Source organism: Novipirellula aureliae (genome assembly GCF_007860185.1).
In the GTDB taxonomy this organism is placed as follows: Bacteria; Planctomycetota; Planctomycetia; order Pirellulales; family Pirellulaceae; genus Novipirellula_A; species Novipirellula_A aureliae.
The window spans coordinates 1,400,924-1,516,266 of sequence record NZ_SJPY01000001.1; the positions used below are offsets into that span (position 1 = coordinate 1,400,924).

General features: G+C 53.2%; 96 protein-coding genes and 1 tRNA gene (2 of these 97 running past the window's edge). 32 read left to right on the plus strand and 65 right to left on the minus strand.

Annotated features, from left to right (window positions below; all coding sequences use genetic code 11):
• The 12 genes from Q31b_RS05345 to Q31b_RS05400 all read right to left on the minus strand — a co-directional run.
• A protein-coding gene (locus Q31b_RS05345) for a flagellar hook-length control protein FliK (RefSeq protein WP_146598551.1) crosses the window boundary here: on the minus strand, window positions 1-504 show its 5' end (the start). 1,110 nt of this gene lie to the left of the window's left edge; the window shows 504 of its 1,614 coding nt (coding positions 1-504); its start codon is at window positions 502-504; the stop codon falls past the left edge of the window.
• A 42-nt stretch (window positions 505-546) separates the two neighbouring features.
• On the minus strand, window positions 547-1,203 hold the full coding sequence (locus Q31b_RS05350; RefSeq protein WP_146598552.1) for a hypothetical protein: 657 nt from the start codon (window positions 1,201-1,203) through the stop codon (window positions 547-549).
• Between the two features lie 5 nt (window positions 1,204-1,208).
• The gene (gene fliJ, locus Q31b_RS05355) at window positions 1,209-1,676 is read right to left on the minus strand and encodes a flagellar export protein FliJ (protein WP_146598553.1); all 468 of its coding nucleotides are present in this window, start codon (window positions 1,674-1,676) and stop codon (window positions 1,209-1,211) included.
• A gap of 31 nt (window positions 1,677-1,707) precedes the next feature.
• Window positions 1,708-3,075 (minus strand): FliI/YscN family ATPase, encoded by a 1,368-nt coding sequence (locus tag Q31b_RS05360; RefSeq protein ID WP_146598784.1) that lies wholly within the window; start codon window positions 3,073-3,075, stop codon window positions 1,708-1,710.
• 41 nt (window positions 3,076-3,116) lie between these two features.
• Window positions 3,117-3,803, minus strand: coding sequence for a FliH/SctL family protein (locus Q31b_RS05365; protein ID WP_146598554.1), 687 nt, complete (start codon window positions 3,801-3,803; stop codon window positions 3,117-3,119).
• A gap of 105 nt (window positions 3,804-3,908) precedes the next feature.
• A complete protein-coding gene (locus Q31b_RS05370; protein WP_146598555.1) occupies window positions 3,909-5,090 on the minus strand; it encodes a FliG C-terminal domain-containing protein in 1,182 nt (393 codons plus the stop codon).
• Between the two features lie 171 nt (window positions 5,091-5,261).
• Window positions 5,262-6,911, minus strand: coding sequence for a beta-cystathionase (locus Q31b_RS05375; RefSeq protein ID WP_146598556.1), 1,650 nt, complete (start codon window positions 6,909-6,911; stop codon window positions 5,262-5,264).
• A gap of 63 nt (window positions 6,912-6,974) precedes the next feature.
• Window positions 6,975-7,298, minus strand: a complete 324-nt coding sequence (gene fliE / locus Q31b_RS05380; protein WP_146598557.1) for a flagellar hook-basal body complex protein FliE — start codon at window positions 7,296-7,298, stop codon at window positions 6,975-6,977.
• An 86-nt stretch (window positions 7,299-7,384) separates the two neighbouring features.
• A complete protein-coding gene (gene flgC / locus Q31b_RS05385; protein WP_146598558.1) occupies window positions 7,385-7,804 on the minus strand; it encodes a flagellar basal body rod protein FlgC in 420 nt (139 codons plus the stop codon).
• Window positions 7,805-7,809: 5 nt separating this feature from the next.
• Complete coding sequence (locus Q31b_RS05390; RefSeq protein WP_146598559.1) at window positions 7,810-8,214, minus strand: flagellar basal body rod protein FlgB; 405 nt, start codon at window positions 8,212-8,214, stop codon at window positions 7,810-7,812.
• 2 nt (window positions 8,215-8,216) lie between these two features.
• Window positions 8,217-8,642, minus strand: a complete 426-nt coding sequence (locus Q31b_RS05395; protein WP_231617316.1) for an ATPase — start codon at window positions 8,640-8,642, stop codon at window positions 8,217-8,219.
• Between the two features lie 263 nt (window positions 8,643-8,905).
• A tRNA-Pro gene (locus Q31b_RS05400) sits at window positions 8,906-8,980 on the minus strand.
• 258 nt (window positions 8,981-9,238) lie between these two features.
• Between Q31b_RS05400 and Q31b_RS05405 the strand changes: the two genes are divergently transcribed.
• Entirely contained in the window at window positions 9,239-10,624 is a 1,386-nt protein-coding gene (locus Q31b_RS05405; protein WP_146598561.1) for a peptidylprolyl isomerase, read from the plus strand.
• A 63-nt stretch (window positions 10,625-10,687) separates the two neighbouring features.
• Here the strand turns inward: Q31b_RS05405 and Q31b_RS05410 are convergent, their stop codons facing one another.
• The 24 genes from Q31b_RS05410 to rpsJ form a co-directional block, all read right to left on the minus strand.
• Complete coding sequence (locus Q31b_RS05410; protein ID WP_146598562.1) at window positions 10,688-12,982, minus strand: GMC family oxidoreductase N-terminal domain-containing protein; 2,295 nt, start codon at window positions 12,980-12,982, stop codon at window positions 10,688-10,690.
• A gap of 217 nt (window positions 12,983-13,199) precedes the next feature.
• Window positions 13,200-15,491 (minus strand): bifunctional 23S rRNA (guanine(2069)-N(7))-methyltransferase RlmK/23S rRNA (guanine(2445)-N(2))-methyltransferase RlmL, encoded by a 2,292-nt coding sequence (gene rlmKL, locus Q31b_RS05415; protein ID WP_146598563.1) that lies wholly within the window; start codon window positions 15,489-15,491, stop codon window positions 13,200-13,202.
• A 187-nt stretch (window positions 15,492-15,678) separates the two neighbouring features.
• Window positions 15,679-16,260 carry an adenylate kinase gene (locus Q31b_RS05420; protein WP_146598564.1) on the minus strand — a complete coding sequence of 194 codons (582 nt, stop codon included), beginning with the start codon at window positions 16,258-16,260 and terminating at the stop codon, window positions 15,679-15,681.
• A gap of 51 nt (window positions 16,261-16,311) precedes the next feature.
• Complete coding sequence (gene secY, locus Q31b_RS05425; RefSeq protein WP_146598565.1) at window positions 16,312-17,712, minus strand: preprotein translocase subunit SecY; 1,401 nt, start codon at window positions 17,710-17,712, stop codon at window positions 16,312-16,314.
• Window positions 17,713-18,210: 498 nt separating this feature from the next.
• On the minus strand, window positions 18,211-18,708 hold the full coding sequence (rplO, locus tag Q31b_RS05430) for a 50S ribosomal protein L15 (protein ID WP_146598566.1): 498 nt from the start codon (window positions 18,706-18,708) through the stop codon (window positions 18,211-18,213).
• 117 nt (window positions 18,709-18,825) lie between these two features.
• Window positions 18,826-19,359 (minus strand): 30S ribosomal protein S5, encoded by a 534-nt coding sequence (gene rpsE / locus Q31b_RS05435; protein ID WP_146598567.1) that lies wholly within the window; start codon window positions 19,357-19,359, stop codon window positions 18,826-18,828.
• Window positions 19,360-19,427: 68 nt separating this feature from the next.
• Window positions 19,428-19,796 carry a 50S ribosomal protein L18 gene (gene rplR / locus Q31b_RS05440; RefSeq protein WP_146598568.1) on the minus strand — a complete coding sequence of 123 codons (369 nt, stop codon included), beginning with the start codon at window positions 19,794-19,796 and terminating at the stop codon, window positions 19,428-19,430.
• Window positions 19,797-19,811: 15 nt separating this feature from the next.
• On the minus strand, window positions 19,812-20,357 hold the full coding sequence (gene rplF / locus Q31b_RS05445; protein ID WP_146598569.1) for a 50S ribosomal protein L6: 546 nt from the start codon (window positions 20,355-20,357) through the stop codon (window positions 19,812-19,814).
• 57 nt (window positions 20,358-20,414) lie between these two features.
• On the minus strand, window positions 20,415-20,813 hold the full coding sequence (gene rpsH, locus Q31b_RS05450) for a 30S ribosomal protein S8 (protein ID WP_146598570.1): 399 nt from the start codon (window positions 20,811-20,813) through the stop codon (window positions 20,415-20,417).
• Window positions 20,814-20,841: 28 nt separating this feature from the next.
• Window positions 20,842-21,027, minus strand: coding sequence for a type Z 30S ribosomal protein S14 (locus tag Q31b_RS05455; RefSeq protein WP_146598571.1), 186 nt, complete (start codon window positions 21,025-21,027; stop codon window positions 20,842-20,844).
• Window positions 21,028-21,139: 112 nt separating this feature from the next.
• Window positions 21,140-21,715, minus strand: a complete 576-nt coding sequence (gene rplE / locus Q31b_RS05460; protein ID WP_146598572.1) for a 50S ribosomal protein L5 — start codon at window positions 21,713-21,715, stop codon at window positions 21,140-21,142.
• A gap of 263 nt (window positions 21,716-21,978) precedes the next feature.
• A complete protein-coding gene (rplX, locus tag Q31b_RS05465; protein WP_146598573.1) occupies window positions 21,979-22,326 on the minus strand; it encodes a 50S ribosomal protein L24 in 348 nt (115 codons plus the stop codon).
• A 93-nt stretch (window positions 22,327-22,419) separates the two neighbouring features.
• Entirely contained in the window at window positions 22,420-22,788 is a 369-nt protein-coding gene (gene rplN / locus Q31b_RS05470) for a 50S ribosomal protein L14 (RefSeq protein WP_146598574.1), read from the minus strand.
• Between the two features lie 337 nt (window positions 22,789-23,125).
• Window positions 23,126-23,464, minus strand: coding sequence for a 30S ribosomal protein S17 (gene rpsQ / locus Q31b_RS05475; RefSeq protein ID WP_146598575.1), 339 nt, complete (start codon window positions 23,462-23,464; stop codon window positions 23,126-23,128).
• A 42-nt stretch (window positions 23,465-23,506) separates the two neighbouring features.
• Window positions 23,507-23,707 carry a 50S ribosomal protein L29 gene (rpmC, locus tag Q31b_RS05480; RefSeq protein WP_146598576.1) on the minus strand — a complete coding sequence of 67 codons (201 nt, stop codon included), beginning with the start codon at window positions 23,705-23,707 and terminating at the stop codon, window positions 23,507-23,509.
• Window positions 23,708-23,846: 139 nt separating this feature from the next.
• Entirely contained in the window at window positions 23,847-24,269 is a 423-nt protein-coding gene (gene rplP, locus Q31b_RS05485) for a 50S ribosomal protein L16 (protein ID WP_146598577.1), read from the minus strand.
• Window positions 24,208-24,918 (minus strand): 30S ribosomal protein S3, encoded by a 711-nt coding sequence (gene rpsC / locus Q31b_RS05490; protein ID WP_146598578.1) that lies wholly within the window; start codon window positions 24,916-24,918, stop codon window positions 24,208-24,210. The genes rplP and rpsC overlap by 62 nt, the downstream gene beginning before the upstream one ends.
• A 150-nt stretch (window positions 24,919-25,068) precedes the next feature.
• A complete protein-coding gene (rplV, locus tag Q31b_RS05495) occupies window positions 25,069-25,428 on the minus strand; it encodes a 50S ribosomal protein L22 (protein ID WP_146598579.1) in 360 nt (119 codons plus the stop codon).
• A gap of 151 nt (window positions 25,429-25,579) precedes the next feature.
• Complete coding sequence (gene rpsS / locus Q31b_RS05500; RefSeq protein WP_146598580.1) at window positions 25,580-25,852, minus strand: 30S ribosomal protein S19; 273 nt, start codon at window positions 25,850-25,852, stop codon at window positions 25,580-25,582.
• A 34-nt stretch (window positions 25,853-25,886) separates the two neighbouring features.
• Window positions 25,887-26,747, minus strand: a complete 861-nt coding sequence (gene rplB, locus Q31b_RS05505) for a 50S ribosomal protein L2 (protein ID WP_146598581.1) — start codon at window positions 26,745-26,747, stop codon at window positions 25,887-25,889.
• Between the two features lie 66 nt (window positions 26,748-26,813).
• Complete coding sequence (rplW, locus tag Q31b_RS05510) at window positions 26,814-27,137, minus strand: 50S ribosomal protein L23 (protein WP_146598582.1); 324 nt, start codon at window positions 27,135-27,137, stop codon at window positions 26,814-26,816.
• A gap of 35 nt (window positions 27,138-27,172) precedes the next feature.
• The gene (gene rplD / locus Q31b_RS05515) at window positions 27,173-27,823 is read right to left on the minus strand and encodes a 50S ribosomal protein L4 (RefSeq protein ID WP_146598583.1); all 651 of its coding nucleotides are present in this window, start codon (window positions 27,821-27,823) and stop codon (window positions 27,173-27,175) included.
• Window positions 27,824-27,828: 5 nt separating this feature from the next.
• The gene (gene rplC / locus Q31b_RS05520) at window positions 27,829-28,482 is read right to left on the minus strand and encodes a 50S ribosomal protein L3 (protein WP_231617346.1); all 654 of its coding nucleotides are present in this window, start codon (window positions 28,480-28,482) and stop codon (window positions 27,829-27,831) included.
• Between the two features lie 318 nt (window positions 28,483-28,800).
• Window positions 28,801-29,127: a 30S ribosomal protein S10 gene (gene rpsJ, locus Q31b_RS05525; protein ID WP_146598585.1), complete on the minus strand. Its 327-nt coding sequence runs from the start codon at window positions 29,125-29,127 to the stop codon at window positions 28,801-28,803.
• A 247-nt stretch (window positions 29,128-29,374) separates the two neighbouring features.
• Between rpsJ and Q31b_RS05530 the strand changes: the two genes are divergently transcribed.
• The 12 genes from Q31b_RS05530 to Q31b_RS05585 all read left to right on the plus strand — a co-directional run bounded on the left by Q31b_RS05530 (window position 29,375) and on the right by Q31b_RS05585 (window position 42,504).
• Window positions 29,375-29,803, plus strand: a complete 429-nt coding sequence (locus tag Q31b_RS05530; protein ID WP_146598586.1) for a DUF2752 domain-containing protein — start codon at window positions 29,375-29,377, stop codon at window positions 29,801-29,803.
• Between the two features lie 169 nt (window positions 29,804-29,972).
• On the plus strand, window positions 29,973-30,722 hold the full coding sequence (locus Q31b_RS05535; protein WP_146598587.1) for a hypothetical protein: 750 nt from the start codon (window positions 29,973-29,975) through the stop codon (window positions 30,720-30,722).
• A 157-nt stretch (window positions 30,723-30,879) separates the two neighbouring features.
• Window positions 30,880-32,394, plus strand: a complete 1,515-nt coding sequence (locus tag Q31b_RS05540; RefSeq protein WP_146598588.1) for a hypothetical protein — start codon at window positions 30,880-30,882, stop codon at window positions 32,392-32,394.
• Between the two features lie 81 nt (window positions 32,395-32,475).
• Window positions 32,476-32,955, plus strand: a complete 480-nt coding sequence (locus Q31b_RS05545; protein ID WP_146598785.1) for a glycine cleavage system protein H — start codon at window positions 32,476-32,478, stop codon at window positions 32,953-32,955.
• Window positions 32,949-34,073 (plus strand): GTP-binding protein, encoded by a 1,125-nt coding sequence (locus Q31b_RS05550; protein WP_197170958.1) that lies wholly within the window; start codon window positions 32,949-32,951, stop codon window positions 34,071-34,073. Before Q31b_RS05545 ends, Q31b_RS05550 begins: the two co-directional genes overlap by 7 nt.
• Complete coding sequence (locus Q31b_RS05555) at window positions 34,070-34,447, plus strand: hypothetical protein (RefSeq protein ID WP_197170960.1); 378 nt, start codon at window positions 34,070-34,072, stop codon at window positions 34,445-34,447. The genes Q31b_RS05550 and Q31b_RS05555 overlap by 4 nt, the downstream gene beginning before the upstream one ends.
• Window positions 34,444-35,256 (plus strand): ferredoxin family protein, encoded by an 813-nt coding sequence (locus Q31b_RS05560; protein WP_197170962.1) that lies wholly within the window; start codon window positions 34,444-34,446, stop codon window positions 35,254-35,256. Before Q31b_RS05555 ends, Q31b_RS05560 begins: the two co-directional genes overlap by 4 nt.
• Window positions 35,257-35,309: 53 nt before the next feature.
• Window positions 35,310-36,506 (plus strand): radical SAM protein, encoded by a 1,197-nt coding sequence (locus Q31b_RS05565; RefSeq protein WP_146598589.1) that lies wholly within the window; start codon window positions 35,310-35,312, stop codon window positions 36,504-36,506.
• A 179-nt stretch (window positions 36,507-36,685) separates the two neighbouring features.
• Entirely contained in the window at window positions 36,686-38,434 is a 1,749-nt protein-coding gene (locus tag Q31b_RS05570; RefSeq protein WP_146598590.1) for a polyprenyl synthetase family protein, read from the plus strand.
• Window positions 38,427-39,287, plus strand: coding sequence for a prenyltransferase/squalene oxidase repeat-containing protein (locus Q31b_RS05575; protein WP_197170964.1), 861 nt, complete (start codon window positions 38,427-38,429; stop codon window positions 39,285-39,287). The genes Q31b_RS05570 and Q31b_RS05575 overlap by 8 nt, the downstream gene beginning before the upstream one ends.
• Window positions 39,284-41,362, plus strand: coding sequence for a prenyltransferase/squalene oxidase repeat-containing protein (locus Q31b_RS05580; RefSeq protein WP_197170966.1), 2,079 nt, complete (start codon window positions 39,284-39,286; stop codon window positions 41,360-41,362). Before Q31b_RS05575 ends, Q31b_RS05580 begins: the two co-directional genes overlap by 4 nt.
• Complete coding sequence (locus tag Q31b_RS05585) at window positions 41,359-42,504, plus strand: cysteine desulfurase family protein (RefSeq protein ID WP_146598593.1); 1,146 nt, start codon at window positions 41,359-41,361, stop codon at window positions 42,502-42,504. Before Q31b_RS05580 ends, Q31b_RS05585 begins: the two co-directional genes overlap by 4 nt.
• Window positions 42,505-42,512: 8 nt before the next feature.
• Here the strand turns inward: Q31b_RS05585 and Q31b_RS05590 are convergent, their stop codons facing one another.
• Both Q31b_RS05590 and recA read right to left on the minus strand, forming a co-directional pair.
• Complete coding sequence (locus tag Q31b_RS05590) at window positions 42,513-42,764, minus strand: hypothetical protein (protein WP_146598594.1); 252 nt, start codon at window positions 42,762-42,764, stop codon at window positions 42,513-42,515.
• A gap of 714 nt (window positions 42,765-43,478) precedes the next feature.
• Window positions 43,479-44,603 (minus strand): recombinase RecA, encoded by a 1,125-nt coding sequence (recA, locus tag Q31b_RS05595; protein WP_146598595.1) that lies wholly within the window; start codon window positions 44,601-44,603, stop codon window positions 43,479-43,481.
• A gap of 608 nt (window positions 44,604-45,211) precedes the next feature.
• On the opposite strand from recA, the gene Q31b_RS05600 reads away from it, so the two are divergent.
• Both Q31b_RS05600 and mutS read left to right on the plus strand, forming a co-directional pair.
• Window positions 45,212-47,548, plus strand: a complete 2,337-nt coding sequence (locus tag Q31b_RS05600) for a TolC family protein (protein ID WP_146598596.1) — start codon at window positions 45,212-45,214, stop codon at window positions 47,546-47,548.
• A gap of 225 nt (window positions 47,549-47,773) precedes the next feature.
• The gene (gene mutS / locus Q31b_RS05605; protein ID WP_146598597.1) at window positions 47,774-50,407 is read left to right on the plus strand and encodes a DNA mismatch repair protein MutS; all 2,634 of its coding nucleotides are present in this window, start codon (window positions 47,774-47,776) and stop codon (window positions 50,405-50,407) included.
• Window positions 50,408-50,438: 31 nt separating this feature from the next.
• Here the strand turns inward: mutS and Q31b_RS05610 are convergent, their stop codons facing one another.
• The gene (locus Q31b_RS05610) at window positions 50,439-51,284 is read right to left on the minus strand and encodes an SHOCT domain-containing protein (RefSeq protein WP_231617317.1); all 846 of its coding nucleotides are present in this window, start codon (window positions 51,282-51,284) and stop codon (window positions 50,439-50,441) included.
• A gap of 533 nt (window positions 51,285-51,817) precedes the next feature.
• Here Q31b_RS05610 and Q31b_RS05615 point away from each other — a divergent pair.
• The gene (locus Q31b_RS05615) at window positions 51,818-53,341 is read left to right on the plus strand and encodes an FMN-binding glutamate synthase family protein (protein ID WP_146598598.1); all 1,524 of its coding nucleotides are present in this window, start codon (window positions 51,818-51,820) and stop codon (window positions 53,339-53,341) included.
• A 152-nt stretch (window positions 53,342-53,493) separates the two neighbouring features.
• Here Q31b_RS05615 and Q31b_RS05620 read toward each other — a convergent pair whose 3' ends face one another.
• Window positions 53,494-54,549: a ThiF family adenylyltransferase gene (locus Q31b_RS05620; protein ID WP_146598599.1), complete on the minus strand. Its 1,056-nt coding sequence runs from the start codon at window positions 54,547-54,549 to the stop codon at window positions 53,494-53,496.
• Between the two features lie 554 nt (window positions 54,550-55,103).
• Here Q31b_RS05620 and epmA point away from each other — a divergent pair.
• Together epmA and Q31b_RS05630 are read left to right on the plus strand one after the other, a co-directional pair.
• On the plus strand, window positions 55,104-56,084 hold the full coding sequence (gene epmA / locus Q31b_RS05625) for an EF-P lysine aminoacylase EpmA (RefSeq protein WP_146598600.1): 981 nt from the start codon (window positions 55,104-55,106) through the stop codon (window positions 56,082-56,084).
• A 127-nt stretch (window positions 56,085-56,211) separates the two neighbouring features.
• On the plus strand, window positions 56,212-56,691 hold the full coding sequence (locus Q31b_RS05630) for a hemerythrin domain-containing protein (protein ID WP_146598601.1): 480 nt from the start codon (window positions 56,212-56,214) through the stop codon (window positions 56,689-56,691).
• Here the strand turns inward: Q31b_RS05630 and Q31b_RS05635 are convergent.
• The gene (locus Q31b_RS05635) at window positions 56,647-57,294 is read right to left on the minus strand and encodes a hypothetical protein (RefSeq protein ID WP_146598602.1); all 648 of its coding nucleotides are present in this window, start codon (window positions 57,292-57,294) and stop codon (window positions 56,647-56,649) included. The genes Q31b_RS05630 and Q31b_RS05635 overlap by 45 nt on opposite strands.
• Window positions 57,295-57,394: 100 nt before the next feature.
• Here Q31b_RS05635 and Q31b_RS05640 point away from each other — a divergent pair, with 100 nt between their 5' ends.
• From Q31b_RS05640 to Q31b_RS05660, 3 genes are all read left to right on the plus strand, one after another.
• Window positions 57,395-58,126, plus strand: coding sequence for a two-component system sensor histidine kinase NtrB (locus tag Q31b_RS05640; RefSeq protein ID WP_146598603.1), 732 nt, complete (start codon window positions 57,395-57,397; stop codon window positions 58,124-58,126).
• Window positions 58,127-58,292: 166 nt separating this feature from the next.
• Window positions 58,293-62,000 (plus strand): secretin N-terminal domain-containing protein, encoded by a 3,708-nt coding sequence (locus Q31b_RS27930; RefSeq protein WP_197170969.1) that lies wholly within the window; start codon window positions 58,293-58,295, stop codon window positions 61,998-62,000.
• Entirely contained in the window at window positions 62,000-63,049 is a 1,050-nt protein-coding gene (locus tag Q31b_RS05660; RefSeq protein ID WP_146598604.1) for a hypothetical protein, read from the plus strand. Before Q31b_RS27930 ends, Q31b_RS05660 begins: the two co-directional genes overlap by 1 nt.
• Here the strand turns inward: Q31b_RS05660 and Q31b_RS05665 are convergent.
• From Q31b_RS05665 to ppdK, 12 genes are all read right to left on the minus strand, one after another.
• Window positions 63,029-63,667, minus strand: a complete 639-nt coding sequence (locus Q31b_RS05665; RefSeq protein ID WP_146598605.1) for a hypothetical protein — start codon at window positions 63,665-63,667, stop codon at window positions 63,029-63,031. The two genes, Q31b_RS05660 and Q31b_RS05665, sit on opposite strands and share 21 nt — an antisense overlap.
• A gap of 421 nt (window positions 63,668-64,088) precedes the next feature.
• The gene (locus tag Q31b_RS05670; protein ID WP_146598606.1) at window positions 64,089-65,069 is read right to left on the minus strand and encodes a hypothetical protein; all 981 of its coding nucleotides are present in this window, start codon (window positions 65,067-65,069) and stop codon (window positions 64,089-64,091) included.
• Entirely contained in the window at window positions 65,066-66,724 is a 1,659-nt protein-coding gene (locus Q31b_RS05675; RefSeq protein ID WP_146598607.1) for a hypothetical protein, read from the minus strand. The genes Q31b_RS05670 and Q31b_RS05675 overlap by 4 nt, the downstream gene beginning before the upstream one ends.
• A 7-nt stretch (window positions 66,725-66,731) precedes the next feature.
• Complete coding sequence (locus tag Q31b_RS05680; protein ID WP_146598608.1) at window positions 66,732-68,387, minus strand: hypothetical protein; 1,656 nt, start codon at window positions 68,385-68,387, stop codon at window positions 66,732-66,734.
• Window positions 68,384-69,367 (minus strand): prepilin-type N-terminal cleavage/methylation domain-containing protein, encoded by a 984-nt coding sequence (locus tag Q31b_RS05685; RefSeq protein ID WP_146598609.1) that lies wholly within the window; start codon window positions 69,365-69,367, stop codon window positions 68,384-68,386. The genes Q31b_RS05680 and Q31b_RS05685 overlap by 4 nt, the downstream gene beginning before the upstream one ends.
• Window positions 69,364-69,867 carry a type IV pilus modification PilV family protein gene (locus Q31b_RS05690; protein WP_146598610.1) on the minus strand — a complete coding sequence of 168 codons (504 nt, stop codon included), beginning with the start codon at window positions 69,865-69,867 and terminating at the stop codon, window positions 69,364-69,366. The genes Q31b_RS05685 and Q31b_RS05690 overlap by 4 nt, the downstream gene beginning before the upstream one ends.
• On the minus strand, window positions 69,864-70,640 hold the full coding sequence (locus tag Q31b_RS05695; protein ID WP_146598611.1) for a hypothetical protein: 777 nt from the start codon (window positions 70,638-70,640) through the stop codon (window positions 69,864-69,866). Before Q31b_RS05695 ends, Q31b_RS05690 begins: the two co-directional genes overlap by 4 nt.
• Before the next feature lie 21 nt (window positions 70,641-70,661).
• Complete coding sequence (gene gspG, locus Q31b_RS05700) at window positions 70,662-71,165, minus strand: type II secretion system major pseudopilin GspG (RefSeq protein WP_146598612.1); 504 nt, start codon at window positions 71,163-71,165, stop codon at window positions 70,662-70,664.
• Window positions 71,166-71,286: 121 nt separating this feature from the next.
• Window positions 71,287-72,507 (minus strand): type II secretion system F family protein, encoded by a 1,221-nt coding sequence (locus tag Q31b_RS05705; RefSeq protein ID WP_146598613.1) that lies wholly within the window; start codon window positions 72,505-72,507, stop codon window positions 71,287-71,289.
• 2 nt (window positions 72,508-72,509) lie between these two features.
• Window positions 72,510-74,210, minus strand: coding sequence for a GspE/PulE family protein (locus tag Q31b_RS05710; protein ID WP_146598614.1), 1,701 nt, complete (start codon window positions 74,208-74,210; stop codon window positions 72,510-72,512).
• Window positions 74,211-74,456: 246 nt separating this feature from the next.
• Window positions 74,457-82,127, minus strand: coding sequence for a secretin N-terminal domain-containing protein (locus Q31b_RS05715; RefSeq protein ID WP_146598615.1), 7,671 nt, complete (start codon window positions 82,125-82,127; stop codon window positions 74,457-74,459).
• A 252-nt stretch (window positions 82,128-82,379) separates the two neighbouring features.
• Complete coding sequence (gene ppdK / locus Q31b_RS05720) at window positions 82,380-85,046, minus strand: pyruvate, phosphate dikinase (RefSeq protein ID WP_146598616.1); 2,667 nt, start codon at window positions 85,044-85,046, stop codon at window positions 82,380-82,382.
• 432 nt (window positions 85,047-85,478) lie between these two features.
• On the opposite strand from ppdK, the gene Q31b_RS05725 reads away from it, so the two are divergent.
• The 4 genes from Q31b_RS05725 to Q31b_RS05740 all read left to right on the plus strand — a co-directional run bounded on the left by Q31b_RS05725 (window position 85,479) and on the right by Q31b_RS05740 (window position 90,314).
• Window positions 85,479-87,761 (plus strand): NfeD family protein, encoded by a 2,283-nt coding sequence (locus Q31b_RS05725; protein WP_146598617.1) that lies wholly within the window; start codon window positions 85,479-85,481, stop codon window positions 87,759-87,761.
• Entirely contained in the window at window positions 87,761-88,351 is a 591-nt protein-coding gene (locus tag Q31b_RS05730; protein WP_146598618.1) for an NfeD family protein, read from the plus strand. The genes Q31b_RS05725 and Q31b_RS05730 overlap by 1 nt, the downstream gene beginning before the upstream one ends.
• A gap of 281 nt (window positions 88,352-88,632) precedes the next feature.
• Window positions 88,633-89,655, plus strand: a complete 1,023-nt coding sequence (gene floA, locus Q31b_RS05735) for a flotillin-like protein FloA (RefSeq protein WP_261343839.1) — start codon at window positions 88,633-88,635, stop codon at window positions 89,653-89,655.
• Window positions 89,656-89,771: 116 nt separating this feature from the next.
• Window positions 89,772-90,314, plus strand: a complete 543-nt coding sequence (locus Q31b_RS05740) for a hypothetical protein (RefSeq protein WP_146598620.1) — start codon at window positions 89,772-89,774, stop codon at window positions 90,312-90,314.
• Between the two features lie 9 nt (window positions 90,315-90,323).
• Here Q31b_RS05740 and Q31b_RS27935 read toward each other — a convergent pair whose 3' ends face one another.
• From Q31b_RS27935 to Q31b_RS05790, 11 genes are all read right to left on the minus strand, one after another.
• On the minus strand, window positions 90,324-90,491 hold the full coding sequence (locus Q31b_RS27935; RefSeq protein ID WP_197171019.1) for a hypothetical protein: 168 nt from the start codon (window positions 90,489-90,491) through the stop codon (window positions 90,324-90,326).
• A 132-nt stretch (window positions 90,492-90,623) separates the two neighbouring features.
• Window positions 90,624-91,820 carry a DUF1559 domain-containing protein gene (locus Q31b_RS05745; RefSeq protein WP_146598621.1) on the minus strand — a complete coding sequence of 399 codons (1,197 nt, stop codon included), beginning with the start codon at window positions 91,818-91,820 and terminating at the stop codon, window positions 90,624-90,626.
• 794 nt (window positions 91,821-92,614) lie between these two features.
• Window positions 92,615-92,797 carry a hypothetical protein gene (locus tag Q31b_RS05750; RefSeq protein ID WP_146598622.1) on the minus strand — a complete coding sequence of 61 codons (183 nt, stop codon included), beginning with the start codon at window positions 92,795-92,797 and terminating at the stop codon, window positions 92,615-92,617.
• 90 nt (window positions 92,798-92,887) lie between these two features.
• On the minus strand, window positions 92,888-94,063 hold the full coding sequence (locus tag Q31b_RS05755; protein WP_146598623.1) for a DUF1559 domain-containing protein: 1,176 nt from the start codon (window positions 94,061-94,063) through the stop codon (window positions 92,888-92,890).
• 390 nt (window positions 94,064-94,453) lie between these two features.
• Window positions 94,454-97,618 carry an efflux RND transporter permease subunit gene (locus Q31b_RS05760; RefSeq protein WP_146598624.1) on the minus strand — a complete coding sequence of 1,055 codons (3,165 nt, stop codon included), beginning with the start codon at window positions 97,616-97,618 and terminating at the stop codon, window positions 94,454-94,456.
• Window positions 97,615-98,985: an efflux RND transporter periplasmic adaptor subunit gene (locus tag Q31b_RS05765; protein ID WP_146598790.1), complete on the minus strand. Its 1,371-nt coding sequence runs from the start codon at window positions 98,983-98,985 to the stop codon at window positions 97,615-97,617. Before Q31b_RS05765 ends, Q31b_RS05760 begins: the two co-directional genes overlap by 4 nt.
• Window positions 98,986-99,401: 416 nt before the next feature.
• Window positions 99,402-100,859, minus strand: a complete 1,458-nt coding sequence (locus Q31b_RS05770; RefSeq protein WP_146598625.1) for a sigma-54-dependent transcriptional regulator — start codon at window positions 100,857-100,859, stop codon at window positions 99,402-99,404.
• A gap of 63 nt (window positions 100,860-100,922) precedes the next feature.
• Window positions 100,923-101,303: a response regulator gene (locus Q31b_RS05775; protein ID WP_146598626.1), complete on the minus strand. Its 381-nt coding sequence runs from the start codon at window positions 101,301-101,303 to the stop codon at window positions 100,923-100,925.
• 97 nt (window positions 101,304-101,400) lie between these two features.
• A complete protein-coding gene (locus Q31b_RS05780) occupies window positions 101,401-102,912 on the minus strand; it encodes a PAS domain S-box protein (protein WP_197170971.1) in 1,512 nt (503 codons plus the stop codon).
• 169 nt (window positions 102,913-103,081) lie between these two features.
• Complete coding sequence (locus Q31b_RS05785) at window positions 103,082-105,952, minus strand: vWA domain-containing protein (RefSeq protein WP_146598628.1); 2,871 nt, start codon at window positions 105,950-105,952, stop codon at window positions 103,082-103,084.
• Entirely contained in the window at window positions 105,949-106,503 is a 555-nt protein-coding gene (locus Q31b_RS05790; protein WP_146598791.1) for an RNA polymerase sigma factor, read from the minus strand. The genes Q31b_RS05785 and Q31b_RS05790 overlap by 4 nt, the downstream gene beginning before the upstream one ends.
• Window positions 106,504-106,795: 292 nt before the next feature.
• Here Q31b_RS05790 and Q31b_RS05795 point away from each other — a divergent pair, with 292 nt between their 5' ends.
• From Q31b_RS05795 to Q31b_RS05825, 7 genes are all read left to right on the plus strand, one after another.
• Entirely contained in the window at window positions 106,796-107,548 is a 753-nt protein-coding gene (locus Q31b_RS05795; protein WP_146598629.1) for a PspA/IM30 family protein, read from the plus strand.
• Window positions 107,549-107,818: 270 nt separating this feature from the next.
• Entirely contained in the window at window positions 107,819-109,660 is a 1,842-nt protein-coding gene (locus Q31b_RS05800; RefSeq protein WP_146598630.1) for an ATP-binding protein, read from the plus strand.
• A 279-nt stretch (window positions 109,661-109,939) separates the two neighbouring features.
• Window positions 109,940-110,239 (plus strand): hypothetical protein, encoded by a 300-nt coding sequence (locus Q31b_RS05805; RefSeq protein WP_146598631.1) that lies wholly within the window; start codon window positions 109,940-109,942, stop codon window positions 110,237-110,239.
• Window positions 110,240-110,330: 91 nt separating this feature from the next.
• Window positions 110,331-112,094 carry a phosphate ABC transporter substrate-binding/OmpA family protein gene (locus Q31b_RS05810; RefSeq protein WP_146598632.1) on the plus strand — a complete coding sequence of 588 codons (1,764 nt, stop codon included), beginning with the start codon at window positions 110,331-110,333 and terminating at the stop codon, window positions 112,092-112,094.
• 332 nt (window positions 112,095-112,426) lie between these two features.
• A complete protein-coding gene (locus tag Q31b_RS05815) occupies window positions 112,427-113,458 on the plus strand; it encodes an ABC transporter permease (RefSeq protein ID WP_146598633.1) in 1,032 nt (343 codons plus the stop codon).
• On the plus strand, window positions 113,455-114,366 hold the full coding sequence (locus Q31b_RS05820; RefSeq protein ID WP_197170973.1) for an ABC transporter ATP-binding protein: 912 nt from the start codon (window positions 113,455-113,457) through the stop codon (window positions 114,364-114,366). Before Q31b_RS05815 ends, Q31b_RS05820 begins: the two co-directional genes overlap by 4 nt.
• A 15-nt stretch (window positions 114,367-114,381) precedes the next feature.
• Window positions 114,382-115,242 carry a hypothetical protein gene (locus Q31b_RS05825; protein WP_146598634.1) on the plus strand — a complete coding sequence of 287 codons (861 nt, stop codon included), beginning with the start codon at window positions 114,382-114,384 and terminating at the stop codon, window positions 115,240-115,242.
• A 52-nt stretch (window positions 115,243-115,294) separates the two neighbouring features.
• Here the strand turns inward: Q31b_RS05825 and Q31b_RS05830 are convergent, their stop codons facing one another.
• Window positions 115,295-115,343 carry the 3' end of a carboxypeptidase-like regulatory domain-containing protein gene (locus Q31b_RS05830; RefSeq protein WP_146598635.1) on the minus strand. Its footprint extends 1,643 nt past the window's final position, so only the last 49 of its 1,692 coding nucleotides appear in the window; its start codon lies beyond the right edge, outside the window; its stop codon occupies window positions 115,295-115,297.

Below are 115,343 nucleotides of genomic sequence, written 5' to 3' on the forward strand. Positions count from 1 at the left end.
TTCGACGGTGCTGTTGCCGATGTTGGAGTCCACCGGAGCCTTTGCTTGTGGATCGAGCTGCTGTTTACCACGGTTTGTCAAATCCGGTTCGGAACGAATCGTTTCCTGATTGCTCGATTCCACCGTTTGCTCTTCGCGGGACCGTTTGGCCAACGGCTCTTCCACAGCTACGTTGTCGGACGAAACCAGCACGGGCGTTGGCTCGGACGAGTTCCCTGGTTCGGACTCGGCGGCAGGTGCTTCGTCTTGTTTTTCGCTTGACTCGGTCGCCGGATTGGAGGCATCGTCGTTGAGGTCTGCAAACGATTTGCCATCCTCATTCGATGTGGGTGATGGAGCCAAAGCGGTCGCCCCCATTTGAGAAAACAGATCGGCGAACGCGTCCATGATGCTGAGCGAGGAACCACCCGCAGCCAAGTTGAATTGGTTGGTTGAGACACCACGCTCTGCTGCAATGGTCGCAGAATGGTTTCTCGAGAAAGAACTGGTTTGGATATCGCCCATTTTCACACGGCCCCCCCGAGCCTGTAAAACTGCTACTCAAACTTAGATATCGCCAGCCGCTTGCTTAATGAGTGCAGTGGTTGGATAACCTTCGCCGATGCGACGTAGGATTTCGGCTAATTTCTCTGCTTCGTCTGGTGCAGCAAACTCCGCCAGTATATCTTTTCGTTTATCGATTGGCATAGCTTGAATGATATTAACGACCTCATCAATTCTTTCATCGTCATAAATTCTCAAAAGTTGGTCTTTGGCTTGCGCCGCATCGAGAGATTGCAGGGTTCTTTGCACTTCTTGGATTCCTTTGTCGCGAGCCCCCTCTTCCATTTTTTTTAATTTTTCTTTGAATGCTTCCCGTCGCTCGTCAAAAAACTCTCGCTGATCTCGCAATTCGGCCGACATTCGACTCAAGTCATCGCGGTATTCGTTTTGGCTTCGCAGTCGCATGTCCATCTCCAAGCTCTCCATTTTGCGTGCCTGCAGAATCTCTTCAAAGTTGGGCTGTTCGCGATCTTCGCCCTGTTTCAAAATTTGCTGCAAGCGGTTGCCCGAGATATCGATTCCATTCATTAGTCCAATGATTTGAGCCATGGTGTCACCGTTGGCCGTTCCACGTGTCAAAACATATCCCAATAGGATGAGTTGAAACAAAACGGTAGCAACACAGAAAGCGACAAAGGCCGTTAGCAGTTTATTGAGCATATTTATCAATCTCGGTTCTTCGCATGAGTACGACGCGAGATGGCACCGCGACGGTTACTCATTTCATCGAGTTCCATTTGTTCTTGTCGATCCATTTCGTTTCGATAGCGATCCGAATCGATCTCCATCATCCGTTCAAATTTCTTGACTTCCGTCTCAGCTTGGCGAAGACGCACTTGTCGACGGTCGAGTTCGTCGGCCAGCTTTCCCAACGTCTCTCGAAGACCTTGAATATCGGCCTGCAACTGCAAGTCATAACGTCCTTTGGCTAGCAAACGATCGACGGAAATATCGCCGACGCGAGTCGTTTGCTCTTCAACCGATAGCATGCGTCGTTCTTCCTCGATCGTTTCGATCTGGCTTTGAACTTTTGCGATCGCCGCATTCGCTTCGCCCACCATGCCCCCGGCCTCATCGCGTTCACGGCGGCGAAGGTTCAAGATCGACAGAAATCTAAATTGGAAGTTTTTCATTGGTCATTGGTCATTGGTCATTGGTCATTGGTCATTGGTTCAACGTCGTAGCTGCGTCTCTCCGTGACGCGGCATTCGTGTCTCGGAGAGACACGGCTACTTTTTCCAAGCCTTCCAGAGCCGCTAAGGTTTGCTCCATTGGGGCGATTTCTTCAGCCCCCTGAGAGAGGAACAACTTCATCGGATCACGCATCGCAATGGCTGCGTCGACAACCGGGTCGCTACCGCCGCGGTAGGCTCCGATTGAAATCAAATCGGCGTTCTTCTTGTAAACACTCAAATGACCTCTGGCGGTCGACGCCGCTTTCAGTGTCGCAGGGCTTACCAAATGCGGTTGCAACCGACTTAGACTCTGCAAAACATCGATCGGTGGCCATTGTGCTTGGGCTGCCAAGTCGCGGCTAAGGACAATGTGACCGTCGAGTAGACCACGCAGGGTATCGGCAATCGGTTCGTTATTATCGTCACCTTCTACCAACACGGTATAAAAAGCCGTGATCGCCCCCTTTTCGGTCCTTCCCGCTCTTTCCACCACCTGTGGCAGCAGGTTGAACACGCTTGGCGGATAGCCACGCGTCGTCGGTGGCTCGCCAGCTGCCAAGCCAAGTTCCCGTTGCGCCATTGCCAATCGTGTCACCGAGTCAACCAGCAATAGAACGTTTTTCCCTTCATCCCGAAACGATTCAGCAATCGCTGTTGCCGTCCAAGTCGCGGCAATTCGTTGGGCCGCCGGTCGGTCGCTCGTCGCGACGACGACCACACTGCGGCGCAATCCCGCTTCGCCCAAACTACGTTGGATAAATTCTTGAACCTCGCGTCCCCGCTCGCCAACCATGCAAATCACGATCCGATCTGCACTCGATCCCCGCGCCAGCATACCCAGCAGCGTGCTTTTCCCCACGCCTGAACCAGCAAAAATCCCCAAACGTTGGCCATTGCCGCATGTCAACATCGAGTCGATGGCACGAACCCCCGTTTGCAACGGTGTATCGATCGGTGGGCGGTCGAGTGACTCAGGAGCTGCTCTTTGTGGATCAACGGGTGTCAGATCATCGGGCAATGGCATCCCATCAATCGGTCGACCAAATGCATCGATGACTCGACCACAAAGAGAAGGCCCGCTACGTAGACTCATGCCGCGGCTGACCAATCGAACACGATCACCGGCTGAGATCGCTGACATCGTTTCCATCGGTGCCAAAATCGGTCGGTTTCCATCAAAGCCGATCACTTTTGCCAAGCGACGATCCGCTGTGTCAGGATTGATTTCGCAAATCGACCCGATCGGTGCCGTCATCCCTTCAATCTCAATCGCTTCGCCACGTACGGCAGCGATACGACCAAAAATCTTGAAGCCGACCGATTCGCGAATCATCTTCGCAGTCGGTTCAGGCATCATGATTTTTGGCGGGTGACTTGTGTAACAAAATGGAGTAGCACTCACGACAACAGCTCCCGCAATTGATCGAGTTGATCCTCAAGTCCCGCACGAATCTCGCCTCCGGGTTGGCGGACAACGACCGAATCGATCGCAACCGATTCATCGGGTTCAACCATCGTTTGCTCGGGTAAATCGGGCGAGGCGAGTAAATCATCAAACGCTTGGCCTAAGTTGGCCAGCGTCTCAGGATGGACCGCCAACGTCAGTCGAGTGGCCGAGCGAGTGCTACGGACAGCCTCATCAGCCCAAGAAAGCAGGATCCCAGCATCTTTCCCCAACTTGCCCTTGATTACCTTCTCCGAAGCGCTAATAGCGATCGCCGAGAGCGAGTCACGGTACTCTTGCATCCATCGATCGTAGGTTTCGTGCAATTGCTTGACCGCCTCGTGAATCGTCGCCAAGGATTGACTGGCCAACATTTCGGCTTCCTGCTTGACTCGCTGGTCCGAATCACGAGCCGCTTTTTCGAGTCCCTCCGCATACCCTTTTTCGTGAGCCTGCTTGCGGATCAACTCTGCCTCCTTGCGTGCTTCGTCAAACCGATTTTGGATTTCCGCTTTGCATTGCTCTATTCGGATTCGACCTTGGTCAGCAAAGTCATCGAGATTAAAACCGGCCAAACCGCTCACTTTTCGGGAGGCTTCGGAAGGATCGATTGGTCGGTCGGACTTCAGTACGGTTGCCATTGGCTATCTTAATGGGATTCTCGGAAAGTTCTTGGTGGCCCAGACTTCTAGCCTGGGAGTTTTGCGATTCCCAGGCTGGGAGCCTAGGCTACTTTTTTCAAAACACTACGCTGCCATCTTGGTGGTTTCGCGGTTTTTATGCAGAGCATGGACGACGGCCGCTTTTGCCGCATCAATTTCGTGCAGTTGGATCGATGTTAGTGAATTCATTTGCGAACGCACCTGTTTCGCTTGGTTGCGAGGCAGAAACTTCATCGCTGCATCACAGACCGACTTCGGCAACCCACAGAGCGCCAGTAGTGCTTGATTGGTATCAACCAGCCCCAATCCCAAACACAGCTCTCTCGCCGAAAGCTTGGTCAAGTATTGATGGGTCGCGTCGGTAGAGTCCAATACCGACGGTGTTGTTCGAACCGAAGTCTTCGCAGCATGGACTTTCGGTTTTGGGTCAACCGATGTCCCTGGGGCAACCCGTAGCGAGTGGATTTCGGTGTGCCTCTTGGAATCGTCCACGTCAGAATGGTCCACCGACTCGCTCACAATTATGGGCAGTCGATTGACGGGTTGCGATGGTTTTTGCGACTCGGGTTGCTCTTTGGGCATTGCAGCCAAAATTGCGTTTAAGGCCCGCTGCCCTGAGGACCGTTTCTGCTGCTGCATCATCTGCTCGACTCGTGTCTTTAGATGCATCGCCAACTCTTCGACCGCCTCTTCGGGGACCTCTCCCAAGCGACCAATCCGTCCGAGAGCATCGCTTTGGATGGCTGCGTCGAGACGCGGAATGATACGAGCGGCTTGAGCAGGTGAGATCGATGCGAGAACCAATGCTGCGGCTTGAGGATGCTCTTCCGACAACAACTTGACTAACAAATCATCTTCTGCGTCGCCAAGGAAAGCGAGCGGTGAGTTGGCCACCGAATCGGAATTGTTTGAACTTGCGGTCGTCGACGGAGAGGATCGCTTGACCACGTGACTTTGCTGTGCCGATGCCGAGGCATTGCTGAACGAAACCTCGTCGATCGGATTCGCTTCGAAGGAGGACGATGCAGGATGTTCGACCATACCCTTAAACGAGGCCAAAGCACGCTGGCGTTCAAGCGGATCGACGTCCGACAACGTTGTCATCGCACGGCGAAGGAGTTTCTTGGTTTCAGCATCGATACTGCCAATCAAGTTAGCTGAGACGGATGGCGGTAAACTGCTCAGCACAATCGCAACACGTCGAAGATTGGCTTCCCGGTCGGCGGTTGCACTGTGACTTGCTGTGGGTGGTTGAGCGACATTCATAGCAGCAGCAAATTCCAAAACAGATATTTGTGTGGAAGGGATGCCTTCTATGTAAACGATAGACGTGAAAAAAAGAAAGAGCAGTCGCGGCGACTCTCCGAGACGGCGAGATAGTGGGTGCAAATCCAATCGGGTTTGGGAGACAATTCGCGTCTCGCAAAGACGCGGCTACTAGGCCGCATCAGCGACCCAGCTGCGAATAACGTTGGCAGCGACCTCGGGATTGTCTTCTACAATCTTGATCAATTCGTCTTTCAAACTGCCCCCTGTTATCTCCATCGTTTCCGTCTTCTCCGATTCCGGAACCCTATCCACAGGAGGTGACGGAAGTTCCAAACCAAAGCCTTCGTTGAATTCGCTCGGAACACTGTCTCCACCACTCTTGATCGCGGATCGAGCAACGAGAAGAGCAATCAGAGCCAAAAAGATCAACGCCATCGTTTGCCAATTTTGGGCCAACCACGTTAGCGCCAACTTGGCGGTCTCGGGTTCAGACACGTCGGCCAACGGTAGTGCGGGGTAATCCCAAACCTCCACAAGCTCAATCTTGCTCTCCCCCGCATTGACTTCCGGCAATAGAGGGATGACGGCCCGTTCGATTTTCGATTTCACTTCCTGTCGCATCTTTTCTAGATCCGCCGTTCGCATCGCAGGCACATCTGAAATATCCTTATCAGGATTGTCGCGGAGCCAGGCCTGGGGCCAGACATCGCTGTAATAGCTCTCTGGTAACCCAATCGAGGCACGCACTCGCTCGGTTCGCAGCGACGCGATACGAGAATTTTCGTATTGTTGGCCCGCCACCCCAACACTTTCTCGCTCATCCTCTTTCACTCGCGATGTTTGAACGGTTTGCGATGGATCATCGATACTAGCGGATCGGTTCCCTACTCCGTTCGGGGACGCACCGGGGACGCCTTGGTTCATGGGGCGTGAGCTCTGCTCTTCAACCTTTTTCGATTTATCCTGCAGAGTCGTTCGCTCACTGTCATACTTCAACACCGTCTTTTCTACATCCATCGTCGGATCGATCTCGGCATAAACCGATACGCTGAGGCCGGTTCCATAACCGATCAAGTGCTTACGGATTTTCTGTTCGTAAAACGCTTCCTCTTCCCGCCGCTTGGCCGCCAATGGGTCCGCGTCCTCGTTAAACAACGTCGAACCGTCGGAATTGGTGTCAATCACGGCGATATCATCATTACTCATCCCCGCATAAGAAGCTCGAATGAGATCCTTGATCTGCTCGATCCGTTGCTTCGATAGTGGCTGGGTTCCTTCGGGGGTGACCATCACACTAGCGGATTGTGGGCGTGCTCGGTTGAGACCAAACCGTTCCGCACGATCATACTCGACACTAGCGAATTTAATGTCGGGGAAGCGACTCAAATGGCCGCCAAGATCTTGCTCTTTGGCGTGCATCTCACGAGCAAGCCGCTGTTCACTCGATTCGAAAGGACTGGCGCTGTTGATCGCCGTTTGGGTGTTGGTGCGCAGCGAAAGCGGTAAAGATGCCGATTCTTCGATCGCCGCCAAATAGTCCGATCGCGATGCCTTTGGAATCCGGATACGGCGTCCTTCACGTTCCCAATCGTTCAAACCCGCATGGCTGAAGGCCAATTCGACCGCATCGATTTCGTTTTCACCAAGCACCCGTCCACCGAATAAAACCTCGTGACTGACCGAACCGTTACCGCGAACCAAGAAGCCAAGTCCGATCGCTATCGCCGCCACCAACATGATCGTAATGACCCGCGATTGCATCGGCATCGCTTTAAGCGTTTCGCGAATTTGTTCGGTTGTTTGATTAACGAAGTTCATCGATGAATCGTGAGTTGGTGTAAGGGTCGCTCAGCTCTCTGAACGGAGCGATATTGTTGCAATTTAGATTTGTATTTGTTGTACTTCTCGGTAGGCTTCAAGTAGCTTGTTGCGGACCTGCAACAACATACGAAACGCCAAATCGGCTTTCTGGACCGATGTCAGCACTTCGGCTTCATTCACATCGCCGCCCGTTAACAACGAATGAACCATCGAGTCGGCATTGGTTTGCATCGTGTTCACGTTCTTGACCTGATCCCCCATCAACTTGGCGAACGACCCCGCGTCGGAACTGAGAGCCGAAGCTCCGCCAGGTTTGATTGGCTGACCGTGAAGAAACGGATTGACGGGGCGCTGCGGCGGTTGGAAGGAAGGAATCGGTTTCATGAATCAAAGCGTCTTTTGTCCGAAAAGGATGCTAGCCGTCAAAAAAAGGGCCTCCATAAAAGGGTCAGCCTCCTTTTCAGATGGTTTTATGCCAAAATGGACAGGGTTTCTCTCCCTAAATTCTTGCTGATCTCCATCACTCCGACGTTCGCCTCGTACGCGCGAGTCGTTTCGAGTGCATCCACCATCTCCGTTGTCAAATCGATATTGGGGTATGCCACATAGCCTTTCCATTTCCCTTCTTCGATCGCCAGCGGATGGTTGGGTTGATAGCGGTAGAGTGGTTCCGAGTCATCGACCTTTATCTCGGACACCTTCACCCCCGAGGCTCCTGTTGTCGACAACGAATCATCGGTCTGAAAAACCACTTGCCGAGCTCGATAGGCACTAGGGTTTCCATCCTCGTCGGTCAGTGATGAGATGTTCGCGATATTGCCACTGATTGCGTTGAGGCGGGTTCGCTGTGCCACGAGAGCGGAGGTGCTGATGTCGAGAGAACTTAACATGTTTCTTATGCCCTTTCGGTGATTGCTGCGCGAAGCAAAGCAAATTGGCTTCGCATCGTCGTTATCGCTAAACTGTGCAGATGTTGGTTCTTTGAGATATTCATAATTTGGTTTTCCATCGAAACATCGTTCCCGTCATGGAACACCACCTGCTCGGTCGCCGCTCGTGGTCCCGCAAACAAATCGTCTCGAGTGACTGGCCCCACTCGGCCAGCTGCATTCGCGACTTTCGAATTGTGTACCGATTCGGCGAGCGCGTTTTGGAACTCATCAACATCCAAGTCTCGCGACCGATAACCAGGCGTATCCATATTCGCCAAATTGCCAGCGAGCAATTCGTGTCTTTTTTGTGCAAACGAGAGCGATTGTTCGAGAGCCGGAATCGTGCTCGATTGAAAGATGCCTAACATGTTTATGCCGCCATTCGTGATGCGCCTGCTTGAGGACGAAACGCGACCGTTGCGGCAACGCCTCCTTGAGGACAATTCTGCCAACGCACTTTCGCACCAAGGGCCGCCGCCGCGAACGGAATCGTTGTATGACGTTCCTCGAGCGCAGGGCCTGAATCAGCAATCTCCAATTCGACGCCGGTTGCCGAATCGACCGCCGTTATCATCAACTCTCCCCCCTTGCTCCCCATGTGCTCAATCGCTTGGCCAACCATGTTGCGAACCAGATCCGCGATTTTCTCGCCATCGCCGGGAACCGGCAGTTCGGGTTCAACGTCCACCTCAACGCAAATCGGTGACGAATGTTGGGTTAACAAGGCACACGACACCGTTTCTACAAGAATGGCTAAAGATTGACATGCTTTTGGGTCGATCCAATGATGTGACACGATAGGCTCCCGCGATCATCTTGTTTGCAGAGAAAAATTCAAACGCTGCTCCGCTGATAGCGAATAGAGAAGTCTCAACGCAATACGAGTTTGCCGCACCCTTGCAGGACGCAGCCCCCCCCCTTAAGGACGCTCCAGCATCCACCATTGGTTTCGAACCATTTCGTGCTGTTTTTTGCGTCAGCCCCGCGGTACAAACCATCCATTCGGACAAAAACGAAAAAACCCTGTGTTTTACTAGTAAAACACAGGGTTTTCGTTGATCGGGGCGACATGATTCGAACATGCGACCTCCTGGTCCCAAACCAGGCGCTCTAGCCAGGCTGAGCTACGCCCCGTTGGTGAGCATTTTTAATGCCCTCCATCCTCTTTGTCCGCACAGATTAACGGACGAATCGATTTTGCGAAAGGTTCACTTCGCATCCAAAAATGATATTTTTTCAAGATCTTTGGTTTTTCTGCCCGGTTTCTCCAACAGAACCGTAAAACGGTGGCGAACCGTGATACCGTTTCTCTTGTATGATCTTCATATCGTCTGGTCAAAGCCTTTTCCAGACTAATTTTTTTCCGCTTGTTCCTAATTGTTTGGTTTTTTAATGAATCGTCGGCTCTTTATTTGGTCCACCGTTTTTCCCCTGTTGTGTTCGGGGGCCCTCGGACTCTTTGACTCCCATTCGGCGGTTGCGATGCCGCAAGTGACCGAACAGCCACTAAAGATCGTCTCGCCAGCTGAGAACGAACAGCCACTAAAGATCGTTTCGCCAGCTGAGAACGATCCGAGTGATAACGCTGAACAGGACGATGATTTGCAAGGCGGGGATCTGGAGCAACCGATTGAGATCGAATCGCCGGCGATAGAGGAATCCGGGCAACCCGCTGCCCCCGCCATTTCTTCCGTTCCCACGACCGAAGAAGGCAAGGCGGCGAAGGCCGCTTTTGAAAATGCCGAAGTTCGACTTCGCAGTTCCGTGCTGAAGATGCGTGAAATTCATATTCGCTATATGAATGGAGAAGATCGAACACCGCAAGCTCTCGAGCAGTATCGGCAGGAAAGAATCAATGCTCGCCAATTGATGGAAGAGGTTTTTGAAGCGGCCTACAACCTGCTATTTTATGTCCCCGATTCAGATGCCGCCCAGTTCGTTTTGACAATGGTTCAACATGAGTACGATAAAACAAATTACTCCGAACGGACCATGCGTGCCGGTTCCTTGCTTCTTGACCTGAACTTCAATCAGGCGTTCTTGTTCCAAGCCGTTGCACGGTCATCGGTTTGTTGTGGCGACTTTGAGATAGCCAGAAAAATCTATGAGTACATGAACCCTGAAGCATTGGAGGATCTAGACAAACGCTTTCTCTATCAAATGGACATTCTTGAGAGTCAATGGAAAGAGGAACTCGAGCAACGCAAAATCGATGAACAAAGCGAACTGCCCCGCGTGCATATCAAAACAACCAAGGGTGACATCGTTGTCGAGTTGTTCCTGAATGAAGCGCCCTCGGCGGTCGCCAACTTCATCAAGTTGGTTGAAGAAGGCTATTACGACGGATTGGATTTCCATCAGGTACTGGACGATTTATTGGCGCTAACGGGTGACGAAACCGGTCAAGGTTCGGGCAACACGGGGCAATTCTTGGTCGACGAACACACTCGTGAAAACGCTCGCAATGCGTTCCGTGGATCGTTAGCGATGGCAAAAATGCCTATGGGGGATGGTGAGTTTGTTGAAAACAGTGCAAGTAGTCAATTTGCGATCTTCTTTACTCCCTTGCCTTTCGTGAGCGAAAATCAAACGGTCTTCGGCCGAGTGATTGAGGGAATGGATTTGCTTACAGAAATTCGCCGGGTCGATCCTTCGAAGGAGAAAAAGAAAGGCGAAATCATTATGCCACCCGACCGAATCATTGAAACAGAAGTCATCCGCAAACCTGATTCGATGCCTGAGCCCGTTTATGTTGAGACGGATAACGGAAAGTACTAAGGCGACCATCGCTGGAAAATATCATCAAACGACAAGGCAACGGCTCACGCCCCCCCGGATCGGCTAGGGCCGACACTCCAACATTCGTCTCGCCGCCAAGGTTGCCAATGCCTTGAGCGTCAACTGAGGGTTGATTTCACAGCCAGCAGGAAAGATCGATGAATCGGCGACCGTTAGATTGCTAATCAACTCACCACCATCCGTCTTCATCCGAAACGTTTCAGGATCGACGACATCGCCGAGCGAGGCACCGCCCTGTGGGTGTGTCGTTAACAAGTTGACAAACGCTGGACCACGGCGACGTATTTGAGCGAGTGCCCATTCGAAGTCGTCCATCGTTCGAATACAAGCTGGCCGGCCAAAACGCATTAAAATTGCTTTGGTCGGCAAATGCAAGGTAACCCCATCGTCCGGCTTGGCCGCCGCAAAATAGATCCTTGCGATCCGCCGCATGCCACGAAGCAGCATTTCGAATTCTTCACAATCAAATTCCAAATGAAAGTCGCCACAGCAATCCACATAGTTGGTTGGGCGAACCTTGGTTGGAACCACAATCCCCGACATCGACAAGTGGTTGAACTTTCGCATCACATTTGCGAACTCCGAAAACCATCCAGTCAACGCCAAGGCGACCGTCCCAGGAAAATGGAACCAATTCTCGAGCGCTGGCTCCTCCACCATTTTGCCATTCTCCATAATATTCCGGCGGTCCACCAAAAAGCACTGGGTCACTCCTGGCTCAGGTCGCTCGCTGTTTGATGGCCAAATCGGCTTGTCAAACATTGCATACATCGCCGTGCCGATATTCGCCGTCAAACGTTTCCCGAGGTGTTGATTGGAGAGTCCAACACGAGAAAGACTATGGCTTAGCAAGCGATTCGTTTCCCCGATCCCCGCTGCCACGACGAACTGATCCGCTTGGATTGTCGAATGCGTCGAGCAACCCGATTCTTCTTTCCGGCAAACCTCGACGCCAGCGACTTGAAGCGATCCCGCTTCGTCTCGAGTGATTTGCAAACGCCTGGCTTCGGTTCGGTAGGAAACATCAGCCGGCAGCGGTGCATTCATCGCGGCGGTCAAAAAGCTGTTGCTCTGGCCCGGTTGGTAGGGATGAATACCACCAATATGGTCACCGAAACTGTCGACCGAATTATCACTACCACAACCCGAGCATTCTCGCCGCATCGCGACGGGCAATGGTTGAACATGTTCGCCAAGAGCGTGGCAGCCTTCAGCGAATCGCATGCTGCGGTCGCTAATTTGCGATTCGGTGACCTCCGTGTTGACGCCAAGTTCGCAGCAAATCAGTTGCATCAACCCCGAAAACTCGGCATAAGAAACGCCGCTCGGTTGACGCTGATTCCATGATTGGTAGACCGACTCTAAGATCGGCAGGTGAATGGCATTGTTGACATACGGTCCGCCACCAAAAACCCTCGCTTGACAAACGTTGACCGTTTGCTTGGGAGGAATTTTCTTTCGCAGGGCTGGAATAGCGAGTTGAAGTTTCGAGCGAACCTTTCCAAGCCCGCCTGCAATTTGGCCAGCTCCGTCCTTGTAGAGTCGATACAAAACTTGATCGCTGCGGGGTGGTGAAAGACAAGTGGATCCGTCGGGCTGAGGCAGTTTTTGAATCAAACCATCGGGGCTGATGAAATCTCCAACATCAACAATCAGGACACGAAGCCCTGCGCGGGTAGCCCTCTCCGCTACCGTCGCTCCTCCGGCTCCGCTGCCAATAATACAGACATCGTAGTGATTCGATAGATCCGCCAACGGTGGCGCGGGCACCGAGACAAGCGAGGTGGAGGATTCGCATTGTTTCGACCATCCGCCACCAATCCATTCTCGAGCTGGCGTACGAGAATGGATGACCAATCGCCCGAGCATCGTGATACCGCTTATCGCAGTGTGTAGCAAATGATCTTCACACCACTCGATCCTCGGCAACGATCCACTTTGGCAATGCGTTTCACCTTGGTTGAGGACTTCACGAAGCCGACGGTGCGAAAGCTTGTGCAGTTGGTGTCCGGTGTGCTTGATACTGTAGACGTTTAGCCATAACAATGCGACGTTGATGCCTTGCTGCAACCTCTTGGGAAGATGATCAGCATAGATCAGGACCTCACGAGCAACCGTGCAGGCGTCGTCGCCTTGATGGCCGCACCACAATGAATCGATTTGCGCCGAGATGATCGCAACGAGTGTGGGGAAACGTTTGGTACGAACCTTTCCTAATGGGTCTTCCGCGATCTGTGTTTCAGACGCCCCGAGCCCGAAAGGCAAAAGTCCAGCAGCGGTGGCAGTCTTGAAGAAATCACGACGCGAAAAAGTTTCGAGTCCAGAGAAGTCCAGCATCCTTGCTCTATCCCGGGTTAAGGTGGCCTAGGCTTCTAGCCTGGGTATTCAAGTATTCCCAAGCTGGAAGCCTAGGCTACGTTTTCTGTGCGCAGCCGCCAAATCAGCGCTCCATCTCTATCGGCATCCTCCTGGTTTCCCGAAAATGAAAGCGTTGGTTTTTGAGCTTTGCAACCATTATCGCGGCGTCCGGTAACGAATGTAACGATTAGAGGGACTATCGGACGATCCTCCAACAGCGGTGGATGCGTCGGTTGCGAAAATCCTCTGGCACGGTTTGGCTCGAAATCTCATGGACCTGAGCAACGGGTAACACTTGAGGATCAAACTTGAATTGACGGAAATTGGTTGAGAAATAGATGACGCCTCCCTTTCGCACGAGTGGCAAAAGATCAAGCAACAGCAAGATCGCATCCTTTTGAACATCCCAATCGTTTTCGGTCCGTTTGCTGTTGGAAAATGTTGGCGGGTCAAAGACAACCAAATCATACTTTTCACCCGCTGGATGCTCACGGACAAACGTTTGAGCATCTTCCGAAACGTAGCGGTGCTCGTTACCAGAGAAACCGTTTAGCCGCATGTTCTGCCAGGCCCAATCAAGATAGTTCTTCGACAGATCCACACTGAGGGTTGTCTTTGCTCCACCAGCAGCGGCATATACCGAAAAGGCACCGGTGTAGGCAAACAGATTTAAAAAGTGTTTGCCCTCGGCTGCCTCGCGAACCATTTGACGAGTTGTCCGGTGATCCAAGAAGAGCCCGGTATCGACATAGTCCGACAAGTTAACGAGGAACTTTAAACCGCCTTCGCTGACTTCGATTAGCTCGTTGGTTTGATCGACTTTCTGATGCTGTGTTTTGCCACGTTGTCGACCTCGCCGTTTGAAATAGATGTTTTGCTTGGCAACGTCGAGAGTCTTACCAGCGGTCTCGGCCATCAGATCAAGCCAATTGGCATGTTCCGCAGGAGTGCGATCATGCGGTCGGTCGTATTCGGTGATATGTAGATTGTCTTCGTAGCGGTCCACCACCAAAGGAATCTCAGGAATGTCACGCTCGTATAGTCGAAAACAGGTAATTCCACGCCGCGTCGGCCAGCGTCGCAAGTGCTTGGCTCGCTTTTGTAAGCGGCGAGCAAACAAATCGGCTTGCTCGAGTCCCTTGTCCGATAGATGTCCAAAAGCAGGAATCCCCGATGCATGAACATACGGCTTCGCTTCCGTCTTTGCTGAGCGTGTCTCGGGCTCGGCCTCCCTCGATGCTTCGTTCAGAATCTCGGCTTCTACAACAGGCTCACTGCTAACAGGCTCACTGCTAACAGGCCCGTTAATAACCGGCTTAGGACCATGGAATTGATAGTAGGTACACTCGATACGTCCGTTGTACAACTTTCGTCGTCGGTCTGCCGAGCGACCGACGACTCGCTCGAAGTGTGGATAGGCCGTCAGGATGAAATGGGACCAAGTCGGCAACTTCCTCAGCACGTCGGGCATCGAGGCATAGACCGCGTCAAGTTCACGCTGCTCATGAACGTTTTCGCTGCCGATGCGAAGCCCATACGGCGGATTGGTGATCACACATCCAAATCGACGTTTGCTGGTCACTTCACTCATGGGCTGAGCATGAAAGTGAATATCGTTGGCGACGTCTGCTCGCTCTGCATTTTCGCGTGCGCTACGCAAAACCCGGTCGTCAATATCCGAGCCGATGATTCGTTCTTCGAGCGGCGGCAAGATCGCAGCTTCGGCCTTCGCACGCGTGTCTTGCCATAGCTCTGCTGAGAATTGTGGCCACGCCTGGCAAGAAAACTCGCGTCGAAGCCCAGGAGCAATATTGCGTGCTATCCGAGCGGCCTCGATCGGAATCGTACCACTACCACAAAACGGATCGATCATCGGTTTGCCCGCTTTGTAGTAGCTAAGCATGACCAATGCGGACGCCAACGTCTCTTTCAGGGGCGCTTGGGAGACGTGTGTCCGATAACCTCGGCGGTGCAAACTGCGCCCCGTCGTGTCGATCGTCAACGTCGCAGTGTCCTTCAAAATTGCCACATCGACTTTGAATTCGCAGCCCGTTTCCGGCAATTCCTGGCATTGATGGTCTCGCTTGAGTGCATCAACGATCGCCCGTTTCACCGTCCGTTGGCACGCCGGGACACTCGTCAGTGTCGACTTGACCGACCGGCCGGTCACGGGGAAAGCCGAATCGGCTGGAATGATTTTTGCCCACTCAATACTGCGAGTGGTTTCAAACAATGCATCAAAATCGGCGGCAGGAAAATCGGCAACACGAATCAAGATTCGGTCCGCGCATCGCAGCCATAAATTGGCTCGACAAATCGTTTCGAGCGAACCGGCAAAATGAACTCGCCCAGGTTCGCCGATTTTCGCTTCGATATCGAGTGCTTGTAGTTCGCGGCGAACAATCGCCTCGAGTCCGAATGCGCAAGCGGCAATCAAATCGTAGGAATCGCGATTGTTAGACGCAGCGTTTGGGGTCGAATCAGCCAACGGGACTCACAAAGAATACAATAGAAAACGGCAAAAGGTATTTAACCTAGATTACCATTGCCCGCCGAAATGGGATAGCAGAGAAACAGGCCAGAAGAGTGCTTTCAACTTGGCCAATCCAATGGTTCGGGTTCCTGTATTTTGACAATCAATCGCTGGTTCTGACCCAAACGAATAACGCAGCGAGTCACCTGGGTCTATCCCCACTGTGTCCGAGAACGCAGGCTTTGACCCGCTCAAAGACGATGTCAGCAGAGGCGGTTGCATCGATCGTTTTGACTATCCCCTTTTCTCCGTAGTACGCTAGCAGCGGAACGGTAACGGTAGAATAGATCTGCAGACGCGTGCTAATGGCAGAGAGATTGTCGTCGAGGCGATGTTCGACCTTTGCTCGATCGAGCAAACGAGAGACTAGCTCGTCACGATCCACTTCAAGATTGATGACCAGATCAATTTGACTATTCTGCGATGCTAGAATTTCATCGAACATCTCGGCTTGCCGCAGTGTTCTGGGGAAACCGTCAAACAAGCATGACTTGTTGTAATCGATCTCCGCCAAACGCGCGGTAACGATTTCCATGATCAATTCATCAGGAGCGAATCCGCCATCGTCGATGTACCCAGCGATCCGTCTACCAAGATCGCTGTGGCGGTCAACACTACGAAGCATGTCGCCCGTCGACAAATGAGCGGCATGAAGCAATTTTGCTAACCGCTTGCACTGCGTCCCTTTGCCCGCACCAGGCGGTCCGATGAATACGATTCGCATCCGGCAAGCGTCCTTTGCGAAAATAGGTGCGAAACAATCGGAAAGGACGAACTAGACAACGGGAGTCGTTCCGCCGCCTGCACCTTCCAAGAGTCCGCGATAGTTACGCATCACCAAGTGGGCGTCGATCTTTTGCACCAGGTCAAAGGCAACACTGACAGCAATAAGAAGCCCCGTGCCTCCGTAAAAACCGGCGATCGAATAAGGTACGCCGAGCGAACCGTAAACAATCGTTGGCACGATGGCGACGATTGACAAGAACGCTGCACCGACATACGTAATCCGAACCATTACCTTTTCCAGATAGTCGGTCGTTCGCTTTCCAGGTCGATAACCGGGAATAAACGTCCCACTGTCTCGCAGGTTGTCCGACATCTCTTTCGGATTGAACGTGATGGCGGTCCAGAAGAAACAGAAGAAGAAGATCAAAGCGACATACAAAAGGTTAAAGATGTAAGACGTCTGATCGCTCAACGTTAAACTCGACAAGTTCATAAAGTTGAACAAACCGCTGCCGCTCTCAAAACTCGAGGCTAAAAAGCCAAACATAACGCCGGGGATCATCAACAAACTGCTGGCAAAAATAATCGGCATGACGCCCGCCTGATTGATTCGTAGCGGCAAGTATTGTCGAGTTCCACCGTAGACCCGGCGACCACGCGTGAACTTAGCCGATTGCGTCGGGATTTTCCGCTGCCCCAGCGTGATAAACACAACCCCGAACACCACACCAACAAACAACAGCACAAGCAAAATCAGCGTTTCAATGCCAACCTGGCCCCTACTAAGCCCAGTCAGCTCCGTCTTCATGTTACGGATCAATTCGTACAAAGCTTTTGGCATCTGAGCCAAGATGCCTGCCATGATCAACAAGCTAATCCCGTTACCAATTCCGTACTCATCGATTTGCTCACCAAGCCACATCAAGAAGACCGTACCGCAAGTCATGACCAACACGGCGACGATTTGCCAACCGAAAAATAGTCCGGTCGCATCCGAGTTAAGGAAGTTGGGGTTGATGTTTCCGTAGCCGGTATTGCCACCCGACATCAACATGAACTTTAGATACATATAACTTTGCACGACACAAATCAAAACCGTTAAATAACGAGTGTATTCATTCAGTTTTTTGCGGCCTGCTTCGCCTTCCTTCTTCAATTCCTCAAGCGGCTTGTAAACGCTACCAAGCAATTGAAAAATAATCGATGCCGAGATATAAGGCATGATACCGAGTCCAAAGATGGTTGCTTGCCGCAAATCGCTCGCTGCAAACACACTCACCTTCTCGAAGAAATCCGCAGCTCCACCACCAACCGCTTCACCCATGTTGGTTGCAATCATCGGCAGTGGAATGTGGAATCCAATCCGATACACTGCCAACAAGCCAATGGTCAGCAAAACCTTCTTACGAAGCTCGGGAATCGAAAAAATGATTCGCAATTTCTCAAACATACGTCAAAATTATCTCGTGCTTAACTGTGCGATTGATGCCGGAAATGCCACAACAAACCGGTTCCCCAAGAGCGGAGTTTACCGTTTCGGTGGGTTTTGAGCGATAGGAATGTCGTCAATTCGCGGAGGGGTTTTCAATTTATTTTGCATTTAAAACAAAAAAGGGTGGATGTTGCCATCCACCCTGTGGTTTGTTGGAGTCTAGCCTTCAGCCGATTTAACGTAGCACTAGGTTTTTTAGCCTAGGCCTCTACGGCTACCCGGCTAGAAACGTAGGCTACGAATCGGGTGTGAGTAACTCCCAGGCTAGAAGCCTAGGCTACGAATTTGGTGTGTCTGACTCCCAGGCTAGAAGCCTAGGCTACGATCGGGTGTGTCTGATTCCCCCAGGCTAGAAGCCTAGGCTACGAATCGGGTGTGTCTGATTCCCCAGGCTAGAAGCCTAGGCTACGAACTTGTGTGACTGACTCCCAGGCTAGAAGCCTAGGCTACGGTTCACTATGCCTTGGCCGTCTTCAGCTTCGCAACTCGCTCGGCTGGCGTTTGCTTTGGTGCGAGCTTGTTAACCGTTCCACCAGCCGCAGTGATTTTCTGTTCAGCCGATTTACTGAAACGATGCGCTGAAACGGTTAGCTTCTTCGTCAATTCGCCGTCTCCGAGAATCTTGACCTCATCGAAGTTGCCCTTGGCCAAATCTTTTTCAGCAAGCAGTTCCAATGTGATTTCCGAACCGTCTTCGAACGTCTCGTTCAATTTGCCGACATTGACGGCAAACACATCCACCGACCATTTGTTGTTAAAACCACGCTTCGGGACACGGCGAAACATTGGCATCGCCCCACCTTGGAAGTTTGGTTTTCGGCTATAGCCGCTACGACTTTTGTGACCCTTGTGCCCACGACCCGATGTCTTACCGGTACCGCTACCGACACCACGGCCGATTCGTTTACGTTTGCGGTGCTTGGTTATCCCGCGATGGATGTCGTTAAGGTTCATGACAAAACCTGGATCAATTACGTTTGAGTTGTTTATTGTTTGTGTGTTGGATCATCAATCGGATCCACTACGTTTTTGGAGGGGATCTTGAACAAGATCCGCTACGCCTTCTTGAAACTACTTAGCCGTGGTCAGTTCTTCGACTTCTAAACCACGCAAAGCCGCGACTTGCTCGCGAGTACGTAGTTTTGACAATGCGTCGATCGTCGCCTTCACCAAAGTAACGGGATTATTGGTCCCGTAGGACTTGGTCAAAATATCGTGAACGCCACACGCTTCGCAAACGGCGCGAACGGCTTGACCAGCAATAATACCAGTACCGGCACCAGCGGGAATGAGCAAAACCTTGGCAGCACCAAAATGTCCCCAAACTTGATGGGGCAGCGTTCCTTCAACAAGTGGCACGTCGATCATCGAACGACTGGCTTGCTTCTGCGCTTTCTGAACACTTGGTGGGACTTCATTTGCTTTGCCGTAGCCCCAGCCAACCTTTCCATTGCCGTCGCCGACAACCACCATCGCTGCGAAACTAAACCGACGACCGCCCTTGACGACTGCGGCACAGCGTTTGATCTTGACGACGCGATCGAGCAAATCACCGAGCGAATTTTCTTCGCCCTTGTTTCGCTTGTTTCGTTGTGCGTTACTAATGATTCTGTCCTCGAATGAAAATGTTGTCTTCTCTGTTTCTCTTTGAGAGCAATCGCAGCTGCGAATGCCTACAATTCTAACCCAGCTTCGCGAGCGGCTTCGGCGAACGCTCTCACACGACCATGATAGCGATTATGACCTCGGTCAAGTTTGACCATCTTGATCCCAGCTGTCGTGGCACGCTCGGCAATAATCGCACCAAGCTTCGCCGCAGCATCACGGTTGCCACCATATCCAATCTCGTCGCGAACCCCCTTGTCTCGAGTGCTGGCACTCACCAGCGTCCGACCGGTTTGGTCATCCACCACTTGGCAAGCGAAGTGCTTGAGCGAACGATGCACGCATAAGCGCGGACGCTCCGAAGTGCCACGCAATTTATTGCGTACATGGTTGCGACGCCGAATGCGTTTGACTTGCAGCTTTTTGTTCTTATCCATCTTTTTATTATTCGCTTACTTCGTTGCCGACTTACCAGGCTTGATCTTGACTTGTTCACCCACATACCGAACGCCTTTGCCCTTGTAAGGCTCTGGCTTCCGCAATGCACGAATCTCGGCTGCAAATTGACCGACGGCTTGCTTGTCACAACCCTGAATCACCACGTGGGTTTGATCAGGACAGGTGACATTCAAATCAGCCGGGATCTTACGATGCAGTTCGTTAGCGTAACCAACACGTAGTTGCAACGTATCACCACTGATCGCCGCTAAATAACCAACGCCGACGACTTCCAGCTTCTTCTCGTATCCCGCCGTGACTCCCTCAATCATATTCTTCACGATCGAACGGGTAAGCCCGTGCAATTCGCGAGAAGTACGATCCTCACCGCTCCGGCTTACGATCACTTCCGACCCGTCTTCGCTCAAGGCAACCGAGATCTCGGGGCGATGTTCGAAACTTAGCTTCCCTTTAGGGCCTTCGACTTCGATCTTACAATCGCTCAGCGATACTTTCGCACCGCTTACGATAGCGACCGGCTTTTTTCCAATACGACTCATGACTTATCTTCGTTATTGCTTGCAGCAGACAGGTTAATTTTCACTCTGAATTTTCGACTACGAAACTTCGCAAAGCACTTCGCCGCCGACATTATCGCGACGAGCTTCACGATCGCTAATCACGCCATGGCTGCTGCTGATAATACTAATCCCCAGCCCGCCGAGCACCGGACGCAATTCATTGCTACGCGTATACAATCGACGACCTGGCTTACTAATCCGCTTGATCGTTTGGATCACGCGCTCGCCATTGGGGCCGTACTTCAATTCCAAACGAAGTGTTGCCGAAGGGTTTTCCTGGTCGACTTCTTTCCAGTCCCAAATAAAACCTTCTCGCTTGAGCACATCGGCCACGCCACGCTTCACCCGACTGCTTGGAATATCCACATAGGGTTTTTCCACACGAACCGCATTACGGATCCGAGTCAGCATGTCGGCAATTGGGTCAGTCATCATAGTTTGTGTTCTCCCCTTTCGGGCTCAATTACCAACTTGCCTTGCGAACGCCGGGGATCAACCCAATGTTCGCGTTTTCGCGAAAACAAATTCGGCACAGGCCAAATTTACGATAGACGCTGCGTGGTCTTCCACAGAACTTGCAGCGATTCTCTCGCCGAGTGCTAAACTTAGGCTTGCGTTCGGCCTTCGCGATCTTTGATTTACTTGCCACGGTCGATTGTTCCGTCGGTTTAATTCTGAGTTGCTTCGGGTTTCTTGCTTTGGCTAATACAACCAAAACGTTTCTATTTACTTACTAATCCGGGTTGTCACCGGAACTGCTGTTAAGCAGCGTCTTCTTTCTTTGGAATCTGCTTAAACGGCATTCCAAACATTTCCAACAAATCGCGAGCCTCGTCATTCGTCCGAGCCGAAGTCACGATCGTAATGTTCATGCCTTGCGGACGAGTGAACTTGTCGGGATTCAATTCTGGGAAAACCAACTGCTCGTTCAAGCCCAGCGTATAGTTTCCATTGCCATCGAACGCGTTGCGATTGATCCCACGAAAGTCACGGACGCGTGGCAAAACAATCGAAACCAGCCGATCCAAAAACTCATACATCCGCTGACGTCGCATCGTCACCATGCAACCAATCGGCATCCCTTCGCGAAGCCTAAAACCCGCGATCGATTTACGAGCAACCGTGATAACAGGCTTTTGGCCAGTAATCTGGGTCATCGCATCAACCGCCAAGTCAAGAATCTTCTTGTCGCCTGTCGCTGCCCCAACACCCATGTTCACCGTGATCTTCTCGATCCGTGGAACCTGGTGAGGATTCGCGTAGCTATGCTTTTCAACCAACGCCTGGCGTATGGTCTCATCATAGCGAGTTTGCATTCGTGTTTTTGAATCAGCCATTTTGGCTCAACTACATCTAAAAGTTTGGACTGTCAAATATGGCGTCTCGGAGAGACGCCGCTACTAAATCGTTATCTCTTTGGCGTCTCGGAGAGACGCCGCTACTAAATTCTTGTCTCTTTGGCGTCTCGGTGAGACACCGCTACTAAATTCTTATCTCTTTGACGTCTCGGAGAGACGCCGCTACTAAATTCTTGTCTCTTTGGCGTCTCGGAGAGACGCCGCTACTGGCTTTTGCGTCCCGGAGAGACGCCAAAACGAAATCATTTTACTGCGTGACGACTACGTGCCGGTGCGATCTTGTCAAGAGTTGTGCCTGACTTTTTCGCAAATCGTTCTTTACTTCCATCTTTCAAAAACCGTACACCAATACGCGTCGGCTTTCCGGTCGTGGGATCGACAAGCATTACGTTGCTGGCGGAGATCGGCATCTCCTTGTTCAACCGACCACCCTGTGGATTCTTTTGACTCTTGCGAACATGCTTCCAAACACGCCCGGCACCTTCGACGACCACCTTATTGTTCTTGCGGTCCACCTTCAAGATCTTGCCTTTATGGCCGATATCGGCTCCGGCAATCACTTGGACTTCATCATCGATTCGGAATTTCATGGTCGTCTATGCTTGTGTTCTAAATGTCTTGCTTAATCTGTCAGATCTTTTCTTGGTCTTGCGTAAACGCCTCAGCCTTAACGCTTTGAAAAATCAAACAACCTCGTTCGCCAAACTAACGATCTTCATAAAGTTACGATCGCGAAGCTCTCGAGCAACCGCACCAAAAATCCGCGTTCCCCGAGGAGTCTTGTCTTTGTCAATCAGCACAACCGCATTGGAATCAAACCGAATGTAACTACCGTCAGGACGTCGTGTCGGAGTCTTCGTACGAACGATAACCGCCCGCACAATCGACTTCTTCTTGACTTCACTACCAGGAATCACACTTTTCACACTGCACACGATCACGTCACCAACACTGGCGAACCGTCGACGCGATCCGCCGAGTACCTTGATGCACATGACTTGACGAGCACCGGTGTTGTCGGCAACCTCGAGTCGGGATTCTTGTTGGATCATGATTTACGTGGCCGCTGATGGCCAATGGTTAAAAGTTGAATTTGCTTTGTCGCGGATCTTGTCAAAGACCCCATTTCGTCGCGGATCTCGTCAAAGATCCCATCTCGTAATGGATCTTGTCAAAGACCCCATCTCGTAGTGGATCTTGTTAAAGATCCCATTCCGTAGTGGATCTTGTCAAAGATCCCATCTCGTAGTGGATCTCGTCAAAGATCCCATTCCGTAGTGGATCTTGTCAAAGATCCCATCTCGTAGTGGATCTTGTTAAAGATCCCATTCCGTAGTGGATCTCATCAAAGATCCCATCTCGTAGTGGATCTTGTCAAAGATCCATCCACTATGCTTGTTCAGTTTCGCCAGCGTGTGCTGCTTCAAGTGCTTCAGCTTCCGCAGCATCTTTCCGGGCCGCACGCAGAGCGGCAACATCGACCTCGGTACTCTTGACGAGCACTCGAACTAAACGCCAACGCTTAAGCTTGCTAACCGGTGGCGACTCAATCAATTCAACGCGGTCGCCCACGCCCGACTCATTGTTTTCGTCGTGCATGTGACAAACCGTACTACGTTTCACATACTTCTTATACTTCGGATGCTTAACGACACGATTGATTTCGACGCGACGAGTCTTGCTCATCTTGTCGCTAGTGACGACACCGGTTACGACACGCTTTGGCATAATTCTTTGGGCCCGCTCTAATGACGGGAAAAATGGGTATTACTAAGTAGTCGCAGGAACACGCTCGGTTTGGATCGTTTTGATCCGAGCAATCATGCGGCGATTTTTTCTAATCTCACTTGGCGTATTGAGCCGTTCGGACTGCGATTGAAAACGAAGTCGAAACAGGGTTTCGCCCGCTTCGTTCAATGTCGCTTGCAGTTGTTCATCGCTCATTTCGCGAAGTTCTGTGATCTTTGTCATGTTATTCGCTTCGAAATTCACTTCAGTTTTGGTGACATGTTATAGCCAATCTTAGGCGAGACGTAACTCGCTTAACCTTGACTTGCCGATTGATTTTGCTTTCTTTGGCCGGTTATAACACCAACGCTCGAAACCATCATTACGACATACTACTACGTCGCTCGACAAACCGAACCTTGACCGGCAATTTGCTCGCCAAACGGGCGAAACAAACCTTGGCCTGCTGTTCAGTTACACCACCAAGCTCGTATAAAACCGTTCCCGGCTTTACGACCGCGGCCCAGAAGTCTGGCTCACCCTTTCCCTTACCCATTCGAGTTTCCAACGGCGTGCTGGTAACTGACTTGTCAGGGAAAATCCGGATGTAAAGCTTTCCTTCACCGCGGACGTATTGCTGAGCAGCGATACGACCGGCTTCAATCGTCGTGGCTTTGATCCAACCCGCATCAAGCGATTGGATACCATAGTCACCGAAGACGACAGTGTTGCCGCGCGTCGCGCTACCTTTTATGCGACCTCTTTGGCTTTTTCGATGCTTGACCCGCTTGGGCATCAGCGCCATCGGATTCGTCTCCGTAAGTACCTTGATTTATCCAAACCTGAATCCCGATGTGCCCCTGTGGCGTCACCGCTTCAGTTGTTCCGTAATCGATCTTTGCTTGCAGGGTGCTCAACGGAATTGAACCCGCAATCTGTTTCTCTCGGCGAGCCATTTCAGCTCCACCTAAACGACCGGCCAATTGGATCTTGATGCCTTTAGCACCCGCATCCATTGTCTGTTCAAGCGATCGTTTCATCGTACGACGAAAACTCGACCGCTTAGCCAATTGTTGTGCGATATCTTCGGCGACCAACTGAGCCATTAGCTCAGGCCGTCCGACCTCTTCAACCTTCAAATTAATTCGTCGTCCGATCAAGTTCTGAAGCTCTGCTTGCAAGATCTCAATCTCTTGACCCTTTTTGCCGATGATCAAACCAGGCCGAGCGACAAACATCATCACGCGAACTTCGTCGCGAGTCCGCTCGATCTCAATGCGGTCGATCCCCGCGTTCTTGTACTGTGTCTTTTTCGGATGATTCTGGATAAAGTTTCGCAACTTGCGATCCTCCAGCAACAGATCCGCAAAGTCCTGCTTCGAAGCATACCACCGACTGGTCCAGCCGCGAGTAACGCCAGTTCGAAACGCAATCGGGTTTACTTTTTGACCCATAATTTAGGACTCGTTCTCTTCGTTTCTTTTGGGAATTTCATGTAGTGGAACTCGCTAAGAGTTCCGAATGACGGCCGAAAGTCCTAATGACCTCCGCTACGGTGCCTCGGTTTCTAGACGAAAGCCTTGACGACCTCCGCCACAATCTACCTACACTTCATCAATGGGTGTCAACCCAACGTGAATGTGACTACTACGCTTCTTAATCATGAATGCGGTACCGCGAGCACGGGGCCGAATTCGCTTCAACATAGGCCCGCCATCAATCCGAACGTCAGTCAAAACCAACTCTTCAACTCGGTGACTGCGACCATCGTTCTGGTCAGGATCCTGAGCATTTCCGATCGCACTCTTGATTACCTTCTCAAGCATCCGAGCACCACGCTGTGGCTGGAACTTCAGGGTATCAAGAGCCTCGTCGGCATACATGCCTCGAACCAAATTTGCCAACAACCGCACCTTTTGGGCGCTGATGCGAGCGTTTCGATAATGTGCGGTAAAATTGGACATAATTATTCTCGTGTTCGTTTACGCTTTCGTGGGATAGGCGTCTAACCCGTCTCGTGGGATAGGCTTTCGGCCTGTCGCTCCCAGATCATCACCTCAATCGCATTCCCTTCAATCACATCACCCAACAGGCTGGAAGCCTGTTCCACGGCAACTACTTCTTGCCGCCCTTGCCGCCGTGACCGCGAAAGGTCCGCGTCGGTGCAAACTCACCGAGCTTGTGACCGACCATATCTTCCGACACCAACACCTTCACGTGCTTGCGACCATCATGAACCATAAAGGTCATGTTCACAAATTCCGGAACGATCGTGCACGATCGCGCCCATGTCTTGATCGGTTCCTTGCGCCCACCCTCAAGTTGCTTCTGTACTTTGAAGTAAACTTTTGGATCGACAAACGGGCCTTTTTTACTACTGCGGCTCATAAATCAAACAATTCGGTTGGGGTGATTCGGTGTCTTACTTGTGCAATTTCAACTGACCATAACGACGACTCTTACGACGACGCACGATCGAACTATTACTTGGCTTACGCTTCTGGCGAGTTGCTCCGCCCTTGGCACTCTTGCCTTGCGGACTCACAGGGTGACGACCACCCTTGGTACGACCTTCACCACCACCGTGTGGGTGATCGATGGGGTTCATCGCAGTACCGCGAACATGAGGCCGACGACCAAGCCATCGCGAGCGGCCCGCTTTTCCTAGCCTTACCTTCATATGATCGCTATTGCCGACCTGGCCAATCGTCGCTCTGCAAACGCTTGGAATACGGCGAATTTCGCCACTCGGAAGCGAAATCTGGGCCCAATCCGCTTCACGTGCCATTAAAGTCGCCTGCGTCCCAGCCGAACGACAAAGCGTCGCACCACGACCCGCCCGCAACTCAATACAACAAACGCTGGTTCCAAGCGGAATATTCTTCAGTGGCAAACAGTTACCCAAAACAGGTGCTGCATCTGGTCCATTCTGAACCTTATCCCCCGCCTTCAACCCCGAAGGAGCGATCACATAAACCTTTTCGCCATCACTGTACTTCAACAACGCGATGCGAGCTGATCGATTCGGATCGTACTGAACCGAATCCACAATCGCATCGACACCATCTTTGGCTCGACGAAAATCAACCACGCGATACATCTGCTTATGCCCACCGCCTCGGTGGCGCGCGGTAATCTTGCCCTGGTTATTGCGACCACCCGTCTTTCGGTTCTTACGCAACAACCCCTTCTCTGGCTTGTAGCCAGGAGTCAGTTCGGCAAAGTCACTAACCGACGCATTACGCCGTCCAGCACTTGTCGGCTTGTAGACTCGGATTCCCATGATTCAGTTTTCGGTTAACAGTAACAGTTTTCAGTTTCAATACGACGACTCAACAACAAGCCAGCCCTAGAAGAAATCAATACGATGATCTTCACCCAGCTTGACAATCGCCTTCTTCCAATCGTTGGTCCGCCCACTACGATACCGGTACCGACGAATCTTACCCTTGCGGGTTTGCGTGCGAACCTTCTCAACTTTCACGTTGAACAATTCTTCAACCGCTGCCTTCACATCGGTCTTGGTCGCTTCACGATGAATCTCAAAAGCATACTGATTATTCCGAGACGCTCGATGAACACCCTTCTCGGTGACAAGCGGACGCAGAATTATCTGATGCGGCTCAAGCTTGATCGCATTCTCTGGCGGAGCAGGTGGTTGTATTCGGGCCATGTCTTCTATCGTTTCTTTAAAAAACCTTGCGTGACTTAAGCATCCGCGGTAAGCGGACCAGCAAAAGTGCCGTCTTTAATCTTGTCCAATGCCGCCTTCGTGACCAGCATATGCTTAGGCTGCAACACTTCCAGCGCGTTCAAATCTCGCACCGGGTGCACACTAACACCCTCAATATTGCGACCACTCTTGTACACGACAACGTCCCGATCGGCCGTTGCCACAAGCGTCGTCTTACCATCAAGCCCAAGCGCCTTGAGCACCGACACCATTCTATTCGTCTTTGGCTCATCAAAACCGAGCGATTCAATCACAACCACCTGGCCGTCATCAATCTTCGAGCGAATTGCCATCCGAGTGGCCAAACGAATCGCCTTTTTCGGCAACCGATAGCTGTAATCACGCGGCTTGACCGTGCGAGCAACACCACCACCACGACGAACGTTCGTCCGTTTGCTACCAGCACGTGCGTTACCAGTACCCTTCTGCCGATACATCTTCTTCGTCGTACCGGATACCTGGCCACGTGTCCGCGTGTTATGCGAACCCTGACGCCTGTTCGCCTGGTACATCACGACAACATCGTGCAGCAGCTGCTTACTAACGCGGTCAGCGATTTGCTCGGTATCAATGTCGTACGTACCGACCTCGCTACCCGACTCATTGTAAATTGTTAGCGTTGCCATTCGTCTCAACCAACCTTATTTGTTTCTTGAACCGAAACGAACCCACCGTTCGGCCCGGGCACTGCCCCACGAACGAGCAGCAAATTATTCTCGGCGTCCACTCGCACGACTTCCAAATTCCGGACAGTCGTTTTCGCATTTCCATATTGGCCAGCCATCTTCGTTCCTTTGAACACACGGCTTGGCGAAGCACTGCACCCAGTACCCCCTGCATAACGGTGACACTTTTTAACACCGTGCGTCGCACGTTGGCCTGCAAAGTTATGACGCTTCATAACACCCGAGAAACCGCGACCCTTGCTCGTCCCAGTGACATCAACCTTCTTGACCTCACTGAACTGATCCACCGTCACTGTCGTGCCGACTTCAACATCAGCCCCACTCCGGAACTCGCGAATAAATCGCTGCGGCTCACAACCCGCTTTAGCAACTAGCTCAACGCCTGCGGCGGAGCGTTCTTTCGATCGCTTACTCTCAAGCTTCGCGACATGACCTCGCTCACTGCGATCAGCGAGCCGGCGCGGCTTATCCTCGAATCCCAACTGCACGGCACGGTAGCCATCACGGACTTCACTACGAACTTGCAAAACATGACACGGGCCTGCCTGGATAACAGTAACCGGCACGGACGTGCCGTCTTCCAAGTAAATTTGTGTCATCCCGACTTTGCGGCCGAGAATGGATGGTGACATATCTTTCATCTCGCCCCGCGATTTCACGGGACGTCCGTCTTTCGTGTTGGAACCCAAGTTTGCCGAGGCGAACCTACAACGCCTCGCTTCCGTCCCTATGGAGGAAAACTTTGCTGCTGTGGTTATCGACCCGGCATCCGTTCATTCGGAAACCGTTGCTTCTTAGACTGAGTGCAATATGAGCCAGAATACTGCCCGACACCGAAACGACCCGACCAACGAGCCATTCCGAAACCCCGCTACAAGCGGACTGGACATGATGTTTTGGTACTTGACCAGTCGGCCTTATCGTGCTGACGCCTTAATCTTGATGTCAACACCAGCCGGAAGGCTTAACTTATTCAACGCTTCGATCGTCTTGGCTGTCGCCTGGACAATGTCTATCAAACGCTTGTGCGTCCGGATCTCGTACTGCTGACGAGCTTTTTTATTCACAAAAGGACTCGACAAAACAGTGTACCGCTCAATCCGAGTCGGCAACGGGATCGGCCCATGCACTTCGCTATGAGTTCGCTTCACGGTATCCACGATTTCCTGAGCACTCAGATCAAGCACGCTGTGGTCGTATGCTTCCATACGAATGCGAATAACTTCACTTGCACCGGCTGACACGATTCAGGACTCGTTGGGAAATATGATGGTGAATTGAACTTGCTCTAGACCGCCGGACCACCGCCCTAGCAAACCAAACACGGCCGCCAGTTGCTTGTAGTAGCCTTGTAGACTAGAACACACTTCTCCCCGAGCGACGTTTCGCCCAGGTGAGAGGCGGAGAATTTACGTCGTGTCCGCCCCTACGTCAACGGCTGTTGAACGATTCGTCAAAAAAGTTTTTGAATTTTGCGTGAGCATTGGCTTAATGAAGAACGAAACCACGCAAAGTAGGCAGTTTGGGAAGAGATTCGCGGCAATCGCTGTTGGTTTTGTGCCCTTGAGCCTGCTGATTACCGCCGGTCGCCTCAACCCAAGCCCGCTCGGACTCGGTACACACCAACAACTCGGCTTGCCGCCATGCACTTCTCGCGTTCTTTTCGGGGTGCGTTGCCCGTCGTGTGGAATGACGACGTCATGGTCCCTGTTTATGCATGGCAAGTGGATGGAGAGCATTTCGGTCAACGCAGGTGGGTTCTTATTGGCAATCGTCTCCTGCGTGATCGTCCTATTCGCAGTGGTTTGTCTATTCAAGCCAAGTATTCGTATCATGAATTTCCAAAAACCAGCGGCAATCGTAGCGATTGGGGTCACTGCGGTAACTTTGGTGGATTGGGGAATGCGGACGCTTTTTTGACAGTAGAATTGACGATGGCCGAAGGGACTTTGGCTGGCAACGTAGCGAAAATCGTGGAGAACCCCGGCCAGTGAGAACCCCGGCCAGTGAGAACCCCGGCCAGTGAGAGATCCGAAAGCCCCAACGGCTTGCGTTACAATACACCTCTTTTTCTGCAAAAAAAATACAAATGCTTTCTGTCGCAAGATTCACTCGATCGTTTGCCAGGGCACTCATCGGCTTGTCGCTCGCGACATCGCTAAGTCACGGCGAAGAACCTGCTCTCCCCGACCAACCCGCTCCTCGACTCGAGCCGATAGACCTATCGACACTGCCCGAATCGTCCGCGGAGATTGCGAAGTTGATTGAATCCGCACAGGTGCAGTTTGTCATTGGACCACGCCAAGATTCGGTGCGATCCGAACGATTTCGCACCTCAACGCTTCCCAATGGGCGTCCGGTCGCAGGGGTAACCGAGTATCGATTCGGCTACCACTTTCGCAGCTCCCATCGCTGGAAGACGAGCCGCGGTAGCAATCCAAAAATGAAGACGGTTACTGCCCGAGTCGAATATCGTGATCTGGGCGTGAGGTACGAGCACACGATATGGCTTGCCAAAAAGCCGAACCCTGACGACTTTTGGAGCGACCGCGTGCTACTTCACGAACTCGATCACGTTCGCTTGTCGAGTGACCCCATGCTGGAAAGACGATTCATTGAAAAAGTGCTAGAAAAAACGGTATTTACCATCCATCTCGAAGCGAATGCATCGCTCAAGGCCGCTCAGATTAACGAATTAGTCGACCGGCACGTAAAGGAATGCTTCGAGCAGATTGGTGAGCTAATCGCAGTCCGCTACAAGGAACTCGACCGGATTACCAATCATGGAATCTCGTCTTTTCCAAATGGATCGTCGCTCGAATCGTTATTGGAACGCTAAGCAACCCGACAGACTGCAAATATTGAAATTTGTGGACTTTGCTCCCGCTTTGAATAGAATCGAAGCCCCAAGCGGCAGTGACAAACCGACGCGATCGCCGGCGTCATGCTCTACGTCGTTCCAACAGCCACCTCTCTTCATCGATCAATCCATTCTCATGAAACAGTTTTCTACATTTTTCCTCTTGATCCTGTCGTGCTTCGTCGGATTTGCGTCGGCAGACTGGAAAGACGATATTGGTTTCACTCGTTTACAAACCGAACTCGGAGCGTCCACGCCGACTGGTGATGGCGTGGGTGTGTCGCAAGTGGAAGCAGGGTCGAACACCAACTACATGCCGGATACCACCAGCGGCCAGTTCACTGGCAAAGCCCTTGTCGACGCCACGGGCACGCAAGGTGCCAGCAGCTTTTCGCATGCGACGGGCGTGGCCAACGTTTTCTTTGGCAACACAGCCAGCATTGCCCCCGATGTCTCTTCGATTCGAAGCTATCAAGCGATCGATTGGTTGAACAACCAACTGGGATCCACAACTGGCACTGAGCCCGTTAGCCACACATTCTCGGATCTTGCCGAAACGATTCCACTGAAGGTTCAAAATCACAGTTGGGTAAGCCGACCGCCCGCGCGAGACGACTACGACAGCGATGCCGAATACGACGAGGCGGTGCTTAATGCCATCTCGGATTCAACCTTTATCTCGGAACGCGTTGATTTTTTGGTCAATCGTGACGACCTACTCGTCGTCGGAGGCACGGACAACGGCAGTTCGAGTCCGCTGCCCTATCTACTAGCCCCATCTTATAATTCGCTGATTGTGGGGCGAACCGATGGATCCCATGCGGCTGGAACCACCTCCTTTTACGGCAGCGAACGCTATCTGCCCCACATCGTCGCGTCAGGTGGTGTGACGAGCACTGCGACGCCGATGGTCGCGTCGACCGCAGCGATGCTGTACGAAGTTGCGGATGGATCCAACGCGGATCATGTCGAAACGATGCGCGCGGTCCTAATGGCCGGAGCGACGAAAGAAGAGTTTGTGACCTGGGATCGAACGACGACTCGACCGCTTGACGAACGCTACGGCGTTGGTGAAGTCAATGCTTATAACAGCTACCAGATCATCGCAACTGACGAAACCGATGGCTCGTCCACGACCCCCACCCTTGTCGGTGAATATGGATACGATTTCGTCGAGACTGGCGATCAGTCAATCGATTTTGATACGAATCCGATGCAGTATCAATTTGATGTGGAGTCCGGCTTCGAGATGGACGAATTGTCGATCTTTTTGAGCTGGAACATCAACGTGCAAAATACGGCCGTGAATCCTGGCGACCTGAACACACAGGTGGATTTTACACCAGGCACAGGCGATTTGGCTAACTTGGATATGAAGTTGTTCGATGCATCCAATATGCTGATCGATGAAAGCGTCAGTACGCTGTATAATTTCGAGCATCTCTATTTGACCGACTTGGTCGCGGGCTCGTACCGACTAGAGGTTTCGGGCGACCAGTTGGTGGATTATGGATTGGCGTGGCGATACTCGATCTCGGCAATCCCCGAACCCAACAGCTTCACAGCGTTAGCGGTCATCGGTTGCGGGCTATCCTTCCCCCGCCGCCGACACAGCTCGGTAAGAGGTCGTCAAACCCGCCGCAATCCTTAAGGAAAACGGCGTAGACAATGTCAGGGGCGTTCGATACCTTTGACCAAGCAGGCCCGCGACTATTTGCTTCGAGACACCTTCATGCCGATCGATCCGAAACAGACTTGCTATTACAAACGGGCTCGATTTACGACGCGTTTGCCAATAAACCGAATCTATGATCCAGGGCACTTTTGGCTCGAAGAGATCGAAAAAAATCTGTATCGTGTCGGTTTTACTAAATTTGCTACTCGTATGCTGGGTGATTTGGTAGAGATCAATTTTGATGTTACACAAAACGACGCGGTGTCGATTGGCCAGGTAATCGGAAGCATTGAAGGTTTCAAAGCGATTTCCGATATTTATAATAGCGTCGGCGGAGTGATCACCCAAACCAACGGTTCGCTCGATCGCGACCCCACACTTCTCGATCGTGACCCCTACGACGCGGGTTGGCTGTACATGGCCCGGGGGACGATTTCCTCAGCGAGTCTCGATTTGCAAGGGTACATCGCTCTGCTTGACACCACCGTTGACCAAATGCTTAACCATCCTTCGACTGAAGAGCAGAACCATTGTTAAAATCGCGTTACCTGATGATCGGCGGTTTTTTGGGCGCTGGTAAAACCACGTCGGTTGTACGACTCGGGAAAATGATCCACCAGCGGCAGCTTTCGGTGGGGCTAATCACAAATGATCAAAGTATCGGATTGGTCGATACGCGGCACCTCCGGTCGGAAGGTTTCGAGACCGAAGAGATCACCGGCGGCTGCTTTTGTTGCAAATTCAATTCCTTGGTCCAGGCATCCGACAAACTATCATCCGCGGATCGGCCCGATGTATTTATTGCCGAGCCAGTCGGTAGCTGTACCGATCTACAAGCCACCGTTAGCTATCCGCTACAGACGATGTTTGGCGACCAATTCGTCGTTGCGCCCTACAGCGTGCTACTCGATCCGCTGAGAACTCGGCGAGTTTTAAAACTTGATAGCGGCAAGACGTTTTCTGCCAAAGTTCTTTATATCTTCGAGAAACAGCTTGAAGAGGCGGAATTGCTGGTTATCAACAAATGTGATCGGATCGATCGTGAAAGGATTGACGAACTAGAATCCGCTTTACGACAAAGATTCCCCGAAAAACAGATTTTACGTGTGTCGGCCCGCAGCGGCGAAGGATTCGAGCAGTGGCTATCGCTGCTAATGGAAACCGAGGCGACAATGACCGATTCGATGGAGCTCGACTATGACGAGTACGCCGAAGGGGAAGCACTTCTGGGCTGGCTCAATCTGTCCGCAGAGATTGAATCGTCGGCAACCACCGATGGAGAATCGATTGATGGAAACAAGTTGGTTGTTCAACTAGCGACCAAAATCGCCCGTCGCTTGGAAGCGGACCAGATCGAGATCGCTCACCTGAAGATGACGTTGACTCCGGACAGCGGGAACGACTTAGCCGTCGGCAACCTGGTCCGAACGGATGGACTGTTCGAACTCTCGCACGAGTTGGTTGAACCGCTCGATGCGGGAGAATTACTGATCAACCTTCGCGCCGAGGCCGCCCCCGAGCGATTGCGAACGATTGTCGAAGAAGACCTCCAGACGCAGTGCCGTCGGTCGTCGATCGAATTCACGATCAACCATGCGGAAGCGTTTCAACCAGGCCGCCCCACCCCTACGTATCGCATGCCGGAGCCGAAATGAGCCCCCCCAATTCCCCAACGATTTTGTACTGCCACTGCGCCTATGCTAAAGTCATCCCAGAGGACGTCAAATCGGCGGTGCTAAAAGGACTAATCGATTCGGGTACCGATTTCGAATCCGTACCCGATCTGTGTGAGATGTCAGCCCGCCGAGACCCGGTAATGCAGCAATTGTCAGAGTTGCCGAACCTGCGAATCGCCGCCTGTTACAAACGAGCGGTAATGGGATTGTTCGAAGCGGCGGATTGTAGCCTTGCCAAGACTCCCTCTCCGCAGGGTGCGGAACCGCAGGTGGTCAACCTACGCGTCACCAACCAAGACGATGCGTTGCAGCAATTGCTCGCACCGCTCGATCAAGAGGGAGCCAACCAATGATTGCTGCAAATCAGGCGAAACCGTGGCTGACGATCGAGGGATCGCAGTATCGAAACGGGATAGACGGTGAGAAGGACGCTGAGCAGATGGCACAGCTCCTCAGAGCTCTGCTTGAACGCGGGTTCCCGGTGGCCGTGACTCGGACGGATCCGCAAGAAACCCCCGCGAACAGCCTACGGATCAAAAGCCCAACGTTCCTTGTCGAAGGCGCCGAGACGCCGGTTGATCAACTCGTCGAAGAGATCGAATCACGGACCCAAGAGCAACTGGGGGAGGTGACGACACGCAAGTGGAAACCTTGGTTTCCCGTCATCGACATGGACCGTTGCACGAACTGCATGCAATGCCTGAGTTTTTGTTTGTTCGACGTCTACTCCGTGACGGAGGACAAGAAAATCACGGTGCAAAACGAGGACAATTGTAAAACGGATTGTCCCGCCTGTTCGCGTGTTTGCCCCGAGGTGGCGATCATGTTTCCGAAATACAAGGCGGCGCCGATCAATGGTGATGAGGTGAGCAGCGACGACACTCGCCGAGAAGCGATGAAAGTCGATATCTCATCCCTGCTTGGCGGTGATATCTACGCCCTGCTAAGAGACCGTAGCGCGAAAGCCAAGTCGCGTTTTTCGGCCGAACGTGATGACGACCGCGCACTGCGAGAACGTCAGCGTTGTCTAAAAAAACTGCAAACAATGATGGAGGATCTCGATATCCCACCCGAGGTATTGAGCTCGCTGCCAAGTGATGAAATGATTCGCGCCAAAGCAGCTGCAGCGCAGCAAAAAGCAGCCAACACACCTGACCAATAACGCAACGTCGTACTCCTTCCCTTCATCGCTCCACCACTCAAAAAAACCTGCTTATGTCCGTCACTCTCAAGTTGGCTCGTCGAATGATTCAAGGCCGCGACATGCGGATCCTTTGGAAATTCGGCTGGAATTTCGGGTTTAAGGGCATGCGTTCTGTTCAAAAGTTTAAACGCAGGCTGAAGGACGGAATTCACTTTCCGCCATTCATTTTCATCTCGATGATCAACTCCTGCCAATTGCGGTGTACCGGTTGCTGGGTCGATGTTTCATCGAAGCGGCAAATGATCGAACTCGATGACATGAACCGCATCATTACGGACGCCAAGAAGCATGGGAACAGCTTTTTTGGTTTGCTTGGCGGTGAACCCTTTATGCACCCGAATCTATTGGAGGTGTTGGCTGCTCATCCTGATTGTTACTTTCAAATCTTCACGAACGGGCATTTGATCACGCCGGAAACCGCCAAGGAACTTCGTCGCCTTGGCAATGCGACGGTACTCATCAGTATCGAAGGATCAGAGATTGTCAGCAACCAGCGTCGCGGCGGTATGGACGTACTCAATAAGACCATGGAAGGACTCCAGAACGCCGTCCGTGAAAAACTGATCGTCGGTGTCGCAACGAGTGTCTGCCAAACGAACATTGACTTAGTCGACGAAAATTGGCTCCGCAAATTGATCGATATGGGGGTCATGTACGCTTGGTTTCATACCTACCGGGTGATCGGACCGTTGCCCGAACCGAAACTGGCGCTGACTCCCAAGCAAGTGCTGGACGTCCGTCGTTTTGTCGTGAATATGCGAAAAAAACTACCGATCGGCTTGGTCGACGCTTACTGGGACGACAAGGGGCAAGCTCTTTGCCCGATGGCAACCGGCGTCAGCCATCATATCGGTCCATCGGGAGCGATTGAACCTTGCCCAATCATCCAATTCGCCAAGGATTCGATCCACGATTCGGGTGGTTTGTACGAGACGATGACTCGGTCGGAGTTTTTGAGTGATTTTCGTACCGAAGCGGCCAAGGCGACACGCGGATGCATTATCCTAGAAAGGCCAGACATCGTAAGCGATCTCGTGACCAAGCACGGTGCGTCCGATACGACCCAGAGGCAAACGGCATTTGTTGAACTCGAGTCGTTGCTACCGAGATCGAGTCAGCACTTGCCTGGTGAAGAGATTCCGGAAGAACAGTGGATGTACCGTTTTGCCAAAAAACACTGGTTTTTCGGTTTCAATGCATACACTTAAGTCCTCCGAGTCGCAGACCGTGGGCAAACTTGCCGAGAATTTCGCGGCGAAAAACGCACGAGGATCGCAACTTAGAAGTTACGATCATCGACCCATTTTCGCCGCATGCGGTTGGATCTCGCCTTTCAGAAGTCTTGAATGAGTCTAACGTTCCCGATTATTTTCGCTCTAGGTGATTGATGTTTAAGTTGAATGTGATTGAACTACCGCGTGCCGTCCCGGTTCAGAAACAAAGAAAGCCGAAAGAGAATATCCCACAGACGCTCAGCGAACGGGAACGGATGCGAGTCGAAGTCGCTAGATTTGTCGCAGAGCGAAACCCCGTTCCGCCACTGGACCAATCGGAACTTCGCGGCTTGGCCGATGACTTCATGGCACAACACGCGTGGCCTGAAATCTATGCTGATTACGCTGGCGTCATAATCAACGGCGAAGTTTGGAAGGATACGTTGGCGTCGGTGCCGTTCAACCGGCGGTTGTTGCTGCTTCCTAAATGCTTGAGGATCGAGGACAAATGCCCAGCCCCGTTCGATGAATTTGGGCTGCTGTGCAAGCAATGCGGACTCTGTTCGATTCAAGACTTACAAGAGGAAGCCGAACGTTTGGGGTACGCGGTATTGGTCGCGGAAGGATCGGCGCTTGTGATGGCGATCATCGAGACGGGAAAGATCGAAGCGATCGTCGGTGTCAGTTGTTTGTCGGTTCTCGAAAAAGCATTCCCCTATGTGGAATCCGCGGCGATCCCCGGGTTGGCGATTCCACTGCTTCAAGACGATTGCAAAGACGTGACAGTCGATTTGGAATGGATTTGGGAGGTTATCCACCTGCATTCGGATGACCGAACCTACCGCTTGGATCTCGATGCTTTGCGTACCGATGTGCAAAGCTGGTTTAACGAGCCGACAATCACTCAAATGCTTGGGGATCCGATTTCGCAAGCGGACACGATAGCTCGGGATTGGTTGTCCAAAGACGGTAAACGATGGCGACCGTTCTTGGCCGCCTGTGCTTGGAAAGCGTTCCAGGGTGAATCACAAACGCCCCCCCCCGAGGATTTGAAACGGTTAGCGATCGCGGTCGAATGCTTCCACAAAGCCTCACTTATTCATGATGATATCGAGGATGATGACGCGCTGCGTTACGGTGAAGCGACGCTGCATGAGCAATGCGGGGTGCCGATGGCGCTTAACATCGGAGACCTTCTTATCGGGGAAGGGTATCGTTTGATCGGCGAATGTGACCTGCCGCCGGACCGTTTACGAGCGGTTTTGCGATCGGCGGCACAAGGGCATCGCATGTTGAGTATCGGGCAAGGCGAGGAATTGAGTTGGATGCGTTCACCACGACCGTTGTCTCAGCTAGAGGTGTTGGACATTTTCCGCCGCAAAACGTCTCCCGCATTCGAGGTCGCGTTGCAACTCGGAGCGATTCTCGGTGGCGCTGACGACGATGTTTTGGATCTGCTCACTCGGTATAGTGATTCGCTTGGCGTTGCCTATCAAATCCGAGACGATCTAGAGGACTTTGACAGCGAGCATTATTTAACCGACCTCCAAAGGATTCGGCCAAATTTGCCGTTGGCGCTGTTGTATGAGCGGACGATCGCAAAACCGGAACAACGGAAATTGGTCGAACGCGTTTGGAATCGCGAAAGCAGCCGCGAAGAACTACAAGCGGTGCGTGCAATGATGGACGAGTTCGGAATTCTCGAACGCTGCCAAGTTCTACAAGAATCATTCAAAGAACAATCGCTTCGGATTTTGGCGGAATTAACATCGCCGAGTTTGAAAGGTTTACTTCGCCGTGTCGTGGGCAAAATTTTCAGTTTGGAAGTAAAGGGTTGGTGCGGTGAATCTGAGACTCGAAATGGTTCAAGTAGCGAGACTCGCGCCACAGATCCTCGGCAACTCGACTCCCCTCGTGGTTGATTTCTTCGCCCAACAACGGCATCCCGATGGCGGCTTCCGCGATCGCGCAGGCAACAGTGATCTGTACTATAGCGTCTTTGGGATCGAGGGCTCCCTTGCACTTCAACAGACCCTTCCGGCCGATTGGTTGCTCTCCTACGTCCGCTCCTGCAGTCGCAATCTTGCTAGCTTGGACCTCGTCCATTTGTCTTGCCTGGCAAGATGCTGGAACGCTGCGGCGACCCATTCTCGAGGGGCCTGCCCGGTGGAGGAATTGGTCGACGAAGTTTTGAAATATCGCGGCGCCGACGGCGGCTATCGCCTTGGTCACGAAGGTGAAGCGTCGAGCCTTTACGGATGCTTCGTCGCCGTAGGTGCGTTCCAAGATCTCGGATACCCGATCCCTCATCTCGATTCATTGCTCGATTTTGTTACTTCACTACGAGACCCTCGTGGCGGATATTACAATTCACTCGACATGCCCATCTCGCTCGCTCCGCAAACCGCAGGAGCGGTCGGATTGATGAGATCCGTTGGCCGGCTTGAGTCGATGGAGCGGGCAGCCGAGTGGCTGCTGAGCTGCTTCCATCCCCAAGGAGGTTTTTGCGTCAGTGAATTGATGCCAATCCCTGATCTTCTTTCAACCGCAACGGTTCTTCATGCACTGGCGGCATTGAAAGTGGACGTCGACGTCGAAATCAGCGAATTATGCCTCGACTTTATCGACAGTCTCTGGACCAATCGCGGCGGTTTCTACGGACAATGGGAGGATACCCATGCCGATGTGGAATACACTTTTTACGCACTGCTTGCCCTCGGCCATCTCTCGGTAATGCCAACAGCAAGGATTCGGAACGAGGATTCGGAAGGATGATTGGTCGGAGTTTCGCAAACCAATCGCCGGAAAGCGAGACGAGGGTCGATGCAAATTCGTTTACCTCCGCGATCTACCAAACCCGGCGGTCGCTTGCCGAGCAAATCACAGCCGATGGCCACTGGGAAGGGCACCTGTCGTCAAGCGCGCTCGCGACCGCGACCGCCGTCATTGCACTCGAGCAATTTGTAAAACACTGTCAAGCATCGTTGACAGAGAGATCTTCCCGTAAGGCGTTTGCTGCAAAACAGCGAAAACGTTTCGACGATTCCACCGAGCAGAAGAAAAGGTTTGACGAGGATCGCCACGTTTGTAGCGAAGACGATTTAAAGGATTGTCGAGAACGATTGAATGCTGGACGTCGCTGGTTGATCGAGACTCAGAACGAGGATGGGGGATGGGGTGATTCGGTTCTTAGTTCAAGCAACATCAGTACAACCGCATTGGTTTGGGCTGCATTGGCGGATCACGATGCACCGCCGAAGGACGCAAGCCGGATCCGCGCCGCGGAAGCGAAATGCGAACGCTGGATCCAACGCATCGCGGGCTCACTTGAGCCCGACGAAATTGCCGAGGCGATTTCTCAACGCTACGGGCGTGACCGTACGTTTTCGGTCCCCATTCTGACCACGCTTGCAATCCGCGGACGATTGGGAAGAAAACAAGACGCCTGGCGGCAGATTGTCCAACTGCCCTTTGAAGTGGCTGCATTACCCCATCAATGCTTTGCGATCGCACGACTTCCCGTGGTTAGCTATGCGTTGCCAGCACTCATCGCGATGGGACAACTTCGGCACCAGCGTTTGCCATCCCGAAATCCCTTCGCACGGATCGCCCGAAAATTGGCCTGGAAAACGACTCAGCGAAAACTGGAAGAAATCCAGCCAACTGGCGGCGGCTTTCTGGAAGCGACACCCCTGACTAGCTTTGTCGTGATCGCATTGTTGGCGTGCGAAGCAACGCCTTGGCGAGTCATTCAAAATGGAATCCACTTTATCGTTGCATCGGCACGGCCCGATGGCTCTTGGCCAATCGACACAAACCTAGCGACCTGGACCACAACACTCGCTGTCAATGCACTGGCTGTCAATTCACTGGCGAAAGAGAATTCCACAGCTCCGCATGATCTGTATTGCTCCGAAACGGTCCGCCAATGGTTGCTCGCCCAGCAATACACGACCGAGCATCCGTTTACACACGCTGCGCCGGGCGGCTGGGCGTGGACCGACTTGGCCGGTGGCGTCCCCGATGCCGATGACACCTCGGGCGCGTTGTTAGCACTGAAAAAGCTCTCCGGCGAGAACGACTTATCGGCTGCCACCGCTGGACTTCAATGGTTGGCTCAACTTCAAAATCGAGACGGAGGCATGCCTACCTTTTGCCGAGGCTGGGGAACACTGCCATTCGATCGTAGCAGCTGTGATATTACCGCGCATGCAATCCGCGCATGGGTCGCCTGGATCGATCACGTTCCACCGAAACTCCAAAAAGTCCTGCGCAAAGGCATCCGCCGTGGCGAACGCTATCTGGCTTCCCAACAGAGCCAATCAGGATTCTGGTCTCCGCTTTGGTTTGGAAATCAACACGCCTCGCCCGAGGAAAATCGCGTCTATGGCACCTCTCGAGTCCTCCTGGCAATTGCGGATCTGCTCATGGACTCGACATCATCAAGGAGCAACTCTCCCGATGAAATCCTGTCGCGAACGAAGATCAATTGGCAGGCTGCGGTCGAATGGCTACGGTCGATTCAGAACGACGACGGTGGATGGGGTGCCGACCGGGCGATTCCCTCCTCGATCGAAGAAACCGGCTTGGCCGTCGAAGCGTTGGCGGCAATTTGGATGGTTATCGATCGTCAAACTCTCGGTCGCAGCACCATTGACCGAAACGAGATACGCGAGGCGGTCGAACGTGGCATCAACTTTTTGATCGATCGGACCGCTGGGGGGACGCAGTTTCCCGCTTCCCCGATCGGTTTTTATTTTGCCAAGCTTTGGTATTTCGAACGCTTGTATCCGGTCCTCTACACCCTTGCCGCTCTCGAAAAATCGTCTGTGATGCTGAATTCGCCATGAGTGCTTCCTATTTAGACCATTGTTCCACAACGCCGATCGACCCGAGAGTTCAACGCGAAGTCGTACGTTGCTTCCAAGAACTCTATGCCAATGCGTCGAGTCCGCATGAACTCGGACGCCACAGCAAAGAACAGGTGCATCGGTCACGAGACGTAATTGCAGCGGTCGTATCCGCCCGCAAACATGAAGTAATCTTCACCTCGGGGGCGACAGAAAGCAACAATTTGGCGATCCTCGGTTTGGCTCCCTATGCTCAGCAGACCAACAAGAAGCATATCGTCACAACGAGCATTGAGCACAAATCGGTACTCGAACCACTCCGCGAACTCGCTCGCCAAGGTTTTGAAATCACTCGAATCGACGCTGAACCAAGTGGTAGGATCCCGGTTCAAATGATCGTTGATGCAGTCCGTGAAGACACCATTCTTGTTTCACTGATGCACGTCAACAACGAAACGGGAGTGATCCAACCGGTCCACTCGTTAGCCGATGCCCTTTGCGAGCGTAAAGGCGTTTTTCTACATGTCGATGCAGCCCAAGGTTTCGCGAAAGAGGCTGAGCAAATCGATCACCCTCGAATCGACCTCTTGAGTGTCAGCAGCCACAAGCTTAACGGTCCGCTAGGCGTCGGAGCGTTGATCGCTCGCAAACGAGGTTCCGAAGTGATTCCATTATCGCCATTGATGTTTGGCGGTGGCCAGGAATTAGGGCTTCGACCAGGAACGTTGCCAGTCGCGTTGATCAGTGGTTTTGCGTTGGCGGTACAATTGGCTCAAGAAGAGCGAGAACGGCGGAGTGCTCATTGCCAGAAACTTCGAGAAATCGTTCTGGAAAAACTAGCCATTCTAAGACCGATCGTGCATGGCGCCCCCGAAACAACTTTGCCTCATGTTTTGTGTGCCTCGTTTGCCGGACTAGACGCCGAACGGGTGATCGATGAACTAAGCGATATCGCAGCTATCTCAACCGGGTCGGCCTGTACGTCCATCTGTGCGACGAGCAGTCACGTCTTGAATTCGATGGGGGTTCCCGCGTCAGACTCCGATTCCGCAGTGCGGATCTCGTGGAGTCATGTGACGGATCAAGCGGAGCTAATCGAAACACTTGATCGCATTGTGTTCAAGTTGAACCGTCTAAAATAAGGGGCTCTTCAGAAGGATTTGTGGGTTAAAAGGAAGTTGCGGAAGTTTTTTTGGGGGCATGGCAGTCCCGATACCCATTGCCACTCTTGCTCGAATCCCTCGATGCCTCGGAGCAAGAAGCGAGGCCGATCGAACATCACCTTGATGACCGGGAAGGGTGTTTCGCCGAAATCACGGCGGCGACGGTATGCGATCTTGGACTCTTCCTTCGGCCTCTTGGCTCGGTGCCCACGATGGGCCGATTTGTGAATGTCATCCATCACTTCTCGACCGACGTCGCATTGTTTTCAGGCCGGAGGCCGACATATCGATCGTAATGTGTCGCCCTCCGGGCTAGTGGTTCGATTTTCATCCATCCGGTGGCTCACGCCACCGGCAAGGATGTTTCGGCCTCCGGCCTGTGAGTGGATGGTGCAACGATCCACAGATCGAAGGGCTCACGCCACCGGCAAGGATGTTTCGGCCTCCGGCCTGTGAGTGGATGGTGCAACTATCCACAGATCGAAGGGCTCACGCCACCGGCAAGGATGTTTCGGCCTCCGGCCTGTGAGTGGATGGTGCAACGATCCACAGATCGAAGGGCTCACGCAACCGGCAGTGGATGTTGCGGCCTCCGGCCTGTGGGTCGATGGTGCAACTATCCACAGATCGAAGGGCTCACGCCACCGGCAAGGATGTTTCGGCCTCCGGCCTGTGAGTGGATGTTGCGGCCTCCGGCCTGGCTCTGCTGAGGGACAAATTACTTAGGGACAACTTTCTTAGGGACAACGGGGTCAGGGAGGGAAGGATGTCTCGCTTGGCCTTGATAAAACGGCTTGTTTTACCGAGGTTTATTTTTGAACGTCCGATTGCCGATGCACCGAAAGCATCCTTTTTGCCCTGCGGTGCCTGAAAAACCTACCCTTCGTTACTTGGGATGGATGAATCAAACCACGGATTCTTCGGTCGAGCCCGAAAAAACGGGGCGATATCGATTAGCTGTTAGCGGCGTCAGCAACTTCACTGGCCGCTTCACCGCTCTCGTCCTCGATGGCATCCCCCTCTTCGACGGGTCCCGCATAACCGCCTGCGGCTAGAACCTTGGTCTTGATCTCGTCGGCGATATCGGAGTTCTCGATCAAAAAATTGCGAGCCTTCTCTTTGCCTTGCCCTAAGTAGGTTTCACCGTACTTGAACCACGAACCGCTGCGTGAAACGATGTCGTGCGTGACGCCAAGGTCGAGCAAATCGCCTTCATAACTTATACCGTTGCTGTGCATCATGTCGAATTCAGCAATGCGGAACGGTGGTGCCACCTTGTTCTTAACGATTTTTGCCTTGACCCGCTGGCCGACTTGCTCTTCGCCATCCTTCAACGCTCCGATACGGCGAACATCGATACGGCATGAACAGTAAAACTTCAGTGCTCGACCGCCGGGAGTCGTTTCGGGACTGCCGAATGTGACTCCGATTTTTTCGCGAATCTGGTTAATAAAGATGACCGCGCATTTACTCTTGGAGATCGCTCCGGTCAATTTCCGCATCGACTGGCTCATCAACCTTGCTTGCAAACCAACATGCGAGTCACCGATTTCGCCCTCGAGTTCTTTTCGCGGCACCAGAGCGGCGACCGAGTCAACAATAATCACGTCGACCGCGTTACTCTTGACCAACATTTCACAGATCTGCATTGCTTCTTCACCACACCCTGGCTGGCTGACCAAAAGCGTATCGAGTTCGACACCAATCTTCTTTGCCCAACTGGGGTCGAAGGCGTGTTCGGCGTCAATGATCGCGGCAATGCCACCAAGCTTTTGAGCTTCCGCACCAATGTGCAAAGCCAGAGTTGTTTTACCACTCGATTCAGGGCCAAAAACCTCGATGATGCGTCCACGCGGGACGCCGTAACCGCCCAAAGCCATGTCGAGACCTAGACTGCCGGTCGGGATACCATCGATCTGAAATTTCTGGTTTCCGCCAAGTGGCATGATCGCCCCGTCCCCGAACGCTTTACCGATTTGGTCCAGGGTGGTTTTGAGACCAGGTTCAAGTGCCAAGACGGCCTTGAGTGCTGGATCAACCTTTGTTTTGCCCGTTGCTTTTGCTGCTTTCTTTGCCATCTGATGATTCCCTTTTGATTCAGAAATTTCCCGTGAATATCAATATCGTACTGGTGCCCATCCGTGATTGGAAGCACTTGGATCTTTGCTTGCTGTCACGTTGTCTCACCCACATGACTAGTATCCGCGGTCATTGTGACAAGTCTGGTCAATGGGTGCAGATAAAAACGACGAGTTTTTCTGGGGTTGGGAAAAGATTCGTTATCCGGCGTTAGTTTGGGCAATTTTGCTAGTGCTTTGTCACAACGAAGAGGGAGGGGAAGAATCATTTGTGGCTGTGGCTTCCCGCCGCAGCTCACGGAGCCAAGATGCCCAGCCACTCTTTTGCAAGCCGAAAATCAAGCGTTGACAAAGCATTCGCTGGTTTTGTTTGACCGATCCGACGGCTCTTCTAGAAACCTTCAAAAAAAACGGAAGAAGCGTCAAAGTTTACCTAACCGGTCGTCCGATACCTTACTTCGGACGAGGGCTTTGCCATTCACGTCGTTGTGATTCGGCAAAGTTTCGGAGGGGGGCTTCCACACTCGGCCCGTACGGGGACGCGCTTGTTGCAACGGCAACTCGTTTTGGCGCGTTTTACGTCGGCACCGCACCAGGAAGCCTAGAGCATGAATCGCTCCTTGTTTCGAATTGCTGCGTATCTCCAGCTAGGGATTGCGATCCTTTTTGCGACCGGGTGCGCTCCAACCCAACCGTTTTTTCTGAATGAGTCTCCGGACCTTCAGTTCTATCTCAACGAAGCCACTTCCATCGAGTACCCCGATGTCGAAGTCGATAGTTTGGCTGAGACGACCGAGGCACTTCCTCCGTTGACCGTGGGCAATCACGACTACCAATTCTGGGACTTGACGGTCGAAGAAGCGGTCTCGATCGCGCTACAAAATGCCAAGATTCTACCGACAACGAGTGGCAATGCTGAATTTCGCCAAAACATTGCAACCCAATTCACAAGCGGAAATGCCGACCAATTCGGTAGCATTTACGACGTCGCCGTCCAACAGTCGACGACCCAGTCCGTTCCGCTAACCGTCGATAGCGATGGCAACCGCGTTTTACCGCGGGGCGTTTTGCGAGCCAACCAAATCGGTGGCGTCGAAGATGCGTTGGCCGAATTCGATGCACAGGCGAGCGGATTTCTCAGCTACGCCAATACCGACCGACCTCGAAACGTTGGGGAAGCCAACACGGTCAACCCACAACTCTACCGTTCCTACGACGGCAGCCAACAATCGGCCATCAGCAAACGGTTAGCCACCGGCGGCGTCGCAACCCTCCGCCAACAGATTTTATACTCGCGTACCAATGCTGAGATTAGCCCGATTTCACGATCGGTCCCAAGTGACTGGACCGCTATCGTCGAAGCTCAAGTACAGCATCCGTTGATGCGTAATCGCGGTACGCTAATCAATCGTATCCCCGTCGTCCTAGCCAGCTTGAATGAAGACATTTCCTTGGCGGAATACGAAGCTCAAGTGCGAAACCTTGTTCGCGATGTCGAAGTCGCCTATTGGAATCTGTACGTATCGTACCGTAACGTATCGACAGCGATCATTGGTCGAAACAGTGCGATTGCCACGGCCCAGTTTGCTCGTTTGAATTTAGAAAACGGAACAGGTACACGCCAAGAGTTGGCTCAGGCGGTTGAACAGTACTATCAATTCCGCGGCATCTTGGAATCGGCGATTGCAGGTTCGAACTTGCCCGGATCAGACCGCTTCGGTGTCTACGGAAACGAACGAGTGCTTCGCGAATTGATGGGATTATCGCCCACCGATGGGCGACTGATTCGACCGATTCAAGAACCGTCGCTCGCTCGAATCGAATACGACTGGAACGAGTCGGTTGCACAAATGCTGTACCTTAGCCCTGAGCTTCGCCGTAACAAAACACGGCTGAAGCAAAACGAGCTTGAGCTAATGTCGGCAAAGAACCAACTACTTCCCGAAGTCAACCTGTCACTACTTTACCGCTGGGTCGGTGTCGGCGATACACTCGGACCATCACAACGTAACGGGCTGGATTTCCCTGCCGTGGGCAGTAGTGCTCTCGCTGAATTGACCGGAGGCAATTACCAAGAGGGTGCCGTTCGTTTGGAAATCACACCGCCGGCGTTTGGTGCTCGTCGTGAATTGACACGCATTCGAGGTGCTCAGTTGCGATTGGCCCGCGAAAAGGCTTTCTTGCAAGACCAAGAACGATTGCTGGTCAGCCAACTAAGTGACGCCGTAGCCAAAGTGGCAACCCATTATCAATTGGTGCAAACCAATGCTCAACGATGGCAAGCTGCGGAACAAGAAGTCGAAGCACGTCTGGCCGAGTTCAAGGGCGGACGAAGCCCAGTGAACGTGGTGCTGCAAAGTCAACAGCGTCGTGCTCAAGCCCAAATCGACTACTACCGCGCTCTTGGCGAGTACAACAAATCGATGAACTACACCGACTATTTGAAAGGCACGTTGCTGGCCAATAGTAACATCACGCTTCGTGAAGGACCATGGAACAAAAAAGCCTACTGGGATGCTCTCGAACGTGCTCGCGAACGAAGTGCTGGCAAACAAGGCCAATACGGTGTGTCGCGGCCAAGCGTCGTCCGAACCGGGCCTCTGCGTGATGCGAACTCAGCCGTCGGCATCATGAGCGGAGACATGGCAAACGATCCATTGAACCTGAACTTGTCGCCTTACCGCGATTCGATCGACATCGACGATACGCCGCTCCGTGAGATGGGCACACCTCAGCAAATGTTTGATTCGGGGCCAACCCTGGTGGAACCGCTACCGCCCGGAACCCCCGCGGCAACAATGCCTGAGATGAATCGTTTGCCGGACTCCAGTGACGATAACACGTTCGAGTCGCCGATCGGCAGCTCTGTCAAACCGATCAGCTATACCGACGACGTCGAAGTGGACTACACACCCCAACCGGTATCCAGGCGGGCACTCCCCTAGCAGTAACGAGCTGTGGCGTAAGCTTCCAGCTTGCGAGCACACGAACCGATTCATCCGTAGGGCGGAGGAATGCGAGGGTTGTCCCCAACACGCGCCGGGAACCACAACCCTTGTACACGAAAGCTTGAGCAGCGTCGCAAGACGCCTCAAGCTTTTCGTCGTTGCTTGGACTCCAACGCATCCAAGAGCTTGCCGTTTTCATTTTTCGGCGTTAGGATTTGCGGCATGACACCGATGATGAAACAATACCATGAAGCGAAAGAGGCGTGCGGCGACGCATTGCTATTTTTCCGCATGGGCGATTTTTATGAATTGTTCTTGGACGATGCCAAGGTTGCTGCCAAAATCCTTGGCTTAACGCTGACCAGCCGCGATAAGGACAGCGACAACCCGACCGCGATGGCTGGGTTCCCCCACCATCAACTCGATTCCTATTTGAACAAGTTGATCCGGGCTGGCTACCGAGCCGCCGTTTGCGAACAAGTCGAAGATCCGAAGCAAGCCAAAGGACTCGTCCGCCGTGAAATCACGCGTCTGGTTAGCGCGGGCACCCTCACCGACGATGGACTGCTCGATCCGCGCGAAGCGAACTACTTGGCAGCCGTCTATTTGGTCACTCCCAAAACCAAAGCAAAGTCGAACGCAAACAGCAAAGACGATGCCGAACCGCTCGCGGGAATCGCGTGGGCCGAACTGTCGAGCGGACGTTTCGAAGCAGGTGTCTTTCCAAAATCGAGAATCGAAGACGAACTCGCTCGCATCGGCCCAGCCGAAGTGATCTACCGTGAAGACGACGTACGATTCAGTCCCGATACGACCGCTCCATGGTCATGGACATCGCGTCCTGCGTGGTCATACGCCGAAGATTCGTCGCGTGATGCACTCTGCAAGCAGTTCGCCGTCCACAATCTCGAAGGCTTCGGTTTCGGAGATTCGGATGCCCCCGCCATCCGTGCCGCCGGCGCCGTGCTGACGTATCTGCAAGAGACTCAGCGAAGTGGTCTCGATCACTTCAAGGAGATCAGGGCACACCATCAATCGGGCGTCTTGCAAATCGATGCGTCGACGCGGCATAGCTTGGAGATTTCAAGAACCATCCGCAGCGGGTCTCGCGACGGATCCCTGCTCGGGGTAATCGATCGCACCTGTACGCCGATGGGCGCTCGTCTGCTGGCGGATTGGGTATCCGCTCCCTTGATCGATCGCGAACGAATCGAACATCGACTCGATGCGGTCGCTGAATTGGTCAAGGACTCGAAACTGCGCGGCGACGTTCGCGAAACGCTCAAACAAACCTTCGATCTGACTCGGCTGTTGGCCCGCATCGCCACGGGACGCACTGGGCCTCGTGATTTGCAACAAGTTGCTAGAACACTCTCGAGTTTGCCCGACTTGAAAGCCCGTTTGACGGATCGCAAAGCCGAGCGACTCGGCTTCGTCGAAGCCCATCTGCATCTGTGCCCTGAACTTCGCGCGCATCTGGAAAGTGCTCTTACCGACGAGTGCCCACTATCCGCATCGGACGGAAACTTCATTCGTGCTGGTTTCGACGAAGAACTCGATGCGATGCGGTCGCTTGCTAGTGGCGGCAAAGAGTGGATCGCGGCGTACCAGCAGAAACAGATGGAAGAGACCGGGATTGCCAACTTGAAAGTTGGCTACAACCGCGTCTTCGGGTACTTTCTCGAAGTCAACAATACACAACGTGACAAAATCCCAGGCGATTTCATTCGTAAACAAACGCTCAAGAATTGTGAACGTTACATCACGCCCGAACTGAAAGAGTACGAAGAGAAGGTTTTGTCGGCGGATGAAAAAGCATCGACGCGGGAACAGATGCTGTTCCAGAATCTGCGCACGCAAGCCCACCAGCATCTGAACGTACTGCAAGAGGTTGCCGCTGCGATTGCCGAGCTAGACGTACTCGCCTCGCTGGCGGAAATCGCTGCCGCTCGCCGTTGGATACGCCCAAAACTCGTCGACGAATCGATCCTAACCATCGAAGCCGGGCGACACCCCGTTTTAGATGTGACACTTCCGCAGGGTGAATTTGTGCCAAATGATTGCACCCATTCGCCTGACTCCGGCATGATTTTGTTGATTACCGGACCGAACATGTCTGGAAAGAGCACTTACATTCGACAGGTCGCACTGATCACACTGATGGCACAAGCTGGCTCGTTTGTCCCGGCGGAAAAAGCGACCATTGGAATCGCCGACCGCATCTTTGCTCGGGTCGGTGCCAGCGACGAGCTTAGCCGCGGCCAAAGTACGTTCATGGTCGAAATGGTCGAAACCGCTCGGATTTTGAACACCGCTACGGAGCGAAGTTTGGTGATCCTGGACGAGATCGGACGAGGAACGAGCACCTACGACGGGCTGTCACTCGCCTGGGCGATTTCCGAGCATTTGCATGAACACGTTGGCTGCCGCACGTTGTTCGCAACCCACTACCACGAATTGACTCAACTTGCCGAAACGTTGCCGCGTGTGGCTAACTTAAACGTTGCCGTCAAAGAATGGAACGACGAAGTCGTCTTCATGCACCGTATTGTCGCGGGCGGTGCCGATAAGAGTTACGGCATCCATGTCGCACGTTTGGCGGGCATCCCCCAATCGGTCAACGAGCGGGCTAAGGATGTGCTAGCACAACTCGAGATGAACCACCGCGACTCGTTGGACCGACCCAACTTATCGCCTCTGCCAACATCATCGAAACAGAATTATTACCAATTGAATCTGTTCGGCTTGGCCGACCACCCGTTAATCGAAGAAATCCAAAAGTTGGATGTCAACGCCATGACCCCAATGGACGCGCTCCAGTTTCTGCAATCGGCAAAGAACCAATTGAAGCCGTAGGAGCAGGTCGCAGGCGATCGATTGCAGTTAACTACAGTCGACTTAATAGCTCGGCTTTTTTCGCAGCGAATTCCTCATCACTTAGCAACCCCTTTTCTCGGAGTGTTCCCAGTCGTTCGATGGTTCCAAGAATGTCGTCTGCACTTGCAGGCTGGCCTTTCACATTCGCCGCCGCTTCAACCGAAACCGTTGTGGGGTCTTTATCGAAAGAGACCGGGGCGGAGTGACTCGGTGCGTCCACCTTGGTGTTGCCGCGGGCAACAAGCGGCAGAGTCGCCAAGTCGACGGTTCCGAATTGGCTACTAAAAGTGATCGAACCGCTACCGCCTTGCTGCTGGCCAAACCCGCCGATTTGATGGTTGAGCGTGTCGTACACCCATGGCTCACCACCGGTGGTAACGGCCAATCGATGTGCCTCGGGAAAGTAGGCGTACTTTGTACTGTTCTGCGAACCAACAGCACGAGGGGTTCCTAGATCTTGCGGCCACCATTGGTCATTCGGATCGGGGACGAACAGTTCATTCGTTGATCCAGGCATTCCGGCCATTTGCGATTGACAATGCGTCCCACCTTGGCTCTGCGATTGAAACGATCCCGTTGGCTGAGTCAGTTGGTGACTGGCCAACTCCGCAGCGATGTCAGAGCAAAGGTTATTAACTAAGTTCTTCAAATGATTATTGAACAGATCGCTAACCATCGTCATTCCACCCTGCATCCATTGGCCAGAACCGCCAAATTCGGGGTGGCTGAATTGTGCCATCGACCCATTTCCGTTGCTCACAGCAACCAACATATGAGTGACCGCATCGGCAGAAAGTCCATAGCGATTGGAAAGGTTTTGGACCACTTGAGTCCCAGCGGGAGAGAGATTGGGCAAGATGATGTTTCCTCGTATCCGCCAGAATAAGAATCAATGAATACCTGCGCACCTGTTTTTTGGGCACAATTTTTTTTGGGCACAAATTTTTTTGGGCACAAACTCTTTGGGCACAAACTCTTTGGGCACAAAGGAAGTCTACCCAGGGTTCCCAACCGCGCGCAGGGGTCGTCAGGTCCCAAGGAATCGAGGGCGGCTACGGGACCGACCATGCAACCCGAGTTTCTTTGCCCGATTTCGTTCGGCATTTGCCGCCGCCCAGCCGCCCAGCCCCAGCCCCAGCCCCAGCACCCAGAACACCAGCCTCTTTGCCCCGAAATTTGGTGAGCGCCACCCTATCGGGAGACACGGTAGAGGGAGGTGACAATCGCGAACGTCACTCCGACGCCTGTCGGGCTGACATATTTGCCGCCAGACGTGGTTATCTCAAAGCGGCGTCTCTGATATCTTGACCCATCATTTCTGAGCGTCCTCCAATACGGAGCGCACAGTGTGTTGAATCCGATCAGAGAGATTGAGCCGGAGAGCTAAAAATGTGGTATTGGTGGGTTATCTTCGTCGTTTGCGGTTTGCTGTTGGGCATTTTTGCTTATGACCTGTTTCAACGCAAACATGCCATCCTACGGAACTTCCCGATCATTGGGCATTTTCGCTATCTGCTAGAAATGATTGGCCCTGAACTGAGGCAGTATATCGTCACGGGAAACGACGAAGAGCGGCCATTCAGCCGTGATCAACGCCGATGGGTGTATACAACAGCGAAGCAGAAGAACAGCTATTTTGGGTTTGGATCCGACAATGAGATGGAGCAAACCGAAAACTACTTGATTCTAAAACACAGCGCTTTCCCTTTATCGTTGCCGCACGCTAGCGAACCAGGCTACGATCCAAACCACCCGATCCCTTGTGCAAAAACACTCGGTGCCAAACGTGGCCGAGCGAAGGCGTTTCGTCCAGCCTCGGTCGTCAATGTTTCGGCCATGAGTTTTGGCTCGTTGAGTGGTCCAGCAGTAGAGGCGATCAATCGTGGATGCAAGTTGGCTGGTTGCTTACACAATACCGGTGAAGGCGGCATCTCTAGTCATCATCTTCATGGTGGTGATCTGATTTGGCAAATTGGGACGGGGTACTTCGGTTGCCGCGATGCCGACGGCAAGTTCAGTCTCGAGCGATTCAAAGAAAATGTGGCTCGACACCCGATTCGCGCCATCGAAATCAAACTCAGCCAAGGAGCAAAAGCTGGCGTCGGCGGTATTGTCCCAGGAGCGAAAGTGACTCAAGAGGTCAGCCAGATCCGTGGGGTTCCGGTCGGAAAAGACTGCATTAGTCCAGCGACTCATTCTGCCTTTGACGGACCGGATGCCCTATTGGATTTTGTTGAACAACTGGCCGCCGAAACAGGACTTCCGGTAGGGATCAAATCGGCCGTGGGTCAGATGCCGTTTTGGTCTGAATTGACTCAACTGATGTCATCGACCAATCGAGCGGTTGACTTTATCAGTATCGATGGTGGTGAAGGCGGATCGGGTGCCGCTCCATTAGCGTTCTCCGATCATGTGGGCCTGCCATTCAAATGGGGGTTCAGCCGAGTGTACCGATTGTTTGCTGAATTGGGGTTGCATGAAGATGTCGTCTTTATCGGTGCCGCAAAACTAGGGTTTCCCGATTCAGCGATGTTCGCGTTTGCGCTTGGCTGCGACATGATTGCTGTGGCACGCGAGCCGATGATGGCAATCGGGTGCATTCAAGCGCAACGCTGCCACACCGGTCATTGCCCGACAGGCGTTGCGACGCAAAACCGTTGGCTCATTCACGGGCTCGATCCGACAGACAAGGCAGCTCGGATGGCGAACTACGTCGTGAATCTACGCAAAGAGATCTTGATGCTCAGTCGAACGATGGGTGTCGTCCATCCCGGCCTTGTCGGTGGGGATCACCTGGAAATACTGAACGGTCGATTTGGATCCAATACGCTGGCTGACCTATTTGATTACAGCAGCGGTTTTGGCTTGCCCAGTGTCGAGGATCAACAAGAGATCACCTCGTTGATGAAATGATGGCCTTTCGTCACACTCCAACGATCAAACGCCAAACGTGGGTGACAAAAAAGCAAACGATCACGCCCATGACTCGCGGTAGAAGAGTGGCGATTGCGGTCCACTTCCAACCGTTTCATTGGACCCACCGCAGCCGTTTGCCACGCAACGCTCTAGCTGCCCACCAAACGGTCGTACACGGCACGTGCTTCACCCGATTGATCGGTTCCCTCGATCACCGCTCGCCCATCTCGAAACAAGGTCAACCGCAAAGTCGCTAAAGTCAAGCGGACGAAGAAACGAGTTAACTGGACCTCTCCTTGACCTTGCCAACGGAGAGCCATTTGATTGAGGTCGACGGTTGCCATGGCTGAAGGGGTGATTTGCACCGCACTGCGTCCACACAACGTCATCGTTTCTCCCACGCCAACAGGATCCCCTTCAAGAAAATCGTATTGACGTTCACCGCAGGCGCGGCATGATTGACTTAGCGAAGAATCGATGGAAAGTTCACGAAATCGATTTGACCAAAAATCGAACGACCACACGCTTTCATGAATCGTATCGCGGTTACCCGATAGCCACTTGAGTGCTTCGAGTGCTTGCAGACTTGCGATCGCGTGCGTTGCCGCACCGACGACACCAGCGGTATCGCAGGTGGCGACCGATGATGCAGGTGGTAGATTGGGAACGAGGCAGCGGAAACAGGGTGCCCCGAGACCGCTGAACAATCGAACTTGGCCCGCCGCCCCGACACAGCCACCATGGACCCAAGCCGTCTTCGTTTTCAATGACCAATCGTTCAACAGAAAACGAATCGAAAAATTATCAGCGGCGTCGACGACAAGATCCGTCCCTCGCAAGTGCCGGTCGATGTTGTCGGCGGTAAGATCGGCGACAAAAGGCTCGGCTGTGATATCGCTATTGATCGACTGTAGCCGGTCGCAGGCGGCTTCCGATTTAGCTCGACCTTGTTTAGCATCGTTTTCATCAAACAGGGCTTGACGCTGTAGATTGGTCCATTCGACATAATCACGATCGATGATACGGAGCTGGCCGACGCCGCTTCGTGCTAGGATTTCAGCAATCACACTGCCCAACGCTCCACATCCCAGGATCGCGACAGTCGATTGGCTGATCAGACGCTGTCCATCGACCCCGATCGCATCGAACCGGACCTGACGTGCATATCGATTGTCGGATAAGTTGTGTGCATCAATTTCGTTCATGAATTCGCTTGTCCCGGTTATAAGTGGCCCAGGCTTCCAGCCTGGGTTTTATCGTGGCCCCAGGCTGGAAGTGGCCCAGGCTTCCAGCCTGGGTTTTATCGTGGTCCCAGGCTTCCAGCCTGGGTTTTTATCGTGGCCCCAGGCTGGAAGCCTAGGCTACGAGCCTGGGTTTTATCGTGGCCCCAGGCTGGAAGCCTAGGCTACGAGCCTGGGGTTTTATCGTGGTCCCAGGCTGGAAGCCTAGGCTACGAGCCTGGGTTTTTATCGTGGCCCCAGGCTGGAAGCCTAGGCTACGAGCCTGGGGTTTTATCGTGGTCCCAGGCTGGAAGCCTAGGCTACGAGCCTGGGGTTTTATCGTGGTCCCAGGCTGGAAGCCTAGGCTACGAGCCTGGGTTTTATCGTGGCCCCAGGCTGGAAGCCTAGGCTACGAGCCTGGGTTTTTACCGTGGTCCCAGGCTGGAAGCCTAGGCTACGAGCCTGGGTTTTATCGTGATCCCAGGCTGGAAGCCTAGGCTACGTCGTTGCGGCAAGTCACCTTCAAGAAATTTCAGACGATGAATCGAGTAAATTACCAGCAACCCGATCTGAGCCTGCTGCGTCAACGCGCTCGGCTACTTCACGACGTACGAGCGTACTTTGATGATCGTGGTTTCTACGAAGTACAGCCCCCATGCTTGGCATCCGATTGCATCGTCGATCCTTATATCGATCCGATCACAATCGACACGACACAATTATTGATGCCAAGCCGTGACTTGTCATCGCCGTTTTATTTGCAAACATCGCCGGAATTGTCGATGAAGCGAATGCTGGCCGCCGGTGCCCCCTCTATCTATAGCGTCGGACCGGTGTTTCGGGCAGGGGAGCGGGGAGACATGCATAACATTGAATTCACCATGCTGGAGTGGTACGACGTCGGCGCCGATATCGAATCTGGCATTCAGACACTTGGGGGACTGGTTTGTGAGACGCTAAAGCAACCTCACTTTGAGTGCATCACATATCGCGATCTGTTTGAAACCTTTCTGGGGTTTGATCCGATTTCGGTGCCATCCTCGACATTGGTGACAGAAGCCAGCCGGATCGATGGCCTATTGGCCGAGCGGATGTCGGAGGATCGTGATTCGCTACTCGATTTGCTGTTTTCGAGCGTGATCCAACCCTCCTTGGGGCTGGAAGCCCCCGTCATCATCAAAAACTACCCGCTAAGCCAAGCAGCATTAGCACGTTCTTGCCAAGACGATCCGGAGTGTGCCGCCCGCTTTGAGTTGTTTTTCGAGGGCGTTGAATTGGCCAACGGCTACGATGAATTGCTTGATGCGGACGTGCTCCTCGAACGATCACGCATCGCAAACCAGCGTCGGGCGATGAGTGGCAGGCCGTTGATCGAAATCGACAGCTCTTTGGTTTCCGCGCTAAGGCAGGGGATGCCTGCTTCAACGGGTGTCGCCATGGGCTTCGATCGCCTATTGATGGTTGCAACAAAAAGCGTGAACATTCATCAAGTGATCCCCTTCCCAATCGAACGAGCCTAGCCAACTTATTGGTCCCCTTTTCGAGCTGGGGCTGGTTTTGAAGGCACGATGGAGCGATAATGGGATAGAATATCGCGTTCACGCACGGCCTTCCCAAATCGACGCACCCTTTTTCCAAGAGATCGTCATGACCGAAAATTTCACCGCGACTCGCCGTTTAGCTGTTAACGCGGCATTTTTGAGGGATATCAAAGACGACAGCCACCATTTAAAGGTGCTACTAGAAAAAATTCGTCCGATGGTGTCTCACGAGAAAATCGCGAGTAACCACTGGACAGAAGTGCTCGAATTGTGGTCGGAACTTCGCGACCAATTGGCGCTACATTTCTCGCTGGAGGAAGCCTACGGCTACTTTGAAGAAGCGATCGACACCGCCCCGGAATTGAGCACGAAAGCAGAATCGCTGCGTGGTCAGCATTCGTCCTTGTTTGAATCGATCCGGCACTTGGTCGAGTCGGCTGGAGAAGTGTCCACTGACCAGGAAGAGAAGATCGCGAAAATGCTGCGCCGCTACGAAACATTTCTTCGGGCATTTCAAGTACACGAAGAAGCGGAATTACTGCTAATTCTTGAAGCACTCGATAGCGACTTGGGTGTCTGCGACTGATGCGGCCATGGGCTCTTGCCGACGCTCGGATTCTTCTTTTTCCAACGCAATTCGGCACCGTTTTGCGAGGGGGGCCAGCATGATAGGGACAGAAATCGCGGCAAACATCGCTGGTACGAATCCAAACAGAACCCCCATGCCAAAACCGGAAAACAACGCCGGGACTGCCACACAGGCATAGCCACTCACCGCACCCGAGATGCTTCCGAAGATGCGAATCGACGAGGGCGTCCACGATTTGCCCTTTTGCTCCGACGCAGAATACATCCACAAACAGGCCGGAACCATTGGAACGGCGGCAAATGCGGCGGTAACCATGCCGAAACCAAATGCGATGGCGGCAAAATAGAGTATTGAAAGGAGCGCTTCGAACAGACTTGGGTCCGTAAAACCTGCCGCCCGGAACAACAACTCAGATCCGAACACGAAACAGGCCAAAACCATACCAAAAAGTCCGCCTGAAAGGATCACGACGAAGATCGTATTAAAACCAACGGTATAGTTGGAAATGCGTACCGCATCCCGCCTAGGCTCGATCGCCTTCTCTTCCTCTTCGATGATAGCCGAGGGAGCATATGGATTGGGCTGCGGAGCGGATGGCATGAAATTTCCTAAGTCTCTGATATCGACCTGTCCCATGATCGCTGGTCAAACGCTATTGTAAAGCATTCTGAATACCTCGAACATCATTTTCCCCCAGTCCATGTCTGACCCGCAAAATAACTCTGATGAAGTCGATTCGATGCGAGCTCAGTACGAGGAACTCGCTGAATTGGCCGGTTCGTTGGCCCATGAGATCAAGAATCCACTATCCGTGATTCTGATGAATATCGATTTATTGAGCGAAGACTTGACCGAAATCGAGTCGCAGATCGGACGCCGATCAATCAACCGCATCGATATCGTGCGTCAACAATGTGAACGGATGCAGTCGCTGCTGAGAGATTTCCTGCGTTACGCTCGGCTCCGTGACATCGACTTGGTGCCCGGTAACTTGAACGACCAAATTGAAACGGTGTTGCGCGCCTATCAGGCGCAGGCGGATCAGGACGACGTCGATATCGAAAAGTACCTTGACCCTGATTTGCCAGCGATTTTGCTGCACAGCGATTCCTTGCAAGCGGCATTAATGAACTTGGTCAAAAACGCGCTCGAAGCGATGCAGCCCGGTGGCCAACTCTGGGCTCGCACGTATACCACACGGACAGGCGTCGCACTCGATTTGATCGACACCGGAAGCGGCGTGGACGACAACACGGTGCTGCACATGTTCGAACCGTTCTACAGCACAAAGGACGGAGGATCGGGATTGGGGTTGCCGACGGCTCGGAAAATCATCGAAGCACACGGAGGCCGCATTAGCGTCCAAAGTGAAACGGGGCGAGGAACCAAATTCGTACTCGAATTTCCCGTCCCCAAACGTTTGGCAACGTGATGCCTGAAGGTGACAGAGTCGCGAGGTTGCTAGGTCGCTCCGTGAATTTGCTCTCCGCTAGCATTTAGCCATAGTTTGGCTTGACAGTCGCTATCTAATTTTCCTAGCATCGAGCGGTAACAGCCTTTTTAGAAACGGAATCGATTCCGTTTTACCTGCCTCCCCCATGAAGGCGATCGCAAGGATGCCCCCCACTCAACCTCATTTCGCTCAACCTTCCTGCCTCTATGCCCTGACTCTCTCTTTCGTTGTGATGACGTTGGGGACTGCTGCCGCACAGCCACCGCCTGCTGCGCCCCACAATCAAGACGTCGCATCCACCGTTTCCTATGCCGTCCGGTTCAAATCGGCGAGTGACATTGAGACGGTTTTTGCTCCATTGGTGACCGATTCTCCACAAACTCAATTGCGAATTGACGAAGAACGCGACCGAGTCATCTTGCATGGCCCCCCTTGGGCTCACGAACTGATGGAGCAAATCCTCGATCGTATCGACCGCCCCACATCCGACCAAACCACACGTGGCGGTCCCGTTCGACTACCTCGACCCGAACGTCCCACTTCGCCCCTTACTCCTTCGCAATCAGCTACTTCAACTCCGCCACCCAAGAATCAAAGCATCGCCACGGCTCGGCGGTTGTTGCCGTTACCACCCGGTAGTGCCGCGTCGGTCCACCACGATGTTTTGCAGTTGCTTGGTGAACGGTTACAAATCGAACGAGCCGAGTCAGGCGAATTGGTCATCCGCACTCAGAAGGGGACGCTGCGAGTTGGAATCGACCTCGCCCGTGACGACGTGATGGTTGACGGCCCCGCAACGGTTGTGGAACAGTTCAGCCGCTTGATTTCAGTGTTGTCACAACGCTACTCAGGTGCGAGCACTCGATCGGGACAGCAAGTACAACATCGCGTATTGATGTTGCCGCGGAATGTTCAACCGAAAGTCCAGCAAATGATTCCGTCGGTTCCTGGCTCCAATGCCGGCCCGAACGCAGAGGGTGCCGCTACTGGCGGTCACCGAGCCAAAATGCTGTTTCGGCTGACCGGTATCGCGCAAGCCCAAACCGTCCAAGCCCAAACCGTCCAAGCCCAAACCGTCCAAGCCCAAACAGCACAAGCCAATACAGCCTCAAACGGCGTAACAGCGACCGAAGAGTTACCAGCCCCCAGCAACAATCCTCCGCAACCGACACCGACCGAGACGGTCCCATCGCTACCACAACTGGAAGGGGTGGAGGTTGAAACGTTGCCAGACCTTGATGCAATAATCTTGCGAGGACGCGACCAAGATCTGGATCAACTGGCCGAGATCATTCGCGAGTTGGAGCAGTTAAGCCAGAAAACTCAGCCGGCGATCGAGATCGTTGAATTGCAATTCACGAACTCACAAAAGGTAGCCGATTTGATTGAACGGACTCAGGAGAGCCTAATTGGAAATCGTCAAGGGCGAGCCACGGTCACGCCGCTTGGCAAGCCAAACGCGCTACTGCTACTCGGTTGGGGGGACGCCGTCACCGCCTTAAAGGAATTGATTGCCAAAGTCGATCAACCGACGAACCCTGAGACACAATTCAATTTGTATCGTCTGCGTTATGCAACCGCAGCGGTGTTGCAAAACACAATCGAGAACTTCTTTGCAAACCGTGATGGAGAATTGACGCCGGCAATTGAATTAACGGTCGATCAGCGCACCAATTCGTTGATCGTTCATGCGGCACCTCGCGATATACTGGAAATCACGCGGCTTGTCGAGCGGCTCGACACCGTAAAAGGCGAAGTCGTCCTGCGGACTCGCGTCTTTCCGATACGAAATAGCTTGGCCACCGACATTGCCGACACCCTTCGTGAAACCATCAATGCCCCCGATTCGTCGGCTCGTTCGGCTGCAATGGAACTGATTCTTGATGGATATTCCGAACCGCTGCGGATTGTGTCTGGCATTTTGGATAACGTACAGATCACGGTGGACGCCCGCAAAAACAACTTAATCATTTCGGCACCGGCCGAAAACTTCGAAGTGATCGAGGCATTGATTCGGGAATTAGATGGCCCCGGGATGGTGGCAAAGATCAAGATTTTCCCCATCCAAAATGGCGATGCCGCTAGTCTGGTTGAAACGTTGCGATCCCTCCTGCCTAGCCAAGCGGGCGCGGACCCGGTCTCATCGGCCCAACTTTCGAGTTCGCCCGGTGAATCCTCGCTTGCACCACTACGTTTTACGGTGGATGTGCGTAGTAACAGCATCATTGGAACCGGATCGGCGGGCGACCTCAAAATCGTGGATGCCTTAGTGACTCGGTTGGATGAAGCCGATGCGATGCAACGACAAAACACGGTCTATCAACTCAAGAACTCGCCTGCGGTCGACGTGGCCCTCGCGGTGAATGAGTTTTTGCGAAATACTCGCCGCGTCGAAAACGCATCTCCTGGCTCAATCAATCCGTACGCCCAATTGGAAAAGGAAGTCGTTGTCGTTCCTGAGCCTGTGTCAAACAAATTGATTGTTAGCGCGACGCCACGCTATTTCGATGAAGTCAGACGAATGATCGAAAAACTTGATGAACAACCGCCTCAGGTGATGATCCAAGCGTTGATCGCCGAAGTCACACTCGGCGATGCGGCCGAGTTTGGCGTCGAGCTAGGGATTCAGGATTCGGTGTTGTTCGACCGAAGTTTGCTTGGGGACCTACTAACCGTCACTAGCAGCACACAAAATTCGACTGCCGGTGGTGTGACGACCAACACGCAAGACGTCGTCGTCGCGGCATCGAATGAACCTGGATTCAATTTCAACAACACGAACTCACTTGGAAATAGTGCATCGGCAACTGCCTTGTCAAACGCCGCTGCCGTTGGTGGACAAGGGATCTCGAATTTCGCGGTTGGACGCGGCAATGACGAATTGGGGTTCGGAGGCTTGGTATTATCGGCCAGCAGCCAAAATGTCAGCGTTCTGCTACGGGCGTTAAAAGAAACGAGACGATTGGAAGTATTGAGCCGACCTCAAGTACTCACCCTCGATAATCAACCCGCCTTTATCCAAGTGGGCCAGAGAGTACCACGAATCACAGGATCGACGATTTCTCAAGTCGGTCAACAAAACACCATCGAACTCGAGAACGTCGGCTTGATTCTTGGGGTCACCCCGCGAATCAGCCCCGAAGGAAACGTAACGATGGAAATCGATGCCGAGAAATCAGAAGTCGGTCCCGAATCGGAAGGGATTCCCGTTTCGGTCAGTACGGATGGCACGGTCGTGCGAAGCCCGCGGGTCGACGTCGCTAGCGCTCAAGCGACCGTGAGTGCAGCGGATGGTGAGACAATTATTCTCGGTGGTTTGATCTCGAACAACAAAAAACAGGTGCATCGAAAAGTGCCATGGCTCGGCGATTTGCCGCTCGTCAAACATCTCTTCCGCTTTGATTCGGTGTCGAATCGTCGCTCCGAGTTGTTGATCATCCTGACGCCGCACGTGATTCGTTCCTCCGCCGATATGGATCGACTCAAGCAAACCGAGATGGCACGGATGAGTTGGTGTGCTTGCGATGTGTTCGATCTGCATGGCGAAATCATTGCCGATCCCCACGGAGGAACATTGTTTTCCGATTCACTCGATAGCTGTGAAACCGAGATTATCTATCCGCACATCGATCCGCGCGGGCAAAGCGCAATCGCTCCGGTGTTAGCGGCCCCTAATCTTGATAATCCAATGAATTCATCGGAAGTGATCGAGATGCCCCCGCCTTCGTTCCAAGTCGAGCCGATGAACGATCCGCAATCGGAACCGATGGGTTCCGGCTTAACCCCTATTCCCCAACCTAACTCTATCCCCACCGATAGTTTTCCCCCTTCTCTCCAGGAAGGACGTTTGTGATGCTGCTACGCGATCGTCGCATAAACGTTTTGCTTTTTTTGGTTCTTACCGTCTTTGGCATCGGTTGCCAATTGGTTCCCGATAAGCTGAAGAACGGAAAAGATCTTTTTACGGGAAAAGAAAACGATGAGTTACCGAGCCGAATGATGGTGATTTGGACCGACACGGTTCTACATCAACCGCAACAACCCGGTATTCGAGGTTTCGGTGGAAGAATCTATTTCTATGCCGAAGATGATTCCGAACCGATTGAAGTCGATGGTGGCTTGGCCGTCTATGCATTCGACGCCGACTCGATCGATCCCGAAAGCGTCAAACCCGAACGCAAATTCGTCTTCACGGCGGAGCAGTTTGCCGAACACATGAGCCAGACATCAATGGGCTCGTCGTACAGCGTTTGGATTCCGTGGGACGAAGTGGGTGGGTATAGCAAAAAGCTAAGCCTCATCGTGCGGTTCGAAGGTACCGGGGGCGGTGTGGTGATTTCCGACCCAACCATCAAACTACTTCCAGGACTCGATCGGCCCGAAATCCAAACGCCATCCCTGGCTCGCTCGAACGTTTCCCAAGCAAACAATGTGCAACAGGACGCTGGGATAGACCCATCCTCGACTCGTTTAGCTGGATTTGAGGAAGCACAACCGAAGAATAAGGTAGGACGACGTCAGACGGAAACGATTGATCTGCCACCTAGCTTCTATCGACACCTTCACGTCACCAACCAACCAGTCGAAACTCAGGACGTGGATACGACACCTAGTGGTGCGGAGTCGGGCTCTGCGCCAGTGAATGCATTGAATGGCGCATCGCAATCGAACGACGACAGCGACAGACAGGATGATGCACCAGAGAACGAATCGGCACAGCAGACGATGCCGCGCAGCACAAAATGGGCCCGGTATCCTTTCCGGACGCTTGGTGAGGGTCGTCCGACGATAGAAGGACTAAATCGAAATCAGACGCTTCAAGCGGGATGGATGGAGCCGTTACCACGGACGCCAAGATACAGCTATCCCAACGGTGTGGATCTATCGGTCGACCACGAATAACTGGTCCTCGATCTCGTCGACATGTGGCTCGAATGAGGCAATAATTCGCAACTTTTCGGCGACTTGTTCCGAGGACACCGTGCCACGCAAAATCGTTCGGTCTCCTGCCCGATACACTTCGATGTTCGATCTCGCTGTTTTGCTTAATCGTCCCTCGAGCCGCGCATCGCGTTCATTGATTAACTCCGTTTCCATCACGCCTCCCTTCCAATCCGAAGCGTCTAAGGTCAAACGTGGGTAGTACATTTGATTGGGGCGCAGCGGTGGGAAAGGACGATTGATCCGCGAACTTCGATCGGCTGGTGGTTGCATCGTTTCGGTTGACGCTGGAACTCGCCCCGCTCCAATCGCCTGTTCACTGCCGACAAACCCCTCCAGCGATTGACGATTGTTTCCAACATAGTCATTGCGTGACCTATTTTCTCGCAAAAACCGCTCGTCACCCTCGACCACACCCGACGACTCCATCGTCACGTCAGCCGCAGTGGTACCGGTACGCCGCCCTTCAAACGGCTGGCCGAGCGTGCGTGCCCCAAACATTTGGGCATCCGCCGTGACCGCCACCAAAATCAGTGACAAAAATAATCCGCAGCGTCGCAGTAAGTCGGTAAGTTGCATGACAGATGGTGTGGTTTGAGTAATAACGTTTTACCGCGTGGGCATCGTCCCGTGAGTTAGCATCGTCCCGTGAGTTAGCATCGTACAACACGACGCCCGCTGGGCACCCCGCTTAACGCCTACAACGCCATTTCCAATCTCAACAGAGCGAAAACGTGAATTTGTTTTCACGATGCACATCATTCCAATTGTAATTCAAACGCCTGAGCAATCCCAGTCTTCCCCCCTGCCTTCCATTCGCATGCCACAACGTAGAGCTTCCTTTGACACGGGATAGAGGAAATCGTCGAAACTTTTCAATGCGTTCGATCGTCAAAAGCAGGCGTGTGTCCATTTGGAGTGTGATCTTCGCTTCCGCACAGTCGGGAAAAAAGTGCAAGGCAAAAAAATGGCTTCCATGGTTATAGGATGCATTTTTTCCTTAGGGCGTCACGTCACTTGGCGAAGACGGCGATTCTTCCGCCTTGGCGGCAACCGAATCAACGACCGTTGGCGATTGTGACTCACCCAACACGGACGCAAGCGTTTGTCCCAAAGAGATCCAGCACCGGAAATCATTCACCGTCAACTCCACACGGCCCTCATCGAACGAGACCACTTTGACGGTGTGCAAAGGAATATCGAGCGTTCCGCCCGTGCCGATGATTTGTGTTTTTGGTGGCGATCCGACTGCAAACCATGCCTCTAATATACCGAAACGGTTCTCGGTGATCGCATTGAGGCGAACTTGACCAAGCGATTTCGAGAACCCTTTTGCAAATAGATTACGATTCACAAACTCGTTATACACAGGACGCAAAGGGAAACCATCATTGCTGCGAACCAGCGGCGACAATCCACCTTCTCGCTCCGTCGCCTCCATCGAAAATGTCTCAATCGCTAGCGACAAATCCAATTGATTTCCATTGACCAATGGCGAAAGTGAAAAGCTACGGATCTTATGCAGTTGAGCGGAGCGGTGAAAGTCGTACAAGAAATCCGTCAGCTTGTTCAGCGTCGTGCGGGCATGCAAATTGAACCCGATCCGGTGACCAACCAACCGACTTTTCCGTCGAGAAATTCGCGAACGAATTTCGACCGGACGCGGCGTATTCGCGTCAACCGATGCCGATTCCATTTCGTGTTGTTCCACTAACTTCAACAGCCAATCCTGATAACTCGACCGCGCGAGCGCCGGGTCATACGGCAGCGCCCGAGCGGCATATTCGTCTAACTGAATCGCCAACCGGCGGCCGGTAATTTGAGACGTGTTCGCATCGGATATTTTGGATTCGATCGATTTCAACTCGCCTTCATAGCGCTGTGTCGGTTTTTCAATAAACGATCGATAACCGCTATCAAAAAGATACAAGATGAATACAGCAGCGGCAGCGCCGGCGAGCAACAAGGTTCTTTGGTTCATTCCGACACCTCCGTTTCCGCGTCCATGCCGACAGACTCATCCATCGCCTTGCCGGACTCGTCCGCCTGATCGGTAGGCAACACAAACGTCGATTCGCGTTCATCGAGAGGCAGGATTGCGAATGCGATTCTTGCTTCAAACTGCCATGGATACTCGGTATTATTGGCTTGCTCGCTAATTCGTTTGCTGGTGATCGAAAAACCAGCGTCACGAAGTCGGTTCTCCAGTTCAGCCACTCGGCTGGGGTCATTCACCTGAATCGACAAATCGAACACGCCTGTACTGCCATCCACCGCAGCGGACAAACGCCGAACGTTGGCCAATTGGCCCTCGGGGAATAAGGATGACAGACGTTGCAGTTGGCTGAGCCAGTCGACTTGATCGGCAAGCCACTGCTCCACAAACCGCGTCTCGTCCGCCTTCTCCTGGACCTTGTTTGCAACACTCTCGACCTCGACCAACTCTTGCTGCTTTTCCGAAACCTTCGTTGCCAAATCCCGCACGTCCGCATACAACGTGTAAGCAACCAATGCAATACTCGCTGCCGCGAACCCTCCGATCGCTCCCCATCGCAGCATCGGATTGGGCGGCACGGGTGGTAATTTGGGGTTTGTCAAATCGACCGACAAACGATCAAGTAAGAACGCGTTGGCAGCGCCGATTAGCACCGGATCCGGTGCCGGCATCGCGTCTTGACCACGATCGACCATTCCCGGTTCCATCGAGATCGTGAGCGACACCGATCGCGCATCAAGAGCCTCACACAGCGACATCGCGTCGTCGTCTTCGCTCGCAGCGTGATCAAGCGGACTGCGAGTCAGTAGCAACCATTCCGGCGACTCACCCGGAGTCACAAAGTCCATCAACGACATACTACGTTGGACTTCAAGCTGGATTTGTTCGGTTAGCGAACTGATCTCGTGACTGCCGGCCCGAAACGTTCGCAGCGACGCCAACCGGCTGCCCCGGAGGAACGACAATTCGACTTCGCCTTCGTAAACAACAATCAATACCGACAACGGAGCACGAAATACACGTTGTTGTCCAAGCGGCAGCAGCGGAGCGGTTTGACGCGATGTCAATGCGGTAAGCGGTAACCCCAGTTCTGTCGCGGCTGCTTCCCACGCTTCCAATTCGCTATGTTCCATTGAAAACGCAACAGCGGAATGAGAACGCAGTCGTTCCCCCAGCGCGTCGTCGCTCTGCTCCGCAATCGTGTCCGTATCCCCCACTTGTGGGAGCGGTGCCGGCGTGGCCCCCTCAAGCAATCGATAATCGACAACCAATTCGTGGTCACCGTCGCCAATCAATTGTTCCACTTCGGCTCGCACCAGCGCCGCAACTTCGGCATCCTCGGCGGGCGGCACCTCAACGGTGGTCATTTCCAAATCCGTTCGCGGCAACAATAGCAGCAACCGAGCGACATGGATCTTATGCTCGTCGAGATATTCTTTTAGCAGGGCAAGCGGTGGACGTTCTGAATCACGCTGGACGGTTCCCCAAGCGGTCGCTGTCAACGAATCCTTGCGTTCCTTGACAACTAGAAAATAGACGTTTGCTTGATCCCACGACGTGACCATCATCGGGCCTCGTTTCGATGGTCCGGCGATCGACCCGATGAAGGGCAAACGTTCTAGGTAGGCGGGAAATTGCATTTCTACTTTATGGTGTCCGTTCGGCACTTAAATCATCAATCGAAAATCCGCTGCCCCATGCGTCCCAGGATCGAAAGTTTCGGATCGTTACATCGGATGTTCGAGCGTCGAGCGTCGCGGTACAACGAAACATGGGCGTCTGCCGGTCACGAAAGGAAACAATCTGGGCGTGGTAACAATCGCCTCCGACAGTGATCCAAGGTTGCAATTGTTTGAAGGTGGGCAAGTCGACGACGTTTTCAATCAATAACCAAGCAATCGTATCACGCGACGCATCCGTACCAGTTGCCGACGAACGGCGCTCGATAATTTGTGCGACCGCCTCGGGCGTCATCCACGGCACTCCGAGCAAAACTTCTCGAGGGGCCTCGTTTACGTCCACTTGGCCGTCAATGACTCGTTCGGGGCGAACGGTGACGTCATCCACTAGTGCTCTAAGATAATCACTGCGATCGCCAAAGTCATCGGAGAAAGGGCTACGGATTCGTAAAACCTTATTCTCGGGTTGTGGTATCGCCACCGTAGCTCCGACCAATTCGAGGCTACTGGAAATCCACACACCAGCGGGCACCGAAAAATCAGGCGGCCACTCCGCAGCAGAAATCGTCGTGATATTGCTGCCCGCAGATCCGCTCGTTGTGCCACCGTACTGGCGATAAGCAATCACAAAGTTGGCTTGATCTGCCGTCCATACGGCCATCAAGTCCTGATGTAGTTTTTGCAAATCGTTGCCATTCAAGAAAACCCGCGGTGAACCCGTAAGGGTCTCGTTTCGCTGTCCGCTGTCGAACGTCACAAAGTCTCGCCAAGCAACGGGAGCGATTGGCGACAACGCTTGACGAGAACCGGATGAGTAACGAGGCAAGTCATCATACGCGTCAAACCCATTCGCCGACAGCGATGCACTTTGCAGCGCAAGCTCTAGCGAATCGAGTTGATAATTGTGATCCCAATCGCCGCCTGTCCAATGCCAAGCCCAACTGCGTGCCAGCCCGTTTGCCGAGTTGTCGCTTGAGCGAAGTGAATTGCCGCTCCCGGCGGCTCCCTCGGTCGCAAACGCCCCAATCCGATCACTTAACCGCCGATCGCTCGCTTTGCCGGTGTCTTTTATCCGGTACGCCCGCATGATCGCATCGGCCATCGACGCTTCCATCTCCGGCAGATTCATTAGCGATTTCCTCGCTTGGCCAGGAACCGCTTTCTCCCATTCATTCAATACCGCCAAATTCAATTTTGCCGATTCATTGCTGAGCCCAAACCGCCACGTTTTGGCTTGTTCGATCGAGGTTGGATCGGTTTGTGTGCTAGATGCCCCCGATACAGAGAACGGTGAAATCACCGAGAATGACCAAACCGAAGTGGAATCATCGGTGTCGGCCCATTCGCCCTCTTCGATCTCAATACCGGCAAAGGATTCGGGGCTGTTATGATGCCATCCGATACGCCCGCCGCGAGGTTGTTGGATCGACACCCTCAATGCATCGATGGCGCTCATGGCAGTCAGGCGGGCCTGAGTCCGTTCGATTTGCCGTTGGCTGATTCGATACGCATCCGTCATTTGCTGATTAAACCCGTACGCGGCTAACGACACGAGCATCACGATTACCATCACGACCAGCAACGCCATGCCACGTCTTTTCATTTGAAGGCGTCGCCGCTTCATCGTAATTCTCCGCATGACAAACACGCTGCACTTCCAGACACAAAAACGACGATTCGGACATCTCGCTGCAACGCATCGCCGTCCGCCGACACCGTTGCGGTGGACTCTAACGAAGCGACATCTTGCGTCACCGAAGGATCGTCCCATTGACCATCTAGCGAAATATCCTCGACGGAACTCTCCGCCGGCGGATCGATGCGATAGGGATTCGATGCACTTGGAAAATCGAAACAAAACTCAATCGCACGCGGCAATTGCCCCTTTAACTGGCTATCCCATTGATCGGTCCACTCATTTCCATCGCTATAGCGAAACCGAGCTGCAACCAAATTGCGAATACGGCTGGTCCGCGTGGCGGAGGAACGGTTGGTGATGACGTCTTCTTCATCTCCCATCCGGTACAGGTCGGCGGTTGACAAGATGCGATCCACATCCAACGTCTGTGTTGCATCATTCCATCGGTCGATCGGACTCAAACGACGCTGCAATTGAAACACTTCTTCATCGTCATCGCTGGATTTATCGGCAATGATTTCGTAGGTCAAATGATGAATCGTTAACGGATCGAGCGCGGTCGACAGGCTATGGTTTTCCAGGTTCATCGCATCAGTCGTTGACGTTATTGGTTCTGCCCCGCGAGTCATTTCATCGAGCCATGGCAACGGATCGAATGGTGGTAGGATGTCGACGGAAAAACCGTTTGCGTCTCCTTTGAACAATCGAAACTCACCCGAGATTGGTTCGCCATCGAGAGCGCTCGGCGGTTGATACGGCTGAGCCAAACATGCCGCGTCCGATTCGAGTTGGCTGCGAGTCACCCGGATCATCGACATTTGATAAGCTTGATTCCACCCCCGTTGCTCTGCCACTCGGTAGGACCCCAGAATGGACCAAGCCACCATCATCAACGTGCCAAGTAGTGCCAGTGAAATCATCAGTTCCAAAATGGTGTACCCCGAAAACTGCCGATGCCGAATCATGGTAACGCCTCCGTCATCGGTGAAACGGTCGCTCGATCCGACCCCAGACTGGAGACTTCGGAATCCGCTGACATCTCATCGATCAATTCCGATTCACTTGGCGTCATTGCCCACCGTACCAAACGCACGATCGCGGCGTCTTCCGACTGCATATCCTGTACTCCGACGCGCATGATCGAAACAACGATCCGTTTCAGCCTTGATTGCTCAGGCGATGTCATGCTGGCGTTATCGGTGGTGATCGCCGATTCTTCGATGACGTAAGACCATCGTGGGTCGGCCTCGAAGGTGCCTTCCAAGTTACCGTCGGAGTTGCATCCACCAGCCAAAAATTCATCCATCGTGGATTCTGCAAATTGCAAGGCAACCGTTCGTTCTTCCGCGATCCGAGCGAATCGACTGGCTTGGCCGACGAGTGCAAACAGAGCCGCGCCACTTCCGGCCAAAACGGCGGTGGCGATGATCAATTCCATCAGCGAAAACCCATGGCGAGCATTCATGGCACAAACCCTTCATCGGAGGGTGCCATTTCGACCGAATCAGCATCGACTTCCGCCGGTGGATCCAGCGACGCTTGTTCCGTTCGACTCGTTGATGATCCTGGCTCGACGGAGGCAAGACGTGATGTACGCATCATCCCGGTAGTAGCATCAAGCTGCAATGCAATTCGGCTGCCGGTGGCGATATCACGCAGCACAATCACGGCATCGCGACTTTGCCCATTGGGCAAAAAAGGCAGATACCACCGCTTCGATTCGGTGTCAGCCAACGTTGACGAGTCGGGTTCGAAATCCATCGACCCAAGCGAATCACCGGATTCGAATGACGTTTCATTGTCGAGCGATGTGGCGATGGGCGGTCCATTCGAATCGCTTTGCGGAGCATCGATTTGACTATCCAGTTTGACTTCATCGACCACAATATCCACTGGAAACGTCATCGATTGCAGAGTCGTATTTTCGATCTCGCCCGCATCGGATACTGCTTCGACCGAACTTGACGAAATGAGTTGCTCGGCGATCAATTCGTTCCATGCACCCCATGGGACCGACGTCTGTCCAGACTCGAAACGCATTAAAAGTGGTTGTCCCTCTATCGCTGCCGATTGTCGGCAGATCGCGATTTGTTCGCGCAGTCCTCCAGCGGCTTGCTGGAGGGCAGAGTCCGCGATTGGGCGGCGCAAACTTGGCCACGCAACCGCCACCACCGCGACCATGATCGAGAGGACGACCAATAGCTCGAGCAACGAAAACGCGGTACGGGTCGGTTTCAATGGTTGCACCCTACGTGACGACTATAATGTTGTCGTTTCCGTATCCATGATGTCAGACTCTTCTTCGCCGTCGGCGGGACGGTTGGCGATATCGTCGTCGGTCCCGGCTTGGCTGTCGGGACCCGCAGACGAAATCCGTGGAAAATCAGGTCGTTCGCTATCACTGCTACCTTCGGCAACATCATACTCGTATTGGAATTCATTGCCCCACGGGTCGATCGGCAATTTCGTACCGTCGATGTAGGGTCCGGCCCATTTACGAGCTAACCGTTCATCGTCGGGCGCTTGGAGAAGTGCCTCGAGTCCATCTTCGGTCGCTGGAAAAACCTTCATGTCGACCACGTACATTTTCAGTGCCGACGCCAGGTTTCCGATTTGGACCTCCGCCGTGCGAATGTCCGCTTTTTGTTGCGATCCCAACAAGCGTGGTCCGACCATAGCGATCAAGCCAACCAAAATAATCAACACAATCATTAACTCGAGCAGCGTAAAGCCACTACGACGGTTTCTTCGTTTGCGATTCATTCTCTTTCATCCTTTTCTTAGAGCCTATCCGAAAAGAGGTCTGACTCTCTCCGGCGAGGCCGAAAAAACTAGTTAACATTTGACTCGATTTAAAAGGGTCAGCCCCCTTTTTGGATAGTTCTTAGTTTACCGTTGCATTTAAATCAAAGACCGGCAAGAGCACACCCACGATCACAAACATGACCATGCCGCCGATCAGTACCAACATCAATGGTTCAATCATGCGGACCATCACCTCCAATTGCCGTTCGACTTTATTGTCAATGCGGTCTGCGATCTTCACCAACACATCGTCAAGTGAATTGGATTCTTCAGCGATTCGGATCATCGCCATAATTTGTGGTGGAATCAAACCGCTGGCCGCGAGTGGTTTGGCAAGGGTGTCGCCGGTGGTTACGTTCTCAGCCGACTTCATCATCACTTCCTGCAGCACTCGGTTTCCCGTCGATTCGCTGCTAATTTTCAGCGATTTCAATAGGGGCACCCCGTTTCGCAGCAGCGTCCCCAGGACTCGGCATGCTCGTGACACGGCGGCATCATGAAAGATGTTCCCCATCACTGGAATCTTCAATTTCCATGTATCCCAGTGCAATCGCCCGCTGTCCGTAGCAATGAATTTTTTCACCGCAAATACGATCACGACAACGGGTATCGGCAGCAGTAGGCCGTAATTCATCAACCCGTGACTGACGGCCAACAACAATATCGTGATCATTGGCAACCCCGATCCGGTCGCTTCCAATCGATCGAAGAACGGTTGAAACTTGGGCACGAGGAAGACCATCATCAAAGATGTAATCAGCGTACCGACGAATCCCAAAATGAGCGGATACGTTAACGCACCGATGATCTTAGCCCGCATTTCATCTTGTTTGTTTAGAAACACGCTGGTTCGTTGCAACGATTCTTCCAGGAACGCCCCTTCTTGTCCGGCGCGGACCATGCTGAGCGTCAACTCCGAAAAGATCGCTGGCTCCGCTGCCATCGCTTGATCGAGTGTCGATCCTTCAGCGACCGAATCATGGATTCGTCGCATTGCCGCTTGCAAGCGAGGATGGATCGTGACATCGGCTAGAATCGAAAGCGACTCAAGCATCGGCACACCGTTGTTGAGCAGGTCAGCCAACTGAGTGCAAAGGTCAGCAATCTGCTCTTTCTTGATTCGCTGGGGAAGTTCAAAGCCAGCGCCAGATCCAAGCATCGGCTTGACATCGGAAACGGAGACAGGGTAGAGCATTTGCTGGCGAAGTCGCTGCATCGCAGCCCGTTTGGTTTGGGCAGCAATCGTTCCCTCGCGGCGTTCACCGGTCGCGGTCTTAGCCACATACGCAAAATCGGGCATGGTCAATCCGCCTTGGTAACGCGGAGCACCTCTTCGATGGTCGTCATCCCGCTGATCGCCTTATTCCACCCATCCTCTCGTAGCGTCTCCATGCCAGCCCGCATCGCTGCGGCTTTGATCCTATTCGAAGCACCACGCTGAGTCGCCAATTCGCGAATCTCGTCGTTGGTCACCAGCAACTCATAGATCCCCATTCGTCCTTTGTATCCGGTTCCTCGACATTGTTCACAGCCGCGCGGCAAGTACAACGGACCATCGAGTTTTTCAAACGGAAAATCGTCCGCCATGTCGCATTTTCGTGGCTCATACGATTCACGGCAATTCGGACACAGCCGCCGCACCAATCGCTGGGCCATCACGCCTTCGACCGTGCTGGCGACCAAGAACGGTTCGACACCCATGTCACACAAACGCATGAACGATCCGGCGGCATCGTTGGTATGCAGCGTGCTGAATACCATGTGGCCGGTTAATGAGGCCTGCGTCGCATTTTCGGCTGTTTCCAAGTCGCGGATTTCACCAATCAAAACCACATCAGGATCATGACGCAAAATCGCCCGCAAGCAAGCCGCAAAACTCAAACCAACCTTCTGCTGGACCTGAATCTGATTGATACCATCAAGTTGGTATTCAATCGGGTCTTCCGTCGTAATGATCTTTGTATCTTCGGATTTGATCTCATTGAGTGAACTATAAAGCGTCGTTGTCTTACCTGAACCCGTTGGCCCCGTGACCAACACGATCCCGTGCGGCATCCGAATCAGCTTTTGATACTTTTGGTAGGTGTCCTCCGGCATCCCAATTTGCCGTAGACTCAAACTCAAGTTCGACTTGTCCAAAACACGCATCACGACCCCTTCGCCGTGGAGCATGGGAATAATCGAAACACGCAAATCGACTTCTCGCCCCGCCACTCGTAGCTTGATTCGTCCGTCCTGTGGAACTCGCTTCTCGGCGATGTTCATCTTGGACATAATCTTCAACCGACTGACAATCGCCGCTTGAAACTGATTCATCTCCGACGGAATACTTTGCGGCTGCAACACACCGTCAATTCGGTATCGCAGCTTTAAACGATGCTCTTGTGCTTCGATGTGTATGTCGCTGGCTCGCGCTTCGACCGCTTCGCTTAGGATTTCGTTGACCAATCGCACAACCGATGCTTGAGTCGCGGCTTCGGCGTCCTCCGATCCGTCCAAGTGCAACTCTTCGAGCATTTGTACGTCGCCGGATTGTTGCTTTTGCATCGCAATCAAACCGTCAATCGTTTCGGCACCCACGCCAAGATGCTGCTTGATCAATTGACGTACGGTCTCAGGAGTCGCCACGACCGGCCGAACTTCTAATGACAACGCGGTCGCAATGGTATCAAACGCGCTGAATGCGAACGGGTTGCTGACGGCCAACCGAATCCAGCCGTCCGCTTTCTCGATCGGGAAGACTTCGTAACGATGGACCATCTTTAGCGGGAACCCGTCGAGCGCCGATGGATCGACCTCCGCTTCTTCGGCATCGAGCCATTCCAGTCCGAGAACGCGAGCGGTTTCCGCCAATAGTGACACACCACTCTCGAAATCCCATTGGATCGCCAAGGCACCGAGGTCCGAACGCCCAAGTTCTGAACGATCCCTCAGGGAATCGGCAACTTGCCTAAGTTGCAGAGCAGTGAGGGCTGGGGCGATGTTTTTTGACTGTGTAATCATCGTTTCGTCGCCTGTTTGATAGCCAATGCCAGAATCTTTTCCAGAATCTTTACAAAAATCGACGACCGAACGACAAACTGCCGTTCAAGATTCGGTCATCAATAGGACATTTACGGCTAGGTTCAAGGTGGGATCGGAGAGTTTCGCAGCTACCATGCCGCTCGCCTTCCCCGATTTACTACGGAAGGTCCTTACGTCTTATATTGTAGCAAACCTGCCAGATCGCGTCAAAGTGACACCGGGACGTCACCGCCGCCCACCCCGACCGCCGTCGTTCTGGCCCCTCATCAATTGCAGTGCCCGCTCGATCTGACCAGCATTTGTTTGTTGCAATTGAATGATTCGCATTCTACCGGTGCGGTTCGTATCCGCTTGTCTGTCGACTTGTTCAATGAACGTACGAATTTCGGAGGAAAGCTCGGGTGGAGCGCGCATGACGATGGAATTACTGATTTCGTCGACACTGAGTGTCAACAGCGGCCCCGATGCCTCGGCGTTGATCTGTTCCAACATCGAGGCGACCTCTTGCGAAACCCCTTCGGGAATCGAAATTTGAGGCCGTTTGCTGCCTTGCGACAATTGGCTGCTGTAGACCGTCCGCAACAGCTCCTCGACCCGCTCGGCGGCGGTATGTCGAATCGGGATCAATTGAGGCGTTGCAAGTTGCAATGCATCAACGAATTCCGATGAATCGAGCACGGCCAACAAGTCCTCGATCACGCCTCGATCGGCCCGCGATCCCTGCACAATCAATGCGTTGATTCGCGTGTCGGCCACAATCCGAGTCTCTGAACTCGTCGACGAGAAACGACTATTACTGCCGCGATTTTGGCGAAACAAATTTTCGAGGATACTTTCAAGATCGTCCGCGTTGCCATGCTGAAGCACATAGATCGACAAATTCCCGCTCTCGGCTACTGGCATCATCGGCGGCGAAACAGCGACCTCCATCAACTTCGTTAGCATCTCCAATGCTTCGGAATCCTCCGACGCGATCACCCACCGCCCATCGCGTGGCAGAATCAAGACAGCGGGTGGCTCTATCTCGGATGAGAAAGGAGGGTCCTCGCTAGCCGGTTCCGCAACCAGTGTCACGTTGGGCTGGCCATCAAGGCCGGCACCGCGGTTCAACACGCCATCGGTGCGTCGCGGTGGTATATCCGGCGCATCCGAGTTTTCCGAACGAATCACTCGCAGCGGATTCTTGCGGAGACTCGGCCATACTTTTTGTAGCTGTTCAAGCAGCGATTTCGAATCACGACCGACCACGATCGTTCGTACTCGAGCGTTCGATGGAACTCGCGGCGATGCCGCCATCCCAGGTTCTTGAATCGTCTCGCCCAATCGCCCCAGCAGATCGCGAATCTCTTCCATCTGCTGCGCTGTTCCGCGAATCAGCAATTGTTGACGATCCTCGTCAATCGTAATCGTCGGGGTGTCCTTGCTGGGCAAATCGGCAAACAAGGCGTCGACCGCATCACGAACTGAATTCGGATCGTTTTCCTGCAAAGGAAATATCGCTAATTCGCGGTCAGGTGGTTCAAACTGTGCAAGCGTTTCCTCCACCGTCTGCAACTGTTCAGCATTGCCGATCACCACCAATTGGTCATTGTAAAAATCGTACCGTACTTCCACTTCCGGACGTGCATTGATGAACAGACTTTGGACCGCGTCGGCGACTTCCTCACCATCGATTCCCGAGAGTGCGAAAGCTTTCAACCGGCGGTCACGTGTCAACGGATCGACTCGGTCCATCTGCTCGATCACCTGCTTGGCAATCTCTTGTTGTTTCGGCAATCCGACGACGAACACGGTCCCGCTTTCTTCATCAGCACTGACACCGACTCCGGCCCCTCGACCAAACGCTTGTTGCAGTGCCGCGACGACCGCTTGCGGGCTCGCCTTTGCCAACGAATAAGCCTGCATTGCCTCGGACCGGCCCGGTGCTGAATTGATTTGATCCACCAACGTCGCGATTTCAGCATGTTCTTCTGCTGTCGCGGATACGATCAAACTATTATTCGCCCTATCGGCCCCAATCGACGCCTGGGGAAATGTCGATTGCAGCGCCAACCGCATTGCATTCGGATCACCGTTTTCGAGCACGTAGCTTTCGGTCGTGCGTTTGGCACCACTGTTCAGTTCTTCGACAAAGGCAGCAATCTTGATTTGGTCTTCCGCCGTAGCGGAGGCGATAAGACGGTTACCAACGTTGTCCGCCGAGATCGTTGCCTTGGGAAAGCTCGCTGCAACGGCGGAACGAATCGATGCCGCACTGCCACTTTCAATCGCGTAGCCCTTGGTTGTCTTTAGACCATCCGAATTGATCGATTGGATCAGTTCAGCGATTTGAGCATGTTCCTCTTCGGTTCCCGAGACAATCAGGCAATTGTTAACTCTATCGGCCCCAATCGATGCCTGAGGAAATGTCGATTGCAATGTCAACCGCATCGCATTCGCGTCACCGTTTTCAAGTACATAACTTTCGGTCGTGCGTTTCGCACCGCTGTTCAGGTCTTCGACAAAGGCAGCGATTTTGGTTTGGTCCTCCACCGTAGCCGAGGCGATAAGACGGTTACCAACGTTGTCCGCCGAGATCGTTGCCTTGGGAAAGCTCGCTGCAACGGCGGAACGAATCGATGCCGCACTGCCACTTTCAATCGCGTAGCCCTTGGTTGTCTTTAGACCATCCGAATTGATCGATTGGATCAGTTCAGCGATTTGAGCATGCTCCTCTTCGGTCCCCGAGACAATCAGACAATTGTTAACTCTATCGGCCCCAATCGATGCCTGAGGAAATGTCGATTGCAATGTCAACCGCATCGCATTCGCGTCACCGTTTTCAAGTACATAACTTTCGGTCGTGCGTTTCGCACCACTGTTCAGGTCCTCGATAAAGGCGGCGATTTTGGTTTGGTCCTCCACCGTAGCCGAGGCGATAAGACGGTTACCAACGTTGTCTGCCGAGATCGTTGCCTTGGGAAAGCTCGCTGCAACGGCGGAACGAATCGATGCGGCACTGCCACTTTCAATCGCGTAGCCTTTGGTGGTCTTAAGACCATCCGAATTGATCGATTGGATCAGTTCAGCGATTTGAGCATGCTCCTCTTCGGTCCCCGAGACAATCAGACAATTGTTAACTCTATCGGCCCCAATCGATGCCTGAGGAAATGTCGATTGCAATGTCAACCGCATCGCATTCGCGTCACCGTTTTCAAGTACATAACTTTCGGTCGTGCGTTTCGCACCACTGTTCAGGTCTTCGACAAAGGCAGCGATTTTGGTTTGGTCCTCCACCGTAGCCGAGGCGATAAGACGGTTACTAACATTGTCTGCCGAGATCGTTGCCTTGGGAAAACTCGCTGCCACGGCGGAACGCATCGATGCGGCACTGCCGCTTTCAATCGCGTAGCCTTTGGTTGTCTTTAGACCATCCAAATTGATCGTTTGGATCAATTCAGCGATTTGAGTCTGCTCCTCTTCGGTCCCCGAGACGATCAGACAATTACTCGCGGAATCGGCACCAATGGAGGTTTTTGGAAAACTAGCCAACACCGCCGATCGCATGGCGTAGGCGTTTCCCGATTCAAGTTGGTAACTTCTTGTCACTCGCCTACCGCCCGAATTCATCGAATCGACCAGCTTGGCGATCTCCTCCTGCTCTTCGTCGGTCGCCGAAACGATCAACGAGTTGCTGGTATTGTCAGCGGCGATGGTTGCCCGTGGGTACGACGTTTGAAGTGCGGCCCTGAGCGAATTTGCGTTACTGCCTTCCAGCTCATAGTTCTTTGTCGTCTTGCGTTTGCTAGGATCGGACTCCATGCTCTCAATCGCTCTGGTCACCCTTTCCAGAATGTCCTTGGGAGCCGTAACGACCAATCGATTGCTGACTCGGTCCGGCGTCACCCGAGCGGTCGGTGCCATTTGCATCACGGCCTGTGACATTGAGGTGGCATTGACATCACCGAGTTGGAACACCTTTGTTTCCGCGTCATCCATTTGTCGATCGTCGTATTGCTGAACAAAAGCCTTGATCGTTTCGTGGTCTTCCTCGGTCGCGGTTGCCGCGATTGACTTGCCCAACTTATCAGCGGCAAACACCACTTTTGGCAGCAGTGTTTGCAGGACACGAACCGCGCCAGTGGGGTCACCATAGTCCAGCGGATAAACTTCCGATGTCGTTTCCGTTGGCTCCGGGACTTGCTCTTGCAGCTGCAGCAGCCATTTTTCGTATTTCGCGTGTTCGACAGGGGATGCAAGCAGTACGATTCGTTCGGGGTCGTGACTGGGCATCAAACGAGCCCTGGGCACCACGGATTTCACCCCCGCAACCGCTTGCTGTGTCAAATCCTTGCGGATTTGATAGACTCGCAAATCTTGTTGCCCAGCCTTTGCGAACGCGTTTTCAAGTTCTTCGATCGTCTCTTGGATTGCCGCATGATCGTCTTTGCTCGTTGCGATGACGAACCGATTCGTCCTCGCTCCACTGAGGACTTTCGCGTTGGGATGCCTTTCGCTTAACATCGTCGAAAACGCGATTGGGTCGGATTCATTCAACTCGTACGCTTGGACAATCACATCAGCGGCTGGGCCCGTTTCCTCGGACAACTTAGTCAATAAAGTCGCCACTCGTTCGTGATCATCTGGTGAAGCCAAGATCATGATTTTGTTTGGATCGTTCGATCCTGTCGTGACAACGGTCGCGCGGGGAACCGTTGTTTTTAGCACCGATGTGAACGCCGTTCGTATCGATTCGAATGCCTCATACAACCGCGGCTCTAACCTTGATCCTGCTTCGCTCGCACGCTTAGTCTTTTCAAGCAATTCGGAAATTTTCAACTGTATGTCGCTTGATGCCAACACCGTCAACTGACCCGTGGCTGCGTCCGCACCGACGGTTGCCGTTGGGAACAATGAGATCACAACACTGCGAATGATCGCTGCACGTTCGGGCGGCACCTCAAAGATCTCGATCTCGCGTCGACCTTCGGCGGTTTCACTCAACTGTTCGATCGCCGCCGCAATCCGGGTGTGCTGCTCGTCATTGGCCCACACGACGATCGCACGATTGACCGTATCGCTGCTAATGACCGCTTGCGGAGCGATTTGGCTAAGCACCGTTGGCAAAGTTCGCAAGTCACCCATCGGCACGTCATAGGTTTCAACATGCATCGCTTCGCCCGAGGGAGCCATGTTTAGCCGCTCGATCGACATTTTGAGCGATTCGTGGTCATCGGCGTTTCCGGATGCAACGATTCGATTGCTGGGCACATCGGCTGACAATTTCATCTGCGGCCACATCGACTGTAGCGTCCGTAAGATCGTATTCGCCTTCAAATCCAATAATTCATAAGCCCGAATTTCTTCGCTTGCGAACTTGGATCCAGGACGATCCATCTCGCTGATCAGCGTCTTGATTCGACCATGCTGAGCTAAAGTCGCTGTCACGACCAACTGATTACGCCGATCATCGGCAACGACCGTTACACCTTCAACCGTTCGATCGATCAACGTTTTGACGTCCGCTGCAACAGCTTCTTCGAGACGGTACGCCAATAAAATCAGTTCCTGTTCAGGTGGCGTCGGCTTACCGAGTTCTTGCACAAATTCCTCAATCCGCTCATGCGCTTCTTCCGTTGCCATGATCATCAATCGCCGGGCGGCATCATCGATGGTCATTGTCCCGACCGGCTTGAACTTGCCACGGCTCTGTGTCGCCGCGATGGATGCTAGCACTGGAGAGAGCAGTTTTTGCAGTTCGCCGGGCGTGCGGCCTTCGAGCCGATAGGTCTTGAGTATTAAATCTGGCACGGTTGGCAGTTCGTCTGTGACTTGAGCCAATAACTCAGCGACGTGGCCGTGAGTCTCTTGTTCAGCCCATACCGTCAATCGATTGGACGCCGCGTCGATGGTCACACGAATACCGGGGAACCTGGTTTGCAGTAGTTCGCTAAACAACGCAGGATCACGTTTTCCAAAATCGTAAATTTTGGGCCATTTCAACTTGGTTTCCGGCGTTGTTTGTTTGACTTGTTCCAAAGCCTCGGCAACCTCAGCCTGATTCTCTGCGGTCCCCCACACCAGCATTTCCGCTGAGCCATCTTCGCCCTTTTTACGAATAATCGGGCGAATGCTCGGAAACTTCTCTGCCAACACCGGTTGCAACTGAGTCCATCGTTCCAGCTCGCTAGCCGTTAACGAATAGGTTTTCAGCAGCCGATCGGGCGGCGATGGAAGCGCCGTCAACAATTGCGGCAGCATCGTCTCGAGCCGCGTTTTCTCTTCCGCCGTCCCGAGCAAGATCAACTGTTTCGCGTCCGCATCAAGCCAGATTTTGGCTTGCGGCACAATTTTGGCGACCGTCGAAAGCCACGCGGCAGTTCCCGTTCTCGGTAACTTAAACGCATGCAGCGTTGAACCGCTTTCCACGCCGGTTCCCCGCCAACGGTCAATCACTTGTTCCGCCAGTGCAATCTCTTGGTCACTACCACGAACGACCAAGGTGCCGAGCGACCTGTTGCCGACCACTTGCGCCGAGGGAATCATATTTTGGAGCGCCGCAGAAATCGTGGGCGCTTGAGCCGGTTCGACTTGAAACGCTTTGACCGCGACTTGTTCGTCAATCGACGCAATCCCCATCGCCTTGAATGCCTCGGCGATTCGCTGTTGATCCGCTGGCGGGGCCGTGATAAAAACTCGTGATGCCTTTTTATCGACACTGACGATTGCTCGTGGCGCAATGGCGGTGACTTGTTCGCGAATTTGCTTTTCATCGCCGCTACGAAGCGGGTAGCCTACCGAGACAGATGCCGGTGCCACTGACAAGCTCTCTCGCATTTTCTCGATCGCCGATTGGATCGCAGTCTGTTGGCCTGGCTCAACATAGGCGGTCAGCAACCGCGTCTTTGCATCGACGGCAACCCGTTTACTGCCGACCAATTCCTTTACGGTTTCGAGCACCACTTGCGGGTCCAAGTCACCGAGAGCATACGCCGCGAACACGGGCGCCGGCGATTCTTTTCGTCCCACCGGTTTTTCGGCAGCCTTCGGTTCGGGTACGGTGTTGATCAAGACATTGATCGTATCCATTTTCCCTGCCGTTTCGATCACCAATAACTGCTTACTCTGAGGCAATGGTATGGCGCGGCCAAACGACCCTAAATAGGGCTGGACCTCTTTCATCACCGCATCAACAGGCCGATTGCCCAGTGAAAACAACACGCTAATCAATTCAAACCGACCACGACTCGGTAGTTCTTCAAGCTGCACCCGCGGGACCAATTCAATCGGTATGGAATTAGACAGTTGAAAGACGGTCAGCATCTTCTCGCGACGCACCAACGTGTAACCGTGAGTCAGCAGCACGCTGTTGAGCAAATCGATCGCTTCCGCGGCCGAGTAGGATCGCGTGTCGGTGTACGTGAACGTGCCTGGCGGAACTTGGTTCATCACCAAGGTCAATCCTTCTTGGCTAGCGAACCACTGCAAAACGTCTCCCCACGGCTGCTCGCGAAACTGGAATCGCAGCTTCATGCTTGGGGTTTGATTGGACCACGCCTCGACTTGGGCATCGGTGAGCACGTTCCGAATTTGTTGATTGAGATCGTCAATCTTCGCGGACCTGGCGTTCTCCGCTGTTTCGTCTCCAGCTTCGTCTGAAACCATCCATTCGGTACGCTCGGCCAGCAGCGATTGAATCGCAGCACGCTGTTGGTCGCTAAGCCCCAATTCATCAGCTACCTGTGGATGAATCAGTCGATTGTAGTCGCCCGTCGGCGGTGCAACCTTTTCAGCGTTTGAATTGGAAGTCGCAGGCTGCGGCGGCTGTCCTAAAGCCATCTTGGCCAGAAAAAGGCTTGATGGCTGAAGAAGTAGCGGCAAAAACACCAGACGGAGCAGGTTTTTGAAGGCAAACATTCGTTTGGAATCCAGGCGGGAGTTTCGCAAATCGCGAAACGGGTTTGTGAGAGGTGATTCGCTGTCCAAAGCGTCACCCCCCTACTCTAACTGCTCCCGCCCATCGGTCAAGCAAACATGCTGACAACGCGATTCAAACGAAACCAGAGCCCGAAGCCAGAGCCGTTCACGCATGGATACCACCGCCACGCTTCGCCCTTAAAATCAATCAGAAAAGGGCGAAAGCTTAAACAAGACGGTTTGCCTGAGGATTTAGGCTTGCTGGAGTGCTGCCTGAGCGGCAGCGAGCCGAGCGATTGGCACGCGGAACGGGCTGCAACTGACATAATTCAACCCGACCTTATTGCAGAATGCGATCGAAGCGGGGTCACCACCATGCTCACCGCAAATGCCAACCTTCAATTGTGGCTTCGTGCTGCGGCCTTTTTGGAAGCCCATTTCGACCAATTGGCCCACACCGCTGGTGTCGAGCGATTGAAATGGGTCGACTTCCAAAACGTCTTGAGACAGGTAGTCAGGCAAGAACGTGTTGACATCGTCACGGCTGTAGCCGAACGTCATTTGGGTCAAGTCGTTCGTACCGAAGCTGAAGAAATCGGCATACTTTGCGATCTCGTCGGCTGTCAAAGCAGCACGTGGAATTTCGATCATCGTACCGATCAAAATATCGAGCTTGCCCTCGAACTTCTTAGCCTTCTTCGTGGCCTCGATCGTGTCTTCGACTTTGCCGCGAAGAAGTTCCAACTCGTTGGCCGTACCGACCAGCGGAATCATGATCTCAGGCTGTGCCTTGATCTTCTTCTTCGCACAATTGATAGCTGCTTCCACGATCGCTTGAACTTGCATTTCAAGGATTTCAGGGAACGTCACAGACAATCGACATCCACGGTGACCGAGCATTGGGTTCGCTTCATGCAACGCTTCGACGCGTCGCTTGACGTCCTTCGGTTTCAGCCCCATCTGTTTGGCAACCGTACCTTGACCGGCTGTATCGTGAGGCACGAATTCATGAAGCGGTGGGTCAAGCAGCCGAACCGTGACAGGAAGTCCGTTCATCGCTTTGAAGATTCCTTCGAAATCTTTGCGTTGATGAGGCAACAACTTCTTAAGAGCCGCACGGCGGCTGTCCTCATCGTCCGAAAGAATCATTTCACGCATATCGGTGATTCGATCGCCTTCGAAGAACATGTGCTCGGTACGGCACAACCCGATGCCTTCGGCCCCGAAGTCGCGAGCTCGTTTGCTGTCAGCGGGGGAATCCGCGTTGGTGCGAATCGCCATCGTACGGTATTCGTCGGCCCACTTCATCAACCTGCTGAAGTCCCCCGAAAGTTTTGGCTCTTGCGTTTCCACTTCGCCCGACATCACTTCGCCTGTCGTTCCGTCAAGGCTGATGACATCATTGACACCAAACGTTCGTCCAGCAACCTTGATTTTCTTGCCTTTGGCGTCGATATCGATTTCACCCGCGCCTGCGACACAGCACTTACCCCAACCGCGTGCGACGACGGCCGCGTGAGAGGTCATCCCGCCAGTACTCGTCAAAATACCTGCGGCGGCGTTCATGCCGTCGACATCCTCAGGACTGGTTTCTTTTCGAACCAAAATGACTCGGTTCCCGGCATCCGCTTCCTTGCGGGCGTCTTCGGCGGTGAAAGCCAATTTGCCGACGGCAGCACCAGGCGAGGCAGGCAATCCGCGACACAAAACGTCAGCCGCGTTACGAGCCGTTGGCTTGAAGCTCGGCAGAAGTAGCTGAGTCAAATCGTTCGCGGGAACTCGCAAAACAGCCGTCTTTTGGTCGATCAGCTTTTCTTTGACCATATCGCAAGCAATCTTGACTGCCGCAACACCCGTTCGTTTGCCCGTACGCGTTTGCAGCATATAGAGCGTGCCACGTTCGATCGTGAACTCGATATCTTGCATTTCGGCATAATGATCCTCGAGCGTTTTTTTGATCGCAATGAGCTCTTTGTGAACGGCTCGGTTCCACTTCGGCATTTCGGCAACCGGTTGAGGAGTCCGAATACCGGCGACAACGTCTTCGCCTTGAGCATTGATAAGGAACTCGCCGAAGAACTTGTTCTCGCCCGTGTTGGGGTTGCGAGTAAAGGCGACTCCGGTGCCCGAATCGTCGCCCATGTTTCCATAAACCATCGATTGAACGTTGACCGCAGTACCGAGCAATCCGCGAATGTTTTCAATTTCACGATAACGGACGGCGCGACTTGTGTTCCACGAACCAAAGACGGCCATGATCGATTTTTCGAGCTGGACCATTGGGTCTTGTGGGAATTCTTCGCCAGTGTGCTTTTTGTATACCGCCTTATAGTCTTCACAAAGTTGCTTGAGACCTTCGGCGGGGACATCGGTGTCTTCGTTGACTTTGTACTTTTTCTTGACCGCATCGAAAGCGGTTTCGAAAACATGGTGATCCATACCAACAACAACGTCGCCGAACATGTTGATCAGGCGGCGATAGGCATCGTAGGCGAAACGTTCGTTTTTGGTCGCTTTGGCCAAGCCCTCGGTCGCAACGTCGTTAAGACCCAAGTTCAAAATCGTGTTCATCATCCCAGGCATGCTGACGGCAGCACCACTGCGGACACTAACCAAGAGCGGATCGGAATCGTCACCGAACTTTTTGCTCGTCTCTTTTTCCAGGGTTTTGACAGCGGCATTGATCTCGTCGCTAAGCCCCGCAGGCAATTTTTCGCCAGCCTTGTAATAGAGATCGCAAACTTCGGTGGTGATCGTGAAACCAGGAGGGACGGGCAGTCCGATGGAAGTCATTTCGGCTAGGTTGAGACCTTTTCCACCGAGAAGTGATTTTTCAGCACCTTTGCCTTCGGTCTTGGTTTTGCCGAAGTAGTACACCATTTTTGGAACGGATTTTCCGTTCTTCGCTTTTTTTGCCATGACTGATTCTCTGTATTTCTTTACTATTCTCTAGGGTGATTCGCGAGGAATCGAAGATTGAAAGGAAGAAGGGTATTGGGGTTTCGGAGCGGTCGATCGATGTGAGAAGACTCAAAAGACGCCTGTTAGCCGTCAAACTTTATTTGTAAATCCAGATCGGGTCAATGAGTGCAACCAAAAAGCCCCGTTTCGTTGGCCCCGCTCTGGGGTGCTCTCTGCCACCAGGACCCGATCCGCACGCGGTTAACCGAAAGCCAGCAAATTAGATGAGCCAAAGGACGGTTCGACCCGGCGAAGGCTTCATTGTTTACGATTTGACCCTATAATATCCCGGTACCCAATAATATCCCGGTACCCAATCCCGATACTCTGCTTCTCAAAGTATCCTTCAACACTTGCTCTCAACAAAAACAAACAAAAGTCACCAGCGCGATGCGTACTGAACTCAACGAAAGCGGTGAACGGACACGGTCACAATGGCATCGGCGCCTCCGGCCATTTGTTTTTCTTCTTTTCCTAGCGGGGTTATTCACTCCTCTTCCCGCCGCGGCGGCGGATCAGGATACAAACGAAGAGTCCACGCGGGTTAAAGAGGGCTATTTGCTCGACATCCCGAACCCTTTGACATCGGGTTCCGTCGCCGACCTCCTCGCGCGGCTTGGCCGGTTGTCTGAATCAGCCGACGAGAATGCCCGCGTCACGGTGGTACTTCGCTACCCGATCGATAGCGACTCGGGAGGAACGATCCACTTCGAAGATGCACTGCGATTGGCTCGGGCAATGACCCAACCAGAGTTGCGGCGGATTCGCGTCGTGTCTTGGGTTCAAGGAACGGTGGAGGGCCATTTGACTCTGCCAATCCTTGCATCGGATCTATTGGTCGTTTCTCCCTCGGCCGTGATTGCCGATGCAACGAAAGACGAATCGTCGGCGGATGAGACGATTGAGGCGAGTTATCAAACGATCGCGGCTCGACGTGGCTTGTTTCCACTACCCGTTGTCACCGCCCTGGTCGATTCGGGAGCCGAATTGGCGATGGTTTCGAAAGCCGATGGCAACGAGGTGTTTGCCTCGGGCGACGAACTCGACCGTTTACGATCGAGTGGCCAAGTCGTTCGTGAAACGATTTGGTCGTCCGCCAATGCTCCCCTGCGAATGGACGCAAACCGGCTGCGTTCGGCCAGGATTGCGGCGGGCATTGTTGAATCCCCAGAGGCCTTGGCGGAACTGCTCGATCTGGCCGCGCTCAACTCACTCGATCGCAGCACGTCATCCGGCGATCCCAAGGGGATGCTGCTAGAGATCGTTGGCTCTATCAACGATAGCCGTTCTCGGCGCTGGCAGAGCAATTTGTCGTCAACTTTGGAATCAGGCGATATCAATACGTGGATTATCTCGATCGATTCGCCAGGAGGAAACCTGAACCAAAGCGCGACCTTAGCGGGTTGGTTCTCGGATCCGGAACCTCCGCTACAAACGGTTGCCGGTTTTGTGCAAGCCGAAGCGCGTGGCGATGCCGCGTTGATTGCGGTGTCGTGCCGACCGTTGTACATGCGTGAAAGCGCTCGACTCGGTGGCCCAGGCGCTCAAGCGATCGACGCCACCGATGTACGGCGAAATGATGAACTGATCGAACAAATTGCTCGGACCACCAAGCGGCCCTCCGCACTGATTCGCGGTCTCCTCGATCCATCGCTCGAGGTTTATCGTTATACGAACCGCAAAACGGGACGCATTCGCTATGCAACGGCAGAGGATTTGCGAGCAGAGGAAGTGCTCCGAGGGGGCGACGAACTTGCTGGAGGCGATGAAGCCAACCAAGATCGCTGGCAGCGCGGCGAACGGATCGAATTGGGCAACGGATTGTCCGCCTCCGAAGCGATCTCACTCGGGTTGGCCGATGCCGAGTCCGCGTCACTTGACGATGTTTCGCGGCGAGTCGGGTTAGCAGAAAAGCCGCCGTTGGTCTCCGATCGAGGCCTCGTCCGCTGGGTCGAACGATTGGGACGCAACCAGGGCTTGGCGTTCCTGCTGTTGTTCATCGGGTTTGCGGCCTTGTCGACGGAAGCGAACGCGCCTGGACTCGGGTTCCCCGGGTTTATCGCAGCGGTCTGTTTCGCGATCTACGTTTGGATCAAGTTTTTGGCAGGCACGGCGGAATGGCTCGAATTGCTGGCCTTTGCACTCGGGTTGACCTTCATTGCGATCGAGATTTTTGTCATACCCGGCTTTGGCGTTTTTGGTGTTGGCGGGTTGGCGATGACGATCTTGGGGATCGTCTTAATGAGCCAAACGTTTGTGCTGCCACGAAATGTGTATCAGGTTGAGGTTTTGACGCACAGCATTTGGGTGGCGCTCGGTGCCGCCATTGGAACCGTGGCCGGTTTCTTTGTGATCCGCATGATGATGCCACACATTCCTGTACTGAGTGGATTGGCCATGGAACCGCCCGATTCGCAGAAGGTCAACGAAGCGGAAAAACTTGGCGACTACGCTTATCTTTTAGGTCAAAACGGCATGACGACGACTCCGCTGCGGCCATCGGGAAAGGCCAAGTTTGGGGAGGCGACGGTTCAAGTGATTAGCGACGGAAGTTCCATCGGTACGGGTGAACCGGTCCGAGTCTTCGAAGTGCATGGGACCCGCGTTTTAGTCGAAGCGGTCGAAGAGACTCCGGCCGAGCAAGTGAGTCGCGAAGAGGCCTCGGACGTCTGATGCCACTCTACTACGCCTACGCTTTACTTGCGGTCTTCTACGCCTTGCTTGTTCTCGAGTTCATGATCCCCAGCGGTGGGCTAGTGGGCATCGCGGCGGTGGTCATCGTCGTCGCTGCATTGGCAGTGGCATTTACCCACAGCACGACCGCTGGCGTGACGCTACTGATGCTTGTCGCGGCTACGACGCCGCTCGTCTTTATTGGCGTCATTCATGTCTGGCCCCATACCCCCATTGGCCGACGGATCTTGAATCGGCGACCGGGCCAGACGTATGACGGTCGTTCGCAAAGAAAACTTGCGGACGGCACGCCCCTCGACGAACTGGTCAATCAAAGAGGCGTTGCGAAGACCAATATGCTGCCGAGCGGCCTGATTCTGATTGATTCGAGACGGGTCGATGCCGTCAGTGAAGGCATGGCGATCGACGCAGGAACTCAAATCGTCGTCACAAAAATTGAGGCAGGAAAAATTCACGTGCGCCCGCTGAGCGTCGAGGAGATCTCGGTCGTGGAAGAACCCCAACAGCCCAGGTCGCCCGACAGCCTCGAAAACCCTCCAGAAAACTTTGATTTTGACGCCCTCGCTTGACATCGTAGTCTCTTGCCGGGACATTAGAGGGTGGCCGAACCACGTATTCCTAGAACGCTGCCTGGGAACACCATGGCTGGAGGCTCCCCGTTACAAGGCGGGAGCCGTGTAGCGAGTCGTTGCGCAACAACGAAAAGACGGTCCCCTCTGACATTTCGAGTCTCTTGCCGGGACACATTCAACACTGATGGAACTGCGATCCGATGTTACAACATGCACCTGCACTCGATGACGCTGGCCTGAGCATTGGCTTGTTTGGGCAACAACTCCCCGACGCGACGATGCCTCTGCTCGTGGGCGCTTTAATTGTCTTCGGTTTTCTGTTGGTCATGTTCTTTATCTTTGCAAGCTATTTTGGGTTGTGGATTCAGTCCCAATTAACAGGTGCCAAGGTATCCTTTTTCAATTTGCTGGGGATGACCTTTCGAAAGGTCAATGCTCGCTCGATCGTCCGCAGCAAAATCATGGCGACGCAAGCAGGTTTGGATGATCCAGAGATCACCAGTGAATCACTTGAAGCTCACTACCTCGCCGGGGGCAACGTCCAACAAGTGATTCGGGCGCTTGTCGCAGCCAAGAAAGCGAAAACGATTTCACTGACGTTCCGAGAAGCCACCGCCATCGACTTGGCAGGCCGAGACGTCCTCGAATCAGTGCAAACGAGCGTCTATCCCAAAGTCATCGATTGCCCGCCAAGAGGTGCCGTCAAACCGTCGCTCGATGCCGTTGCCAAAGATGGAATCCAACTCAAGGTAAAGGCACGCGTGACCGTCCGAGCGAATCTGCAACAATTGATCGGCGGTGCTACCGAAGAAACGATTATCGCTCGCGTGGGTGAAGGGATTGTCAGTGCAATTGGTAGTGCAGCCAATCACAAAGCCGTTTTGGAAAACCCCGATGTGATCAGCAAGGCGGTCTTGGCAAAACGACTCGATTCACAAACTGCCTTTGAAATTGTATCGATCGACATTGCGGATATCGATGTCGGTGCGAATATCGGAGCCCGCCTCCAGGCCGATCAAGCCGAAGCAGACACGCAGGTCGCTCGAGCGAGAGCCGAAGGAAAACGCGCGTCAGCGGTTGCGGAAGAACAAGAGATGCAGGCCAAGATTGAAGAGAGCCGAGCAACGTTGGTACTGGCACAAGCCTCCGTGCCCGAAGCAATGGCGGAAGCCTTTCGAAGCGGCAATCTACACATTTTGGATTACTACAAGCTGCAAAATGTCAGTGCCGATACCGAAATGCGAAAATCGATTGCGGGCAGTAGCCGCGGTGCCGTCGAAACCAACTACGACAAACCGTAGCAGTGAAGCGGTAAATCGCTTTAGGGTAGTGGATCTTGTTAAAAACCCTCATGCACAGGGATCTTTAACAAGATCCACTACCGAAACACTTCAAACCACCAACGAATTGATCCGACATGGCAGGTGACCTCGAAGACTTCTTACGCCGAGCGGCACAGCGGCGGCAAGCGAAAGCGGGCGGTGGCAACGCGCCGGCCGGCGGTCGAACTCAGCAACCCCAACGACCGCAATCGCAACAACCCCAACGACAAACACCCCAACGACAAACACCCCAACGACAGAAGCCCCAACGACAGAAGCCCCAACGACAGAAGCCTCAGTACAGCAACAGTCGAACCGAACGTGTCGCTCGACCGGTTGATGAAGAGATTGTCGTTGCCGAGGTGGTCGAAGATGTCGATAGCCAGTGGAATCAGCGCCGCCGCAAGATCGAGGATGCGAAAAGGGCTGCGAAGCAGGCAGAACAAGAAGCCGCTCAAGCGTTTTCAAAGTTGAAAAGCCCAGCGGGCACTCAAGCGTTGCCTGCTTCGAAAAACGAGAACTCAAAGGTTACTGGGTTCACCATCGAAGACCTGGTTCAAGTGCTTCATCGGCCCGGGGGGATGCAACAAGCGGTCCTGCTCCGCGAAATCCTTGACCGCCCCGAGCACCGCTGGTAGGCGGGCTAGCTATTCATCGTTTTCCATCTGCTCCTGACGCAGCCTTTCTCTGGCCTCATAGTCTGCGATTTGAGTATCGTCCATCTCGACCACCGTGGGATCACTACTGCCCCCGCAACCGGTGAAGTTGGACACGACGAACAAGGAAACCATCGAAACCAAAACAAGATATTTCATCAAACGTATTCCAGCAATTGTGTGAAGTGATGCGTATTCGACATGGCGACTTTTCGCAAGTGCGCCGGGACGGGCGCGAATGCCCGTCCTCATTGTTAAACGAGGGGAACGCTCTGATAAGAGAACGAACGACTAGAATTCCTCGCTGATAACTTCCTTCGAGGACCTGGTTCCAAGAGCCCCCCACAATCCGTAAGGACTCCGCGAACCGGGTGCTGTCGCATTTGAGCCACCCAACCAGACGTTACCGCTGCTCGACGACCCCGCTTCGATCGAGTCGGTCACAAACCTGACCGCCCCGTCGCCCATCAGAACGTGGCAGCCACCCGGGTGTTGACTCGACATGGTTCCCGTGATCGTCAAACCGATCGGATTATTCGCGCTGCATATTTCCGAATTGGGAGGCAAAATCGTCAGGCAGCCACTAAAAATGGTAGTAGCATCCGCCCAGCGATATCCTCGACCTCCGTCCGGTTGATCAGCGGCATCCGTTGCCCAAAATTGAGGCCGGCTGGGATCGAGAGACTCACGGCACACAGTCGGATTGTCGCGTATTGCCTCGATAGAGGCATTATTGTTGCCAAGATCCACATTTCGCACCGCCCCTCGAGAATCAGTATCCCCCATATAGGTGATAACTTCTCCCATCGCAATCGTATTGGACAAGCCATCCATGCAGTCTCGGAACTGTGTCTTCTGGAAAAGCTTGAAGACACCACGAAGTGATGCCGCGGTTTGCGAGGCGGCCTTATCCGCACTGTTGAATAAACTCGTATGCCGATACATCGACGTACCCCACGACGAATCACCTAAGCAGGCAGCATAGTTGGTCCTTCCCAACGCGGGGCGTCCTTTGCCCGGATCGCTGGGACAACGGTACCCAGGCATTTCGGTGACCCAAGGGTCGTAACTTGCATTTTCAGGAGTTGGCCCCATCGCAGGAAACGCGTTTCCGTTGTAGGGATTTGAAATCGTTTCCCAAATCGCCTGCTGCTCCACAAACGGTAAAATCCCCACCAGCATGCTCAGTCGAGAATTGTTATGGAGCGCTGAACTCGCATATCGATGCGTCATCCCGACAGGATCGGAGGAAACAGTACCCGTCGTCCCCGAACCATGCGTTGGCAACTGCGCGAACGCAGAGTGGTAATTGTGGATTCCGAGCCCAATCTGTTTGAAATTGTTGCTACAACTCATCCGCCGAGCGGCTTCTCGGGCGGCTTGAACGGCGGGGAGCAACAATCCCACTAGCACGCCAATGATTGCGATCACGACGAGCAATTCCACCAACGTAAAACCGCTGTATGACCTAAACTTTTTCTTCATCATTCGATACCTTTGATAAATGAACGTAAACGGTGACAGCTACACCCTGTCAAACTCTGTAAAGATGTGTCACGGCTGGATTCTATCTCGGGAGCATCGGTCGAAATATCGTGTCTTTATACGACACAGTGAGTTTTTCAACCTTTAGATCACCAAGGAAAGAGACAGATCAGCCCAAGACGGGGCGGATCAGGTAAAGCCAAATCTCGCATGGAAGAGAAAAAGCAAGGGGGGATACCCAAGAGCAGACCTTTGATGCCAGCGTCTGGAGATGACTGGCTTGCGTGGTCCTGCGTCGAAACGACGCGTCACTTCAGAAAGCGATCCTAGCCCGGATGATTCATTAGCCGTTTTGCCGATAGCGGCCTGCTGATTTAATCGTTTAACGCTTAGCCGAAGGCGTCAGCTTTTCCATAAGCGGTCGCCTATGGCTTGGCGTTAAACAATCAGTCGAGTCAAACCGATTAAATCGACAGCCCGCTAACGCCAAAACGGCTAATACGCAGACTGTTTTTCGAGCAATGAACGTAAACGCTTGAAGGCGTAGACGTTAGCAAAACAATTTGCAAGCCCATGAATCATCCGGGCTAGCGAGGCTGGGGTCGTGCCGAGCTTGTTATGAACCTTGGGTCAACTCACTGGCCTGCGAGAGAGAACGCAGGCATTATTCCGACTGAGAAAGCATGCGGTGGCTTCGACATTTTAGTCCGCTGTGATAGCCGCGACTAAGTTGCTATCACGCCCCCATTCTGCGGAGCAAACGCTATTGCTCCTGTCCATTTTTGAGGCTTGAGGGTCTACATCCCTTCTTCCTTGAGTTCTTCCCTCATCGCAGCGGCTCGTCTTTCGACACTCGCGGCGCGTTCTTCAATCTGATCTTGAGTGACCTCCATCACTTCTGGCTCGGAACCTCCGCCACATCCAGACAACAGTGGCAACGAGACGAACGCGATCAATCCGATCAATGGTAATAGTTTCATAGGGGGATCTCCGTTAAAATACTGACGTAAAAGACGCTGACCGCGTAAAAGCGATCAGCGTTACAATGGCTACCGGAAACTGAAAGTGTCTTAAAAATCTTCGTCGATCACTTCCTTCGCAGCCCGCGTGCCGAGCGCTCCCCAAAGCCCATAAGGGCTCGGGGCACCGGCGGTGTTCAAGAAGATGTTGCCAGCCGTAGAATCCCCGGCCTCGATTGAGTCCGTAACGAATCGAACCGCACCATCGCCCATCAAGACGTGGCAACCGCCCTGATGCTGACTCGACATCGTTGCGGTGATAACGGTATGGTACGCGTTGGGACGCCCACATATTTCGGCGTTGGGGGGGAGTATCGTCATCACGCCCGTTTGGGTCGCCGATGCATGAGCCCACTGATACCCGCGATGTCGGTCCGATTGACTGGCTTGGGGAGCATCGAGCCAATAAGTAGGCCGCTCGGGATCGATCAAGCCGCGGCACTGCAATGGATTCTTTCTTGGCCAAAGAAGCCCCTTGCCGTTGCTCCCAAATATATCATCACCTGATACTGCTCCACGCTTGTCGCTATCTCCCAAGTAGGTGATGATTTCCCCCATCGCGATCGTATTGGACAAACCATCCAAGCAGCCGCGGAAGCGGGTGCTATAGTGGAATCTGAACAAACCACGCTGCGCCGCCTGAGCATGCTCTCCGAAAACCGCTTCACTGTCGTCCACAATGGGATGCTTCACCAATGAACTACACCATGTTGAGTCACCCAAACAAGCCGCGTAGTTGGTCCGACCCAACGATGGAAGGCCGGAACCTGGATCACTGGGACAGCGAAACGTTGGGAACTCCGTTCGCCAGGGTTCATACGCCAAATTTTCTGGTGTTGGCCCCATGGCTGGAAACGTTGCGGAGCCGTCATTGTATGGATTGGAAATAATTTCCCAGGTGGGCTGTTGCTCAATGAAAGGCAGGATGCCCACAAGCATACTGAGTTGCCAGTTGTTATCGGTGACGGAATCCTGCCAGGTATCGTCCCAAAAGATACGACTTGAGGTGCCGCCGGCCTGCATAGGGAGCTGGTTGAATGCCGAATGGTAATTGTGAATTCCGAGTCCAATCTGCTTGAAGTTGTTGCTGCAACTCATTCGCCGAGCTGCCTCGCGAGCCGCCTGAACCGCCGGCAGTAACAGTCCCACTAGGACCCCAATGATTGCGATCACCACGAGCAATTCCACCAATGTGAAACCGTGATCTGACCTAAACTTTTTCTTCATTTTCAATACCCTTAAGAAAAGACGTAAACAGTGATGATGGCATCTCGCCACCCCCATAGCGGGATACGCTACTCCTGAAACCTAACTCAGGCGCACCGGCCGATATATCGTGTATTTATAGGACGCAGGGTATTTTTTTGTGATTTTAAGGGGCTTTACACCACTTTAAACGGCAAAAAGGCGCGTAATTACAGCCCAGAGTGAAGTGGCGATGGTGGGGCTGAGCTTTGCATCGAGCAAGAAAAGCACGCGGATGTGTTTTGTGAAGGGCCCCCATTGGAACCAAACACATCAATGGAGTACTTGTCTTTTCCCCGGAGGAGGTGCGACCCAGCGAATCCGTCGTCGCATGGTCGCGAATTCATCTCAGTGCTTTGTCAGGGAAGAGAATTAGGATTCGATACGCTTCGATTCAGGTTGCTCAGAGGCCTGTTTCGTGAAACGTCGTAGCAAGACGTAGAACACAGGTGTTAAGAATAACCCGAACAGCGTCACGCCCAACATGCCACTGAATACCGCTGTGCCTAGAACGCGGCGCATCTCGAAACCGGCGCCGGTGGCGATCAACAAAGGAATGACGCCCAAGATGAACGAGAACGCTGTCATCAGAATAGGTCGCAGGCGCAGTCGACACGCTGCAATCGCGGCATCATAGCGATTCTTACCAGCGTCTTCTTCCGCTTTGGCAAACTCGACGATCAGAATCGCATTCTTACACGCCAATCCAATCAAAACGATAAACCCAATTTGCGTCAGCACGTTATTGTCCATGCCGCGAAACCAAACGCCGATCAAGGCAAACAGCAAACACAACGGTACGATCAAAATGATCGCCAACGGCAGCAGCCAGCTTTCATATTGAGCCGCCAGCGCTAAGAACACGAACAAGACAGCCAGCGGGAACAGATAAATGATCGTGTTGCCCGCCATCTTCTCTTGGTAGGCGATTTCGGTCCATTCGTAGCCAAAGCCAGCTGGCAACGTCTCGTCGGCAAGATTCTCCATTGTTCTCAGCGACTCGCCGGTACTGAATCCAGGTACGGTCGAACCGTTCAGGTCGGCTGCGGGGAATAAGTTGAAGCGAACAATGCGATCCGGTCCCGCCGTCGACTTGACATCGACCAGCGAGCCGAGCGAAACGGTTGCCCCGCGTGCACTGCGAGTACGGATTCGCTCGATGTCATGAGCGTCATCGCGAAACTGGGGTTCCGCCTGGGCCGTCACACGGTAGGTACGACCCAGGAAATTGAAATCGTTGACATACATCGAGCCGAGATAGATCTGTAGAGCATCGAACACATTGCCGACCGGAACGTCCAACATTTGAGCTTTGGTACGGTTCACGTCGGCATAGACCTGTGGCACATTCATTCTTAGGTTTGTGAACACCTGTGCCACGCCAGCCTGAGCAGAAGCTTTTTCTAGCATATCCGCCGTAACTTGGCCTAGCGTTTCGATTCCCGCACCGCTGCGGTCTTGGACATACATTTTGAACCCGCCTCCGCGTCCGATACCGCGAATCGGTGGCGGTGGAATGATTAGAATTTGGGCTTCGTTGATTGAGGCGACTTCGCGGCGCATTTCTGCTACGATCGCATGCACACTGCGGCCACGGGCGGCTCGTTCTTTTGCATCTTCAAGAGGCAAGAACGAGACCGCCGCATTCGGCTTGATCGTGAAGGTGGCGCCCGATAGACCTGCGATACCTACCGCGTGAGCAACCCCGTCGATCTTGCCGCCGATCTCGGCCACTCGGCGGGTCACCTTGTCCGTGCGAGCAAGGGACGCCCCATCGGGCAGATTGATCGCGACGATCACGTACCCTTGGTCTTGATCAGGAATGAAGCCAGTGGGCACCAAACCAAAACTCAGCCCGGTACAGACGAGCAACAAAACGTAGAGAACCAGCGCGATTCCGGTTTTCTTAACCAGCCGGCCAACGATACCGGCGTATAGGTTGCTGGTCCAATCAAAGGTTCGGTTAAACAAACGAAACGACCATCCAAACAAGAGGTCCATCCCTTTGCCGAAGCGGCTTTTCGCTGCGTCTTTCGGCTTTAGCAGTATCGCACACAACGCGGGGCTGAGTGTCAATGAAACGAAGGTGGAGATCGCGGTCGAGATCGAGATCGTGAGGGCGAATTGTTGGTAGAATTGGCCACTGATTCCAGTGATAAAAACGGTTGGTACAAACACAGCGATCAACACCAACGTGGTCGCTATCAATGCGGATCCGACTTCGTCCATCGCTTTGTGGGTTGCTTGGCGTGGCGTCATCCCTTCGGCAATCAAACGCTCTACATTTTCAACCACAACGATTGCATCATCCACCACGATCCCGATCGCCAATACCAATCCAAACAAGGATAGCGTGTTCAGTGTCACACCAATCAATTGCATAACGGCGAAGGTACCGATAAGCGAAATGGGGATTGCAATTACCGGGATGATTGTGGGACGCCAGCCATGCAAAAAGAGGAAGACGGTCATGACAACAAATAATGTGGTAAGAAAGAGTGTCGTCATCACTTCGCTGATCGACTCTTCCACATAATCGGTAGGGTTGTATGCGATCTCGTAACCGATGCCCTGTGGAAAGTTCCCAGCCATGTCCGCCATCGTTTTCTTGACTTCGGCTGCTGTGTCGACGGCATTGGTTCCAGGCCGTTGATAGATCAGCACTGCGATCGCGGATCGACCATCAAGGTAGCTGAGACGCGAATAGTCCTGCGCACCGAGTTCAATACGCGCGACATCACGCAATCGAGTGACTCGACCATCGCCACCACGCTTAACGATAATGTTGCTGAATTCATCTTCTTGAATCAATCGACCTTGTGTGGTCACATTCAATTGGAAGTCACCGGTGTCGCCGGTGGGCGGTTGTCCAATCACACCCGCCGCGACTTGCACGTTTTGGTTGCGGATCGCTTGGACGACTTCGCTGGCAGTCAAATCAACATGGGTCATCCTTTCAATGTCCAACCAGACACGCATCGCGTATTCGTTTCCTCCAGCGATACGAATTTCACCAACGCCATCTAGTCGCATCAACGCATCGCGGACACGCAAGAAGGCAAAATTGCTAATATACAGGTTGTCTCGACTGTCGTCGGGAGAGTTGAGATGTACGACCATTAACATGTCTGGGATCTGCTTGGTCGTAGTGACTCCGATTTGGCGAACCTGCTCGGGCAAACGCGATTCGGCGATGGCAACACGGTTTTGCACGAGCACTTGTGCGTCGTCAAGGTCCGTGCCCAGTTTAAACGTGACCGTCAACTGCATCGTCCCATCACTACTCGATGACGACTCCATATAAAGCATATCGTCCACGCCGTTCATCTCTTGTTCGATCGGCGTAGCGACAGTATCTGCGATGACTTGGGGCGTTGCGCCGGGGAAGCTTGCTCGTACCAAGACCGTTGGCGGTGCAACGTTAGGGTATTGCGACACGGGTAACGAGAAATACGTGATTCCGCCGACTAGCACGAACAAAGATGAGAGGACGGCGGCAAAGATCGGACGCTCGATGAAGAAGTGTGGGAACTTCATGAGTACTCCCCCCTCGCTCCGCCATGGTTCGCCGCGGTTTGCCGTTCGCTTTCATGTATTGCGCGAGCAAGCCCTATCCCTAGACCCGATGGTGGATGAAAAAGCCACGCGGTGTCAGGCAATGGATCAGGAGCTCGCGAAATCCACTCCTCCTCTCGCACGGGTTGATAGGTATCGGGCAATCCATCTTCGACCGCTTCGATCGTACCTTGAACCGTGCTCACCTTCGCGTCGGGACGTGACTGTAGCAGGCCTTCAATCACCAGCCATTCGTCTCCCACGAGTCCTTGACGAATGACTCGTAGGCCGTCAACGATCGGCCCCGGTTCGATCGCACGACGTGCGATTTTTCCGTCAACGACCACATACACGTATTGAGACGATTGATCGGTTCCAACAGCCGAGTCGGGAATCAACACCGCTTCGTTGGCTGCGCTGCCCGGAACGCGAATCCGAGCGAACATCCCCGGAACCAGCAACTGTTCATCGTTGGGGAAAACGCACCGCGCTCTCATGCTGGCTGTATTGGTGTCGAATCGATTGTCGACAAAGTCCATATGGCCACGACGCGGGAATCCCTCTTCATCGGCCAACCCGAGGAACACGGGGTTCTTCGCGATTCGCGAACTTTCCCGATCACCCGATGCTGCCAAACGCATGTACTTCAGCACATCCTGCTCGGTCGTATCAAAAACGCAATAGATTGGTTGAATCGACGTAATCGTCGTCAACAGGGATGACGTTACGGTACCACCGGCAATCAAGTTTCCTTTGGTTACTTCTTTGCGACTGATTCGCCCCGAAATGGGCGCGCGAATCTCGGTGTATTGCAGATTCAACTCCGCCGTTTCGACTCCCGCTTTGGCCAACTCGATTTCGGCTTCGGCGGTAGCAATCGCGGCCTCAGCGGAACTCACGCCCGCCTTAACGCCTTCAATGTCTGCTTCGGCCTGAACCAATTCAGCTTCTCTCTCGTCTAATTCTTGCTCCGACGCAGCGTTCCTTTGGCTCAATCCTCTAATCCGTGTGTGCCGTACATCCGCTAGATTTAGCTGAGCGTCGGATTGTAACGACCGGGCTTTGGCCTGCTCGAGCATCGCCTTGGATTGCAATAGACGCGAGTTACCTTGTCGTAGCTTCGCCTTTGCGGCATGAAGTTCGGCTTCAAAAGGTCGCTGGTCGATAACAAATAGTAAGTCGCCTTCCTCGACAATTTGGCCTTCGTCAAAATGAACGGATTTTAGATATCCGCCCACGCGAGCACGGATCTCGACCAGATCAACCGCTTCCAAACGTCCGGTGTAAGCATCCCACTCAACGATTCTCTTCTTCAACGGCTTGGCAACCGTTACACTTGGCATCGGCATTTGTGGTGGACTCGACAGGCCTTCTGAGCAGCCCGTGGTCACAAGCACGGCCACCGTCACGAACACGCCACAACACAACGCCTGGCCCAGTCGCGTTAGCGGTTTCAAATCCAGATCGTCGCTGCGAACTTCAGGATAAGGGTTTGGTTGATTCGATAAATTCACACAAGGTCCTATTGTTTGGGGAGTGTTACTCACCCTGCCTGTCGCAAAGACTGTACCGTTGATTGAATCTCGAAATCCTGCTGGTTTTCACGCAAAACGATGAAAGCGTCAAATCGATTGACGAAAGAGAGAGCTTTCAGCACAGCAAAAAAGTGTATACCGCGCGCCTCCGGTATACACTTTTGTGGGCGGCTTCGAGGTCGCTTAAAGGTCGAGCCCTTCGCTACCTTCACATGCCGAAGCAGGTTCGGCTACGGATGATCGGTTGTCCGATTTGCGGTTTTGTCCACTGCAATACCGTGCTTCTTTAATAAGCGATAAAGTGTGCGACGACTAATGCCCAAGGAACGAGCCGCCCGGGCTTTATTGCCTTCGCATTGCTGTAGCACCGTGACCAGCCGGTCGCGGTGGATTGGTTTGGTTTCCGTCTGATGCACCAAACCTTCACGGTTTGGCAATGCTAACTCCTGCAATGCTAACTCCTGCGTGGCTAACTCCTGCGTGGCAGATGGAGAAACAGCTTCGGAGATGGTGGGCGGCAGATTTTTCAGGTGAATCGTATGGTCATCGGCTAGAATCTTGGCTCGCTCAATCGCATTAATCAATTGTCGAACATTTCCCGGCCAGTGGTATTTTTTCATCGCATCGAGCGTCTGCACGGTGATTCCCCAATCTTCGCCAGCAAAATGATGGATCAAGTTGGGGATGTCATCTGCTCGAGCTCGCAGCGGCGGCACGCGAAGCGTCATGACATCAATACGATAGAAGAGGTCTTCACGGAAACGACCTTCATCAACCTCCTTCTGCATATCACGATTCGTCGCGCTGATAATGCGAACGTTTACTTTTCGTTCTTTGACCGAACCGACACGGCGAAGCGAACCATCTTCCAAGACACGCAACATCTTTGCTTGCAGCGATCCAGCCATTTCGCCGATTTCATCAATGAACAAAGTGCCTCCATCAGCAAGTTCAAACAAACCTTCCTTGGCTGCGGTGGCACCGGTAAAGCTGCCCTTTTCGTGACCAAACAGTTCGCTCTCGAGCAGATGCTCAGACAGCGCTGCGCAGTTAATCACAACCATTGGCTTGTCGGCGACGAGGCTTGCCTGATGCAATGCCCTGGCGACCCTTTCCTTCCCCGTGCCGCTCTCACCTTGAATAAGAATGGGTTTGTTGGTCGGTCCGGCCCGTTGGATCAATCGAAACACCTCGTGCATTGCTTCGGATTGGCCAATCATGTCGAACGACGGCGTCGAACGTTGGAGAATTGCCTTCAAGTGCCGGTGTTCTCGTTTCAACCGCCCGGACTTCACCGCTTTCTCAACAACAACGATCAACTCATCCATTTCGATAGGCTTGACAAGATAATCGATCGCCCCCAACTTCATCGCTTCCACCGCTGTCCTAACGGTCGTCTGCCCAGTCAACATGATAACTTCGATGTCACCATTGGATTCATCGAGATGCCTCAAAACCTCGATACCGGTCATGTCAGGCATCGATACGTCTAGAATCACGACTTCAAAATCATGCTTTTCGATCATCCCTAGAGCATCGCTACCGCAACCGGACTCTTGGACCTCATAGCCCCGACGTCCGAAGTTCCGAGCTGTCAACTTGCGGAAACTAGCATCATCATCGACAAGCAACAAGCGAGTCGATTGGGTGTCGAGAGATACGTTCGAGTTTAAAATGGTGGATGTCATTCAGTTGAGTCTGTGTCAAAGAGGCCGCTGTTTTGCCATTGTCGCGTAGGCCGTAGAGACATTCTAAGTGATTGATCGGGCGATCACCCGAGCGAGTTCCTGCAACTCAAACGGCTTTCGAAGAAACTCGATGATGTTCGGATTATTCGTTACCGGCTCGTCATGTGACGAAAGGATCACAACAGGAACGGATTGAGACTTTGCGATCTGATCGGCTGCTTCGATGCCGCTCATTATCGGCATGCGAATGTCGGTGATGACCAAATCGGGCCGCTCGGCTCCGCATAATTCAACCAGCTCGCGACCATCGCTTGCACTGCCGACGACACGATGCCCAAGCCGCGGTAACATCCGCGAAAAGTAGCAGCGTATATACGCTTCATCATCGGCAACGACAATACGCAGTGACTTGGTTGGTCTGGACGGCAGCCGGATTTCGTTCATTTTCTTTCTATTCAGGAATCGATTCCCTAGCAAAACTCTCGGAGGGTTACGGCTCCGACAAATGCTATACCGAAAGTCATCATGACATTCGCTAGACTCAAGTGGACGGAACATCGTTCTTCTCTTGGTGACGGGGGAGCGTGATCACGAACTCGGCACCACCACCGTCACCGTTGTTAGCGGAAAGCATCCCGTTGTGAGCTCGGACCGCCTTTAATGCAATTGCCATGCCCAAGCCAGTGCCCTTTGGTTTCGTTGTATAAAACGCGTCGAAGGTTCGTTCGAGTTGTTCCGTTGTTAACCCAGGCCCATTATCCCGCACAGTGATGCGCATCGCTGGCACACTTTCAAGTTCACAGTCCGCACAAATGACTTGAATCTTGGCTGGACCGGCGCAAGCCGCTATCGCGTTCTCAAACAGATTGCGAAAAACCTGCTCGATACGAAACGGATCAACGGTGCATTGTAGCTCAAAGCCCTGGGTGAGTTCAGCCAGTTCCGCTTGATGGTTTCCGTCCGCGCTGTGCAGATATCTCCACGCTTGGTTCCAAACCTCCGCGAGGTTACATGCTTGCAGATCGAGGATTACGGGGGCGGCGAAGTTGCGCATTGCATCAAGCAAGGTCAACAAGTCACTTCGTGCTTTCGAGATTTCCGCCAAATCGGATGCGGCTTCCGAACCTTCAGCAATCTCAAACTTGAGCATATCGACGCCAGCTTGAATCCGCTGTAGCGCATTGCGACTTTCATGAGCCAAGGAGGACATCATTTGCCCCATGGCTGCCAATCGTTCGGATTGAATCAACTTGTCCTGGGCCGCTTTCAATGCAGAGATATCTTGCCCTACGGCAAAATGCCCCATCAATTTGCCATTCCCATCTAACACTCGAGTCGCATTCCAGAGCAGACTCACTAAACGTCCACTTCGGGTACGAAAGGGAAGCTCAAATGACTGCAACGAATTACCAGCATGGACACTCAATATCTCCGCCATCGTGTTGTCGCGACGACGAGAGTCCACTAGAAACTCGAATGGATTTTGCCCAAGAACTTCATCGCGAGAGTAACCAATCAGACGTTCGGCTTCGGAGTTCCATTCAAGAATTTCATTCTCCGGTGACATGAATATGACAAGACTGCCTGCGGTTTCCACGACCGCTCGATAATGCTTTTCACGATTCCGCAGCGTCTCTTCCGATCGATGTTTATCCTCAATATCCGTGCAAATCCCAATCCAGTCACCAACATTTTCCATGTCATCACGAACCGGAACGGCTCTGACGAGATGCCAGCGGTATTCTCCATTTGCCATCCGGTAGCGCAGCTCGTTGACGTAGTCGTCGCCGGACTCAACCACGCCCAGCCAATTCTGCTCAATCCGCACACGATCATCTGGATGAATCACCTCGACCCACCCCCATCCGATCGATTCGGCAGCCGTCTTGCCCGTTTGCTCACACCATTTTTGGTTAAAGTAATCCGCGTAACCGTCCGACCGACAAATCCAAACCATGGCTGGGATAGCGTCCGCGACCTGTTGCGTCCGCGCATCAGCAGATCGTGTTCTCGGAGCGCCCGTCCGTTTCTTTTTTGAGTTCGATCGATCCATACAGGGCACGCTCACCATACAGGGCACGCTCAATTCACGAAATTCTCTGTCCAGGTAAGCCACAATAGCATGCTGCTGACAAATGTGCCAACGGATAGGTAACGCCGTTGGCATAGGGAACAAAAACGATGCGATCGCTGACCGCCGAAAGTCGTGGCGATCATTGCCATCACCTTTCACTCAACTGACGTGCCTGCTCGATCATTTGTTGCAACTGCTGAACTCGTTTCACACCACGATCTTGATCCGGCAACCCTGAGAGCCATTCGGACAACGTTTTCAAATCGACGGTGTCTCCGAGTGGTTCGCCTCGTAGTTTCGCTGCGAACATGGCTGCCGCCGCCGCGATGCGAAGCGACGGTGCCGCTTGCTCCGCGCGAAGTGCGTCAGCTTCGTAGGGAATCGGCCAACGGTTTTCAATCATCTGGCCCGTTGATAGGTCACGGAATCGAACCGATACCGAACCAACATCCCCTTTGCCTTCTGGCTTAGCTTCGAACTGATAAACGGCGACTCCAGCCTCGGCTGCTGCCATCTCTGCCGCATCGACCGCGTCGTTGCGAAAGTCCTCTTGCTTCAATCGGTGCTTTTCAAAACCGAGTAATTTGTAACGGCCAACCCGATGGGGATTAAACTCGATCTGAACTTTTACATTCTTGGCCGAAGGACGCAGCGCACCGGCGATCTGGCTCGCAAATCCCTCCTCCGCATTTTCAGCGGAATCGAGTAGGTAATAACGACCGTCACCTTTACGAGTCAGCGCTTCGAGAATTTCATCATTCAATCCCTCCGCACTGATCCCAGCGGCGTCAAACGCAATACCGGCATCACGAATCGTCGTGATCATCTGAGACAATCGATCGGGATTCGCATCCCCCAAATTCACAGCACCATCGGTCAGCAAGACGATTCGACTTTGTGTATCATCGGCCATTTGCTCCTGTGCTTTTTCGAAAGCCAATTGCAATGCCGATTCGATGTTCGTTCCGCCTTCACTCGGTAAGTTTTCAATCAACGGAACCAACTCGTTCGCCTTGTCGCCCGTCACCTTGTCGGCCAATAGTCGAGGTTGACGAGCGAAGCTAATCAACGTGACCTGATCGATCGGTGTCAACTGCGCCGCAAGCGTAGCGAACGCGCGGCGAACGGTTTGTTGGCGGTCCATTCGCTCCATCGAACCCGAATTGTCTAGCAGGAACGTAAGCCGTAGCGGAGTCGTGCTGGCACGCCCGGCCGCCGCCGTCCGCATCGAAACACGTAACAGGTTGCGTTGTTGTACAAACGGATGGACGGATTGTTCGACTCGGCAGGCAACGCTTTCGTTTTGACGCGGCAACGGATCGCCATAGTCAAACGCATTAACGAATTCTTCGATGCGAACCATGGCTGCTTCAGGCCACTCGCCTCGAGCGAGTGCGGCTCGAGAGAGTTTGAACGACACGTCGCTAACGTGGAGCGAAAAGGTCGAAAACGGCTCGTCACTGGCGTTGGTTTCATCGATCCCTCCAGGAGCAGCCTGTCGTTTCAAGCGTTCTAGCTTGTCTTGGCGTTCGGTTTGTTTACTACGCCACCCCAGTTCCACAGGCTCACGACTATCGCCTGCTACGATACCGCCAAGCATGATCCTGGGCACCCTTCCTTCTTCGTGATCTCCCATCACCATGCCCCCCCACGAGTCGACCCAGACACTGCCGGTCATGCCATCCCTATCGCGATCGACTTCATCACCCTCATGACTTGTCCCTAACCTAGGTGGTCCGACGGATTTGTAGAGATCGGTTCCTGCTCGCCGCTCAGGCCTCGCTTCTAGGGGTGCTTGTGGTTGAGCAAGTGATTGGCCCTTTGTAACGATTCCAGATCCACCTGCGTAGCTATCATCTCCAGCATTGAGAGCTTTTGCTTGCGTCGGAACGCCATTCACACCATCAAAGCCCATCGTGACGGAAGGCCCGGCTGGCATGGCGTAAGCACTCCTCAGACTACCGGCCAATCCAGTCGTGACAGATGGGGCGGTTGGCGTTGCGACAACGCTTCCCGCAACGTCGATTCCGCGTCTTGAAGTGGAGCCCTGGGGCGGCATCGGTTGGTCCTTGACTCCGCCAAGTTTGCGTTCGTTCTCATCCTGTGCAATCGCTTCAATCGTTTGACGTGTTTTTTTTACATCTTGCCTAGCGCCGCGAATCACGATCGTTCCAAGCTCAGGTACGAATTCATTCAACGCCGTTGACGAGATAGAATCACCGTCACGGGTTTCGCTTGTGGCCTCAGCTTCTTTATCGGCAACACCTGCTTGGTAACCAAACCTAGATTGTTCGGTTGATTCACCAGCCAGCTTTTCCTTGGCGCGTTCACGCTTCAATGCGGCTGCCTCTTGCGGCAGTTTGAATTCGGGACCGGCTGGAAAGTACTGAACATCATCCTGCAAGTAATAGGGACTCGGTAAACTGGAATTCTCAGCGAGATTACTTCGGATTTCAGACAGGTCCGATTTCAAAGTCTCTCGAGAACGTTCAAATGACTCTGCTTCTTCAGCGAGTTGTTGTTCCAATGACGTATCACTCGATGGTTGAACGGACATGTGCCTCGCGGTTTCGCGGGCTGCATGGATGGAAGGCGTCAATAGCGACCCGATCCCCAGCACCGCCAGCACGCAGGCGGCACCCAGCATAGCGGCCATCTTGGCGTAGCTGCGAACAGACCCTCGATCCGCCGTCGTTTGTAGCGTCGTGGGCTGGTGGATCGATAGGTTCGCTGGCGAGTCACTCGCCTCGCCACGCAGCACCGCCAGTAATCTGCTGCGTTTTTCGTCAGGGAGTATCCAATCGCTATCTTCGTCCGCTGGCAATTCGCCCGTCCCCACATCCTCGAGCAGTCCGTGAACCGATTCGTACTGTGCTTTGAGAGTCGCCAGTTCAGGGCGTTGCTCGATCAATCGACTCAGGTAACCCTGTTCAAACTCCGACGCCTCCCCGAGCACGAGCGCAATGATGCGTTCCTCGATTTCTGGGTCGATGGGAGGATCGTAAGGTTTATTATTCATGACTTTCCGTCGATCCCAAGTGGAGACAACTTTTTGGCCAGATCTTTCAAGAGGTGGTGCAAACGGTAACCCACGTTGCCAACGCTCAGGCCTGTTTGTGCCGCGATCTCGCTGTACTTCCTATCCTCGAAATACTTCAGTTTTAGCAATTGCCGATCGGAATCGCTCAACTGCGACAAAAGGGTCCGAACCACACGTTGGGCTTCCATTCGCAGCAACCATTCTTCGGGTGTTTTTTGATCACTGTAGGAGATTGGCGGTTTATGATCGTCACAGCCGAATACTTCGCGACGGTTGTCGCGAATGTGGGTGAAAGCCTTGTTCCGCACCGTCCGCATCAACCAAGCTGCGGGATCGTTAACGTCATCCCAGTGCGAGTGGAGCAGCAAAAAAACATCCTGGACAATCTCTTCCGCCACCTCGCGCCGCCCCGTCAACGAAAAAGCGTATCGCAACAGTCTCGTTTCCTCCGACTCAAAGACCGCCAGCAGTGCGAGCGCAGAGGCACCCTCGGCAGCAGGCGGATTGACTCGCGGAGTCGGCTTCGACATGTATTTGCTTTGGTGCGGCTGACAGTCTTTAATCACTACCATTCATCCTCTCATTAGAAAGGACGCATGGCGACTGTTTTTCTTAGACAGATTTTGGGACAAACAAAAAAGGGACGAGAGTGAGTGGCACTTTGATTCTCGCGGGCGCCCCAGCGGAAGCTTCGCGTCAGCGGATTATTCGCGCGCCCCGCATCCTTGACACCTGAGCCTAGGGATCTGTTAAGATACCCGATTGAACAATGGGTATTGGTTCTCCCCCTAAACGGGCAGTTTTTCAACACGAAGGGTCACGATGATTTTAGGTAAGTTCTGGCGCTCCATCGCCGCCCAAATCAACAAATTGGCAAACTTTTTCTGGACCGCCGATCCTATCGCTCAGATGCAGTATGAGTACGACAAAGCGGTCGAAGAAATGAAAAGCGGTCGCGAGGGTTTGGAACAGTATCGCGGATTGGTTGAACGAGTGACGCGGCAGGTTGCGGACGAAAAACGGCACGTTTCGCAGCTCGAAGGCAAAGTCAAAGCCTATCTGTCGGCCGGTGACCGCGAAACCGCAGGTAAATTCGCCGTCGAACTGAATAAAGCCAAAGCCGATCTGGCGGAAAACGAAGAACAGTTGGCGATGCACGAAAAAGCGTATGACAACAACGTCCGCAAAATCAAACGCTCGATGAGCAAGCTGAAGGATATCCGCGAAAAAATCCAATCCTACGACGCGGAACTGAAAATGAGTCGCGCCGAGGCGGAGATGGCGGAGTTGGCTAAGGATTTTAACTTTGATGTGACTACCGACTTCGGGCAAATCGAACAGGTGATCCAAGAAAAGATTTCACACAACCGCGGCAAGGCTCGCGTCGCAGCCGACCTTTCCGGTGAAGGGATGGAGGATATCGCACGAGAAGAAGCGATGGAACAAGCGATGGCCGAGAACGCACTACGCGGCTTTGAAGTCGAACTGGGCTTGGTGACACCCGCAACCGCGACGATCAACGATGATGTGAAAGAACTTGGCCCGAGCACCACGGCGACCGAGACGAAAGGCTAATGCTTCAACCACATTAAAACGTGGGGTAGGCATCCTGCCTGCCAATCCGTAGCTGTCGCAAATCGCAGGCTGGAAGCCTACGCCACGGATAGAACGAACCCCAAATTAAATGTGGTTGAAGCACTAGGGCGTTATCAGAGATAAGAATTAGGGTAAGCCGTAGTGGATCTTGTTAAAGATCCCTATGCGAAAGGATCTTTAACAAGATCCACTACCCAGCCCCTCATTTTTTTTCGTAACAAACCACTAACCTCGCAACTGCATCACTCCATGAGCACCCCCATCCCCAACGTGTCGCCAATGGACGAGCCGTCTCGGACGGTCTCCGTTCCCGATTGGTATCCCGGATGGGCGCGTGAGATGGCCAATCTGTACTTCGCCGCGAATACCTGTGTCTTCGTGTTGCACGGCAACGTCAACGATCTTTATCACTGCCAAACAACAGAAACGAAAGACGGTAACGCGGTAGATCGGTTTTGTGGCCTGAGCGATTTTTTGTCACAGCAGATTTTTGGCTCCTGGGACCTGGTCGCCTCGTATGACATGGGCCAAGGGATCCAAGCACAAGCAGGTCCGAATCCACAACGGCATCGCGACATGATGACACTGCTGGCGTCCAACATTGGCAGCCCCACCACATGGACGCGATCGCCCGACGACGTGCTGACGAACTTTCAGCGGATGATTCAACGTAATTTGCTCGAAGACAACCCGCACCAGCGTAAACGAATCGCCTTCCTGTTCCCTTATGCACAGTTCCTGGTTCCCGCCGGAGCACAATCGTCGCTGGCCAATACGCAAGCGTCACACTTGGTTCGCTTTTTGTCTTGGGCACAAAACCCTTACATCAAACGTGTCAACATGGCGATCTGTTTGATTACCGAAACATTGAACGACTTGAACAAACGATTGGTCGAAGACGCTCATGTCGCCACGATCGACATCCCGCTACCCAGCGATTCGGCCCGTCGTGTGTTCATTGAAACCACATTCAACGTCGGCGATTCGCAAGAGAAAAAGGCAAACGATAAAGCGAGCGTTGAGCCGGATTCATTGTCGATTGACGCGGTGACGCAAATTTCCAACGGTTTGAATCTGGTGAATCTGAATGTTGCGATGTCACGTAGTAAACGGTCGGGCCATTCGGTTGACGCACGGGCATTTCGGCAACTAAAAAAGGACCTAATCGAACGCCAGTGTCATGACCTGGTCACCTTCCTTGAACCGACCCACACGCTGGATATGGTCGTCGGCCATACCGCAGCAAAAGAACGATTAAAATTGGACGCAAAGTGGATCATCGAAGGACAACTTGATTCGGCACCAATGGGTTATTTGATCTGTGGTCCCGTCGGCACCGGCAAGACGTTTATTTCGGAATGCTACGCCGGTTCGATCGGTATCCCTTGTTTGGTTCTGAAAAACTTTCGCTCGAAGTACGTCGGGGAAACCGAAGGAAACTTGGAAAAAGTGCTCAGCACCCTGCGTTCGCTTGGTCCGGTCGTGGTGATCATTGACGAGGCCGACGCGGCTTTGGGCAACCGCCAATCGAGCGGCGATTCAGGCACCAGCAACCGCGTATTTTCGATGATTGCCAGCCAGATGGGGAACACGCGTTATCGCGGCAAAATCATTTGGATGTTGTTGACCAGCCGCCCAGAATTATTGCCGATCGACTTGAAACGCCAAGGCCGAGCCGAAGTTCATATTCCGCTGTTCTATCCCAAGGAAGAATCGGAATTGAAAACGATGTTCACGATCATGGCAAAGAAAAACAAGGTGGCAACCGAAGCGGACGCGATTCCGGATGTATCGCTCGATCGTGAATTGAGTGGTGCGGATATCGAATCGATTGTGCTCAGTGCCAAACGTGAAATGATGTCCGAGGGACGAAAATTGTTGACGCGAACCGACATGCGAATGGCGTTGGACAGTTTCATTCCGTCTGCACAAGGGATGGAAAAAGAGTTGCAGGAGATGGTCGCGGTGTTGGAATGCACCGATCGGCGATTTTTGACCGCCCACTGGCGAGAACAATTGAGCCTACCTAATGGACGAGCCGTCTTGCAAAAGAAAGTCGCCGCGATTCAAGACTATTTGGGACGAGGTTAAGGGTGTCAAAAACAACAACGTTTACGCTTCTTGTACCTCCCCCGGCGCAACCGGGGGAGGTCGAGCGATGCCGTTTAGGCATTCGCGAGAGAGGGAGCCCGCAGAGCCTTGCACGAAGCACATCGTGGAGGCCCCCTCCCGAACGACGGCTTAACGCCGCGTTCGACCTCCCCCAAGCTTCGCTTGGTGGAGGTTGTAAAACGAGAAACGCAGCTCAACCCCAAAAAATGCTTGAACCGTTTCGGGCAACGCCTACACACATCACAGGAGAGAAATAAGATGAGTCGAAAAAGCTGGACCGACGAGCAGGGCGAAACCACGTTGATTGATGATTATGCCAAGCAATCCGCTGACTTTATCGCAGCGATGGCGGACGGCAAAATCGACAAGTCGGAAGTGGACGCCCAAGAAGCAAAGTTGGTCGCGATCATGAACAAGATCGAGCCGACGCTCGATGACCAACAACACGCAGCCATCACCGAACTTTTGTGCGAAATGTCTGTCTACAGCGTGATGCAAATGTTGCACGCTGCCTATGAATCAAGGATGAGCCAAGGCGTATCGGGGCTGAAGTTATAGAACGAGTCGTGCTCTCATGACGCTATCACGACCACAAACACACCAACGCACTTAGCCGACATATCGGCGTATCCCTCGCGGAGAAATCACAATGGCAGGTAAACCCACACCTTTGTTTTATGTCGCCACCATGGCGATCGTTGCTGGCCTGATTGGCTTTGCAGCTTATCGGGCAACCCGTCCCGCCGACAACGGTGGCGGCAATGCGGTTGCCGATAGCGGATCGAATTCGACCGACTCGTCAACCGATTTGGATATCGATCAAATGGCGACCGCCGAATCACCTGACGCGGTCGGCATCACCACGGTCAATGAATACGAATTCAAACCCAGCGAACGGCTGCCCGAAGTCAAAGGCACCGCCGCCTACAAGCCGATGGAAGACAACACGGTTCGCTTCGCATTGAACGTCTGGGCAGGCTGGGCTCCGATCATTCAAGCCAACAACGGCTTCAAAGCAGGCAAGGTTTGGAAGACGCCGGACGGCCAGGAATTCAAGGTCGAACTGGTTTTGATCGACGATCCGGTGGCGATGCGTGATGCTTATACCAGCGGCGAAGTGCATATTGGCTGGTGTACGTTGGACATGATGCCGCTGCTGATGGAAGGTTTCGTAGGCCGCAACGGCGACCCGATCGATAGCCGGGTGATGCCACGTATTTTCCAACAAGTCGACTGGTCCAACGGCGGTGACGGCATCGTTGCTCGCGGTGGCATCAGCTCGATTGGCGATTTGCGAGGCAAGAAGATCGTGCTGGCGGAAAACTCACCTTCTCAGTACTTCATCATGAACATGCTGGTCTACGGCGGTGTGCAACCGTCGGAGGTCGAATTCGTTTATACCGGCGACGCCTTCCAAGCCGCCGCCGCGTTTAATTCCCAAAAAGACATTGACGCCGTGGTCTCATGGGCACCCGACATTTACACCTTGTCGGAGGTCAAAGGCAATAAGATGATCGTCTCAACCGGCACAGCCAATAAGCTAATCGCCGACGTCTGGTTCGCTCGCGCCGACTTTGCCAAAGACCACTCAGAGATCTGCGAAGGGATCGTACGAGGTATTTTTGACGCGATGCAGGCGTTGAACACGGATGCGGGAAAACAGAACGTCGCCAAACTAATGGCCGACGGCTACGGATTACCCGCCAGTGACGCGTTGGGAATGTTGGCCGATGCTCACAGCACCAACTGGGCCGAGAATTATCAGTTCTTTTTGAACAAGAACAATCCTGCCAACTTCGAACGTGTTTGGAATCAAGCCTATTACATCTACCGCCGATTAGGCAAAGTCACGCATCCAACGGTCAAGTTCGACAAGGTGATGGACTTTTCGATCATCGAAAAGCTGGGCAAAGAAGAAGAATACGCCAACCAAGTTGACGAGTACACGGTACCGTTTATCAAGACCACGACCAGCCAAGTACGCGGTGCCGAAGAGATCCTGACCAATACCGTCGTGATTCACTTTTTCCCCAACAGTGCCGAACTGTACAAGATGGTGACGAAGAACGAGAACGGCAAAGATGTCGAATCGCTGTACGATCCGAAGGTCGACTTCGTCCTCGAAGAGATCGCTAAGTTGGCGGGCCAATTCGGGACCGCGCGTATCGTGATCGAAGGACATACGGACAGTTCGATGAAGGGACGTGCGCCAGCGAGTTTGGTGAAAGAGTTGTCGCAAATGCGGGCCGACGCGGTCAAGGATTCTCTGGTGAAGAAGTTCGAGTTAGATCCAAACCAGTTCAATACGGATGGCATCGGCTGGGACCGTCCGGCTGATCTCGATGATCCGATGAACCACGCTCTGAACCGCCGTGTCGAGGTGAAGATTTATCCTGCCGAGGCGATTGAGTAGACGTCCACACGATAAGGGCGTCAATCGTAATAACGTTTACATTTGACTCACCTAAGAAATGGGTCATGCAGTATTTAAGTTTTTGTGTGACAACTCGTTACGAGGCTCCCGCCACGTGACGGGATGGATGGAGGCTCCCGCCTCCTCACACGGGAGCCCGCTGAAGTAGTAGCAATGTTTTCAGGCCGGAGGCCGACCTAGGTTCGTTGCTACTATCCCAGCAGGCTCTACGGCGCTCAGGAGGCGGTAGCCTCCCACCATCGTGTTCCCAGGCAGGAGCTTGGGAACAAGTGTTTTTGACGCCCAAACCGCCAGAGAGTGAAAACAGAGCATTGAACGAAACAGCCTCCACTCCGCCGCCCACCCGCAGGACCAAGTACCGTTGGTTCCCGATTCGCGGGCCGATCCGTTTGACCGCATCGGTTGTGCTGGGAATTCTGTGCGTCGTGATGATCTATGCCGCATGGTGGTTCGTGACGGCTGGCGAAGTTGCGGAGGAGCGGATCGTTGGTCCGCAGGCGCTACCGAGTCCTACGGAGACGTTTGGTACGTTCGGTCAGCTCTGGAGCGAGCGGAAGTTGGTACAGAATACGTGGGTGACCCTTCGCCGCGTGATCATCGGGTTCGCTTTGGCGGCCGCCGTCGGCGTTCCATTGGGCGTTCTTGCCGGTTGCTTTCCAGCGGTCAAAGCGTTCTTGACGCCAGTCATCTTGTTCGGTCGCAACATCCCGATCGCCGCCCTCGTGCCGCTGACGTTCTTCTTTTTCGGTATCGGCGAATCACAAAAGATACTGTTTATCTTCCTTGCTTGCGTTGCCTTCGTCATCGCAGACACCGCAACATCGATTAGTAATGTTGGCCAAGAGTATTTGGATACGGCCTACACGTTGGGTGCGAATCGCTGGCAAGCGATCATCAAGGTGCTGGTTCCTTTATCGATGCCATCGGTATTCGATTCATTGCGATTGCTGTTCGGTTTGGCGTTCGGCTATATCATGTTGGCTGAAACGATCAAATTGGGCAGCGAATCGGGAGGTTTGGGGAACTTGATTTTGACATCACAGCGAATCGGGCCACGAGCACACATCTATTTGATCATCCTGATCATCCCCATTGTGGCGTTTGTGATCGACCGGGCTTTGTTCGCCGCCCAAAAAGGTCTTTTTCCGCACAAGTATGGTGGCAACGGTTGGCTGTTGTCCGCGTGGCGCATGATCGCACGTGGTATTGACGATTTGAAACCGTATTTCTTTCGCCCCTCACCCGAGTTTGCGGATCTGGTTGGTGTCGGAACCGAGAATGCCACCAGCGGGAAAGCCAGCGGGGAAGCGACCAAGGATGGACAGACGGAGTCAAAATCATGAGCGAATCCGCAGTCAATCCTGATCCCAAGGCGGACGTGGGCGAAACGGTTGGTATCAGCAAGGTGATGGACGTCACCTCGCTGCAACATCCCGCCGATGCACCGGTGGTGGAATTTTCCGGTGTAACGAAGACCTATGACCACGGCAAACCCAACGCTTTTACAGCGATCAAAGACATTTCATTTGTCGTCGAAAATGTCCACAATCATGGCGAGTTCATCGGCATTTTGGGGCCAAGCGGTTGTGGAAAAAGCACAATCCTTAAGCTGATCGCGGGTCTGGAACCGCAGCATCCGCCCACCTTCGGCAGCGTCACGGTGCTCGGCAAACCGGTCACCGGTCCAGGACCCGATCGCGGTATGGTTTTCCAGGACTACACCAGTTTCGATAATCGCACGGTGCTCGACAACGTCACGTTTGGACTGGAGTGCAAAGGAGTACCGCGGCGAATTCGCGAGGAACTTGGCCGGCACTGGATCGATCAGGTCGGGCTCGACGTGAAGAACGATCAGTACAAGTTTCCACATCAGTTGTCGGGTGGGATGCGTCAACGCGTGGCGATCGCCAGAACATTGATTCTAAAGCCGCGAGTGATCTTGATGGACGAGCCGTTTGGGGCGCTCGACCCGCAAACGCGATTGAACATGCAGGACTTGCTGGTCAGCCTGTGGCGAAAAGTCGAAGCGACCGTATTCTTTGTCACCCATTCGATCGAAGAAGCGGTTTATCTTGGCGACCGCGTCTACGTTTTAAGCAGCTCACCGGGTACACTGGTGCGTGAATTGGAAGTCGAGCCGCCCGATCGACCTGCAGGCGATATGCAACGTGAACCCAAATTCCGCGAAACGGTTTACTACGTCAACGATTTGATCGCAGCCGAAGAGGCACTCAAGCAGTCCGGCGTATAAGCGTAAGAATATCCTGTGTTCAACTACATCAAAACCGCATTTTTAAATCAATGGAATCTGCTGCTATTTGCAGGCGGGATGGGGTTTGCTGTGTTGTCAGGCCAGGCGGATGTTGCGATACCGATCGTGATCGCGATGGAAACCGCCTACGTGGGTCTATTGGGTACGCACCCGAAATTTCAAAAATACGTTGACGCACAATCCGCGAAACAAGAACGTCAACAAACGAGTGCGAAGAACCAACAGGTACTCGACAAGATACTATCCAGTTTGCCTAAAGCGATGCTGGGTCGTTACAACGGACTGCGTGATCGCTGTCGCTGGCTCGGCCAGATCGCCAGCGACTTGAAAGAGCCACTGGAATATGACGCCCATCAACCGTTTGAGACCCTGCAAACACGCGGTCTCGATCGGCTGCTGTGGGTCTTTCTAAGGTTGCTGTTTTCGCAACATCGCCTGGAACAGTTCCAAGCGGCTGTATCGGAAGACCAGATTCAAGCAAATCTGAAACAGATCGATTCACAACTGGGGCGACTGCCTGAAAACGACACCTCCGACAACGTCGCCAAGATCCGCCGTACATTGCTGGACAATCAGGCGACCTTGAAAGAGCGGTTAGAAAACTATTCGCAGGCCAAGAGCAATTTGTTGTTCGTGAAGCTGGAACTCGATCGGGTCGAGAACAAGATCAAGTCGTTGTCTGAGTTAGCGGTGAATCGACAAGACCCTGAGTACATCAGCGGCCAGATCGACGCGGTGACCAGCAGCATGAAAGAGACGGAGCGAACGATGAATGAGCTACAGTTCGTCACCGGGCTAGGAACACTTGATGACGACGCCCCCGAACTGATTAACGAGACGCAGATACAGTCGTAAAGCATTAGGCGGCAAAGCTCCATTTGGGCGCACCATCCATTATCTGTGATGATTATTCATCGGTGTCAGCTATTTCATTCGGCTTGATGGCTAGTTGGCTG

Bases quoted from the DNA above. Each gene is read 5' to 3' on its own strand.
- Q31b_RS05350 (WP_146598552.1), bottom strand. From the start codon at position 1,203: ATGCTCAATAAACTGCTAACGGCCTTTGTCGCTTTCTGTGTTGCTACC.
- fliJ (WP_146598553.1), bottom strand. From the start codon at position 1,676: ATGAAAAACTTCCAATTTAGATTTCTGTCGATCTTGAACCTTCGCCGC.
- Q31b_RS05360 (WP_146598784.1), bottom strand. From the start codon at position 3,075: ATGATGCCTGAACCGACTGCGAAGATGATTCGCGAATCGGTCGGCTTC.
- Q31b_RS05365 (WP_146598554.1), bottom strand. From the start codon at position 3,803: ATGGCAACCGTACTGAAGTCCGACCGACCAATCGATCCTTCCGAAGCC.
- Q31b_RS05370 (WP_146598555.1), bottom strand. From the start codon at position 5,090: ATGAATGTCGCTCAACCACCCACAGCAAGTCACAGTGCAACCGCCGAC.
- Q31b_RS05375 (WP_146598556.1), bottom strand. From the start codon at position 6,911: ATGAACTTCGTTAATCAAACAACCGAACAAATTCGCGAAACGCTTAAA.
- fliE (WP_146598557.1), bottom strand. From the start codon at position 7,298: ATGAAACCGATTCCTTCCTTCCAACCGCCGCAGCGCCCCGTCAATCCG.
- flgC (WP_146598558.1), bottom strand. From the start codon at position 7,804: ATGTTAAGTTCTCTCGACATCAGCACCTCCGCTCTCGTGGCACAGCGA.
- Q31b_RS05390 (WP_146598559.1), bottom strand. From the start codon at position 8,214: ATGTTAGGCATCTTTCAATCGAGCACGATTCCGGCTCTCGAACAATCG.
- Q31b_RS05405 (WP_146598561.1), top strand. From the start codon at position 9,239: ATGAATCGTCGGCTCTTTATTTGGTCCACCGTTTTTCCCCTGTTGTGT.
- Q31b_RS05410 (WP_146598562.1), bottom strand. From the start codon at position 12,982: ATGCTGGACTTCTCTGGACTCGAAACTTTTTCGCGTCGTGATTTCTTC.
- Q31b_RS05420 (WP_146598564.1), bottom strand. From the start codon at position 16,260: ATGCGAATCGTATTCATCGGACCGCCTGGTGCGGGCAAAGGGACGCAG.
- secY (WP_146598565.1), bottom strand. From the start codon at position 17,712: ATGTTTGAGAAATTGCGAATCATTTTTTCGATTCCCGAGCTTCGTAAG.
- rplO (WP_146598566.1), bottom strand. From the start codon at position 18,708: ATGAACCTTAACGACATCCATCGCGGGATAACCAAGCACCGCAAACGT.
- rplR (WP_146598568.1), bottom strand. From the start codon at position 19,796: ATGGATAAGAACAAAAAGCTGCAAGTCAAACGCATTCGGCGTCGCAAC.
- rplF (WP_146598569.1), bottom strand. From the start codon at position 20,357: ATGAGTCGTATTGGAAAAAAGCCGGTCGCTATCGTAAGCGGTGCGAAA.
- rpsH (WP_146598570.1), bottom strand. From the start codon at position 20,813: ATGATGACTGACCCAATTGCCGACATGCTGACTCGGATCCGTAATGCG.
- rplE (WP_146598572.1), bottom strand. From the start codon at position 21,715: ATGGCTGATTCAAAAACACGAATGCAAACTCGCTATGATGAGACCATA.
- rplX (WP_146598573.1), bottom strand. From the start codon at position 22,326: ATGAAATTCCGAATCGATGATGAAGTCCAAGTGATTGCCGGAGCCGAT.
- rplN (WP_146598574.1), bottom strand. From the start codon at position 22,788: ATGATCCAACAAGAATCCCGACTCGAGGTTGCCGACAACACCGGTGCT.
- rpsQ (WP_146598575.1), bottom strand. From the start codon at position 23,464: ATGCCAAAGCGTGTCGTAACCGGTGTCGTCACTAGCGACAAGATGAGC.
- rpmC (WP_146598576.1), bottom strand. From the start codon at position 23,707: ATGACAAAGATCACAGAACTTCGCGAAATGAGCGATGAACAACTGCAA.
- rplP (WP_146598577.1), bottom strand. From the start codon at position 24,269: ATGGCGCTGATGCCCAAGCGGGTCAAGCATCGAAAAAGCCAAAGAGGT.
- rpsC (WP_146598578.1), bottom strand. From the start codon at position 24,918: ATGGGTCAAAAAGTAAACCCGATTGCGTTTCGAACTGGCGTTACTCGC.
- rplV (WP_146598579.1), bottom strand. From the start codon at position 25,428: ATGTCCAATTTTACCGCACATTATCGAAACGCTCGCATCAGCGCCCAA.
- rpsS (WP_146598580.1), bottom strand. From the start codon at position 25,852: ATGAGCCGCAGTAGTAAAAAAGGCCCGTTTGTCGATCCAAAAGTTTAC.
- rplB (WP_146598581.1), bottom strand. From the start codon at position 26,747: ATGGGAATCCGAGTCTACAAGCCGACAAGTGCTGGACGGCGTAATGCG.
- rplW (WP_146598582.1), bottom strand. From the start codon at position 27,137: ATGGCCCGAATACAACCACCTGCTCCGCCAGAGAATGCGATCAAGCTT.
- rplD (WP_146598583.1), bottom strand. From the start codon at position 27,823: ATGGCAACGCTAACAATTTACAATGAGTCGGGTAGCGAGGTCGGTACG.
- rplC (WP_231617346.1), bottom strand. From the start codon at position 28,482: ATGACACAAATTTACTTGGAAGACGGCACGTCCGTGCCGGTTACTGTT.
- Q31b_RS05530 (WP_146598586.1), top strand. From the start codon at position 29,375: ATGAAGAACGAAACCACGCAAAGTAGGCAGTTTGGGAAGAGATTCGCG.
- Q31b_RS05535 (WP_146598587.1), top strand. From the start codon at position 29,973: ATGCTTTCTGTCGCAAGATTCACTCGATCGTTTGCCAGGGCACTCATC.
- Q31b_RS05540 (WP_146598588.1), top strand. From the start codon at position 30,880: ATGAAACAGTTTTCTACATTTTTCCTCTTGATCCTGTCGTGCTTCGTC.
- Q31b_RS05545 (WP_146598785.1), top strand. From the start codon at position 32,476: ATGCCGATCGATCCGAAACAGACTTGCTATTACAAACGGGCTCGATTT.
- Q31b_RS05555 (WP_197170960.1), top strand. From the start codon at position 34,070: ATGAGCCCCCCCAATTCCCCAACGATTTTGTACTGCCACTGCGCCTAT.
- Q31b_RS05560 (WP_197170962.1), top strand. From the start codon at position 34,444: ATGATTGCTGCAAATCAGGCGAAACCGTGGCTGACGATCGAGGGATCG.
- Q31b_RS05565 (WP_146598589.1), top strand. From the start codon at position 35,310: ATGTCCGTCACTCTCAAGTTGGCTCGTCGAATGATTCAAGGCCGCGAC.
- Q31b_RS05570 (WP_146598590.1), top strand. From the start codon at position 36,686: ATGTTTAAGTTGAATGTGATTGAACTACCGCGTGCCGTCCCGGTTCAG.
- Q31b_RS05580 (WP_197170966.1), top strand. From the start codon at position 39,284: ATGATTGGTCGGAGTTTCGCAAACCAATCGCCGGAAAGCGAGACGAGG.
- Q31b_RS05585 (WP_146598593.1), top strand. From the start codon at position 41,359: ATGAGTGCTTCCTATTTAGACCATTGTTCCACAACGCCGATCGACCCG.
- Q31b_RS05590 (WP_146598594.1), bottom strand. From the start codon at position 42,764: ATGGATGACATTCACAAATCGGCCCATCGTGGGCACCGAGCCAAGAGG.
- recA (WP_146598595.1), bottom strand. From the start codon at position 44,603: ATGGCAAAGAAAGCAGCAAAAGCAACGGGCAAAACAAAGGTTGATCCA.
- Q31b_RS05600 (WP_146598596.1), top strand. From the start codon at position 45,212: ATGAATCGCTCCTTGTTTCGAATTGCTGCGTATCTCCAGCTAGGGATT.
- mutS (WP_146598597.1), top strand. From the start codon at position 47,774: ATGACACCGATGATGAAACAATACCATGAAGCGAAAGAGGCGTGCGGC.
- Q31b_RS05615 (WP_146598598.1), top strand. From the start codon at position 51,818: ATGTGGTATTGGTGGGTTATCTTCGTCGTTTGCGGTTTGCTGTTGGGC.
- Q31b_RS05620 (WP_146598599.1), bottom strand. From the start codon at position 54,549: ATGAACGAAATTGATGCACACAACTTATCCGACAATCGATATGCACGT.
- epmA (WP_146598600.1), top strand. From the start codon at position 55,104: ATGAATCGAGTAAATTACCAGCAACCCGATCTGAGCCTGCTGCGTCAA.
- Q31b_RS05630 (WP_146598601.1), top strand. From the start codon at position 56,212: ATGACCGAAAATTTCACCGCGACTCGCCGTTTAGCTGTTAACGCGGCA.
- Q31b_RS05635 (WP_146598602.1), bottom strand. From the start codon at position 57,294: ATGCCATCCGCTCCGCAGCCCAATCCATATGCTCCCTCGGCTATCATC.
- Q31b_RS05640 (WP_146598603.1), top strand. From the start codon at position 57,395: ATGTCTGACCCGCAAAATAACTCTGATGAAGTCGATTCGATGCGAGCT.
- Q31b_RS27930 (WP_197170969.1), top strand. From the start codon at position 58,293: ATGAAGGCGATCGCAAGGATGCCCCCCACTCAACCTCATTTCGCTCAA.
- Q31b_RS05660 (WP_146598604.1), top strand. From the start codon at position 62,000: ATGCTGCTACGCGATCGTCGCATAAACGTTTTGCTTTTTTTGGTTCTT.
- Q31b_RS05665 (WP_146598605.1), bottom strand. From the start codon at position 63,667: ATGCAACTTACCGACTTACTGCGACGCTGCGGATTATTTTTGTCACTG.
- Q31b_RS05670 (WP_146598606.1), bottom strand. From the start codon at position 65,069: ATGAACCAAAGAACCTTGTTGCTCGCCGGCGCTGCCGCTGCTGTATTC.
- Q31b_RS05675 (WP_146598607.1), bottom strand. From the start codon at position 66,724: ATGCAATTTCCCGCCTACCTAGAACGTTTGCCCTTCATCGGGTCGATC.
- Q31b_RS05680 (WP_146598608.1), bottom strand. From the start codon at position 68,387: ATGAAGCGGCGACGCCTTCAAATGAAAAGACGTGGCATGGCGTTGCTG.
- Q31b_RS05685 (WP_146598609.1), bottom strand. From the start codon at position 69,367: ATGATTCGGCATCGGCAGTTTTCGGGGTACACCATTTTGGAACTGATG.
- Q31b_RS05690 (WP_146598610.1), bottom strand. From the start codon at position 69,867: ATGAATGCTCGCCATGGGTTTTCGCTGATGGAATTGATCATCGCCACC.
- gspG (WP_146598612.1), bottom strand. From the start codon at position 71,165: ATGAATCGCAAACGAAGAAACCGTCGTAGTGGCTTTACGCTGCTCGAG.
- Q31b_RS05705 (WP_146598613.1), bottom strand. From the start codon at position 72,507: ATGCCCGATTTTGCGTATGTGGCTAAGACCGCGACCGGTGAACGCCGC.
- Q31b_RS05710 (WP_146598614.1), bottom strand. From the start codon at position 74,210: ATGATTACACAGTCAAAAAACATCGCCCCAGCCCTCACTGCTCTGCAA.
- Q31b_RS05715 (WP_146598615.1), bottom strand. From the start codon at position 82,127: ATGTTTGCCTTCAAAAACCTGCTCCGTCTGGTGTTTTTGCCGCTACTT.
- ppdK (WP_146598616.1), bottom strand. From the start codon at position 85,046: ATGGCAAAAAAAGCGAAGAACGGAAAATCCGTTCCAAAAATGGTGTAC.
- Q31b_RS05725 (WP_146598617.1), top strand. From the start codon at position 85,479: ATGCGTACTGAACTCAACGAAAGCGGTGAACGGACACGGTCACAATGG.
- Q31b_RS05730 (WP_146598618.1), top strand. From the start codon at position 87,761: ATGCCACTCTACTACGCCTACGCTTTACTTGCGGTCTTCTACGCCTTG.
- floA (WP_261343839.1), top strand. From the start codon at position 88,633: ATGCCTCTGCTCGTGGGCGCTTTAATTGTCTTCGGTTTTCTGTTGGTC.
- Q31b_RS05740 (WP_146598620.1), top strand. From the start codon at position 89,772: ATGGCAGGTGACCTCGAAGACTTCTTACGCCGAGCGGCACAGCGGCGG.
- Q31b_RS27935 (WP_197171019.1), bottom strand. From the start codon at position 90,491: ATGAAATATCTTGTTTTGGTTTCGATGGTTTCCTTGTTCGTCGTGTCC.
- Q31b_RS05745 (WP_146598621.1), bottom strand. From the start codon at position 91,820: ATGATGAAGAAAAAGTTTAGGTCATACAGCGGTTTTACGTTGGTGGAA.
- Q31b_RS05750 (WP_146598622.1), bottom strand. From the start codon at position 92,797: ATGAAACTATTACCATTGATCGGATTGATCGCGTTCGTCTCGTTGCCA.
- Q31b_RS05755 (WP_146598623.1), bottom strand. From the start codon at position 94,063: ATGAAGAAAAAGTTTAGGTCAGATCACGGTTTCACATTGGTGGAATTG.
- Q31b_RS05760 (WP_146598624.1), bottom strand. From the start codon at position 97,618: ATGAAGTTCCCACACTTCTTCATCGAGCGTCCGATCTTTGCCGCCGTC.
- Q31b_RS05765 (WP_146598790.1), bottom strand. From the start codon at position 98,985: ATGCCGATGCCAAGTGTAACGGTTGCCAAGCCGTTGAAGAAGAGAATC.
- Q31b_RS05770 (WP_146598625.1), bottom strand. From the start codon at position 100,859: ATGACATCCACCATTTTAAACTCGAACGTATCTCTCGACACCCAATCG.
- Q31b_RS05775 (WP_146598626.1), bottom strand. From the start codon at position 101,303: ATGAACGAAATCCGGCTGCCGTCCAGACCAACCAAGTCACTGCGTATT.
- Q31b_RS05780 (WP_197170971.1), bottom strand. From the start codon at position 102,912: ATGGATCGATCGAACTCAAAAAAGAAACGGACGGGCGCTCCGAGAACA.
- Q31b_RS05785 (WP_146598628.1), bottom strand. From the start codon at position 105,952: ATGAATAATAAACCTTACGATCCTCCCATCGACCCAGAAATCGAGGAA.
- Q31b_RS05790 (WP_146598791.1), bottom strand. From the start codon at position 106,503: ATGTCGAAGCCGACTCCGCGAGTCAATCCGCCTGCTGCCGAGGGTGCC.
- Q31b_RS05795 (WP_146598629.1), top strand. From the start codon at position 106,796: ATGATTTTAGGTAAGTTCTGGCGCTCCATCGCCGCCCAAATCAACAAA.
- Q31b_RS05800 (WP_146598630.1), top strand. From the start codon at position 107,819: ATGAGCACCCCCATCCCCAACGTGTCGCCAATGGACGAGCCGTCTCGG.
- Q31b_RS05805 (WP_146598631.1), top strand. From the start codon at position 109,940: ATGAGTCGAAAAAGCTGGACCGACGAGCAGGGCGAAACCACGTTGATT.
- Q31b_RS05810 (WP_146598632.1), top strand. From the start codon at position 110,331: ATGGCAGGTAAACCCACACCTTTGTTTTATGTCGCCACCATGGCGATC.
- Q31b_RS05820 (WP_197170973.1), top strand. From the start codon at position 113,455: ATGAGCGAATCCGCAGTCAATCCTGATCCCAAGGCGGACGTGGGCGAA.